The sequence below is a fragment of the Shewanella sp. MSW genome, assembly GCF_007636515.1.
GTDB classification, from domain to species: Bacteria; Pseudomonadota; Gammaproteobacteria; order Enterobacterales; family Shewanellaceae; genus Shewanella; species Shewanella indica.
On the sequence record NZ_LVDR01000002.1, the window covers coordinates 230,687 to 346,029 of the forward strand.

Below are 115,343 nucleotides of genomic sequence, written 5' to 3' on the forward strand. Positions count from 1 at the left end.
AGATCTAGCATTAAGTAGATTGTGGGGAGGGCGTTAACCTGGGGTTAAGCTGCTTGGCTTATGGTGCGTTTTTTTGATCTGGCGCAAATTTTGTGAGTCCGGTAACAGTTCCTGGGCAACGGGTTTCTTCCCTTGGCAATGCCTGCGATACTGCTTGCCTACCGAACGATTCGCCTTAGGTCAAGCTATTACCTTGCTGCTTTGGCAGCAACAGCGTCATTAGCTGATTTTGCAGTAGGATCCCATGGACAAATCCTTAGAGAAACAACTCGGTCGCTGGCTCAAAGCGCAACAATCTGCCTGTGGCCCCTTCCTTAAACTCTCTGTGTTGTTGGGCGTGCTCAACGGCTTGGCGCTGGTGGGCCAGGCCTGGGTGCTGGCCACTGTGCTGCAGGGGCTGATCATCGACGAGCTTGATAGGCAGGCATTTATTCCGCATATGTTGGCCTTTGCGACTCTGGTGTTGCTGCGAGCAGTTATCGCTTGGCTCAGAGAGCGGGTCAGCTTCGAGGCCGGCAGACGCCTCAGAGAGCAGATGCGCGCCGCCGTGCTCAATAAACTTGAACGCCTGGGGCCGGCCTTTGTCAATGGCAAGCCTGTCGGCAGCTGGGCCAGTATAGTGCTGGAACAGATAGAAGATTTGCAGGATTTCTATGGCCGTTACCTGCCGCAGATGAGCCTGGCGGCCTTTATTCCGCTGATCATCTTGGTATGTGTGTTCCCCATCAACTGGGCCGGTGGCCTGATTTTGCTCGGCACCGCTCCCCTTATTCCACTGTTTATGGTCTTGGTCGGCATGGGTGCCGCCGATGCCAACCGCAAGCATTTCGGTGCGCTGCAGCAATTGAGCGGCCACTTTATGGATCGCCTCAAGGCCTTGCCGACACTCAAGCTTTTCTATCGCGCCGAAGCGGAGCAGCGCGCCATAGGCAAGGCCTCGGAAGATTTTCGTGAGCGTACCATGGCAGTGCTCAGAATGGCGTTTCTCAGCTCCGCCGTGCTGGAGTTTTTCGCCGCGGTATCCATCGCCATTTTGGCGGTGTATTTCGGCTTCAGTTATCTGGGGCACCTGGACTTTGGTCATTACGGCATGGGTATCAGCCTGTTTACCGGCATGTTTGTGCTGATTTTGGCACCTGAGTTTTATCAGCCGCTGCGCGACATGGGCACTCACTACCATGCCAAGGCCCAGGCGGTGGGCGCTGCCGAATCCTTGATGGCACTGCTGGAGTTGCCTGAGCCGCTCAAGCGTGGTGAACAGCCCCTCCCCGGTGAGGGCATTGAACTGCAGGCCCGGGATCTCAAGGTATTGAGCATAGACGGCGTGCCTTTACTGGGGCCGCTGAGTTTTAGCTTAGCGGCGGGCGAGAAGCTGGCCTTGGTGGGCCCGAGTGGCGCCGGTAAAACCAGCCTGCTCAACGCTCTGCTGGGTTTTCTGCCCTATGAGGGCAGCTTAAAGCTCAATGGTATTGAACTGGCCGAGCTGGATCCTGCCGCCTGTCGCAGCCGTATCGCCTGGCTTGGCCAGAATCCGCAGCTGTTTCACGGCTCTATCGCCGATAATCTGCGTCTCGGCCAGCCCGAACTGACCGAGGCGCAATTGTGGGATTATCTGCAACAGGCCAAGGTGGCCGACTATGTTCGCGCCTTGCCGGATGGGCTGGCACACCAATTGGATGAATACAGCGGTGGCCTGTCTGTGGGGCAAGCGCAGCGGCTGGCGTTGGCCCGTGCCCTTGGGCGTCAGGCGCAGCTGTTTGTGCTCGATGAGCCCAGCGCCAGCCTCGACAGCCAGAGTGAACAACTGGTGCTTAGCGCGCTGTGGCAGGCGATGGCTGGCAAGAGCTGCCTTATGGTGACCCACAGATTGGATCAACTGGATCGGATGGACAGAGTTCTGGTGCTGGATCAGGGAAAACTGGTGCAGCAGGGCACTTTTGCCGAACTCAAAGCGCAGCCGGGCTTACTGGCGCAGATGCTGGATGAGCTGCCGTTGGCGGTTTCCCTCGATGATGCGCCAAAGGCATCGGCGCCGCCGATTGCCGCGAGCGCTGAGGCGGAAGCCGTGCCCGAGTTAAAGTCAGAATCAAAACCAGAGTCAAAGTCAGAGTCAGGGGAGGAGCGTTGAGATGAAGCTGTTACTGCCCTTTATCCGGCTATTCCGCCGCCAGTCTTTGATGATGTTTGTCGGCCTGCTGCTGACAGTAACGACCCTAATGGCCGGTATTGGCCTGCTGTCGCTCTCCGGTTGGTTCTTATCTGCTACCGCAGTGGCCGGTCTGGCTTTGGTGACGGCGGAAGCCTTCAACTACTTTACTCCGGCGGGCGGGGTGCGTTTCCTCTCCATTGCCCGCACGGCAAGCCGCTACGGTGAAAGGCTGGCTACCCATGAGGCCACCTTCAGGATCCTGACCGATCTCAGGTTGTGGGCCTGGCGCTCTTTGCTGCCTTTGAGTGAACGTAATCTATCCGGGATGCGCCGCGGCGATCTGCTCAACCGTTTGGTGGCCGATATCGACACGCTGGATCACCTGTATCTGAGGTTGTTGACGCCGCTGACGGCCTTCTTGCTGATGCTGCTGGCATTGACCACCTTTATCGGTTGGTTTGATCTCAACTTGGCTATCCTGCTTTGTACTGGCCTCTTGCTCAGTTGGTTGTTGTTGCCGAGTGTGTTCTATCTGCTTGGCAGGCGACCCGGGCGCGAGCTGATTGAAGCGCGGCGCAGCTACCGGGTTCGGCTGCTGGAATGGTTGTCCGGTCAGGCAGAGCTGAGTCTGTTTTCCGATGCCAAAGGTGGCGCTGCTGAAAGCTTTCGGGCGGAACTCGACCGCGCCGAGCAGAGCTGGTTTGCCAGTCAGAAGGCGATGGCGGCGATCACAGGTCTGAGCCAGGCAATGTTGATCCTCTGTCACGGCTTGCTGGTGTTGCTGCTGCTCTGGTTTGCCGCCGCAGGTGTTGGTCCGGCCGTGCCCCCCGGGCCTTTGCTGGCCATGGTCTTGTTTGCCACTCTGGCCTGTATTGAGATGATGATGCCGTTGGCCGGTGCCTTTCAACATCTGTCTTCTGTGCTCTTGGCTGCCAAGCGGGTGTCCGAGTTGACAGAGCAGCGCTCCGACATTGAATTTCCTGCCGTCTCGGCAACTGGGCCCGAGAGCGGCGCTCTTATCATCAAAGATCTGCATTTCGGTTACACGGACACCCAGCCAGTGCTGCAAGGCTTGTCGCTGCAGGTCCCTGCGGGCAACAAGGTGGCACTCCTGGGTAAAACCGGCTCGGGTAAGTCCAGCCTGCTGGCCTTGATAACCCGTCAGTGGCAGCCGCAGCAGGGTGAGATACTGCTGGGCGGTGTGCCTGTGGCCTCCTTGGATGAAAAGACCTTGCGGGCTTCCATGACAGTGGTCAGTCAACGGGTACAATTGCTCAGCGCCAGTCTCAGAGATAACCTGCAGCTGGCCTTGCCGGAAAAAGTCACCGATGACACGCTAGCCGAGGTGCTGCGCCAGGTTGGGCTGGAGGGGTTACTTGCGGGTGAGGGGCTCAACGCCTGGATAGGTGAAGGCGGGCGTCAGTTATCCGGTGGTGAGCAACGCCGGATCGGCGTGGCTCGGGCGCTGCTGCGGGATGCGCCGTTGCTGCTGCTTGATGAACCCACCGAGGGGCTGGATCGGCGTACCGAGCAGGAGATCCTCAGGTTGCTGCTGCAGTTTGCCAAAGACAAGACGCTGGTGATGATAAGTCATCGCCTAACCGGTATGGCGCAGATGGATGCCATTCACCTGCTGGATGAAGGCAAGATAGTGGCCAGTGGCAGTCATGAGCAACTGCTGCAGGAGTCGACCGCCTACAGCGCCCTGTATCAGAGGTTACACTGAGCCGCAGAGGTTTAAAAACCGACTCAATAAGAGGCTCAAGTTAGACTTATTCAAAGGGATGCTCAGCATCCCTTTTTCTTTTAAAAGCGCTAAATTCTCGCCTGGATCACAGATCCCATACGGGTTCAAAGTCAGAATAGAGTTATTGGCATATGCCAATAACTAATAAGGATACTCCCATGCCCAGACCCAGAAAATGCCGCCGCCTGCAGCATGGCACGCCCTGCCGCTTCTACAAACCCAACGGCATTCCGGCCTCAGCCCTGGAGGCAGTCGCCTTGGCGGCCGATGAGTTTGAGGCCCTGGCGTTGGCCGACTTTCGCGGTCTGGCGCAACAAGAGGCCGCCGAGCAGATGGGGATATCCAGGCAGACCTTTGGCAACTTGATTAAGCAGGCCCGCCATAAACTGGCCAAGGCCCTGATAGAGGGACAGATGCTGGAGTTGCCCCACACTGAGGAACAGAGATGATAGTGATACCCATGAGCCGGGGCCGCTTGGCCGGGCATTTTACCAAGGCCAAAGAGCTGGCCTTTTATGATAACGAGCACAACCACTGTTTTACCCTGGATAATCCGGCAGCCGCAGGCGGCAATTGCGCCGCCAAAAAGGCGATGCTGCAACTTATCAAGGACAAAGGCGGCCGCATTGTGTTGGTGGATCAAATCGGCGAGCGAATGTTGGGTAAGCTGCTCGATGGTGGCATCAGCGTTTGTCGGCCCGGCAAAGAGAGCCGCGATATCGCCGCTTTGCTGGTTGCGGCCAGTGATATTCAGTTACGGCTGACCAGTGCTGCGGCTGGACGCCCGTCACTCAAACATCAAGCCAAAGGCGGTTGTGGTGGCGGCTGCGGTTGTCATGGTCATAATGAAACCGGCGCAGCTTGTCATGGTGAAGATCATGGCCATGAGGGGGAGGCGAAAGGCGGTTGTGGTGGCGGCTGTGGCTGTAAGAGCCGCACCGAGGCCAAACTAAAACCCCTTGGTGATTCGCTAAACCAGCAAGGCAAGTTGAGTTACGCAGGCTTCAGGCCTTTGCGATAAAGCCGTCTGCAGAAAAAAAAGAGTGCCGACAGAAAGCCGGCACTCTTTGTTCATCTTGTGTTATCAATCATCCAGGCGGCACTGGCTCAGCAGTTCACCACTTAAGTGGCATTCCAGCTCGACCCTTTTGCCAATATGAGGCTTGAGGCTTTCATCGCTGGCCTTATAACCCCAGAGGCTGGCGCCTTGGCCGTCATCATTGACCAAGCCCTTGAGCTCTATATCTGCTTCCTGGATCTCAGGTTCGATCTCCATCACCAGGAATTGACCATTTTGCTCAGAGCCTTCAACCTGTACCCAGGTACCGTTGAGGCTGGCTTGGTTCAAACCATCTTCAAAACGAGTTTGAGGTGTCAGTGTCAGTACTATGCCGTTGATGCTGAATACACCGGCGTCATACACAGCCTTGCCTTCAACTTCAAAAGCGTGGCTTGCAATTACTGGTGGCTGACTCTGTTTTTCAAAGTCAATCTCGGTGGCCTGCAGCTCTTGAGTGTCGTCTTGCCACAGGCCTTCCACATCGACCAAGGCGCCGGGTTTGAGATCGGCAACAGTACCATCTTCAAAGTGGGTTTTGCCATCCAGGATCACTTGCCATTTTTGGTTCAAGGTAAAGCGGGTCTGCAACTCGTTGACCCAGGTAACCTGACCTTCGAGTTCCACCTCAGTGCCCTTGTCCAAATCCGGGGCGCGTTCGACTTCCACTTCAGAAGCCAGCAATACTTCACCCTGATATTGACCTTCAACTTCTACCCAGGAACCGTTGGCCAGCGTGTCATCTAGCTGAACGGCATTGGCACCATAGTCCACCTGCATATTACCGAGATAGAACTGCTTCAGATGAGTGTCCAGCTTGCTTACCCGCCCTTCAACTTCCATCTCTTGCCTGTCATTGTCGATAGCAAAATAGGTGGCCTTGAACTGACTATCACTCAGGTTGTAACCACTGAGCTCAACTATGTCACCTGCCTTGACTTTATTGAGGTCAAGTCCAGTTACTTGGTAACCGGCCACAATAGCTTGCTCGCCATCAATTGCGCTCACCGGGGATACCAGCACAGGGTCATAGTCTACGCTGATGGCACTGCTGCCATCTGTCTTGATGTTGAGCTGCATACCGGGCTTCAACTCAGTGATGCTGGCCTTGGTTTCATTGATTTCAACACTGGCCCTGGCCGCCGGGATTGCTACACCATTGACCCAAAGCGTATCCGTATCGACCTTTTGCAGGGTACCTTGGATAGTCTTGGCCAAAGTGGCAACCGGCGGTTGGGGATCGGGATTGTTCGACTCATTGGAATCTGAACCGCCACAGGCGCTCAGTCCGGCAACGAGAGGAACCAGCCATATGCTTCTTTGCATTCTGTTCTCCTTAGGGTCTTGGTTTTTAAAGCGGCGGCAGGATAAACAACTGTAGATGAGGCTAAGATTAGGGCGGGATGAAAGTTTATTAATGATCGTATGCAGCCGTTAAAAAATAGAGGGTTACTTTGAAAATCTCCGTGCAGATGTGTTTGGTTTTTGAATTTAGTTAAGGTTTAAATCAGCATGATTTACTGCAATCGGCAGACAAACATGCTGTCTGCACGCTTTTTGTTCAAATCCCAAGCCAACTTAAATGGGAAATCGTATGATTTTTAGAGGATTTGTAAGGGAGGTATACAGGCAGTTGGAGAATCTGAATAGCTAAAAAAGAGAACAAGTTACTACTTGGCTCTATGCTTTTTTATAGCTAAAGTTATCAGTATTATAAAAGTTGTGACAATGACGTCCCCACTAATCAGGAAGATACTATGACCCCCACCAAAGAGCGCTCCTTGGATTTGGAAGTGATCAGTCTACTGGAAGACCGGCAGACGATTCATGCAATTAAACTCCTGCGAGAACGAGACAACCTGAGCCTGAAAGAGGCAAAAAAGAAGGTGGATGACTATTTGCAGGGGCATCCTGAACTGGAATTGGCCGACAAAGAACCCGGAAGCGGCAATGCCATTGTCTGGATAGTGCTGGTAGGGTTGGCTGCAGCAGCAGCCTTGGCTGTCTCGACTCACTTATAGTTGTTGAGATATCTCTATTTTAAGCCGTTACAAGGCGAGTTTATTTAAACTTTTCTCATTTAAAGGCAGGGAAAATTGAATATTTTAAATTCTCTTTGCATCTTTTGCCATTTTTGACTAATTGTTGAGCCTGAGTCGAGAAAACTCACGGAAGCGATTGGCTTGAATGTGGTACCTTTGCCCGCTTTGATTTTGACAAGATGACGCCCTTGTGCGGCGGAGACATAACAATGAATAACAAACACTGGATTGGCAATATCGGCGTGCAAGTCGTCATTGCCATGTTTTTAGGGGCGGCTGTAGGCTGGTGGTTAGGTGAGGATGCCAGCATGTTTGCCCCATTGGGGACTATTTTTATCCATTTGATCAAGATGTTGGTCATACCGCTGGTATTGGTGGCTATCATCTCTGGTGCTGCCAGTTTGGGGGACACCCCTTCGGCTGGGAAAATCGGTCTAGGAACATTCGGCTTCTTTATTGTGACTTCGGGTATCGCAGTCACCTTGGCACTGGTGCTGGGAAACCTGTTTCAACCGGGTAAGGGAGTTGATTTTACTGCCCACAGCATGACTGACCTAATGGAAGTTACCAAAGAACAGGGCGATCTCCCCGGGGTGATGGATACCTTCATCGGCATGATACCAACCAATGTATTTGAGTCGCTGACCGGAGGGAATATTTTACAGATCCTGGTGTTCAGTATTTTCTTTGGCATAGCACTGACCAAGGTCAAGGGCGATGGCGCCAAGCCGATCCTTGGGGCGCTTAATGCCATCACAGAGGCTATGGTCTGGATGATTAACTGTGTCATGTTGGTGGCACCCATAGGGGTATTCGGTCTGATGGCCGACTCAGTCGGCACCTTTGGTTTTGATGCCCTTGAGGTGGTATTCAAGTTATTCATCGTCTTCGTTGGTGCAATTTTGATTTACGCTTTCATCTTCTTCCCCTTGATGGTGCAGCTGTTTTCCAAGGTGTCGGCGGCGCGCTTCATCAGTGCAATGAAAAAGCCCCAGGTGATGGCCTTGTCTACGGCTTCCTCCATGGCAACCTTGCCGGTGAATATGGAAACCTGTGAGCAGGAGTTGAAGGTCTCAAAAGCCACGGCTTCTTTCGTATTGCCGTTGGGCGCCACCATCAATATGAGCGGCAACGCCATCTATTATGGTTTGGTCGCCATGTTCTTTGCCCAAATGTATAACATTGATCTGAGCCTTGCCGCCTATGCGGCTATCATCTTCACCTCTACCTTGGGTGCTATTGGCCAGGCCGGGGTGCCTGGGCCTTCTTTCCTGGTGGTGGCCGTATTACTGGCGGCCAAGATCCCTATCGATGGACTGCCACTGCTGTTTGCCCTCGACCGGATTTTCGACATGATACGTACATCGCTGAATATTACCGGCGATGCCGCCTGCGCTCTGGTGATGGATAACTTTTGTCCCGAGGAAGCCAAGAGCTGATAGCGTGAGTTTGTTTGCCGCGAGCAGATAATAAAAAGCCAGGAAATAATTCCTGGCTTTTTTCATGGGTGGAGATTATTCCGCATCACCCAGTGACAGCAGAGTAGCATTGCCACCTATGGCTGTGATGTTGTTGGTGCGGGTCTTTTCTGTCATAAAGCGGGTCAGGTAGTGTGGCCCGCCGGCCTTGGGACCTGTGCCGGAAAGCCCCTGACCACCGAAGGGCTGCACACCCACCACGGCGCCAATCTGGTTACGGTTAATATAGACGTTACCTACATTGACTTGGTCGGCAACGCTCAGGGCGTGGCCTTCGTTGCGGCTATGGATCCCCAGAGTCAGACCAAAGCCTGTGCTGTTGATATCGGCAATCACCTTGTCCAGCTCTGAGGCTTTGAAACGGATAACGTGCAGTATTGGGCCGAAATGTTCTTTCTCCAGCACCTTGATGGAATCGATTTCCACCGTGGTTGGAGCAACGAAATGGCCATCCTTGCAGTCAGCGGGCAGCTCCACCTGTTTGATAAGCTTGCCTACCTGTTTGATGTGCTCGATATGGGCGTTGAGATTGGCTTTGGCTGTGGCATCGATCACAGGGCCGACATCTGTCTTCACTGAACCAGGATAGCCAATGCTGAGTTCATCCATTGCACCCTTGAGGATCTCCAGTACCCGATCGGCGATATCTTCCTGCAGATAGAGTACCCGCAGCGCCGAGCAGCGCTGGCCAGCGCTGGTAAAGGAAGAGGCAACCACATCGTTGACCACTTGCTCCGGCTGGGAGGTGGAGTCCACCACCATGGCATTTTGACCACCGGTTTCGGCGATAAGAGGAATGATGGCACCTTCGCGGGCAGCCAGAGCACGGTTGATCACCTTGGCCGTGCCGGTCGAACCTGTGAAGCAGACACCGCCGATACGTTCGTCGCTGGTCAGTGCGGCGCCGACACTGGCGCCTGTGCCCGGCAGGAATTGCAGCGCTTCTTTGGGGATCCCGGCTTCATGGGCCAGTTGTACGGCGCGGTAGCCCACCAGGCAGGTTTGCTCGGCCGGCTTGGCGATAACTGTGTTGCCGGCAGCAAGGGCTGCTGTCACCTGACCGAGGAAAATCGCCAACGGGAAGTTCCAGGGGCTGATACAGACAAAGACACCGCGGCCTTGAACAAACAGTTCGTTCAATTCACCGGTTGGCCCGGGGAGCAGTTCGGGCTTGCTCATCATCTTCTTGGCCTGCACCGCATAGTAGCGGCAGAAGTCGATGGCTTCTCGGACTTCATCTATGCCGTCCTGCAGGCTCTTGCCGGCTTCACGGGTACAGAGCACTATCAGTTCTTCGCGATTTTCTTCCAGCAGGTCGGCCAGTTTTTGCAGTGCGCTGGCGCGCTGTGCCACCGGCGTGCGACACCAGGCTGGGAAGGCGGCGACGGCTGAACTGATGGCCTGCTCAACGGCTTGGTTGTCGGCAAAAACCACCTGACCGACGGTTTGTGTCGTGTCATAGGGGCTGACAACCGGCTTTGACTCGCCGCTCAGGGTTTCACCATTGATCAGCGGGCCGGCATGCCATTGATGAGCCTTGAACTGATCCAGTGCCGCGAAGAAGGGTTCGGCTTCAGAGAGAATGTTCATATTGAGTCCCTTGGAGTTTTTGCGTTCGCTGCCAAAAATGTCGGCAGGCTTCACTATCTTGTTATTGGCCAGGGTTTTGTATTGTTTGACTGTCACCAGAGGGTGGGTGATCAGTGAATCGATTGGTGTGTTGGGATCCACCAACTTATGCACAAATGAAGTGTTGGCACCGTTTTCCAGCAGACGGCGCACCAGATAGGGCAGCAGATCTTTATGGGCACCTATCGGGGCATAAATTCTGACGGTGCGAGCTCGGCTTTCCGCCAAAATGGTGTCGTACAACTCCTGTCCCATGCCGTGCAGACGCTGGAATTCAAACTCACGATCGCCGGCCATATCGCTGATGGCAGCGACTGTCTGGGCGTTATGGCTGGCAAATTGTGGATAGATGGCACCACGGGTCTTGTCCGATAACAGGAAACGAGCACAGGCCAGATAGGAGAGATCCGTCCCCACCTTGCGGGTGTAGAGGGGGTAACCGGCTTCACCTGCCTGTTGGGCCCACTTGAGTTCGCTGTCCCAATAAGCGCCTTTCACCAGTCGCAACGGGATTTCATCGCCTTGCTTTTTGGCAAGCTTGGTCAGCCACAGGAGTACAGGCAGTGCCCGTTTGGAGTAAGCCTGCACCACTATGCCCAATAGACCCCAGCCCTTGGCGGCTTCTGAGTTATATAGTTTGCGGAACAGCTTGAGGGACAACTCGAGACGGTCTACCTCTTCGGCATCGATAGAGATACCGACATTCAGGCTGCGAGCCTGCTCAATCAGCTTGATCACTGTGGCATACAACTCGGACATGACTCTGTCTTCATTGGCCACTTCATAGCGGGGATGCAGCGCCGACAGCTTGATGGAAATCGTCGGTCTGGGCGCCTGGGATTCATCGTACTGCTGGGCTCCCAATTCGCTGATGGCGTGGGAGTAGTCCTGGAAGTATTTCTCGGCATCTCTCTGGGTCAGAGCGGCTTCACCCAGCATGTCGTAAGAGTGGGTATAGCCCTGCTTGCGCTTGTCTTCACTGTTTTTCAGCGCTTCTTTAACTGTGCGACCGAGTACGAACTGTTTGCCCATGATCTTCATGGCGGCATACATGGCTTGACGGATCACCGGCTCACCCAGGCGATTAACCAAGCGCTTCAATAAGTTGCTTGGACTGCCATCCAGGTTGCGATCAAGTTTGACGATTTTGCCTGTCAGCATCAGGCCCCATGTCGAGGCGTTGACCAATACTGAATCACTCTTTGACAGATGCTCGTCCCATTTGGCACCTGAGAGCTTGTCTTCAATCAGGGCATCGGCCGTTTCCGGATCCGGGATCCGCAGCAGGGCTTCGGCCAGGCACATGAGTATGATGCCTTCTTGAGTTTCAAGGCTGTATTGCTGTAAAAAAGCGTCTATACCTACCATCAGACCTTTTTTGTCATATTGACGAACCTTGCTGACCAAGTCGTGGGCGCGACGGGTCACACGCTCAATGGTTTCGTCACTCGACGGGACTAGCTTGATCAGATCGGACAGATATTGCTCTTCGTCGACAATATAGTTGTCACTGATGGCTTTAAAGAGTTCGTCGAGATTGGCGCTATCATAGTGGCCTGCCAGAACTTCACTCGCTTTGAACATAGTTATCGCTTCCATCTAAGCCGGTTGGGGGGCAGTTAATGACTGCTCGAATTACCTGGAATATGTCTGACGCAAAAGACGCTTTATTAATTTTGTATACAATATTGGCGCTTGCGCGCGCCGATTATACAATCAAAATGTGATCTGTGACACCAATCTTGGCAGGAATGTGAAAATTGTTTAATTGGCTTTACGCACCCCAGCTGTAAAGTCACATAAACAAAAGGCCAGTGGTTTTAAACACTGGCCTTTAAGAAGGGAAAAATGTTATTACATCCAACGATCTTTCTTGCGTCGCTGTGGTCTTGGCATGTAAACCAGAATAACCCCGAGGATTAAACCCAGGGCGGCGATGAGTCCGCCTTCTTGCCACATACGGAAACGCTCATTGTCTTTCATCGATTTGAGCTTGGCGATGGCTTCATCGCGTTCTGCACTGGCTTGGGCCAGTTCGGCCTGGGCTTTGCTCAGCTGAGACTTGAGGCTGCCAAGCTCGCCCTTGAAGTCACCATTTTCGCTCTGAAGTCCTGTGAGCTGGCTTTTGGCTTCGACCAACTGGCTTTCCAGTTCTGAGACGCGAAAACGCAGCGACTTGTCCTTGGAGATCATGCTGGTCAGTACCCAGCCTTCACGATCCTTATGGTCGATAATCTTGGTGTAATCGCCTTGGCGCTCAGGCAACACGTTTATCTGCTGACCGGCTTCGATACTACCCAGGATCCGGTATTGAGTGCCGGGTCCACCATGAATGTAGATGAAGACATCATCCGAAATATAGCGCGTCTGGCCTTGGGCCAATAGGGTGGGAGACAGGAGCATCATCCCTATGAGAGTCAGGAGTCTTAACACTTAGTCATTCTCTGTCGCAAAATACTGCCCACATGCTAGGGATTTGAAGGCTTCAATGCAAGAGGGAAGTCATTCGACTTCCCTCTTATAATCATGATATTTACCGTGATTTCTAATGCTACTTCTGTTAACCGAACACACCTTTGATGGTGAAGAAGAACAGAATAGACAGGCCGGCACCGGCTGGCAAGGTCACTACCCATGAAACTACAATGTTGCGAACCACACCTATATTGATGGCGGCAATACCCCTGGCCATACCCACACCCAATACCGCGCCTACCAGAGTTTGAGTGGTGGAAATAGGTAAACCTGTGCCCGAGGCGATAACCACGGTTGAGGCTGCGGCCAGTTCGGCGGCAAAGCCACGACTTGGGGTCAGGTGAGTAATATTCTTACCTATAGTGGTCATTACGCGCTTGCCGAAGATGGCCAGACCCATAACGATACCGACGGCGCCCAGAGGCAGAATCCACCAAACCAGCGGTGCCTTGGCTTCAATGGCACCGCCACTGTTTACCACAGAGACAACTGCAGCCAATGGACCAATAGCATTGGCCACGTCGTTGGAGCCGTGGGCAAAAGCCATACAACAGGCGGTCACAACCATCAGAATGGCGAAGACTCGTTCAACATTGCCGAAGTTGGTCTGGCGATCGTTTTTGCTGCTCATCTTCAGACGGCTGATGGCGATTTTACCCGCAATACCCACCAGAATGGCGATCGCCAATGCCAACAGATAGGCCTCTACAGTGCTGAACTTGAGACCAACATGCTTAAGGCCCTTGGTGATGGTAACCAAAGACATTACAAAGCCGGCAAAGGCCATGTAGAAAGGCACATAACGTTTAGCGTTTTCCAAAGGGTTTTCAGTATTGAAAATCAGTTTTTGTACGCTCTGGAAAATCATAAAGGCGATAAAGCCTGAGATGGCCGGGGTGACGACCCAAGAGCCAACGATACCAACGACTTTGCCCCAGGCAACGGCTTCAGTGCCCACACCCACAGCAGCAAAGCCTATGATGGCTCCCACGATAGAGTGAGTGGTGGAAACCGGCCAGCCAAGAGCTGATGCGGCGACCAACCAAATACCCGCAGCCAATAGAGAGGCTATCATGCCGTAGACCAGTAGCTCGGGGCTATCTACGAAGAAAGCGGAATCTATGATCCCTTTTCGTATAGTACTGGTGACTTCACCACCGGCCAGATAGGCACCGGCGAATTCAAAGATCATTGCGATAATAATCGCTTGCTTAATGGTAATAGCGTTTGAACCAACAGACGTACCCATAGCATTTGCTACGTCGTTGGCCCCAATGCCCCAGGCCATAAGAAACCCGAAAACAGCCGCGATACCTATGAGCCATGGGCCATAGGTGACTAATACATCAACCATGTTGTTACCTTGATAACCTTTTGTTTGTTAGACGCGAGCCAGCATCAGCTCAAGGCGGGAACCGACACGTTCGGCAAGATCTGCCAGGTCACCAACCCACTCAATTATCTTATAGAGGAACATGACATCGATAGGATTAAGCTCAGCTTCCATGGCGAACAGCTGTCGACGCACCTGAATTTGCAGATCATCAGTGTCTTCTTCGATAGCATCGAGTTCACTGATCATTTTGGCTACCAAATCCACTTCACGGCCTCTAAAGCCTGCTTCCAGCAGATCATCGAGCTCGTTGATCGCTTCTTTGGCCAGGGCGACTGCATCTAGGCAGCGCTGCAAATAAGCGATGAATGGGGTTTGGATGGTTTGAGGAACAAGCAGTTGGCGGCCGATGATTCGACCGGAAATATCTTTAGCTTTATTAGCGATTTTGTCCTGTTGGGTCAGGAGCTCCAGTAAGTCAGTCCTTTCTACTGGCATAAACAAGCCACCTGGCAGTGTCAGGCGGATTTCGCGTTTAAGAAAGTCAGCTTCTTTTTCCTCTTGGCTGATCTTCTTGCGAATAGTGACCGCACTGTCCCAATCTTCAGCTATGGTCGCTTCGAAGAAGGGCACGAGTAGCGAAGCACAATCGTATACTTTGTCTATATGCTCTTGCAGAGGTTTTATCGGCGATTTTGCAAACACGCCTAAAATAGAGTTTACTGGCATAGCCGTTTACCTATTTAGGTTATTCCACTATTGGAAATGCGGGCGAATGTTAACCCAAGCGTCCGCTTATTGAAACTGTGTTTTTACAGAAAACACGTCAGTTTTTATTCTATCGGGTTATATATCACCCGACAGGATAATCCTAGGTCATTTTTGTGACAACAATATGACATTGTGACCTTTGAATGACGAGATGATGAATTTTTGATGACAAAATGAGCAGTAGCGCACCATGGATGCCGACAATCAACAAAATGAGATAGAACTTAAGCTCTTTTTCCCCGCCACAGAAGTCAGTCAGCTGACCACATTTCTGAACTCTTTACCCGCCGCTACATCCCAGGGATGCCAGCAGTTGAGTAATGGCTATTATGATACGCCAGAGCTGGCACTGCGTCAGCTGGATATGGGGCTTAGAGTCCGCGGATGTGACGGTAAGCGGGAGCAGACCATAAAAACAGCCGGTCGGGTCAGCGGTGGGATCCACAGTCGACCGGAATACAATGTCGATATTGATGCCAACAGCCCTGTTTTATCGCTGTTTCCTGCTGAAATTTGGCCTGAGAATACCGATATCGACGGACTGCAAGCCCGCCTCGGTTGCCTGTTTCATACTGATTTTCAGCGTTGCTGCTGGTTGGTGATTCAGGGGGATAGCCTGATAGAGCTGGCACTGGATACCGGCACTATCAGTGCCGGGGGCCGGAGCGAATCGCTTTGTGAGCTGGAATTTGAACTCAAGCGGGGCCGAGCAGCCGATCTCTTACCGCTGGCACAGCAGGTGGCAGCCAATGTGCCCCTGCGCCTGGGGAAGGCCAGTAAGGCGCAGCGAGGCTATCGCCTGGCGCAGCAGGCCAGTCCACTGGCGTTGGAAGCGCTGCAATATATCAGTCTGCCCTGTGATAATGATATCAAGGCGACACTCTTGGTGGTGCTGGAAACGGCGTTGGAGCGTTGGCAACTGTTGGAGGGCATGATTGCGGAGAGTTTTGATGACCCGGTAGGGCAAGCGCTATTGTGGCAGCGTCTGCGCTCTTGCGTGCGCCTGCTGCGCTTGACTTTGGGGCAGTTCACCCTGGGCAACAGCCAGACCAAAGCGGGATTTTCCTGGCTGGAGCAGCAACTCGCTTTTGTGACAGAAGCCAATTATCTCGGGCGTTTGGCCCAGGATAAGTTGCTGCTTGGTAAGCTGGGCAATGCGGGGGATGTGCGTGAACGGGCATCGCAACAGTTGCAAAATATGGATTTCCACGGCCGTTTACAAACGCTATGGCAGGATTGCCGCTATGGTCAGCTGCAGTTGCAACTGGTGAACATGTTGCTCGAACTTGCCAGTGGTGAAATGCAGATAGTCGTGGCCGGTGGCTTGAAGGGAACCTGTGACGGTCTGCAGGAGGCATCCTGGCAAAAGTTGTTGGCGGCCATGCCGGGGGATGAACTCAGCCGTGATGACTATTTGAAACTGGCAACGCCCTTGGATGAAGGCATCTTGGTGGGGCTGGCTTATGGCAGTCTCTACTCATCCAAGGCTCGCGATAGTTTCCGTGCCCCCTGGCAGGACTTGAGTCATGGGATCATCAGTCTTGGCGCTTATGTCATGGCCGAGCAGTTGGCGCCTGAGTGTGCCGAAGCCTTGACCGACAAACAGCAGAGTTTGATTTTTGCGATGGAGCAATCCCGCAAGATGGCGCTGCAGCAACTCCCTTACTGGCGTTGACGCCTTGAACGCCAATTGCTGTGCAAGCCACTCTACTACAAAAGAGAAGGCCACGAGGACTTATTCGCGCCTTCCCTAAGTTTTCCGGAGGAGTCGCCCGGAAATAAGCACAAAGAAGGACGCCTAGGCGTCCTTCTTGTTGATTGGATTAGTCCCGCTGTTGCTGCGCCAGTTTCTGCTTCAAGTCGGCGATCTCCGTCAGCATCTGTTGTTGGTTAGCTTCCATGCGTTCGAGTACCAGATCCAACTCGCTCTTGATGACCTTGCTTTGGTTTTCCAGGCTCTCTTGTTCATCAGGGGCGACAAACAGCGATGCCATATAACCGGAAATGACCCCGAAGAAACTGACCCCGCAGACGATGACTATGCCACCTATTACATGACCCACAGTCGTCACGGGGTAAAAGTCACCGTATCCGACGGTGGAAATAGTCACAATTGCCCACCAGATAGCGTTTTCGGCGGTTTGAATATTGGCGCCTTCGACGCCGCTTTCCACCAGCAACATCAATACCGAGGCGATAGTGATGATAGTCACCATGGACACCAGTAGGCTGGCGATAGTGGCTTGACGTCTTTGTTTCAGCAGTGGCCCTATCAGCGAACTGCTCATGCGAATGAGCCGCAATACCCGGAGGATCTGGAATAAACGGGCGAAGCGCAGCGCTTCAATCGCCGGAATGCTGGCGACAAAGTCGACCCAGTGAGACTTGATATAAGCGAGTCGATTCTCTGCCTGAACCAAGCCCACCAGGAAATAACTCATAAAGATAAAACAGATACCCGTATCGATATAAAACAACAGCTTATGGGTTTCAGGATCGACAGGGACAAAGGTCATGATCAGGATCACAACCACAGAAATCAGCGACAATAACATCATCGCCAATTCGAAAGGGGAGACTTGAACAGGCGGCTTCAGGAACCAGCGAGGTTTATCCGGCATTGGTTCTTCCATTGAAAAACTTGATATCCTTTCAGGGTAAAAGACTTACCGTTTCCTGTAAATGCGCGCGTTTATTGTTCGTCTACGAATTGTACCAGGTCTTCCAATACCCGTTTTTTGATTTCCAGCTGTGCATCCGGTGCCAAGCCGTATTTTTCGGCGAGCTGAACATAGTCGGCGGGACTGAGCGAAACGGTTAACCGTGGCCGCTTGGGACGCTTGGCCACGGATAAACCCAATATCATGCGGATCTGATCTGACGGGCTTACTCCTGTATCCAGGGCCGCCTTGCGGATGGAGTATTGAAACCTTTCATCCAGATCGAAAGCTACCTGGGTTGCCTTGGCAGCTTTTTGGTTTTGTAACCATTTTTCCGGATAAGGGTGGTTCTTGCTCATGCCGCATTATTCTCCTGGCCAGTAGTCACGAATATCGCTGAGGGGGCGGTAAAGGGTTAGCGCCACATCGGTTTCGCCGCCTTCATAGACTTCGATATCCACAGCGCGAGACTCGTCATCATCCAGCAACTGATAGCTCTCGAAGGCATCACCTGTTGCACCGTCAGCATCCTGAGGAGGCCTGAGCCCACGGTAATCTTCCCGGTGGAAATAGCCAAACTCAGCAAAACTGACCTGATGGTAGTGTTTCCCGAGCCATTGCTCAAGCATCTCAGTCTCGGCGGTGAGCGCCTTGGTACTCAGCTCAGCTTTCCCCGGTTCATCGAAGATGGCGGAGAAATCATCCAGATCGAACAAGGCATCGACCTGAGCACGGCTTATTTTCAGTGAAAAAGCCAGCCAGGTTTCGTCGTCTTCATCCAGCCCCAGATAGATGGCTTCACCGCTGTGCCCCTTGAGTACCCACTCAGTCGACTGACTGCGCTGATACTCATAGGTATTGACGGCTTCGACCCTAAGCTGCTGCCCGCGCAGGTGCGCAGGCAGGGCAAAGCTGTCATCTAGGGAGATCATATCGCCCTTTTGCAGCTCTGACGGATGCTTAAGCTGACGCACTGGAGTTTCTTTTTTGCCAAACAGGCTGCCAAAGAATCCCATAGGTTATCAGCCTTTCTTGGCTTTTAAACGCTCGAGCACATCGCTGGCGTTGCTCTTCTGCTCGCCGATACCGGCTTCAGCCAGCTTGGCTTTCAGCGATTGGTCGCTGTTCTCGGCTTCCAGGTTTTCGGCAGCCTTCAGGCGGTCGTCAAATTGTTGCTGACGGGCCTTGATACGCTCCAGTGAGTCTTTGGCGTTGAGCAGTTTGGAGTTGCTTGACGCGAAAGAGTCGGTAATGGAAGCCGTGGCCTTTTGCACACTTTCTGTGGTCTTGACCATGCTCAGCTGACGCTGATAGTCGGCCAACTGACGTTCGGTTTTCTTCACCAGATCTTTCAGGCGGGCAGCGTGGGCGCTGAAGCTGTCGTTGGCGGTTTGTTGCTCGGCCAGTTCCATTTCCAGCTGGGCAATCTTCTCGGCCACTTCCAGTGCCAGGGTTTCATTGCCTTTTTCCAGTGCCTGAGTGGCATAGCCTTCATGCTCGGCGATAGCACGCTTAATGCGATCGATTTCGCGGCTGGCTTGCATCTCTTTGGCCATCACATCTGTCAGTTCACGCTTGGCCTTGGTGAGGTGTTTCTCGGCGTCACGGATCTCCTGTTCGAAGATGCGGGTTGAATTGGCATCCACTATGCTTTGGCCGACTTCGTTGGCCCCACCGCGGAATGCTGTAAGAATTTTGTTCAGTATGCCCATGATTTGGCTCCTTATTTCAAAAAGTCGACCAGTTCGTCAATGACTTCGAGACAGTTGTCAGACAGGACAGAGAGTTCCTGCTCTATTTCCAGCATGCTCGATTGCAGGGAGAGTGCACCGTAAACCACATACTTATCATCAATCTTGGCGAATGAAGACAGTGGCATAGGGATGTTGAGTTCCAACATGGTTTCAAACATCTCGGCACGGCGTTCCTGCTTGAGTTCATCCTCTCCCCAGAGATAACTGATGCAGAGGATTTGGTTTTCCGTTACCGAAACAAATACGGGGATCTCTTCACGGCCAACCACATTGACCTGCAACACTTCTACATCCCCTTCAATGGGGTAACAGTCAAACTGGAACCCAGTAGAGCTGTTGTCGCCAAGTCCATTTAAATGATTGGCAATAGTGTGAATATTCATATTTGTCCTCTTTGACATATTATGTCTGCGTTTAAAGATAACACCGAGACATAATATGTCAAGCGTTATCTTTGCCTGTTTAAAAGGTTGCTACACCCTGTTCATCTGTCCACGCCTGCAGGTGGTAGTAATACAGCTGCAGCGAGCCTATGGTGTTGGGCTGAACCTGGTCCATCTTAGTGTAAAATTGTTTCGGAAACTCGAAGGCGCCGCGAATAAGCCCAGGCGTCAACCAGTCATCCTCTACCGGCAGTTGCTGCATCTGCTGCAGCCTGCTCTTGGCGTCCTGGCCATTGAGTGTCCCTATGGTCCAGCCCCATTCGCCAAAGCTGGGCACATTGTGGTGATACTGATTCACCTTGAATCCCGCCAGTGCCAGGGTCTTGCCGACTGAGATAAAGGCCTTGGTCGCATGGTAAGGCGAGGTGGACTGTATACTGATGGCTCCATCCGCGCTCAAAAGTTCCCTGAGTTTTTTATAAAACAGGTCTGAATAGAGCTTATTGAGATCCGGATGTGAGGGATCAGGCAGATCCACTATGATGGCATCGTATTTATCACCGCGGGCCAGCAAGCGGTCGACACCGTTAAAGGCATCGTCGAAAACCGTTTCCACCCTGGGATCGGCAAAGGCGTTGTCGTTGAGGCCGAGCAATGCAGTCCTGAGATCTTCCGGTACTTCAGCCCCGGGTTCTTTGAACAGTTTGACCATCTCGGCATCGAGATCCACCAGAGTGACCTGCTTGGGTTGCCATTTCAGTACCTGTTTCAAGCCTAATCCATCACCACCGCCTATGATCAACACCTTGTCGTGACGGGCACTGGCTGCCAGAGTCGGATGTACCAGGAAGGCATGATAGATGTGTTCATCACTGGAGGAGAACTGCAGCCGTCCATTGATATAGAGGGAGTACACCGGCGGCAGATGGTTACCCATCAGGCGCTTGGTCAGTGTCAGTTGCTGAAACCGGGTAGCCTTGGCATAGACGACCTTGTCTTGATACAGGAGGTTGTTGAACCCTTGCTCCCAGGTTGGCCCCTTGATGGCCAGCATCAGCAGTATCCCCGTAGCCAGTACGTGTGCCGCCAGTAACCAGTTGGCGGCGCGGATCCTGTCTCTGAAGCGGATAATAAAGATAAACCCGGCCAAGAGGTTAAAGGCGGCTGTCATGGCGGCAGCCAGCTGGATATCCAGCGCCAGCATAAAGCCGACCCAGAGCGCCGCGCCGACACCTGCGCCTATATAGTCGGCGCCATAGATGGTGCCGGCATTGTGCAGCAGGTGTTCTTCGGAAAGAGCCTGACGCACCCTGGCAATGAGCGGGATCTCCATGCCTATCATCAAGCCGAGCAACACACCCCAGAGATAGGGCAGGTAGCGGGATAATTCCTGAAAACGGCCGATAAAGCCACCCTTAGGCAGATGATCCGGCGGTAGCCCCAGGGTTCGTCCTATCAGTTCCGGCAGCTCGTGGCCAAAGCCGATGACGGCCGCAGTGATCAGAATCGCCAGTGAGCCCAGCAAGGCGACAGTTAATTCCAATACTGCAAAGCCACTGAAGGCGCACTTTATCTTGCGGGCGGCAAAGGCCCCCAAGCCCATGGAGACTATCATCAAGCCTATCATGGTGTAGATGGCTGCCTCGAGGGCGCCCAAAATGCGCCCGGCATAATGGGAAAGCAGGTATTCGTATATCAGACCACAGGCCGCCAGTACCCCCATGATCCCCAAAAGCAGGGCATCATCGAGGGCACCTAAGTGGCGTCTGTTGGGCTCTTGGGTGTTGGTGTGACTACTTAATGCCACGGGATCAGGCCATCAAAGCGGTGAGGATCAGCGCAACCGCTATGCTGATCGCCATTTCAACCGCGGCCAAGCCTATGTTGTGCTGCTTTTCCACCTCATCGGCGAGGTCAATTTTTGCCAGCACCAGGAGTTTGACCAAGGGCAGCAGCAGGCTCAGTACCACCAACATAATGAAGGAGAACACCAGCCAGCCAAGGGCGTTGGTGACATAGGCTTCAGGGCTGAAGACGATAAAGTGACTGGCGGCATTGAAGCTCAGCGCCATGGCGATCATCGCCCCGGCATGACGTATCGCCAGGGCGGTATTTCCCTGTGCCAGCGCTTGCTGCATTGAGCTGTCCTGGTTGCGGGCGGCGTAGCGATTCTCTCTGAGGCGGGTCAGCAACACCAGCATCAATTGAGAGATGGCGAAGGCACTAAGGATGGCAATAAAGGTATCCAGAGTCAGATCTTCGGCCCACAGCAGCACGGCGCGGATAATAATCGCAGTGGCGATAGCGGCCGAGGCATCGACTATGGCAACCGACACATTGCCTTTGAGTACCAGGGCGTTCTTGTCGATATTATTCAAGGCGATTTTATCGTGCAAAAAGCGCCCCATTTTGATCAGCACCAGACCAAACAGGCCGTAGGCGCTCATGCCGATGGCTTCCTGCAGATAACTGTGAGCGGCGGCGCCGGTAATGGCGCCTGTCAGCACTATACCCAGTGCCGCAACAGCGCCGGCGGTGCTGATGCCGAAGGCGAAGTTGTCTCTGACCGCCAGCTCTTCACTGCTGTTTACCCGAATACTCCAGCCTTGCAGGTAGCGGGTCAGAGTGAGCAGTACCACGGCGATAGAAAGGTCGATGGCGAGTATGACGGCCAGTTCCTGAGTGATGCCGAATTCCTGAAATAGAGTCATGTTCATTCCTTAAGTTGTGATCCTGGCTGAGTTATTTGCCCCGGCTGACACCACGGCTGGTGCGACTGCCAGAATTACGGAAACTGCTGTCTTTAGAGTAGTTTGAGCGAAACTTGCTGGCCGATTGTCCACTGCTGGATGGCTTGGGTGCGGCGCTGCTCTGACGAGAGAGGGCGCTGGAGCCGGAGCGGGACTTGGCATAAGGGCTGTCAAAGCGTTTGCCTTGAGAGTCGAAACGTTTTTTGGTGCGCTCATAGACCTGAGTTTGGGCCTTGGCCTGCTTGGGGGAGGTATAGCGATAGCGGCCCACATCATTGTAATAGCTGTAATCCCTGCCTCTGGACCAGTTGTCATAATAAACCGGCCTGTGGAACAGGTTGGAAAACATGGAGTACATGCCATACCAGGCCCAAAAGGACATGCCGTTGGAATCGGTTTGCCACTGGCCATAGGCGGGGTTACCCACCAACTGGCTGCCGGCACCAAAGTCTTCCGAGCCATTGGCCAGGGTTGAAGCCTCGCGGCTGATGGCGTTGACCCTGGCGAGTTTGCCCTCTGACATATCGGCAATCACATTGACGGGATCTGACAGCATGTCGTTGAACAGGCTTGAGTCCAGCGCTTGATAGAGGTTGTTTTCCTCTTCCAACTGTTGGTCAAGATTAACAAAGTTGCTCGCCACCTTGGCGTCTTTCACCCTGCTTTCCAGAGACTTGTACAGTGGTCCTTTACTGGTGGCATCCAGTGTCAGTTGCTCCACCAGCGGTTGTAATTCCGGCCGCTGCTGCGCCAGAATTTGACCATACTGTTTAAGTAAGATGCCGTTGCGCAGCTGGTCTTTGTCCAGCATCTGGCCGAGTTTTTCCAGACGTTGGTCATTCAGCTGTTGCAACTGGGCGATCTGCTCGGGTCTGTCGTCACCGCAGGCTGTCAGTGATAACAGCATTAGCAGACTGAGAATACGGATCAGCATTCCTGCCATGTTTTCTCCATTATGATAAGCACTTGAGACTGGCAAACGGTGCTAAAACCTCTGGTCCCCGTAGGCCGTCAGTGCAAGTTGGTGTAATCTGTGCACAGAGTATCACCCACAAGAATTGGGGTGAAGTCAGAATCACAGGCATCGACTTGGTAACCCTCATGTCGAGCAGAGATACGTGCAGTAAAATGACATAATATGTCTAAATAATCTTGAATACAATCGAACAGGGATAACTATGGAATTGGGGTGTGACAGTCAAAAGCCGTTTTCCGAGTTGCTGTGTAAGCAGGCCGGTAAGCATTGGCATCTGCTGGTGGAGCGCTGGCCTGAGGTGGTCACCGAGCTCAGCCTCATCGAGCAGCAGGAGCTGCAGCGAGTTATGGGCCTGAGTGATTATGTTGCCACTCAGCTGTGCCGCCACCCAGAGTGGATTGCCCCCTTGTTTACCGGCCAGCTCACTCGCCTGGATAGACAAGACTTTGCCGGCGAAATTCAATCCCTGCTCGACTCTGTCACCCAGGAAGAAACCGCCAAATCAGTGCTGCGAAATTATCGCAATCGGCAAATGGTACGCCTCGCCTGGCGCGACTTCATGGGTTATAGCCCGCTGCAGGAGTCACTGCTTGATCTCTCTGTATTGGCTGAGGCACTGATCATCGGCGCCAGAGACTGGCTCTATCGTGAAATGTGCCAGAGTCTGGGAACCCCCTGTGACAGCGACGGCAAGCCACAACCCTTGATGATCCTGGGAATGGGCAAGCTGGGCGGTCGTGAGCTGAATTTCTCATCCGATATCGACTTGATCTTTACCTTCCCGGAACACGGCGAGACCCAGGGCGGTCGGCGCAGCCTGGATAACCAGCAGTTCTTTATCCGCATGGGGCAACGCCTGGTCAATCTGCTGGGGCAGGTCACAGTCGATGGCTTTGTGTTCCGGGTCGACATGCGTTTGCGTCCCTATGGCGAGAGTGGCCCGCTGGTGGTCAGCTACAGCGCCCTTGAGGATTATTATCAGGAGCAGGGGCGTGACTGGGAGCGTTATGCCATGGTCAAAGCCCGTGCGCTTGGTCCCTGGACTCAATACTCTGATGAGCTTCACGACCTGCTGCGCCCCTTTGTTTACCGGCGTTATATCGACTTTTCTGCCATAGATTCCTTGAGGCGGATGAAACGCCTTATCGCCCAGGAAGTACGGCGGCGCCAGCTCAAGGACAACATCAAACTCGGTGCCGGCGGTATCCGCGAAGTGGAGTTCGTGGTGCAGAGTTTTCAGCTTATCCGCGGCGGCCGGGAGCCTGCGCTGCGCAGTCAAAGCCTGTTCGATGCCATAGATACCCTCTTTCGTTTGGGGCAACTTGAGTACCTGGCGGTAGATGAACTCAAGCAAAGTTATCTGCTGCTGCGCCGGGTAGAAAACCTGTTGCAGGCCATAGGAGATAAACAGACCCAGACCCTGCCGGATAACGGTTTGGATTGGCATCGTCTCTGCTATGCACTGGAGATGGCCAATGAAGCAGAGCTGCGCAGTGAGATTGATTCTGCCATGTTCAAAATTCATCGCCATTTTCGCGATACCGTCGGCGGTGATGAAGACAATGAGGAGCAAAGCGATAGCTGGGCCTGCCAGCTCTGGGTCTGTGACAGCGAGGAAGACATACAATCGCTGCTGGCCGAGCGAGGCATAGAAGACAATGAACTCTGGAGCAGTCTGGCCCATTGGCACGAGACGGTATCACGCCGGGCCATAGGCCCAAGAGGGCGGGATACCCTGGATAAGCTGATGCCGAAAATGCTTGAGGAGCTGACGCTGCAGCCCAATCCCAGCAAGGCATTCAAGCCGGTAACCGGCGTACTGGAGCAGATCCTCACCCGCACCACTTATCTTGAACTTTTGTGTGAAAACCCCGGCGCCCGCCAACAATTGGTGAGCCTGTGTTGTGCCAGTCCCTGGATTGCCCAGCAACTGGCGAAATTCCCCATGTTGCTGGATGAGCTGATCGATCCGGCGCAGCTTTATGACACCACTTCTCTGGATGATTACGGCAGTGAACTGCGTCAATACCTGCTGCGGGTTCCGGAAGAGGATATGGAGCAGCAGATGGAGGCGCTCAGGCAGTTCAAACTGTCACAACAGTTGAAAATTGCCGCCGCGGATGTCACCGGGGTCTTGCCTATCATGCAGGTCAGCGATCACCTGACCTTTCTTGCCGAGGCCATTATAGAGCAAGTGGTGCAACAGGCCTGGCAGCAAATGACAGAGCGCCACGGCATGCCGCCTGGCCTGGCTGACGGGGAGATAGGTTTTGCCGTCGTCGGCTATGGCAAGCTGGGGGGCATTGAGCTGGGCTACGGCTCGGATCTCGACCTGGTGTTTCTGCACAATGCCAAGGGCGGCTCGACTGACGGTGACAAGCCGTTGGATGTGGGGCACTTCTATCTCAAACTGGCGCAGCGGATATTACACCTGTTTTCTACCCGCACCATGTCGGGCGAGCTCTACGAGGTGGATATGCGCCTGAGACCATCGGGCGCCTCCGGGCTCTTGGTCAGTGAAATTGGGCATTTCGGTGAATATCAGCAGCAGGAGGCCTGGACCTGGGAACATCAGGCTTTGGTTCGTGCCCGCTTTGTTTTCGGTGACAACGTCCTGGCGCAGGAGTTTCAGACGGTGCGAGACAGTGTGCTGCGCCAAGCAAGAGACAGGAAACAGCTGGCCAGCGAAGTGCGCGAGATGCGCCTTAAGATGCGCGACCATCTGCTCAAAGCGCCGCAGGGAATGTTCGATCTTAAACAAAGCGTTGGCGGTATCGCCGATATTGAATTTATCGCTCAGTATCTGGTGCTGGCCCATGCCCATAAGTACCCTGAGCTGTGTATCTGGTCTGATAATGTGCGGATTTTTGAGGTGTTGGCTGAGCTTGAGCTGTTGCCCTTGATGTCGGCGCAGCATCTGACTCAGGCCTATTGCATGCTGAGGGATGAAAACCACAGGTTAACTCTGGCCGGGTTGCCTGGGCAAGTGGCGCAGGAAAAAGTGGCGGAGCAGGCCGAGCGGGTCAGCAACATCTATGAGCTTATCCTGGGGTAAGAGTTATTTATGGCTGATGGGCATGGCTCGGATACAAGAGGTTGATGTCATCTTTATTCGCGTTTCAATAACCTACCCCTGGCTTGCCGGGAGTTCCCTGCAACATTTCGCTTAAGCGGCTGTAGGTGCGGCGAAACTCGAAGCTGAGGGCGCCGCCCTGATACAGTTGTTCCAGTGGTACTTGGGCATGCAGCACCAGTTGTTTACCCCTGTCATAAAACTCATCTATCAGGGCGATAAAGCGCCGGGCGGCATCATCCTCCGGCGCATAACTGAGCTTTCTATCGCCTGTGCTGACGGCTTCGGCAGCATCTTCGGTGCCACGGGCGCGGATCCAGCCGCGGCGCTCACCGCCAAGTCTGGGCACATGGCTCAGCAGCAGAGTATCCAGTGTTTCGGCCAGCTCCATATAATCCAGAGTGGATCTCGGCCCTTCGCACAGCTGATCGAAGCGAAACCAGGCCAGGGATTGTGTGGCTTCCATGGCTTGGAAAAAAAGCGCTCTGCCCATGATGCTGAGTTGCCCTGGACCCGAGGCGTTTTTTGAAAGCCACTGGCTGAAGTCAGGTTCATTGCCAAGCTGCAGCAGGGGAAGTGCCGCCTGGGCATGGAGCGCGCCTTTGGTGAGGCGATGGTCCTGCTCGCCATTGAGGTGCAGCGATTCCATCTTTTGTTGCAACAAGTCGATAGTCGGCAAAAAGCGCTCTCGCTGCAGGCCGTTTTCATAGAGGCGCTCGATTGGCGTATTGGAAGTGCTGACCAGCATAACGCCACGGTTAAACAGGCCTTCGAGTAAACGTCCAAGAATAATGGCATCGCCGATATCCGAGACGAAAAACTCATCGAAGCACAGCAGGCGGCATTCTTTGGCCAGTGTGGCGGCAATCTGATCCAAAGGCTCACGGGTGCCGCTGATGCGGTTCAGATCTCTGTGAACCCTGGCCATAAAGTGATGAAAATGCAGTCTGAGCTTGGGCTGCCCCTCGACGGCATTGAAAAAGAGATCCATCAACATGGTCTTGCCGCGGCCGACATCGCCCCACAGGTAGAGCCCGGGGACTTTGTTTCCCTGACCGAGCGCCTGAAAACGCTTATCAAGCGCTGCCAGCGCAGGCAACTGGGCGGGGTCTTGCTGCCAAGGGCCTTGGGCATAGCGTTCAGAGGGGGAAATTGTGTGCTTCATTCTGGACGTCCCATCCTGTGACTGTTATTTAAGTGCCATATAAGTGCCGCGGGCGGCCAGTATAGCAAGGGCTTGAGCTTAAAGGAAAAGTGCCTGCCATGCCGCTTCATCTATCCATGGAATAGTGTTCAGTTCCTTTTACGGATAAGATGCGCCTTTTGAACCATAGGTTGAGGAACAAGCCATGACGGCAGAATTGGCAATCATAGATATTGAGGAAGGTCAGGGCAAAGCTGCGGTGAAAGGAGCGCTTATCACGGCTCACTACCGAGGTTGGTTGAGTGACGGTACTCAATTTGATTCTTCCTGGGACAAGGGCCGTCCCTTTCAGTGTGTCATTGGCACGGGGCGGGTGATCAAGGGCTGGGATCTGGGCTTGATGGGAATGAAGGTCGGTGGCAAACGCCGACTCAAGGTTCCGGCACATCTGGCTTATGGCGAACGCCAGGTTGGGGCGCTGATCAAGCCGAATTCGGATCTTGAATTTGAAATTGAACTGCTGGAAGTCCTGACCCGCGACGATTGAGTCCAGGGCTTTTGAGAGCTATTGGCTCAGATGGATTTTGTTTTTATATAAAGCTGATATTATAGCTTTGCCCTTCATTCATCTGAGTCATAAAAGCACTATGAGCCGTTCCCCCTTCGCATCTTTTCAATGGCATTCAGACATTTTTGCCTGCGACAGTACGGATATCGAACATTTCTATGCCCAATTGCAACAGGAAGTTGATCGTCTGCAGTTGGGGCGCAAGAAGTTGGGCGAAATAGGTGATTATCCACTGGAGCTGTATCAGTCGCCCTCAGCGACGGCGGAGCTGCCCTCTGTGTTGATCAGTGCCGGATTTCACGGTGAAGAGGCTGCCGGCCCTTGGGGTATGCTGCATTTCCTCAGTGAACTGCAACAGGATATTTTCGAGCGAATTAATCTAAGCTTGTTGCCTTTGGTCAACCCCACTGGCTTTGCCAAGGGGCACAGATTCAATAAGTTCGGTGAAAACCCCAACCGGGGGTTTTTACAGCCCAAAGAGGGCGAAGCCAGTTCACCTTCGGTTGAAGGCAAGCTGCTGCTGGAATATGGTCAACTGCTGCAGGGCGCCAGCCGCGAAGGCATATTGACCTGTCATGAAGATGTGTTGCAGCAGCACACCTATATCTATTCTTTTGAGCCCAGACAATCACCTGGTCAGTTCAGTTTGCAGCTGCGTGATACTCTGGGGCGTTTCTTTGATATTGCCGCCGATGGCGATATCGATGGCTGTCCGGTGCAAGACGGGGTCATCTTCAACCACTTTGATACTTCGTTCGAGGCCTGGCTGGTTCGCACCGGCGCCAAGGTGGGGGTGTGCAGTGAAACACCGGCGACCCAGAATCTGGATCAGCGAATTCTGGCCAACAGCGCCGTGATGCACGCCTTTGTGCAGCAGCAGTTGGCTCCCATCAAGGGGTAACAGCCAATTGCTGTGCAAGCCAGAGTGCCACAAGGACTTATTCGCACCTTCCCTAAGACCCCAGCCTTGGCTGGGGTCTTGCTTTTTAAAGGGTTCAGGGATTGAGGCGGGTAGGAATACCGCTTCTGTCATCCAACAGGCGTTTGAGCACGGTGGAGTCGGTGTCGGCATGGGCGATAAAGCGGCTGATGGCCGGGGTCATCTTCAATACCACAGGCGCGGTGGATTCAAACTCGGCCTCGGTGCGCGACAGTGGCTGATGCACTTCCAGATAGCGACCGCCATCAGGCTCCAGGCTGGCCTTTATCGGCTGATTGACAAACTGTACCCGGGTGCCGTTGGGCACAGTATTGAACAGATGCTCGATATCCTGATTACGCAGGCGGACACACCCCTGGCTGACACGCAGGCCTATACCGAAGCTGGCATTGGTGCCGTGAATGGCATACAGGTTACCGATATAAAGCGCATACAAGCCCATGGGGTTATCCGGGCCTGCGGGCCAGACCTTGGGCAGGGTAATGCCGTTGGCGGCATACTCCTTGCGGATCCTGGCCGTTGGGGTCCAGGTGGGGTTGGCGCGTTTGCGATAAATCTTGGTCACCCAGTTTTCCGGGGTATCCCGGCCTATTTGACCTATACCTATGGGTAAGACCTGTACCGTATTGCTGTCTTTGGGATAGTAGTAGAGGCGCATTTCGGCCACGTTGATCACTATCCCTTTACGGGGGGCATCCGGCAGGATCAGTTTATGGGGGATCAGCAATGTGCTGCGGGGCTTGGGAAGAAAAGGGTCTACCCCTGGGTTGGCCTCGGTCATGTTGGTCAGCCCCAGTTGATATTCGTCGGCAACACTCTCAAGTGTGCGTTTGTCATCGGGCACTACATAATACTGGTTGTCACCGACGATACTGCTGCCCTCTGGCGGCAGAGGATATTCAACGGCCTGCGACAGGCAGGCGGGAAGCAACAGGCCCAGTAACAGGGCGAGGCGGGGAATTCTTGTCATAGGATATTTTTCTTCATTAAACGCTGTCAGTCGCCATGGTTTCAGGCATCAGAGTCGAGCAGGCATCCTTACCTTTTCCGGCGCAGATTTCAACAGATTGCGGCAAAAAACTATTTCAGTTGCAGGCGTTTTGCCAGTCGATGCAGGTTGCCCGGGTCGACACCCAACTCGCGGGCACTGGCGGCCCAGTTGTATTGGTGCCGTTCCAGCACACTGCGCAGCAGCTGTCTTTGGAACTCCGCTGTGGCTTGCTTGAGTGTAATGGATTCTGCAGGCACTGTTGTGTCCAACTGGCGCGGCAGCGCACTTGGAGAGGGGCTCTTTGACTGTAACTCACCCAGTTGCAACTGGCATTGGTTATGGTCACTGGCGGCGCGCGCCAACACGCTGGCGCGGTGCAACAGGTGTTCCAGTTCCCTGACGTTGCCGGGCCAGTCGTTGGCCAGCAGCCAGGCTTCCGATTCGGCGGACAGACTGAGGCGCTCCAGCCCCAGCTTGCTGCGGCAACGTTCAAGAAAATGCCCGGCAAGCAGCAGTATGTCGCGGCCCCTTTCTCTCAGTGGCGGCACAAGTAGCGGGAAAACACTTAGCCTGTGGTAGAGATCGGCGCGAAAGCGGCCTTCAACCACCTCGGTTTTGAGATCCTTATTGGTGGCGGCGATAACCCGCACATCCACTGTCAGGCTTCTATCTTCGCCAACCCGTTGCAGATCGCCGTATTGCAGCACCCTGAGTAACTTGGCCTGCAGCGGCAGGCTGAGCTCGCCTATCTCGTCGAGAAACAAAGTCCCCTTGTCGGCCAATTCAAACTTACCGGCGCGATTGCTGATGGCGCCGGTAAAGGCGCCTTTGACATGACCGAAGAGTTCACTCTCGGCGACCGACTCGGGTAGGGCGGCGCAGTTGAGGTACACCAGAGCCTTGTTGCCTCTGGGCGAGGCGGCGTGTACTGCCTTGGCAACCAGCTCTTTACCCGTGCCGGTTTCACCGAGGATCAATACGTTCAGATCGCTGGGAGCGACCACGGCAATTTCCCGCTTCAGCGCCAACATTTGCGGGCTTTCTCCCAGGAGTTCACTATGGCCGCTTTCCGGCAAAGGTCGACTCTGGCTCTGTAGCGACAGGCTTTCCAACTTATCCAGCAGCAGGGCATTGCCGAGGGAGGCGGCGGCGATGGCGCTCAGGCTTCGCAGCTCTTCATCGCTGAAATCGTCGAACTGGCAAGGGTCCAGACCATCTATGGTCAAGGCGCCTATCAGTTGTTCCTTGTCCAGCAGCGGCAGGCCGATACAGGCATGCACCTTGAGCTTATCTGTATGGGCGGCTATCAGGCCATCGTAGGGATCCGGCAATTGGCTGTCTGCCGGAAAGCGCACCAGATCGCCGGCGCGGGCGATGGCTTCCAGTCTCGGGTGCTCTGTGATGTTGAAGCTGCGACCGAGTACATCGGCCCTGAGGCCATCGATTGCCAGTGGGATAAAGCGATTGCCCTGAAACCTCAGTAGAGCGGCGGCATCACAATGGAGATTGTCCCGTACCGTTGCCAGCAGACGGCTGAATCTGTCGCTGTTTGGCAAACCTGAGGTGATATCCAGCGCGATACGGGTGAGATCGGAATGGCTGAGTGGCATAAGCTGACCTGAATAAAATCCCTGGGGTGAGTCTACCCCAGGGACAGTGGAATGTCATTTTGACATTGTTTGCAGTGTGAGTGGCTAGTGACTGGTAGCAATGGCCAAGCGTTTGGCCTTGACTGCCTGTCGTAACAATCCCAGCAGGAAGGCGCCCAGCAATAAACCACCGACGGAGAAGATGATATCACCGAACATCCGCATCCATACCAGGCGTTCTACCAGCGGGCTGTGGATCACCTCTGCCGAGCGGGCAAACCAGTAGCCATGATCCAGAACGGCAAAGAACTGCACTATGCCCACCGGCAGCAATGACAGGAACAGCATGGCGGCCAGCCCCAGATTCAGGCTCCAGAATGCTCCCTTGAGCCACTTGTCTTCCCAGCGCAGTTTACCGGCAAGTCCTGACAGGCAGAACAACATCAGGCCTATCCCCAACATGCCGTAGACTCCCATAAAGGCGCCGTGGGCGTGGGTGGCCGTGGTATTCAGCCCTTGAATGTAATAGAGGGCAATCGGTGGATTGATCAGGAAGCCCAGTACACCGGCGCCCACCAGATTCCAGAAAGCGGTGGCAACAAAGAACATGATGGCCCAGTGATAGCGTTGCATCCAGGGAGCGGCCCGGCGCAGGCGATAGCTTTCTACCGCTTCAAAACCGATAAGGGCCAGAGGCACCACTTCCAACGCCGAGAAGATAGCGCCCCAGGCGATGACCGAAGTGGGGGTGCCGGTGAAATAGAGGTGATGCAGTGTGCCTATCAGGCCCCCGGTCAGGAAGATCAGGGTAGAGAAGAGTACCGCACCATTGGCACTGCGGGCACGGATAAGGCCAAGACGCACAAACATCAGGGCGATAACCGAGGTGGCAAAGGTTTCAAAGAAGCCTTCAACCCACAGATGTACTACCCACCAACGCCAGTATTCGGCGATGGCAAGGTTAGTGTGTTTACCCATAAACAGCCCGGCACCATAGAAGAGGCCGATGGCGACACAGGAGGCGTAGAGTACCCAGAGCACAGGCTTTAGCTCAGATTCCTGTTTCAGGGCGGGCAACATGGCGCGGCTCACCAGCGCCAGCCAGATCATCAATCCGGCTAACAGCAGCAATTGCCAAACCCGGCCGAGATCTATGTATTCATATCCCTGGTGACCGAAGAGGAAGTTGTTGTCCAGCGAGAAATATTGTTGTACCCCCAGCCATTCACCGGCCATGGAGCCCAGCACCACTACCAGCAGAGCGACCCACAGTAGGTTGACACCGAAGCGTTGATATTTTGGCTCGTGGCCGGAAAGCGCCGGCGCGATATAGAGCCCGGTACCGAGCCAGGCCGTCGCTATCCAGAATACAGCCAGTTGAGTATGCCAGGTGCGGGTCACTGAATAGGGCAGGATCTCACTCAAGGGAAAACCGTAAAACTCCTGGCCTTCAACCGCATAGTGCGCCGTGACGCCACCTAGCAGTATCTGCAGCAGAAATAGGCCGATAGCGGTAATGAAATATTTACCCGTGGCCTTTTGTGAAGGGGTGGGTTTGTGTCTGAACAGGGGATCTTCTGTGGCGGGAGCCGGCAGCGCTTCATGTTTGCCGGCGGCATGATACCAAACCAGGGCACCGATACCGGCCAGCAGAGTCACTATGCTCAGAATCGACCAGACGATATTGTCTGAGGTCGGTGTGTTGCCCAGTTGCGGATCGTAGGGCCAATTGTTGGTGTAGCTGTAACTGGCATCCGGGCGCTCGGTCACTGCGGCCCAAGCGCCCCAAAACAGGAAGGCATTGAGCTGCTGACGGCGTTCGGCAGATCCTATGGTATTGGTTTTCATCGCATAGGCTTCTCGCAGCTCATTCAGCGCGGGATCGTCACCAAACAAAGATTGATAGTGCTGACTCACTTGCGCCATGGCAGCGATACGGGTGTCGGAAAGCACCACCCGGGTGTGACCTCTCTCATCTGTAGTGACAGTGTTATGGCGCAAATCGTCCCTTAAAGCTTGCTCCAATGCGGCCTGAGTACTCTTGTCCAGGCTATTGAAAGGCTTGTTGTATGTCTCCTTGGCGCGAATATCCAGCCAGGCTTCGGCCTCACGGTGCAGCCAGTCTGCAGTCCAATCCGGAGCCACATAAGCGCCATGGCCCCAGACGGAGCCCAACTGATGCCCGCCCATGGAGCGCCAAACCAGCTGCCCTTGTTCTATGTCCTTGCCGCTGAAAACCACTTGGCCCTGGCTGTCGCTATAGACATCGGCAATCGGTGGTTTTTCCCGATAGATTTCACTGCCGATACTGAGAAGTACAGTGAAAGAAGCGACCAACACAAGTAACAGTGCGATCAGGGTGAATTTTTGTCTGCTCATTGGCATCCCTCTGACAAAGTCTATTTGATAGGTTTTCCTTCATAGAGCAGCTAATGTGCCAAGTTTTATTCTTGTTTTTAATCAGTGTCTTACTTTTTTGTGTGTTTTTGATTGTGTCATTTTGATTGTATTTTGAATGTCTTTTTAACATTACAAAGTGTCATTATGACACTGAATGTTTGCCCTGAAGCCATCACTGATATATTGATGAGGATTCTTGGATTTCAAATTCTTTAGTTGATTGAAAAAATTAAGTTTTTTTCATTAATTTGAGTTTATGTTTCTTTGGCTTCATATTTGATGTTTTATTGGTAAATTTTCTATTTTTTAAGGGGTTACACGGCTTCTTTTGCTGGTCTTTTTCGCTGAAAGCGAAAATAAGTCAACTGTTTCTACTGAAAAATAACCCTAATTAATGATATAATTCCGTTTGTAACCCACGTGTTTTCCGGAGTCTCATTAGAGTCAGGTTTCTCTTTTATTAGCTTCCCCGCATTTTCAACTGGAGGGTCATTTGAACGCAGATATCATCAACAGCTTTTTCCTTGTCGGGGCCTTGCTTGTCGCAGTCAGTGTATTGCTCAGCCCGGTGTCGTCGCGACTCGGTATTCCTATTTTGGTGGTATTTCTTGCGGTGGGTATCTTTGCCGGTGAAGATGGCCCAGGCGGCATAGTATTCAATGACTATTCAGTGGCTTATTTGGTCAGTAACCTGGCGCTGGCTGTTATTCTGCTCGATGGTGGCATGCGTACCCGGGTTGCCAGTTTCAGGGTGGCATTGTGGCCGGCCTTGTCCTTGGCCACTTTTGGGGTGGCGTTAACCACCACGCTGACAGGTTTATTGGCTGCCTGGCTGTTTGATCTCAGCTTACTTCAGGGCATGTTGGTGGGGGCCATTGTTGGTTCGACCGATGCCGCGGCGGTATTTAGCCTGCTCAAAGGCAAAAACGTGAACGAGCGTGTCGGTTCGACACTGGAAATAGAATCCGGTTGTAATGACCCCATGGCCGTGTTTTTGACCGTGACGCTGATTGCTATTCTCGGCAGCAGTGGCGATGAACTCTCGGGCAGCTATCTGGCACTGAGCTTTATCAAACAGTTTGGCCTGGGCGGGATCCTCGGTGTCGGCGGCGGTTGGCTGCTCTGGCAGGTTATCAATCGCAATCAATTGCCCGAAGGACTCTACTCCATTTTGGTGCTGAGTGGCGCAATGATGATCTTCGCTATCTCCAATGCCCTGGGAGGCAGTGGTATTCTGTCTATTTACCTGGTGGGTCTGTTTCTCGGTAACAAGGCGACCCGTGGCAAACACTCGATTCTCAACGTCCTTGATGGTATGACCTGGCTCAGTCAGATAGGCATGTTCCTGGTACTGGGACTCTTGCTGACGCCATCGGATCTGAAAGATATCGCCTTACCGGGTTTGGCACTGGCCTTTGGGATGATCTTTCTGGCGCGGCCGATTGCGGTTTGGCTTAGTTTGCTACCGTTTCGCAGCTTCCATGACAGAGACAGATGGTTTATCTCCTGGGTTGGGCTGCGCGGCGCCGTACCCATTATTCTCGCGGTATTTCCCATGATGGCGGGGCTGCCACAGGCGCAGCTTTACTTCAACCTGGCCTTCTTCGTGGTGATGGTTTCCTTGCTGCTGCAGGGCAGTACCTTATCCAAGGCGGCGCAGCTGGCCAAGGTGGAGTTGCCCCCCAAACCGGCACCCATATCCCGCGCCGGGGTGGAAATTTATCCCACCAGTGAATGGGAGATATTTGTCTATCGCCTCAGTGAAAACAAATGGTGTATCGGTGAGCCTCTGAGGCGCCTTGCCATGCCGGCGGGAACCCGGATTGCCGCGGTATTTCGCAATAACGAACTGTTGCACCCTTCGGGGAGTACCAGGCTGATGGCCGATGACATTCTTTGTGTGCTGGGGCAAGAGGACGATTTGGAGCCTCTGAGTCAGCTGTTCAGTGAGGCGCCAGAAAAACGCGAGGCGCCCCGCTTCTTTGGTGACTTCTTTATTTCAGTGGATGTGATGCTGGCCGATATGGCACCTATTTACGGCATGCAGCTGGAACCCGAATATGAGCAGATGCGGGTTGCCGACTTACTGCAGCAACAACTCGGCAGTCACCCTGTAGTGGGGGATCAATTCCTCTGGCAAGGGCTGGACTGGATAGTCGCCGAGGTGCAGGAAGGGACTGTCAGCCGGGTTGGTTTGAGATTGCCCTCTGAAGACTGAAAAAAGCGAAGAACGAAGAAATGCCGACCCTAAGTCGGCATTTTTACGGTTATTTTCTTAATAGAGCGAGGGCGTGCTCTCATTGGGGCGGGTCTTGAACCTGCGGTGCAGCCACATGTACTGCGCCGGGTTACGGCTGATCAGCTGCTCGACAATGACGTTGCCGCGTTTGGCGTCTTCCACCTCATTTTCGCCGGGAAAGTTATCCAGTGGCGCTTGGATCTCTATGTTGTAACCCGTATCGTCGGCGTTGCGCTCGACAAAGAAAGGCAGCACCTTGGCTTTACCCAGCTTGGCCAAGGTGGTACCGCCGGTAATGGTGGCGGCATCGGGAACGGCGAAGAAGGGGATAAAGACGGCACTGGAGCGGCCAAAGTCCTGATCTGCTGTATACCAGATGACATCAGGGTTACGCAGGCAACGCACCATCTGCCTAAGATCCCGCTTGGGAACCAGCGCCTTGTTTGAACGCAAACGCCCCTTTACCTGCAGGTATTCCATTACAGGATTGTTATGGGGGCGATACACACCAACCCCGGGCTGAAATTGGCCGAATATTCTTGCGCCCATTTCCAGCGGCAAGCAGTGAACCGCAAACAGAATAACCCCTTGACCGGCAGCCAGTGTCTGCTCTACATGCTCCTGGCCCTTTATCTGCATGTGCTTTTGCACCTTGTCGTTGTTCCACCACCAGGCGTTGATAGTGTCGAAAATGGCCTTGCCGGTTTCTTGAAAGTTACGCTTAAGCAGGTTTTCCCGCTCCGCGTTACTCATTTGTGGAAAACACAGCTCCAGGTTGCGTCTGGCGGTGTTGACCCGGCTTCCGGCCAGCTTCATTGCCACAAGGCCGAAGGTGCTGCCAAGCTTCATTTGCCATTTAAGTGGCAGCAGGAGAGTCAGCCTGGCCAGACCGACAGCAAGCCACAGCAACCAGAATTTAGGATGATACAAGTGAGTGGAAAATTGCGCTTTCTCTACCAAAACGATAAACCCGTTTACTGGAAAAATTACCGCATATTCTAACCCAATTTATTGTGAAAATTAGGTACAATTAGGGTTTATTTGGCCCTAAGAAGACAAGTTCGTTATGAAGGTAACTCTGCCCCCATTTGAAAAAGCCAAGGTTCTGGTCGTTGGTGATGTCATGCTCGATCGATACTGGGGTGGCTCAACCGGCCGCATTTCACCCGAGGCGCCTGTACCTGTGGTGCGAATCAATCAAATAGAGGATAGGCCCGGCGGAGCAGCCAACGTGGCACTAAATATCGCGGCGCTGGGTGGGTCGGTGCAACTGGCCGGTATTGTTGGTGCCGATGAGGCCGCAGCAGCCCTGCATATGGGCATCAGTGCTTTAGGTGTGGAGCCTAAGTGGTTGACGGTCGAAGATAAACCCACGATCACTAAGCTGCGCGTGCTGAGCTGTAATCAACAGCTTATCCGCTTGGATTTTGAAGAGACCTTTGCCCGGGAACAGAGCCAGGCGCTATTGGCGCAGAGTGAGGCTTTGTTGGATGATTGCAAGGTACTGGTATTGTCTGACTACGCCAAGGGGGCCATCTTTGAGCCTCAGGCCTTTATTGCCAAGGCGAGAGCAAAGGGGATCAGTGTCTTGGTGGATCCCAAGGGCAGTGATTTCGGTCGTTATGCCGGAGCCAGCCTGATCACCCCCAATATGAATGAGTTTGAGGCTGTCGTGGGCACTGTTAGCTCGGAGGCCGATTTGGTAGCCAAGGCGCAGGCCTTGATTAGTGAGCATCAACTGGGGGCGATTCTGGTTACTCGTTCGGAGAAGGGCATGACACTTATCACCAGTGAAGGAGATGAGTTGCATATCCCGACTATGGCCAGGGAAGTCTATGATGTGACAGGTGCCGGAGATACTGTGATATCGGCGCTTGCCACTGCTTTGGCGGCTGGCAGCGACCTGCCGCAAGCTTGCGCTATTGCTAATAGCGCCGCAGGTGTGGTGGTTGGTAAGCTGGGGACTTCCACTGTCAGTCGTATTGAACTCATTGAGGCTTTGGCTTTACATCAGGGGGAATCGGGCTTTGGGGTGGTCAGCGAAGATCAACTGCTGTACGCCATTCAGCAAGCCAAGCTCAGAGGCGAACGAGTGGTGATGACCAATGGTTGCTTTGACATACTCCATGCCGGGCACGTCAGTTATCTCAAAGAAGCCAGGGCTTTGGGCGATAGATTGATTGTGGCGGTTAATGACGACGCTTCGGTAAAACGTCTTAAGGGCGAAGGACGTCCGGTCAACAGCTTGGAGCGGCGGATGGCTGTTTTGGCAGGGTTAGCTTCCGTCGATTGGGTAGTGCCTTTCAGCGAAGATACGCCGCAGCGGGTGATTTCCAGATTGTTGCCGGATCTCCTGGTCAAGGGGGGCGACTATCGGGTGGAAGAGATAGCCGGAGGTGAAGAGGTGATCGCTGCCGGTGGCAGTGTCAAGGTGTTGGGATTCGAAGATGGTATCTCCACCACAGCTATCATTCAGAATATTATGACCAAATCCTGATGTTGATGGCGGCGTTGTTATCGGGAAGCTTGTTTTGGACCGATGTGGGTCCAAAACAAGCCTTGATATGCCCGCCATCTGAACTGCCACTGTGTCTGCAACAACTCCCCGATAGAGTCAAACAACAACTGCCCCTGTCTCAACAAGCTTTCTTCGATGCTTTGGGGATGAGAGGCGCCATGTCTCTGCCCGTCGAAGATGACAGAATTGCCGGCATGGTTCTCTGGGCACCGCAATATATCCCTCAAAGTCAAACTGCTATCTGGAATGGTCAAAATCATGAACTGGTGTTGCGGCATCAGCCGCAATTAACTCTCTGGCATGAGTTGGGACATTTGGAAGTAAAGCGTCTGCAAGGAAATGTTTTGCCTGCCGAGTTGTCTGAACTGGACCATGAGTGGTTGGCTGATACTTATCTCGCTTGGCGTTGTGCTAAAGAATGGAACAGTCTGGAACTTGTGTGGCAACAATACCATCGTCGCAACCTGGCCGTCATTTCTGATATCGGCAATTTGTCACACTGGAGTCCACTGTATCTGATACAAGTGTTAAAAAAATATGAACAGCAAGAAATCGCAGGATTTACTGATTTTGCAACATTTGTGCTCGATTTTTATCCGAACATCAGTGGTTATTCTCAGGACGAAGTGGCGGAATTTTCCAGCTTACTGCAGTATCTTTTTTCTCGAAACCGTCGGCAAGTCCTTCCCAGCTATATGTTTTGGCGTCGTGAGCAGTTGGGTAGAGTGTTGCAACCCACCCTGGAACAGTTGCTGGGAACCGAAAGCGCCAATATTTTGTTGTTTAAAGAGGGTATGTTGCAATAATGTGAAAAATAAGCATTTTTTTCAGTTTTCTTAGCTGAACATTTGCTGAACGAAAGTGAAAAACACTGTTAGCACCCCTATTTTTGGCAGTATTCTCTTTATCCCTTTGATAAGCTCGTTGGCAATAAAAACAAAAGGGATAAGAGGCAAACAAGAATGGCCAAGCGTTCAAAGGCTCAGACTGAGCTGACTATCAATCAGATTATGGACGAAGCTCTCAAACAGATCTTAACTATTGGCTTTGAGGCTATGTCTTATACAACACTTTCTGAAGCAACGGGGATTAGCCGCACGGGGATTAGTCATCATTTTCCGCGCAAAATTGATTTTTTAACAAGGTTAGATGTGCGTATTGGTCGACTGTTTCTGGCCGCTCTGGATTTTTCCAGTGTTGGAGCACTCGAGCATTCCTGGATGCAGGCGCTTAATCAAGCAGAGCATAGGGCGGTATTGAGGCTTTTCTTTAGTCTCTGTGGATACAATAATCCAGAGATCACTCTATTTCGTGCCGTAGCCATGGCCAGAGAAAACGCCCAAATAGAGCTGGGGGATAAGGGCGAGCAGATGATCAACGATCTCCTGGGGCGCAGTGCTGTTATGTTGTTGTCCGATCCGGGTATCTCTTACGCCGCTTAAAATCCCGTTTAAGTGACGCCCATTCAAGCGATTCATAGAGATAATTGAGGCAGCAGGCTTAGGCCTGCTGTTTTATTTGGACGCTCTGTATATCAAGGCCAGTTGTCGCTTAAGCCGTACTCAGTAGTCAGCGCTGCAAAAAGCCGCGCCGTAGATAGCAACTCTTTAGTATCAAAGGCAACTTATATTAGAGCTGGCGGGTATAGGCCTGGCAGATATTCTGCTCACCCGTCTGCTTGGCTCGTTTCAGTGCTACTTCGGCATTGCCGAGGAATTGCTCCAGACTCTGGCCCGGCAGATAGGCGGCTATGCCTATGCTGATCCCTTCGGCCAAGCCGTTTTCACTTAGGCTGGCCAGTGCCTTGACCGCATAGTGGTGTGCCTGGTTGGCATCGGTTTCCGGTAATATGATAATGAGTTTTCCCAACTGCCAGTGGGACATTTGATAGCTGTTGGGCAGATCCCTGAGTAGTTGCATCTCCACCTCATGTTGGCGGTTTTCCAACTGGCCAATATCACTCATATGACTGAGCATGCCCTCTGGGCTGATGTCCATCAGAAGCAGACTGGCCTGCAGTTTTTCCTCTTCGGACATGGACTTGAAGTAGCGATCCAGATCTCTGAGATTCACCAGGATGGTGCTGCGGTGAGGCACCAGATCGCCACTGGCTTCAACTTTACTTCTTGGGGTTGCCTGCTCCAGGGTGCACACCAGATACTCAATCTCGCCGTCTTGATCCAGATAGCCCTTGAGCGTGGCCTGCAGGCAACTGCCATGACGCTGGGTACAAAGGATCTGCCCCTGCCACTGGCCTTGCATACTCACCAATTGGCTTATTCTTTGCCACTGGTTACCAAGATCGTTTTCCAGTAGAGCCGCCAGACTATGGCTGATATTGCCATTGAGCTGCATCAGCTTATCGAAGGCGTCGTTGACCTTGAGCAACTGCCCCGATGGCGTGGTTAGGGCGGTGGCAACATTGCTGCCGGTCAACAGCTTACTGAGGAAGGCTTCCTGTTGGGCTTGTTTCAGTTCGCCGATATCCTCGAGGGTAATCAGTAGATAAGTCTGTCGGCTGGCATAGTAACGGCGGATATGCAGTCTGAGTTGGGCGTTATCCAGTGATTCGAGTTGCACCTCACCGCGCCACTCGCCGATATCTGCCAGTTGCTGCTTCATTGATGAGTAGAGCTCATCTTCCAACTGCAGGATCCGCTGCAAACTGCGATCCGGCAGCTCATCTTGTTCGAGTTGCAGAATACGGGCCGCGGTGGCGTTGGCGCTGACGATACGGCCACTGGGATTGACCAGTACACAACCCAGGTTGGAGCGGAACAGGCCTCGGGCCAACTCAATGCTGTTTTGCCTGGCACGTTGTTCAAGGCGGAACATATGGGTCAGCAGAATAACCGCGGTCGCCAGAATGGTCAGTATGGCGGCACAGGCCAACAGCATATTGCGCCATTGGAAAAAGCGCGAAGCGATATCGTGATTGCGGATATAGGAAAGCAGCAGATATTCACGTTTGGCATCATTGGGCGAGGCCAACTGCAACTTGAGGTAGACGAAGGTGGCGTCTTCACCGTGGAATTGGCCAAAGTTGCTTGCGGCCATCTTGCTCCACAGTGCCGGGTAGCTCTGTCTTATGCTGCTGCCCATGGTTTCCGGTAACCTTGCCAAGGGCTCCAGATCCGATGCTCCTGCATAGAGCAGGCCTTGATTGTCAAACAGCAATAGCGGTGAGGCATTGCTGGAGAAAGCGGGTTTTATCGCCTGCAGCATTTGCAACATGGAGTTGTAGGTGACCAGATAACCGCGCACAGTCTGATCCTGAGTTTCCAATCGGGCTACTTGATAGATGTAAGGTTCGAGACGCCCGCCAATCGGGGCAAACTCCAATGCCGAGGTATAAATATCCTGGCTTCCGAGGTTATGCTTGTTACCCAAGAGTGCCGGCGGCATCGACATGCTGCCGAAGGTATTACTGGTAGCGATCCGAAACTTGCCGTCGGCATCAAACAGCGCCAGATCCAGCAGCTCGGGGGTGCTACGCTTCAGGCTGTCCCAGCTTGTTAACAGGCGCTGATATTCCTTGTGCCCCGGATTATCCAGGTACTGTCGCAGATACTCGGACTTGGCAAACATTTGGGTGCGAAACTGTTGGAAGGAGATTTTATCGGCCAGCAGGGCGCCGACGGTTTGCAGCTCGCTGTATCTTTGCACCGCCCACTCTTCCTGAAGACGTCGTTCGCCCAATGTGATTAACACATTGGTAATAAGTATCACAGTGATCACCAGCATGCTCAGCTGACTGGCAACGGCCAGCAAGCGCTGCTGGGACCAGTGAATACCCTGAGCCGAGATAAGCAAAGGCGTGTCTTTGAGTCCGGTATTCTTTTTGAACATGGAACTGTGCTGGCTCCGGAGTGAAAAATTGCGCTCATGTTAACACGAATTAATCCGGCGGGCATCGACGGTGACTGAGTGCTCACCGGGCGGTTAACAATGGGGCCAAGCAAGGCGCAAATCAGTTATGTGACGCCTTTGACCTGGGCTATGGCATCATCGGCAGGGGTCGGCAGCTTAATTATCCCAACTGCCCGAGGATCCTGTGCTTGAATTGACAACCGGCGTCTTCCACTATCTTGCGACAGGCGTCGATATCCACCCCTTCCAGGCCATCGAGTGCCGATACCTGTACCTGTTTGATGTAACGGGGCGCTTCGCGGATAAAGGCGTTGACCGCATCCCAGGAGCCCGCCAGCCGTGGTCGACAGTGCTTGATGTAGCCCGCTTCAGTGTCGGCATTGAGTGAGACCGACAGGGCATCGACGCACTCGGCCAGCTCAGGCAATATGTTGCGCCTGTGAAACAGGTTGCCGAGGCCATCGGTATTGACTCTAACCTTACCGCCGCGGCGTTTTATTTCGCGGGCCACTTCCAGCAAGGTGTCGAGATTGAGCGTTGGCTCACCGTAGCCGCAGAACACATATTCATCGAAACGGGTTACCTCGCCCAGCAGCGGAATCATATCGTTGCCGCGGGGACGAACCTTGAGATCCAGTTGATACTCATGAATACTCTTGCTGCCGTTGTGCTTGGGACAGAAGCGACATCTCAAGGTGCAGCGGCCGGTAATATTCAGATAGCGACTGTTGCGTATGTCATAGACGAGTGTGGGTTGACTTTGGGCTGTGCTGCTCATAACGACTCAATAGGGCATGCAGGGTATATCTTCGAGTCTAACCAAGAATCCCTGTTGAAAATGCTAGCAGGATCAGAAAACACCCACTTGGTACGGGGCTCGATAGAGTTGAGTTTGTTGCTGGCCGATAAAAAGGGAGCCTTTCGGCTCCCTCCATAACCCAATCAATGTTGAGGATCATTCATCTGGGCCTCTGCCTCTTTCGGGCGCCACCACCACTGGTACAGGGCCCGGCTCTTGTGGCTCAGATCATCGAGAATGATATAGAGCATGGGCACCAGGATCAGGGTTACCAAGGTGGAGAACAGAATACCGAATGCCAGAGAGGTGGCCATGGGGATCACTATCTGTGCTTGCAGGCTGCGCTCCATGATGATGGGCACCAGGCCGACAAAAGTGGTCAGCGAGGTGAGGATAATCGCCCGGAAACGATAACAACCCGAATCTATGGCCGCCTTGACCACAGATTGGCCCTGCTCTCGGGCGCGGTTGACGAAGTCCACCAAAATCAAAGAATCATTCACCACTACCCCAGCCAGAGCAACGATGCCGCAGAGACTGAGAATGCTCATGGATAGCCCCAGAATAAAGTGACCAAACAGCGCACCTATCATACCGAAGGGGATCACCGACATGATGATCAGCGGCTGGCTGTAGGACTTGAGCGGAATGGCCATCAAGGCATAGATGGTAAATATCGCGAAGAAGAAACCTTGCAGTAAGCCGACCATGGCGGCCTGTTCATCCTGGCTGGCACCGTCGAGGCTGGCGGAAATATGGGGATATTTGCGCTCGAGTTCGGGCATAAACTTGTCCTGGATCTCCTGCACTACCTTGGAGGGCTCCACTTTATCCTTGTTGGCGTTGGCGGTTACGGTAATCGCCCTGCGACCATCCACCCGGGTTATGGAAGAGTAAGATTCCCCCAGCTCCAGTTCGGCCACGGTAGAGAAGGGCACCGCCATGCCGTTTGGCGTGCGGATCATCATGTTCTCCAGGTGGCCTATGGTGCGGCGCTGCTCCAGCGGATAACGCACCATCACCTTGACCTCTTCCTTGTTGCGCAAAATTCGTTGCGCCTCATAACCATAGAAACCATAACGCACCTGGCGCGCCAGATCCGATAATGTCAGCCCCAGCGCCTCGGCTTCGGGACGAATCTTGAGGCGAATTTCATGGCTGCCGGAGGAGAAGTTATCGGCAATATCATAAACGCCTTCATAGCTGGCAAGCTTCTGTTTCAGTTCTTTGGCGGCCGCAGATAATTGTTCCAGATCGGTGGAAGTAAAGCGGAAAGAGATATCGCCGCCGGCATCATTGGTACTGGCATTGATATTGAGTTTCTTCACTGCCACCAAGTCCGGCAGCTGTTTGCGCCAGGCCTCGGCTATGGTCACACCGTCCACGTCCCTGTCTTCACCCTTGGTCAGCTCGGCAAAGATAAACGCCGAGGTGCGGCTGCTCATATTGATAAAGCTGTGCTTCACCACAGGGTAACCGATTTCGGACTCCATCTGCTGGTTCATGGTATAGAGAGCATTTTCAATTTTCTGCACTACATCCAGGGTGTTGAGTTCTGAGCTGCCTTCATCCATTTCCAGATTGACCTGGATAAAGTCAGATGGAATATCCGGGAAGAACACCCAGCGCACCTTGCCACTGGTAACCATGGCGACCGACAGAATAAGCACGCCGATAAAGCCCGCCACCAGGGTATATCTGTGGGGGATCATCCGCTCCATAAAGTTGCGATAACTGTGGTGGATAAAGTGCTGTACCTTTTCATTGAAGGCGCGCTTGAAGCGGCCAAATGGCCCTGGGTTGGGATTGGGTTTGCTGGGCTTCATGTGCGCCAGGTGCGCCGGTAGAATGAGTTTGGATTCTACCAGTGAGAAGGCCAGACAGAGGATCACTATCATGCCGATGGATTTCCAGATAATCCCCATGGGACCTGGCACCATCAACATGGGGATAAAGGCGGCAATTGTGGTCAACACCCCGAAGGTGGCAGGCATGGCGACCTTCTTGGCGCCGCGGATCACATTGGTGATCGAGTGGCCGTGGCGCTCCACCTCGGTATGGGCGCTCTCGCCTATGACTATGGCATCATCCACCACTATCCCCAGCACCAAAATAAAGGCGAACAGAGTCAACATGTTGATCGACAGGCCAAAAGGTTCCATGGGCATCAGCGCCATGGCACCGAGGAAACACACAGGCAGCCCCAGCATGACCCAGAAGGCCAGTTTCAGATCCAGGAACAGCGCCAGGATAATGAACACCAGCAAGGCACCCATAAACATGTTGGACAGCATCATGTTGAGGCGACCTTTGAGATAGTGGGTCAGGTCGCCCCAGTAGTCCAGTTTGGCACCACTGGGCAGAGTGGCCTGACGCTCGGCAATAAAACCTTTGACCTGATCGGCAATCGTCAGAGCGTTTTGATCGTCTATGCTGGTGATCTCTATGATGGCCGCCGGCATGCCGTCGAAGCGGGTGTACTCGAGCCGCTCCTCAAAGTCATCCTTGATCTCGGCCACCATGGGCAGCATCACCCGGCTGCCATCGGCGCGAGTGCTGACCACTATGTTGGCAAAGTCATCTCCCGTATAGGCCTGGCCCTTGGTACGCAGCAGTATGTCACCGTCCTGAGCCCGAATTGAGCCACCGGGCAGATCTATCGAAGTGTTTTGTACAGCCTGCGCCACCTGAGTAAAGGTGAGGCCGTACTCTCTGAGCTTATCTTCCGAGACTTCGATACCGATTTCATAGTCGCGTACCCCGGTCACTTCGGCACGGGTCACCGCCGGCAGGTTGGTGATCTCATCACGGATCTCCTTGGCCAGCTCTTTCATGTCGTGCAGTGTCATGTCGCCATAGACTGACACCCAAATAACGTTGTTTTCCGGTTTTATCCGGTAGATATCAGGCTTTTCGATATTGGCCGGGAAGGTGGCGATGGCATCGACCCTGAGTTTGGCCTCATCCAGCACCTCTTTGGCATCATAGCCGTCTTCCACCTCTATGGTGACTGAGCCCACCCCTTCACTGGCTACCGAGGTAACCTTCTTGATGCCGCTGATGTCCTGAATCGCCTCTTCAATTTTGATGGTGATCCCTTCTTCAATCTCTTGCGGCGCGGCGCCGGGGTAGGCGACCGAGATCCGCAAATAGTTGAGTTCGAAGCTGGGAAACACCTCTTTATTGATCAGAAAGGCGCTGAAGATCCCGCCGATAAGCAAAACCCACATCAAGAGGTTGGCGGCGACATTGTTGCGGGTAAACCAGGCAATGATCCCTTTTTCCTGCTCCATCAGAGTTCACCCGCCGCAGCCAGGCGCTGCTCCTGAGTATCATTATCTTCACTGTGGGAAGCGTCTTTGTCCTTGTCATTGGCGACACGCACCAATTGACCATTGGTCATATTGTTAAGGTTGGTTTTGGAAACCCGCTCGCCATCTTTGAGGCTGTCCTTGATGTAGACATACTCAAGATCTGTGCGCACCACGTTGACCAGACGCATCTCTATCTTGTTGTCCTTGTTTACTACGGCCACATGCTGATTACGCACCATATACCTTGGCAGTTTTACCAGACCATCGACGGTGCGGCCCTTGATCACGGCATTGACAAAGCTGCCGAATTTCAGTGGCAGTTGGCCGCTCTGTTTCTGCTTTCTCAGATAAGGATCCTGCACTTCGGCCACCAGATAGACCATGCGGTTATCCGGATCTATCACCCCTTCACTGCGTACTACCTTACCTGTCCAGGTCACGGTTTTACCCGCTAAGGCGGCGCTCAGGGTCACCTGAGTATCAGGGTTATCCACCGACTCCAGATAGGCCAGGTCTTTGTTGGCCAGCGGCAGGCGCACTTCGGCCACGGCCGTGTCGTAAAGCTCTCCCAGGTTACTGCCTATGGCTACGTATTGTCCCAAATCGACACTGCGGGCGCGCACTATGGCATCGAAAGGGGCCCGGATAACTGTGCGTTCCAGGTTGCGTTTGGCTCTGGCGAGTGCCGCTTCGGCATACTTGACGTTGGCTTGCTCTTTCTTTAACTGAGGAACCCGCAAGCCAAGCTCGGGTGGCATGCCGTTGTCATAACCGCTGAATTCTATCTTGGCGACTTCGCCGCGGGCGATTTCTTCATCCAATGCTGCCTTGGCCTGGGCCAGAGTCGCCTGGGCTTGCATCAGGTCGGCCTCATAGTCAGAAGGTTCTATCACCGCCAGTTCATCGCCCTGGTGCACTACGCCACCGGCCACAAAGCTCGGGGCTATGCTGAGGATACGGCCTTGAACTTCGCTGACCAGCTGGGTCTTATTCTTGGGGGTCACAGTGCCGTAGGAGGGCAGGTTGAGTGACATTGTCTGCTGTTCGACCTGAGTCACATCGACCACAGGCAGCGGGATCTCTTCCGCTTTTTGCTCCGGCTCCTGTTTGGTCATCATCAGGAGTTCGGCGCCAATTATGGCGACCGCTATGATGATCAATGGTGCTATTCTTCGGAAAAATGTCTTCATAATCTTCTGCATATCCATGCTTGCGGCTTGATCTGAGCCTAAATTACCAGACAAGCAACGGCCAATAAATGTGTTTTTGTAAATAAAATGTGTCAAAAGCTGTTAGTGGCGAGAAGGCTGTGAGGCAGGTAACAAAAAAGGACCCTAGGGTCCTTTTTGGCGATAGCTTAAGCCGAAGCTTATGGTGTTCTTGCAAAAGACTTATTCCATTTACTGCGAACCATGTCTTTTACTCAGGTCGGTAAGCCTGCCTAGAGCACGCATGGGACTTGTTCGCCCCTTGCTTATTTCTTCTTCTTTTTCTTGCCGCTCTTGGTGCTGGCATCCTTGGTTTTGACCTTTTTCTTGGTCGGCACCTTGGCTTCTTTGTGCTTGGGACGCAGCTCTTCGATGATCCGCCGTTTCAGCTTTTGCTCAATATAGCGCTCAATCTTGTTGAGGATCCGCATATCATGGGCTTCCACCAGAGAGATGGCTGTGCCCTTGGCTCCGGCGCGGCCGGTACGGCCAATTCTGTGCACATAGGCGTCGGCAGAGCGGGGCATATCATAGTTGATCACATGGGTGATGCCTTCGATATCTATGCCGCGGGCAGCGACGTCGGTAGCCAACAGTACCTTGACTTCCCCCTTGGTGAAACGCCCCAGCGCCTGGAAACGTTTCTTTTGCTCCATATCGCCGCGCATAAAGGCGGCGGGGATCCCGGCCTGCAGCAACAAGCCTTCCAGGCTGCTGACCACTTCGCGGGTCTTGCAAAAGACGATGGCGCGTTTGGTTTCTTCCTGATTGAGCAGGTGGCACAAGAGAGCAAACTTGTGCTCTCTATTATCGGCCAGGTGGATCCATTGATGGATCTTGGCCTTTTCGCTGCGTGGTGGTTCGGCTTCTACTAACACAGGATCATTGAGCAGCTCGCCGGCAAAACGGCGCACGCCGCTACCTTCCAGCGTGGCGGAGAACAGCATGTTCTGCTTACGTCCCTGTGCTTCTATGGCTATGGTCTGCACCACCTGAGAGAAGCCCATATCCAGCATGCGGTCGGCTTCATCTATGATAAGCAGTTCCACTTCGGTGGCTTCAAACTTACGCTTCTCCAAGTATTCGAGCAGGCGACCCGGAGTCGCCACCAGAATATCCAGGTTACCGGCCAGGGCTTCTTCCTGGGGGGCGTATGGAACGCCGCCTGTGATGATGCCTATGTCCAGCCCAAGTCCGGTCGCCAGATGGCAGGCGTACCTGTGTACCTGACTAGCCAGCTCGCGGGTCGGGGTCAACACCAGTACTCTGGCCTGGCCGGGACGACGACGGGGGAAGTCAATCAGGTGTTGCAGTGCCGGCAGCAGGAAACTGGCGGTCTTACCTGTGCCGGTCGGGGCGTGGGCAAGAATATCCCGCTGCTCCAGCGCCAAAGGCAGAGCCAATTGTTGAATACTGGTCGGTGTCTTGTGGCCCATAGCTTTCAGCGAATCTAAAAGCCTATGGTCCAGATCAAAATCTTCAAATAGCATGGGAAGCATCTCAAACAATAATGCGCGGGAGTATACCTTGTCTGGGTTGCCGTGCACAGCTTGGAGCTTGGGAAGCTGTGAATAAATCCCATCTGTGGTCTGTGGCGGCTTAACGGCTTGGATCCCGGGTTTGGTTGGCAACGAATGCCCAAGTCCTTTACTGTAAGCAATGGTTTAAAGTTTCAGGTAAAAATCCCGGGTCAATCGTATCATGGCCTCTGAATAACGGCCGTCAGCTTCTCTTATATAAAGGGAAGAATGGGCTTTTGGCTCGGTAACCGCTTCGCCTTCCTTGACATGCTCAAGCAGTAACAACTGTCGGTTACAGGGCTTTTGAGGCGTGCTGCTGACACTGACCCGTGCGGCCAGTTGCAAACCTTGCTCAATTGCGGCGCGCTCAAATCTCTCTAGGCTCTGGATTGGCAGAATAAGACTCGCCTGCCCCTGTGGTTTTAACAACTGCTTTATCGCCAGACACAGTTCGTCAAAGTTCAGTTGCTCCGTATGTCTCGCTGTGGCCCGTTTGGGGTCATTGGAGCGCGGGCCGGTTTCGAAATAGGGCGGGTTACAGAGAATATGGTCGAACAGCGCTGAGTCTGCCAAGGCAAGTTCATCGCAATAGGCCTGAATTGAGCCTTGAAACAGAGCGAGTCTGCTCGACCAGGGTGAAGCCTTGAAGTTGGCATTGCTGGCATGGGCTGCGCTGTGGTCGATCTCAACCGCCAGTATTTCGGCCTCACTGCGCTGCGCCGCCATCAGACTCAGCAAGCCGCTGCCGGCCCCTATATCCAATACTCGTTTGGCCCCGGTTAAGGGCGCCCAGGCGCCCAAGAGTACCCCATCGGTGCTGACCGGCATACCGCAGCCGTGATCTTCGATATGAAATGCCTTGAAACTGAATGCCATTAACTGCCCAACCTCTCAAGCAAAATGCTTGGCGGTGATTTTATCCCGAAAGAGTCGTGATTCGCCAAGGCTTTGCCATAGCTTTGTTTCGCTGGAGTTCATACTTTGGCAGGGGATGCTGCTCACTTTAGGTTAGTGATGTCGGGCGAGTGTTAAAGGTCGTACCAGCAGGGAGGTTGGGCCGCCAGTAAATGTTTGCAAAATGCTATGTCTGTTGCCTCGTTTGGGGCGGGGTGTGACCTTGAACAACTTTTTTTCATCCTGAGATTTGCATCTGTTGTGTTTTTGGTCGGCTGTTGGGGCGTGTTATTGCGTACTTTGGTTGGGTCTGGTATTAGTGTTTCCCCTTAATTCGCAGCATTCTGCGAATTAGATCAAGGTAAAACAGTTTTAGGATAAGCAAAGCAGCGAAAACCCCTGCCATTTGTTCATAAACTCGCCAAGAATGGGCCGAATTTACCACGGATGCCTGTAATAAAGGCTTTACACTCGAATAGGGCGAGCGCGGCGGCTGTTATTTCAGCTATAGCTAAAAATGTCGCAATCACTTAAGTTTATTAAAAAAACATAACAAGATGGGGCATACAGTGCACAAGACTCAATTGACACTTGGTGACACCCTGGGCCTGGGATTCATGACCTTTGCGTTTTTCCTGGGGGCGGGCAACCTGATTTTTCCTCCTTTTGCCGGACAACTGGCCGGCGACAATATGCCACTGGCCATGATTGGCTTTTTGATTACCGCCGTGGGGTTACCGCTGGCTGGCTTGATAGCTGTCGCCAAGGCGCAGGGCAAGGTGATGAAGCTGTTGCCGGCCTTTGCCGCGACAGCTCTGGCGGTGGCAATTTATATCATTATTGGCCCAGCCTTCGCGGCGCCTCGTACCGGCCTGGTGGCCTATGAGATTGGTGCGCTGCCTTTCATTCAAGACCCAGCATCGGTAGTCAATATCCTTGGACTTGAACTGAATAAGCCGCAACTATTTTATACCCTGGGATTTTTTATTGTGACTATGCTGCTGGCACTGTTTCCAGGCAAGCTGATGGATAGCATAGGCAAGGTGTTGACTCCTGTGCTGATTCTGCTGCTGGTAGGACTGGCGGTCTCGGTGATCTTGCTGCCCGGCAGTGAGGTACCGGCCGCCAGCGGCGACTATATCAAGCATCCGCTGACCAAAGGCATTATCGAAGGTTATAACACCATGGACACCCTGGCGTCCTTGATGTTCGGTATGCTGATTATCGATATTTTGCGTAACAAAGGGGTGTCTGAGCCAGGCTTACAGACCCGCTATCTGGTGCGTGCTGCCTTGGTGGCCGCTGCCGGGCTGGCATTTGTGTATGTGTCACTGTTTTTCCTTGGGGCAACTGCCGGCGATATGGCCAAGGGCGCAGAGAGCGGTGGTCAGATCCTCACCAATTATGTGACTCATGAGTTCGGTGATATGGGGATTATCCTGCTGTCCACAGTGGTGACTCTTGCCTGTTTGACCACGGCCGTAGGCTTGGTGAGTGCCTGCTCTGACTTTTTTCAGGAGTTGATCCCGGGTGCCACTTATCGCTTCCTGGTGGTGCTGTTCAGCGTGATCTGTGCCGTGGTAGCCAACGTAGGTCTAACCCAACTGCTGGCTATCAGTATCCCCGTGTTGATGACCATCTACCCAGTGGCTATTGCTTTGGTGTTGGTGACCTTCCTGACACCGTATTTCCGCAATCCGAAATTTGCCCACAGATTGGCGCTGTCGGTGGCCTTGTTCTTCGGGATTTTTGATGCGCTTAAGGTGACTGTGGCTTCACTCAAGCCGTTGACTGAAGTTGCCGAACCCAATGGTTTGCTGTTGGCATTTGTTTCAGGGGTGGAAAGCCTGGCCCCTGTGATGTCTACCTTGCCGCTTTACGAAGAGGGCATGGCCTGGCTACCGCCAACTCTGACAGTGATGATTATCTGTCTGTTTGTCAGCCCTAAGGCCGCGCAAACGACCTGAGGAAGGTATTCACTCGCAAGTTGCATCTATGCTCTGCATTGGCTTACCGGGCTGATGTAAGGCATAGTTCGCAGCAACTAACCTTAAGTCCTTTGCAAGAGCTCTGAGTGGCTGGAGTCTATTTCGAGACGGCGTTATCCTTGATGACGCCGTTTTTTATTGGAGTATTGTTTGTGGCCGCGACTTCTTCATCCGCTTATGTCCAGGATCCCTTGATTGAAGGTTTTCTCGATGATTTATGGTCCAGTAAGGGGTTGAGCGACAACACACTGGCTGCCTATCGCAATGATTTGCGCCATTTTGATCAGTACCTGCAGGGAAGAGGGCTGACGCTCAGTAGTGCCGGGCGCGAAGTGGTGCAGGATTATCTCGGTTTTCGATTCGATAAAGGGGGAGCCGAGAGCAGCAGCGCCAGGTTGAAGAGCAGCTTGCGGCGCTTTTATGGTTTTTTGCTGCGTCGGCAACTGATAACGGAAGATCCTATGGCGCGTATCGCCTCCACCAAGCTCAAGCGCAAACTGCCCGGCAGTCTTAGCGAGGCCGAGGTGGATGCCTTGTTGGCTGAGCCCATACGGGAAGATCCGGTCGAAGCCAGAGACAAGGCGATGCTGGAGCTGTTATACGCCACCGGGCTCAGGGTCAGTGAGCTGGTGGGGTTGACGCTGGAGCAGGTGAGTCTGCGTCAGGGGCTGGTACGGATCACGGGGAAAGGCGGCAAGGAGCGTCTGGTGCCCATGGGCGAGGTGGCCGTCAGTGAAATAGAGTCCTTCCTCAAGTTGGCGCGCGCCGAGCTGCTCGGCGGTAAACAGAGTGATGTGGTGTTTCCCTCCAAGCGCGCCCAGATGATGACCCGCCAGACCTTTTGGCACAGGATCAAGCTTTATGCGTTGCGGGCTGGTATCAGTACTGAGTTGTCGCCCCATACCCTGAGGCATGCCTTTGCCACCCATTTGCTTAACCATGGCGCTGACTTGCGGGTAGTGCAGTTGCTGCTGGGGCACAGCTCCTTGTCCACCACCCAAATCTATACCCATGTGGCCAATGCCAGGTTGCAGTCGCTGCATCAACAGCATCATCCAAGAGGTTGAACAGGTTCCCCCCTATCAGCAAGCTATTCACTTACTTGGCTTTAACGCTAATGGCCGAGAGGGGTTTGATGGGAGCAAGCTCTTGTATAAGATGGTATTAGTTGCTTTAACTGACAACAGCCTGTAACTTTTCAGCCTCTGGCCCGGTCTGATGAAAGACGATAAAACCCAATCAGGCCCAAATAAGATAGGATTTCCAATGAAGTTAACCCGTGCATTTTCCCTGTGTCTGGCGCTGGCGGTTACCCCCTTTGTCGGTGCTGCCTCAGCGGCTTCCGAGCCGGATGATCAACTGAAGCAAAAGCTCAGTGACACCTTGGGTATTGAAGTGATCTCTATGGCAGATTCACCTATCCCAGGCCTGTATCAGGCAATCACCAACCGTGGCGTACTCTATATCAGCAAAGATGGTTCCAAGCTGCTGCATGGCAATGTTTATGATCTGAATCAAGGGATGAAAAACCTCACCGAGGCGGCGCTTGCAGGCCCAAGACTTGAGATGCTCAAGCCATTTGAAGACAAGATGCTGGTCTACAAGGCCAAGAACGAAAAGCATGTGGTGACTGTCTTTACCGATATCACCTGTGGTTATTGCCGTAAGCTGCATAACCAGATGCAGGAATACAACGATTTGGGGATAACAGTGCGCTATCTGGCCTATCCCCGTCAGGGCGTGCCTTCACCCAACGCCGAGGAGATGGAAGCGGTTTGGTGTGCCAAGGACCCTCACAAGGCCATGGATGACGCCAAGGCCGGCAAGAGTATCAAAATGGCCAAGTGCGATGCCAATATTCCTGGGCAGTATCAACTGGGGATGAGTTTCGGCATCAATGGTACTCCGGCGGTTATCCTCGAAGATGGCAGCCTGATCCCGGGTTATCAGCCACCGAAAGAGTTGTTGTATAATCTTGAGCGTGCTCAGCAGTAATCGAAAAATCCCATTCAAAAAGGCGAGCAACCCACTCGCCTTTTTGTTATCTTGCCCGCCAAAGCCATTTTCAAGAATAACCCACAGTGATCCACAAAATCGTCCGTCGTCCCAGGGTGGACGACAGCCATTTACCCGCTAATTTGCACCCGCTTTTAAAACAGATTTACGCCAGTCGCGGCGTTCAGGCTCCCGAGTGCGAACTGGTGCTCAAGCGTCTGCTCAGGCCGGATACCATGCTGGGCTTGCAGCAAGGGGCCGAGCTGGTGGCCGATGCCATCGCCGCCAACCGCCGTATTCTGATCATGGGTGATTTCGATGCCGATGGCGCCACCTCCACCAGTGTGTGTCTGTTGGCGCTCAGAATGATGGGAATGGAAAACTGTGATTATCTGATCCCCAATCGTTTCGATTATGGTTATGGCCTCAGCCCTGAAATAGTGGCGGTGGCGCACGGCAAGGGCGCCGAGTTGCTGATCACTGTCGATAACGGTATTTCCTCCATCGAAGGCGTCAGGGCCGCCAAGGCGCTGGGGATGACGGTTGTCATCACAGATCACCATTTGCCGGGCAATGAATTACCCGAGGCCGATGCCATTATTAACCCCAACCAACCCGGTTGCAGCTTCGCTTCCAAGTCGATTGCCGGGGTCGGGGTGGCTTTCTATCTGATGTTGGCACTGCGGGCCGAGCTGAGAAAACGTCACTGGTTTGTTAATCATGCCTTGGCCGAGCCCAACTTGAGCGTATTGCTGGACTTGGTGGCCTTGGGCACTGTGGCCGATGTGGTGTCGCTCGATGCCAACAACCGTATTCTGGTGGACGCGGGTATCAAACGGGTGCGAAACGGCGCCTGTCGCCCGGGGATCACCGCCTTGCTGGAAGTGGCCCGCCGCAATCCGGCGCGTTTGGTGGCCGCCGATTTCGGCTTTGCGGTTGGCCCCAGACTCAATGCCGCCGGAAGGCTGGATGAAATGGCGCTCGGGGTTGAAACTCTCTTGTGCGATGACATGCTCAAGGCGAGAAGAATGGCGGCCGAGCTTGATGGCCTCAACGCCGAGCGCCGCGAGCTGGAAACCGGCATGCAGCAAGAAGCGATGAAGCGCCTGGAGGCGCTGAAGCTCAAAGAGAGTGAACAGCCCTGGGGCATCGCCCTTTATCAGCCGGACTGGCATCAGGGGGTGATAGGTATTCTGGCTTCCCGGATCAAAGACAGGTTCCACCGCCCGGTAATCGCCTTTGCCGAAGCCAGCGACACTGAAATCAAGGGTTCGGCCCGCTCCATCAAGGGGCTGCATATGCGCGATCTGCTGGAGCTTATCAATGCCCGTCATCCCGGGATGATCCTCAAGTTCGGTGGTCATGCCATGGCCGCCGGGCTTTCGTTGCGTAAGGATGCCTTCGAGCAGTTTGCCGAGGCCTTTGACACCTGTGTCCGTGAGCTGCTGACCCTGGAAGATCTCAATGGCGAGCTGTTCTCCGACGGTGAATTGCCGCTTGAATGTTTTACCTTGGATACGGCGCAGCTGCTCAGAGATGCCGGTCCCTGGGGCCAGGCCTTCCCCGAGCCGCTATTTGATGGCCATTTCAGAATTCTGCAGCAGAGACTGGTGGCAGAGAAACATCTTAAACTGGTGCTGGAGACTGAGTGCGGCCGGATCATGGCCGATGCCATCGCCTTTAATGTGGATCTCAAGACCTGGCCCGATGCCAGCATCAATCATGTGCGCCTGCTGTATAAGCTGGATGTGAACGAGTTTCGCGGCAACAGTAACCTGCAGTTGCTGGTTGAGCAGCTGGAGCCCCTGTAAAACAAGCAGTAAAACAGGCAGTAAAACCAAGTGCACACCGGGAGTCTATTTAAGATAGAGATAGGCTGAGTAACGGCTCATATGTCGCAGGAGAGCAAGATGAACAATCTGTTTGCCAACTTACCCAAGCAGCTTGATGCCGAGCAGTTTGACGCGCTCTTGGCCACGCCGGATCTTAAAATTGAGCGCATTCTGTCCCACGGTCAGGTAACGCCCGAAGGGCAATGGTACGATCAAGCACAGCATGAATGGGTATTGTTGCTGCAAGGCGCCGCCCGGCTGCAGTATGAAGATGGTTCAGAAGTGAGCCTGAACCCGGGGGACTGGCTCAATATCCCCGCTCATGTGCGCCACAGAGTCAGTTGGACCGCCGAGGAGCAAACTACTGTCTGGTTGGCTATTTTTTACTCCTGAGCCGACTGTTCTTGCTTTGCTCTTGCCCTGCAATTCGCTCATATTTTCACAAAAAAGCCGCCTGCTGGCGGCTTTTGGCATTTAAGCTTAGGGCTTACTTGATGGTTTTAACCCCTTCTGGGGTGCCCACCAGGAGCACATCGGCGCCACGGTTGGCGAACAGACCATTGGTCACTACGCCCACTATGGCATTAATCTGCACTTCCAGCTCTTTGGGATTCAGTATCTTCAGGTTATAGACATCCAGAATGACGTTGCCGTTATCTGTTACCACACCTTCACGATAGACAGGATCGCCACCCAGTTTAACCAGCTCACGGGCTACGTAGGAGCGGGCCATGGGGATCACTTCTACCGGCAGCGGGAAGTTGCCCAGCACATCGACTTGCTTGGTGTTATCAACGATACAGATAAACTTGTCGGCCACGGCTGCAACTATCTTTTCCCGGGTCAGCGCGGCGCCGCCACCCTTGATCATGTCCATGTGGCCGTTGATTTCATCGGCGCCATCGACATAGACAGACAGCTTATCTACTGAATTGAGATCAAACACAGGGATCCCCAACTGTTTGAGTTTGGCGGTGGAGGCTTCAGAGCTGGAAACCGCGCCTTCAATATCGGCCTTTATCGTAGCCAGAGCATCGATAAAGTGGTTGACGGTAGAGCCGGTGCCTACGCCAACTATGCTGTCTTTCTCGACATATTCCAGCGCCGCCCAACCGGCCGCTTTCTTCATTTCATCTTGGGTCATAATGCCATCCTGTTGATTCTGACAAATTCACTTGAACTTGCCCTAGTATACTCCGAGTTGTAGTGAAAAGTGCCGCTCAATCTTGTCCTGAAGAATAGTTCTTGAAGAACAACATAGGTTAAGCATTTTTTACTGTGGTGGCATGCGCCCATGCGCTACCATAGCCGGCGGGGGAACGGCCAGGCTGATGTGGCAGTACTGCGCTGAAAAAGTGCACTGGTGCCACTTGAATATGTTGCACACCGAACCTATTAAGAGCGCAAAATTGACCTGGTTTAAGGAGATTTAAATGGCTGGAGCGAGTCTACTGACTCTGTTGGATGATATTGCCACCATCCTGGATGATGTGGCGGTAATGAGTAAGGTTGCCGCCAAGAAAACCGCCGGGGTGTTGGGAGATGATCTGGCGCTTAATGCGCAGCAGGTAACAGGGATCAGCGCCGATCGGGAGCTGCCTGTGGTATGGGCCGTTGCCAAGGGCTCTTTTCGCAACAAACTTATTCTGGTGCCGGCAGCCCTGCTGATCAGCGCCTTTATACCCTGGGCCGTTACACCGCTATTGATGTTCGGTGGTTTGTTTCTCTGTTTTGAAGGCTTTGAAAAACTCTGGCACAAGGCCAGCCATAGCAAGGCTTCTGCCGAAGCAGACGATGAAGCCGTCATCGAAGCTGCCATGAAAGAGGTCGAGGATATTCGCGCCTGGGAGGCACAGAAAGTCAAAGGGGCGATACGTACCGACTTTGTGTTATCGGCGGAAATCATCGCCATCACCTTAGGGATTGTGGCGGAAAAAGCCTTTATGACCCAGTTGGCCACTCTGTCTATCATTGCCGTGGTCATGACTATCGGGGTCTATGGCTTGGTGGCCGGTATCGTTAAGCTGGATGACGCCGGGCTGTATCTCTCAAGGCGTAGAGGCGAAGGTTTTTGGGCCCATAACCTCAGACGCCTGGGACTTGTGCTGGTCAGCGCCGCGCCCAAGCTGATGAAGCTGCTCACCATAGTAGGTACCGCTGCCATGTTTATGGTGGGGGGCGGTATTCTCACTCATGGCCTGCATTGGGTCAGTGAGCAGATAACCCATGTTGCCAACTGGGTAGGCTCTCTGGCTGTGGCCGGCCCTGTGCTGGCAGCGCTGACACCTACCTTGCTCAACGCCCTGTTCGGCATTTTGGCCGGTGCTATCGCCGTGGCCTTGATGAGTATGGTGGCGCGTTTAAGAGGCAAGGGCGAAAGCCACTAAAAAAGCCAAGCTATAGGTTCCGGAATTGTAATAAAAAACGCGGCTCAAGAGCCGCGTTTTTGTGTTAGGTGTGGCTCAGTTAATCACGCCACAGGCCATGCGGGCGCCACCGCCGCCCAGTGGTGCCGGGTGATCTGAATGGTTATCGCCTCCCATGTGGATCATCAGCGCTTTGCCCTTGACGTCGGCCAGTTTCAACCTTGGTGCCAACACAGGTGTGGAAGCCATGCCGTCAGCATCGACATAGAGCGGTGGCAGATCGCCCTTGTGATTGTCATCTGTCCAGGGATAACCGTGCTTGCCGCTGCCATCAGGGTCGAAGTGACCTCCGGCCGCACCGCCCAATACCGTCTTGCCGTCTTTGCTGCTGGTGTCACAACTGCCATTTTGATGCACATGGAAGCCGTGAACGCCGGGTGTGAGTTGCTTAAGATTGGGGGTTAACACCAGGCCGTAGGCAGAATCACTCAGACTGATGCTGCCTATGGGGCTTGGGCCACCTGCCGACAGTAATGAGATGCTGACCTCTTCGGCGGCCAGTTGTGATGCGGCAAACACCAGTGATAAACAACCCGGGATCAGGATGGACTTTTTCATCGCTTGTTCTCTCCTTTGAGTGGAATTCCAAAAACGACAAGGCCGACTCGGCGGCATGATAATGAGCTGCATATATGGCTTTCAGCATAGAAGTCGTTTGGACAGAGTGCCAGCAGGGCGGACGTTATTAACCTGCCCTGAGATTCAAGCCAACGCCATAGGAGGATTTGCCAAGATATTCAGTAACAGCAATAACCGCCAGGAGCCAGGTCTCAGTGTTGCTCCAGCTTCGCCTGCCACAGGGCGCTTTGCTCCATGGAAGTCAGTGAACGGCGGGCGCAGTAAAGGCTGATACCACAGCAAAGCGGCACTATCAGGAGATCCGAGGCATGAAAGCGCAGTAACAACCAGAGTGCCAGGCTATAAAGCAGTAGCGTAATCAGTGGAACCGGCAGCAAAAGCTGCCACTCGAAACACTTCCCCAGCCATCTGGCCCCCAGGCCCACAGCCACCGCCGGCAGCATATACAGCCAAACCAGAGTGCTGTTGCTGCTGGCCATAAATAGAAACAGCCACACAGCAAGAATGGCACCCAGCAAGGCGCCGAGCAGCGCCTTGGGTTGTGACTGTTGCCGGCGCATATTTTGATAGGTTTCCCGCTGCATCTGCTGCTTAACCTTGGCCCGCTGGGCACTGTCTGGTTTATCAAGGCTGCGATACTGACGTGCCATATTTGCTTACTCCGCGACTTCTCAGGCTGACGTTATACCATTTTTTCGGGTCAAGACTCAGCCGTCAAAGTGTTGAAGCTATGCAGCTTGTCCGGGGTAACGATAAAGGGCAGCGGGATATCCCAGGGGGCGAGGGGCAGGGAGTCCACCAACTGCAGGGTATGGGCAAAGCCGACTGCCAGTAATGGCACAGTTCTGTCGCCTTGCTGCGCCGCGGCCAGTGTTCTGTCGTAGAAGCCGCCGCCCATGCCCATACGGTTGCCCTGGGCGTCGAAGGCCACCAATGGCGTGAGGATGAGATCCAGTTCAGCCAAGGGCACCAGAGTGCGGATATCCAGCCTGGGCTCGGGGATACCAAAACGGTTGGCGTGCAGTTCACTGGAGAGTTGATAACGCAGAAACAGTAAACGCCCCGGGGCAAAGGGATGAATGATCGGCAGACAGGTGGTGATTCCCCGTTGCCATAGCGCTTCGATAAGGGGAGCTGTGTCCAGCTCGCCGTCACAGCTAAAGTAGAGGGCGACTGTCTTGATGGCTCTGCCCTGGGCGCTCAGTTCATCGAGCAAGGTTAGAAACTGCTCACAGCCCTTGAGGGCGGCAACATGCTGCTCGGCTTCGGGGATGGCCCTGCGGGCATGGCGAATAGCCTGCCTGAGCGTCTTGCAACGCCCATCACGGGTTTGGCTGCTTGAGTCTGTGTAGGTCATAAAGAGGATGCTCCCCAGAATGTCGATGCCGGTGTAGCCCTTGAACCGTAGGTTCAAGGCGGGTAAATGATTACCTCCTAAGGCTTCTCGGTTCGCGCCGAGCATGCACAATGTCAGTAAAACATTCACCCTGAGATTAAAAATATCGGCACAGGGACATTACCAGCTGTCGCACACCCCAGGGAGCAAATTCTGGGTCGAACCTGTGAGGGTTCGTGCTATTTCAGTTTAATCCTCTCTTGCGCTTCGCTCAACCAATGCGTGCTCAAGAGTGGATTGCAGCAAACGGATCCTATCATCCATTTGGCTCATATAATCTTGATTCTTCCGCTGCTCTTCATAGAGCTCATAGCCTATGTTGAGTGCGGCCATCAAAGCCATTTCCTCGCGGCTGATGGCGTTGGTGCGGGCCTTTATCTTGCCCAGTTGCAGCTCCAATTTCTGCGCCACCGCTTGCAGTGCCTGTTCCTGACCCGGGGGACAGGCGATGGAGTAGGTGCGCCCCAACAGGGTGATATCTATGGCACTGTTACTCATCTTCCGCACGGGATCCTTTTCTTTGGCTCTGTGGCGGAATATATCTAGCTCAGCGTTAAAGTGCAAGACAAGCGCCGCTTTGTTGCATCGGATGCTGTTTCTATGAGCTTCCCTGGCACAAAATCCCGGCAGGAGAGCAGGAGATAAACGGCGAAGCCTGGATGCATTGCCAAATGCACGACCTGGCTCGCAGCTTGGGTAAGATTCCAGTCTTGGTCGCCATCCCTAACTCTGCTAGCATGACGGGGGTAAATTCAATACTTGGACAGCTTTATGGCAACCCCACCCTCATTACGTATCGAAAGCCTGCGCAGTGCGCTCGACAACGCCGACATAGGTCAGCATCCGGTTGAAGTGCATGGCGCCTTGGTGGGCCTGATTTGTGGCGGCGTGTCACAGCAGGAGCAGGCCTGGTATCAGCCCTTGCTCGAGCTGATGAACGACGGCCAGCGACTGCCCGACGAACTGACACAACTGATAACCGAACTTTTTGGTGACACAGTCAATCGACTGCAGGATCCCGACTTTGGCTTCACCCTGCTGCTGCCGGAAGAGGAAGAACCTCTGACTGTGCGGGTAGAGGCGCTCTCGCTCTGGACCCAGAGCTTCCTCACCGGTATCGCCATTATTCAACCGGGTTTGAATCAGGCGTCGGAAGATGTCCGTGAAGTGATCAAAGATCTGGCAGAAATTGCCCAGGTAGAGTTCGATGTTGCCGACGATGACGAATCTGAAAGTGCATATCTCGAGCTGCTGGAGTTTGTTCGGATGGCCGCCATTCTCTGCTATTCAGAGTTCGGCCCCGAGTTGCCTGATCTCGACGCCGAAACACCAGACAATAATACGCTGCATTGACAGGGCGCCCGTTCGCCCTGTCATTTTCTGTGACGGCACCCATTGAGCGTGCCTGAGTAGAGGAAAGATGAACCCGCAAGTTGACGCCCAAGCTGTGAGTCAGGAGTGCACTGAGCTGGATATCGCCATTGTCGGTGGTGCCATGGCCGGTGCCACCCTGGCATTGGGGCTGGCCTCCCTGGCCAGGAAACTCTCCCGTCCGCTGAAAATTGCCGTTATCGAGGCCTTCGATCCCGCCAAGCAACATCCTGGTTTCGATGCCCGCTCCATCGCCATAGCCAATGGCTCAGTGTTTGAACTCAAGCGCCTCGGCATCTGGCCTTTGCTGGCAGACCTAGGCACGGCGATAACCGATATTCATGTCTCGGATCGCGGCCATTTCGGCATGACAGAGCTCAATGCCGAGCAGTTTGCGCTGGACTCCCTCGGCCAGGTGGTGGAACTCGAGCGGGTCGGCCAGAGGCTGTTTAGCGCCATCGGCAACAGTGATATCCAGCTTTATTGCCCGGCGCGTCTCGAGAAGCTGCAAACTTCGGCTGCGGGCCATAGTTTGACCCTCAGTAACGGTCAGCGGCTTTCCTGCCGTTTATTGTTGGCGGCAGATGGGGTTAACTCCTCGGTGCGTGCCCAGCAGCAACAGGCGTTGCAGCAGTTTGAGTTTGGCCAGAGCGCGGTTATCGCCAATATTGCTACCGACAAGCCTCATAATGGCATGGCCTGGGAACGCTTCACCGAGCACGGCCCGCTGGCACTGCTGCCTATGGGTGACAGCGACGGCCAGGCCCGGCTCTCCCTGGTGTGGGCCTTGCCCCATGAAGAGGCCGAGCGGGTGCAGGCTTTGCCGCAGGCCGAGTTTTTGCAGCAGCTGCAACAGGCCTTCGGCTATCGAGCCGGGCGTTTTGTGGCCGTGGGTGAGCGTCACCGTTACCCACTGAGCCTCTCTTACATGCCAAGGCCCATCTATCACCGCACGCTTTATTTGGGCAATGCCGCCCAGACTCTGCACCCGATAGCCGGGCAGGGCTTTAATCTGGGGCTCAGGGATCTGGTCACTGTGCTGGAAACGCTGGAGCCGGTATTGGCCGAAGGCGCTGACCCAGGCGCAGCCCTGGTGCTGCATGCCTATCATGCTGCCCGTGAGCAGGACAGACGCCAGACCATCAACAATATCGAGTTTCTGGTGCGCGGTTTTTCCAACAACTACTGGCCGCTGGTGGCCGGACGTAATTTGGGACTCAGGATCCTCTCCTGGTGTCCACCTCTCAAGACCCCGGTGGCCCACAGAGCCATGGGGTGGCACAGGCAATCGGCTGCTTGTTTGTTTTCCAGGAGTCAGTGACGATGAATTTCCAAAGCTATGATGTGGCCGTGGTTGGCGGCGGTATGGTGGGACTGGCAACGGCCTGCGGTCTGGAACAGGCCGGGCTCAAGGTGGTGGTGATAGATGCCGCCGGTGCTGCGCCGGTCGAGGGCGCGCCGCGCCTGAGGGTCAGTGCCATCAATAAGGCCAGCCAGGCGCTGCTCGAACACTTGGGGGCCTGGGCCTATCTGGATAAGTCCCGCCTCGGGCCATACAGTAAGATGGATGTCTGGGAAAAAGACGGCATGGGGCGCATTCAGTTTGATGCTCAGAGCCAGTGTGAGACTTCCCTTGGCACCATAATCGAAAACGATGCCATTCACTACGCCCTGGCCCAGCGGGCCGCAGAGCTGGAACAGCTGACGCTGCTGGAACATACCCGGCTTGAGCGTATCGCCTTTGGTGAGCGTGAAGCCTGGCTGACGCTGGATAACGGCGATAACCTCAGTGCCGCCCTGGTGGTGGCTGCCGATGGCGCCAACTCCTGGGTTCGTCAACAGTGCCAGATCCCACTGACTTTTTGGGATTACGGCCATCACGCCATAGTCGCCAGTATTCGCACTCAATTGCCCCATGGTGACTGTGCCCGTCAGGTGTTCAGTGCCGATGGCCCGCTGGCGTTTCTGCCGCTTTATGAGAGCGACCTCTGTTCCATCGTCTGGTCGGTGCCGCCGCAAAAGGCCGAAGCCTTACTGGCTTTGGATGATGAGGCCTTCTCCCGGGCGCTGACCGCCGCCTTCGATGGCCGCCTGGGCCTGTGTCAGCTGGAGAGTGAACGCCGGAGTGTTCCGCTGCGGATGCGTTACGCGCGCCATTTCGCCCGCCATCGTTTGCTGCTGGCCGGCGATGCGGCGCACACCATACATCCGTTAGCGGGGCAGGGGGTTAACCTGGGTTTCCTCGATGCCGGCGCCATAGTGGAAACCGTGGCGGCATTGCACGGTGAAGGCAAGGATATCGGCGCCTATGGCGAGCTGCGCGCCCTTGAGCGCTGGCGCAAGGCAGAGGCGATGGAGATGATAGCCGCTATGGAGGGGTTCAAGCGGCTGTTTGCCGGCAGTAATCCTCTGAAGAAGGCGATTCGCGATCTCGGTCTCAACTTGGTGGACAATGTCGCTGGGCTGAAAACTGTGTTCATGCAACAGGCCATGGGACACAAATTCAAGCTGCCGCGTCTGTGCCGTCCTGAATAATCTTCATCCTCGGTTAGCCGTATGTGAAGGGAAACGCCCAAAAACAGTCGCTTTTGGGCGTTTTTTATACTCAAGCTGTGATTTGCTGTAAAAAAATTACAGGCAAACCATGAGAAAAATTAATCTATTGTAGTTCGGATTAGAAAAATCACTTATATACAAATTTGTGACGCAGGGTATAATTTCGCTGCATTTTAACTCAGTGTTGCCCCTGGGTGACACTGTAAAGCCCCGACTAGAAGGGATAACAATGGCTAATAAAACTGTACTCTTTAACAAGCACTTGGAAGCCAATGCCAAGATGGTTGATTTTCATGGTTGGGAGATGCCACTCAACTATGGTTCGCAGATAGAAGAACATCACGCAGTGCGTCAGGACGCCGGTATGTTCGACGTTTCCCATATGACGGTTGTTGATGTTAGCGGCAGCGACGCCAAAGCCTTCCTGCGTAAACTGCTGGCCAACGATATCGCCAAACTCAAGGTCTCCGGCAAGGCGCTGTACAGCGGCATGCTGAACCATGAAGCCGGGGTGATTGACGATCTGATCACTTATTATCTCGATGACACCCATTACCGGGTTGTTGTCAACTCAGCCACCCGCGACAAAGATCTCGCCTGGATTGCCGAGCAGTCCAAGCCCTATGATGTCACAGTGACCGAGCGTCCTGAGCTGGCGATGATTGCCGTGCAGGGCCCTAACGCCAAGGCCAAAACCGCTACTGTGTTCACTGCCGAGCAAAACGCGGCCGTTGAAGGTATGAAGCCTTTCTTCGGTGTGCAGGCGGGCAACCTGTTTGTGGCCACCACAGGCTATACAGGTGAAGAAGGTTACGAAATTACCGTGCCGGCAGAAGAAGCCGAAGCCTTGTGGCAAGCGCTGCTTGAGGCCGGTGTTAAGCCATGTGGCCTGGGCGCACGCGATACGCTGCGCCTGGAAGCCGGGATGAACCTCTATGGTCAGGACATGGACGAAACCGTTAACCCATTGGCTGCCAACATGGGCTGGACCATAGCCTGGGAACCGAGCGACCGTGATTTTATCGGTCGTGAAGCCCTGACCGCCATCAAAGCGGCCGGAGCCGACAAGTTTATCGGTTTGGTGATGGAGCAAAAAGGCGTGCTGCGCCACGGCATGCCGGTATTCTTCACTGACGCCAACGGCCAAGAGCAGGAAGGCGTGATCACCAGTGGTACATTCTCACCGACATTGGGCTATTCTATTGCGATGGCCCGGGTACCGAACTCCATAGGGGATACGGCCGAAGTCGAAATGCGCAAGAAGCGCGTCGCTGTTAAAGTAGTGGCGCCAGGCTTTGTGCGTAACGGTAAACAAGCATTCTAAAACACGGGAAAGGAACAAGAATAATGAGCAATATTCCAAGCGAACTGAAGTACGCTTCTTCTCACGAATGGATCCGTAAGGAAGAAGACGGTAGCTACACAGTCGGTATCACTGAACATGCACAGGAGCTGCTGGGTGATATGGTTTTCGTTGAATTGCCGGAAGTAGGCGACACTGTCAGCGCCTCAGAGGATTGCGCTGTGGCCGAGTCTGTTAAGGCCGCTTCAGATATCTATGCCCCTCTGTCCGGTGAAGTGATTGCCATCAACGAAGCGCTGGAAGACAGCCCTGAGCTGGTCAACAGTGATGCATTCGGTGACGGCTGGTTCTTCCGTATCATGCCTTCTGACCTGTCTGAGCTGGACAACCTGCTGGATGCCGAAGGATATCAGGCTGTCATCGACGAAGAATAAGCGTCGCTGAAAAACGAAGCCCTCCGGGGCTTCGTTTGTTTTACCACTAAATAAAGAGACTGGTACACCGCCTCCCTACGGCAGGATACCGGCGAACATGGAACAAGGTTAATCATGACCAAGCAAACCCTCACTCAGTTAGAGCAGCACGAACTCTTTATCCGTCGTCATATCGGCTCCGACGCCCTGCAGCAGCAAGAGATGCTGAATTATGTTGGCGCCGAGTCACTGGAAGATCTGACGGCGCAGATAGTACCGGAGTCGATTCGTCTGAACCGGGATCTGGCCGTGGGCGAAGCCTGTGGCGAAGCTGAAGGTCTGGCCTATATCAAGGGCCTGGCCAAGCAGAACAAGGTATTCAAGAGCTACATAGGCATGGGCTACTACGGCACTGAAGTGCCTAACGTCATTTTGCGCAATGTGCTGGAAAACCCGGGTTGGTACACGGCTTATACCCCATACCAGCCGGAAATTGCCCAGGGCCGTCTGGAAGCGGTACTGAATTTCCAGCAGATGTCTATGGACCTCTCCGGCCTGGATCTGGCCTCCGCTTCTCTGCTGGACGAAGCCACTGCCGCCGCCGAAGCCATGGCGCTGGCCAAGCGGGTGTCCAAGGCCAAGAAAGCCAATATCTTCTTCGTTGCCGATGACGTATTCCCGCAGACGCTGGATGTGGTCAAGACCCGCGCCGAATGCTTTGGTTTTGAAGTCGTCGTAGGCCCCGCCGAGGAAGCGCTCAATCATGAACTCTTTGGTGCCCTGTTTCAGTACAGCGGCAAGACAGGCGAGCTGAACGATCAGCGTGAACTCTTCGCCAAGCTGCGCGAGCAGAAAGCGGTTGTGGCTGTTGCCGCCGATATCATGTCGCTGGTATTGCTCAAGTCTCCCGGTAGTCTGGGCGCCGATGTGGTCTTTGGCAGCGCGCAGCGCTTCGGCGTGCCTATGGGATATGGTGGCCCGCACGCCGCCTTCTTCGTGACCCGAGATGAGCACAAGCGTTCCATGCCTGGCCGTATCATAGGCGTTTCCAAAGACAGCCGCGGCAACACAGCGCTGCGGATGGCGATGCAAACCCGTGAGCAGCATATCCGCCGCGAAAAGGCCAACTCCAATATCTGTACCGCGCAGATCCTGCTGGCCAACATGGCCTCTTTCTACGCCGTATACCATGGCCCACAAGGGCTGAAGACCATAGCCGAGCGTATTCACCGTCTGACCGACATTCTCGCCGCCGGCCTCAAGGCCAAGGGCGTTGAGCTGGTCAACGCTAGCTGGTTCGACACTCTGACCTTCAAAGTGGCCGACAAAGACGCAGTGCTGGCCCGCGCCATTGCCGCCGAGAGCAACCTGCGTATTGATGCCGAAGGCACTCTGGGTGTCAGTCTGGATGAAACCACGACTGCTGACGATCTGGCTGCCCTGTTCGATATCATTCTTGGCGCCGGTCATGGCCTGGATGTGGCGGCACTGGACGCTGAAATCCTTGCCAAGGGCAGTGAGTCCATCCCTGCGGCGCTGCTGCGTGATGAGGCTATCCTGACGCATCCAACCTTCAACAGCTTCCACAGCGAAACCGAGATGCTGCGCTACATCAAGCGTCTTGAAAACAAAGACCTGGCGCTGAACCACTCGATGATCTCTCTGGGTTCATGCACCATGAAGCTGAACGCTACCGCCGAGATGCTGCCAATCAGCTGGCCGGAATTTGCCAACCTGCATCCTTTCTGCCCGCTGGATCAAGCCAAGGGCTATGAAAAGCTGCTCAATGAGCTGTCTGACTATCTGGTGGAAATCACCGGCTATGACGCCATGTGCCTGCAGCCCAACTCGGGTGCATCCGGCGAATACGCCGGTCTATTGGCTATCAAGAAGTACCATGAATCCCGCGGCGAGGGGCACCGCAATGTCTGTCTGATCCCTCAGTCGGCTCACGGTACCAACCCGGCTTCGGCGCAGATGGCCGGTATGAAGATAGTGGTTGTGGCCTGTGACAAGCGCGGTAACGTGGATATGGAAGATCTGCGCGCCAAGGCGGCCGAAGTGGCGGGCAACCTGTCCTGCATCATGATCACTTATCCTTCCACCCACGGCGTGTATGAAGAAACCGTCTCGGAGATCTGTGAGGTGATCCATCAACACGGCGGCCAGGTGTATCTGGACGGTGCCAACATGAATGCCCAGGTGGGTGTGACCACTCCCGGCTTTATCGGCGCGGACGTTTCCCACCTCAACCTGCACAAGACCTTCGCCATCCCTCATGGCGGCGGTGGTCCAGGCATGGGCCCTATCGGCGTAAAAGCGCATTTGGCTCCTTTCGTTGCCGGTCATACTCTGGTTAAGCCGGGCCGCGAAAGCGACAACAACGGCGCCGTTTCTGCCGCGCCTTACGGCAGCGCCAGCATACTGCCAATCAGCTGGATGTACATCAAGCTGCTGGGCGCCAAGGGTCTGCGTGAATCAACCCAGAACGCCATGCTCAACGCCAACTATGTGATGAAGAAGCTGTCAGAGCACTATCCAGTGCTGTACCGCGGCCGTAATGACCGTGTAGCTCACGAGTGCATTATCGATCTGCGCCCGCTGAAGGAAGCCTCCGGCGTCACCGAAATGGATGTGGCCAAGCGTCTCAACGACTACGGCTTCCACGCTCCGACCATGAGCTTCCCGGTTGCCGGAACCTTGATGATCGAGCCGACCGAGTCTGAGTCCAAGGCCGAGCTGGACAGATTTATCGAAGCCATGGTGGCCATCCGCGGTGAAATCGCCCGGGTCGAAGCCGGTGAATGGCCTGCGGACAATAACCCGCTGCACAATGCGCCACACACGCTAGCCGACATCATGGATCCCACCTTCGACAGCCGTCCATACGATCGCGAACTGGCGGTATTCCCGAATGCCACAGTTAAGGCCAACAAGTTCTGGCCGACCGTGAATCGTATTGATGATGTGTATGGGGATAGGAATTTGTTTTGTGCCTGTGTGCCCATGTCTGATTACGAGTAACATGGCTACTTGGCCTCGATAATACGGCTTCATCCAATCATTTTCGCTGCTCATTTACTCAAGTAAACTGCGCGGCGAAAATGATCGGCTTCATTGTCTTCTCTTCGGCAGTGACGCCATGGTTGCTGCTTGGACTCGCTACTGCGGCGTTAAATCTTGGCGCCAGTGCTCATTGACATCAGTCAACTGCGCGCTGGCGCCATCGATTTGCCTCCGGCTTGGGCTTACACAAAGAGTGCTTCGTCAGCAACGCAATTATGGTTTAGTGGAGCACAGTTAGTTAGGGCTTCATCCAATCATTTTCGCTGCTCATTTACTCAAGTAAACTGCGCGGCGAAGATGATCGGCTTCATTGTCTTCTCTTCGGCAGTGACGCCATTATTGCTGCTTGAGGCTAAGATAATAGGCGAATCTCTGGGTTCGCTTTTTTAATATATTGTATGTGGGCAGCATAAAATGCTGGAACGTTGACCGATTCTGCCGTCATCTTCACAAGTCAAGTTTAAGGCTCTTCCAAGATTGTGTTTATCGGTATTGATGCAACTTTTCTCAAGTACCTTTTGTGTGCAAAAATACCAGAAATCTTATTCTATATACCCATCCCAGAACGCTCTACCTCTCCATGCAACTCTTTCCAGTCAGGACAATACTTGGCGACTAGTTTCCAAAAATTGTTGCTATGGTTTTTTTCTACGGTATGGCATAGCTCATGAAGGATTATGTAATCCATCACCTTATTGGAAAACTCCATGCAACGAGGGTGGAACTCCAGAACATTGTTCTCGGTACAGTTAGCCCAACGTGCATCAAACTTTTTTATGTGGAAAGTTGTGGCTTGCATGCCCGTTTCCTGTTGCCAATAGCGTAAGCGAGAAGCAACTTTCTCTAAGGCTTTTTGTTTGTAGAAAAGCTCCAACGCTGGTTTGAATCGCTCACGGCTGACGAAGTGGCCTTCGGGAGAAAGAATTTTAAAACGGCTTTGGTTAAACTTCACTTCTACCGTCGATAACTCTGGCGCAGGGATCACTTCACAATAGAAAGAGCGACCACGGTAGGGCGCTCGGCTACCCGTGACTATTTCTTCTTTTAAAGGCTGATTTACTTCCGCTAAGCGCTTTTTAATCCACCTTGCTCTATAACGAATCAGCTCACGTTGCTCATCCTCAGAGGCACTTGGACCTTTAAGAAGAACAGTCTTGCCTCGCTCTACAGTAACGTAGTGGTGACTGAGTTTTGAATCGAGCTTAAACTCCCACTCTATTTCAGTTGTACCGTATTGAAAAATTGGCATCTGTTTCTTTCGTCATTAATGAAGCAAAGGATCAGTTGTTCAGCATAATACTGAAAATTTCAGCAGAGTGCTGACGTGCTACCGTCATATCCCAGCCGCCAAGACCACGTAAAATCGTTCTGATTGTTTTTTTGATCTCATTATGAATATCAGTCTGCTTTTTCCATATCGGTGACAACATGACTTCAGCGATATCAGGGTGGCTAAAGATGCCTTTAGTCCATGCCAAAGCTTCTGCTTCCTCTACCTGCTTTTCCAAGTAGTTGAACACGGCTCGCTCTGTTGCTGTTCCCAAACCCATTTCAGATGGCTTTGTATCCTTGTCACGTACACGCTGAGCAAAAAGCTCTAGTTGTTCCAGGAATAGCGCTTGTTCAATACGTCCTTCACGTTCATCTTGAATAAGTTTCTCTAGCTCTTCTTCCAAGTCGCCAAAGAAGGCAGGATCTTTGCCTTTACCTGTCTTAATGGTGTGCTTGAGTTTGTTCTTCATGACCAACGCTGCACTCCCTGCACTTTTTTGTTTGCGGAGTAGATCCATATCCGCAGCATCCAGAATTGAAACTTCACGGTCTAGCAAGCTCTTAACTTCACTTGCTTCTATATGCTCGTCGAGCATATTTTTAAGCAGCTCAGATTCAGATGCGGTGATGCGAACCGTATCAGCACTCTCAGGCATTTTGTTGCGCAGTTGGAGTTTTATCTCATTCAGTACTTTGAAGTAAGGCTGATATTTAGATGCGCGTTCGTCTGGTAACACAATATCTAAGCGGCTATTGAATCCAGCGAGAGCAACCAGGAAGTCTTCAACAATATCTAGGCGAGTATCTGGGTCTAGGTAGAGATCGGCATCCTCTTTGTAAGGTTCAGGTTGTTTCACTGGGTTGTGCTTTTTCGGAAGAATATCCAACACTTTTGTCAAAGCAGATTGAAGGCGCGGTAGCTCGGCTTCGATGTCCGTCCATACTTGATCGGGGTGTACGTCACCCCCATAAACTTTCAGTGCTTCATCTAGGTACTCAACCACACCGAAATAATCGACAATGTAGCCTGCCTTCTTGCCTTTTCGAGTTCGGTTTACACGAGCGATAGCCTGAAGCAAAGTATGTTCTTTTAGCGGTTTATCCAAATATAAAGTGCTGACAATAGGCGCATCCCAACCAGTTAACAGCATGTCAGAAACGATGATTAACCCAATGTTGTTAAACTTGGTTTCTTCTTTGGTATTAGCGGATTCATCACCATAAGGCAGCTTAAATTCATCATTCACCAAGCTTGGGATCTTTTCAGACGGTACGGCTATCGGTGTTTGGCCTTGTTTGAGTTCCCGCTTGATACGCTCTTCGATGGTTTCAAGTTTTGAGGTTGAGCCTGATGCATAATGAGCTTTTTGTTCACTAATACCTGTGCGCTTATCTGTCATACCACCTAGAGAGATAACCACTCGGCTTTCAAAGGTCGGCAGACCTTTGTTTTGACGCTCCTGCATGATTTGGTTCAGTACGTCTTTATAGCGAACGGCCATATCACGCCCGTCACATACCAGCATGGCTTTAAAGCCGCGAGGCTTCACGCTTGATAGAAAATGTTCGACGAGATGGCGAGCATTTTCCTCAATACGCCCGATAGCACCACGACGTTTTTTGAGTAACTCTTGCTTTAGCTTTTTCTTACGGGCTAAAGGCTCATTACCAAATTCATCCTCAAAAGCTTGTTTTAGCTTTCCGTCGCTTCCCCATTGCGCCATACCTTCAAGATATTTAATAGGCAGTGTCGCGCCATCTGCAACCGCCTCGTCGAGGCGGTAGGTATCGATGTATTCTTTACCGCCGAATGTACCCAGGGTTTCTTTATCGTCTTTAAAAAGCGGGGTGCCAGTAAAAGCTATGAACTTCGCATTAGGTAAAGAAGCACGCATAAATGCAGCAAGGAATCCATACTGACTTCGGTGAGCTTCATCAACCATCACGAAGAAGTTTGGCTTGGTACTCAGAACTCGAAAATCAACTTTCTCTTCACTCACGAGTTCCCATTTGGCTTTTTTAGGGGTGCCATTAGCATCAGTTTGGCCGTGAAGAACATTGTTCTCCTTTAAAATCCAGCACTGTTCTTGCTCCGAATCATCCTTTCTCAAAACGCGTCTGACACGACTTTTAGAGCCTGCAATGGAATCCTCATCTTCAGACTCTTTTGCTGCCTGTATCTGCTTACCATCGCTCTCTTGAAACTTTTGAACGGTCGAAGTGAAAATGGTGCCGTAGTCATTGCTGAGCATGGCTTCTAGCCCAGCGACGGAATCTGCTTTAATCGATTCAAGCCCGACATTAGTAAAGGTATTATGGATCTGACGGTCAAGGTCAGTGCGGTCGGTAAGAATCAAAATACTTGGGTTATTGAAACCAGAAATTTCGGCTCGCATTAAACGGGCAAGTAGTGCCATCGTCAGTGATTTACCACTCCCTTGCGTATGCCAAACCACGCCGCCAAGTTCTTGGCCTAATAGCTGTGGGTCTTTACCCTGTAGACGAAGTAGCGTCTTCTCTACGGCACGCCACTGTTGGTAACGTGGCAGCTTCTTGAGCATGACGCCTTTTTCAATTTCATACATAGGGTAGAAACAGACTAAACGCACGAAGCGGGAAGGCTCGAATAATGCCCACAGTAGTTTGTCTTGCTCTGTAGGGGGCTTTCCTAATTGTTTCTCTAATTCGGTAAGAACAATGTTCTCGTCAGGCTTTTTCGGATCAAATTTGTAAGTCAGATAGAACTGTTCTGGCGCATAGATCGCGCCATACTTGGCTTGGCTGCGGTTAATGGCAGCACAGACCATATTAAAGGCAAAGTGTTGCGTAAAAGTGCCTTGGTAGCCATCAATTTGTGCAATGCCTTTGCTTAGCTTAATTGAGCTGTTTTTACACTCAATCAAGCCAAGCGGTAAGCCATTAATGAATAACAATAAATCTGGCTTAAAAAGCTCATCGTTGGCATTTTTGCCAACGTACTGATCCACCACATGGAATAAGTTACCCTCGGCACCCATTTGGTTGATAAAACGGATGCTACGAGGTTGACCATTTTTGTCTTTTTGTTGCAGGTTCGATTGAAACAGAACATGCTTCCAGAACGCATGGTTGGCAAGCATTAAGTCGCTGTTATGCTCAAACCATATGTCTTTGAGCTGTTTGATCGCTTTGCTTGCACCGCTTGGAACCTCGGCTAGCCAAGGGTTAAGGGTGTGTAGTCTGTCAGTTAACACCGACTCTAGAATAACAGGCTCGGTCTTGTGAGCTTGCTCTACATATCGACCTTTAATGTGCTGATAACCAAGAGTTTTTAACCATTCAATCGCTGGGCGTTCTACCCCAACTAGCTCTGGATTCGATGATTCTGCCTGACCTGACATACCTTATCCCTTTATTTATTGTTATTCATTTTTTATTGTTCATTTAAATTACGTTTTTTGCTTTTTAGATGCCTTCGCTTGAAGGCATCATGAAGCAATCGCTAAGCTGCTTCAGTTTCCTCAACAGGAACTCGCCATTCGCCCGTAAGTAGCTTCTGCATCAAGCCTTTTTTAAGTTGTTGGGTTTCGGCTTTTTGTAGTTCGAGAAAATGCTTTTTTCTATCTACTTCATTCAGAATATCTACTATCATTTTTTGTTCATTGATACTTGGCAAGCATACAAGCATAACGTGAAGTCGCTTTCCCTTAACTCCTAACACTGTACTGCCAGTAGCATTTTGGAGTAGCTCTTTTTGAAAATAGGTAGATAGCATAAAGTGTTTCAGGTACCCGCTATCTAGACAAATGTCGTCTTTGGGGCGAAACTTTATAACTCGTTGAGCAATGGCTACATCGGAGCGATCTATTAAGGCAACATTACCTAACGGAGCTTCTGTTGTGAATACAACGTCACCCAGCTTAGGTTTCCCACGACTCATAACGTCATCATATAGCTCTAATGGGATATACTCTTTCGAACATTCATAATCTATAAAGCCATTTTTTATATTTTTAGCAGTTACTAAAAATGTACCGCTTTCGACTTTAGGCGGAGTCTTTCCTCGATAATCAACATAATCAGTAACTTGGTTTAACTTAGACAGTTTCCATGTTTTCGGGATATTGCCATATATGGAATCTTGAAACTCAGTATGCGGTTGCCAGTTTCCATTCTCGTCCTGAACACCGACACCTTCTGAAAACAACTTTTGCATTAAGCTTGTTTTTAGCTTTTCGGTTTCTGCTATCTTTTGTTCGATAAGGTCGATTTTTTTATCAACTGTCGAAAGGATATCTGCAATTTTCTGTTGTTCTTCGATTGTAGGGATAAGAATACTCATCTTCGCAATCATTTCCATTCGCACCGAATCTACAGAACCTTTTGCACTCATTCGTGATACACGCTGAAAAAAGCGATAGCGAAAAAACTGGTAGAAATACCTTCCTAAAACGTGAGGTTTAAAGTTATGGATGTTATAGACACGTTGATGGTAGTGAAATTTCCCATTCACATAGTGATAAATCTTACCAACTCCTACACCATCACCTGATGTCAAAACTCCCTCTCCATCAAACGTATATTTGTTTACTCTTTCAATAGTGTTTGAGCGTACAAAAAAGGGGTATTTACCACCATCTTCTCGGTCTTGAGTATCTCCAGTGCCTGTTTTTATCGATGCAAAGTCTTCGATGTGCTCAACTTTCCATCCATCAGGAATGTTATTAATCTTATTACCAAGCATAATTAACCCTGTTTAATGATGGATGACAATTGTTTAGATAAAGATTGATCAACCTCAGCTAGTTTCGAATCAATATTTGTAAGATTGTTCAGTACATCTTGTATATCTACAATTTCTTCGGGTTCTGAAGTATCTACATATCGACTGATGTTGAGATTAAAGTCATTCTGTTTTATTTCTGCAATATCGACAACGCGTAGATATTTATCAACCGAGACAGAGTCCAGCAACTTAGAAAGTTTATCTTCCGTTTGCTCTCCAGCATCAACCAAAGTTTGTTTCGCTTTGTTGTACTCTGTTGTGATGCGCTTGATATCGCTTTCACGAAGGAAGTTCATCGCCTTACCTTCACCAAACTCGGCGGATGCATCAACGAAAATAACCTTGTTCTTCAGTGCAGCAGGTTTGTTTTTATTAATGATTAAAACCGCAGCCGCGATGCCAGTGTTGAAGAAAAGTGCTGGCGGCAAACCAACTACACCTTCGATCAAGTCGCCTTTAAATTCATCGTTGCCGATAAGCATACCTTTACGAATTTTACCCTCATCACCTTCACGGAACAGTACGCCGTGAGGAACGACAACGCCGATGCGACCGTCATCTTTCGTTGAGGCAACCATGTGCTGAACAAAGGCTAGATCTGCTTTAGTCCTCGGTGCAACGCCAAGGCCAAATCGACCATAAGGATCTTTAAGGTCAGTGCTGTATTTAACATTTCTTTCTTTGCCGTTATCGCCAACTATCTTGCCGCCATTCAATTCCAACGGTTCCCACCAGTTTTTGATTGAAAATGGAGGGTTGGCAATCACACGGTCGAACGTTTGAAGGCCTTCGCCATCTTTATGTAATGGGTTTACGAGAGTATCGCCGCGCTTAATGTCACCATCTAGGTTGTGCAGGAACATGTTGAGTTTGGCAATTGCCCATGTTCCTAGGTTCTTCTCCTGACCGTAAAGTTTACAGTTAGGTTTACCCATGATGGTGCCATTCTCGTAGTTCTCTTTGATGTGACGAGCGGACTCAACCAACATGCCGCCACATCCACAGGTCAAATCGTAAATTTCATGACCTGGTTGTGGGTCAATCAGCTTAACAATAAGTTCTACCACTTCGTGGGGGGTGTAGAACTCGCCACCTTTCTTGCCAGCATCATCAGCAAATTTACCAATCAAATACTCGTATGCATCACCAAGTAGGTCGGCTTTGTAGAGGTTTTTATTGCCCAGCTTGTGTTGGTTAAAGTGGCGGAGCAGGCGAGTAAGTAACTCATTGCTGAGCTTCTCTTTATCACCGAACTGAATGGCGGTAAGCACTTTTTCTAGTGATGGGTTTTGGTGTTCGATTTCAGCAAAGGCTTCATCGATGTACTCACCAATATTTTCCGTTCTTTCGATCAGCTTGTTCCAACGTGCATACACAGGAACGAATTGCTCTGGGTTATCTTCCTGAATGAGTGCCATTGCTTCTTCAGCGTTGCAACCTTCCTCTTCCATCACGGCTTCTACACGCTCGTCAAATACGTCTGAAAGACGTTTTAAAAACAGGAGGCCAAAGATATAGTTTTTGAAGTCTGAGCTATCTACTGTGCCACGCATGATGTTTGCGCTGCCCCAAAGCCATGTTTTTAGCTCTTCAAGGCTGATTTTTTCTACGGCGGTATTGGTTGTCATAAGAATCTCTTAAACGTTCACGGCTCGCTCAGAATCTTGGTTTGAGCGAAGAACAAAATTATGGGCATTATAACGCAATAATAGTCAATTGAGATACTTTGGAGTGCTAACTGTAACAAGCTGTATTTAATAGGAAAACTAGTTTTTGAAGAAGCCGAAAAGAGTTGTCACAACATGGCTGGTTTTGTTTTGTAAAACAAAGGTGACAGAGTCATTAAAGCCGGCAGCTTCATTAGAGCTGTAAAAAGACGACACCCGGTAGAACCTGTAGAACACAGGGGAAAGGTCAGATTGATGATGTCGTCATTGATGGGATGTTTAAGCGGTTCAATATGGCTGCTGTTGTTGTGGCGGATAATGTATCCGGTATCATCAACCTGTCATTAAATAATCCTTGGCTTCAAAGTGCAATCCTTGTGGCGTGTTATGCCGTTCATTGTCGCCAAAGGGTAATAGTTCAGGTGTTTTTATCCAGTATCCCTGCCCGTATCTGCCGTTGAATACTGCTATAGTCTGAGTCCTCCAGGATTTTGGTTATTCCAGCGCGAATAGGGTTCAGGTCAACATAAACCATGCAGGCTAATAGGTTACATTACCCAGCATTAAAAAGGTGATTGAAGAACAATTGTTGTGGTGGTTGACTGGTGGGTTATGAGCTGGTAATGGTGGTGCTAACAAGGAGGTGTAAAGTGAAAAAAATATTTCTCTTACTGGTGGGGATTCTACCATTTTCATCAATGGCTACTCAGAACTATTTGTGCTCAAGTTGTACAAATGATGCTAGTGCACGACAGTTTGCTGTTAAAAATTTTACGCCACGTCTAAATTGTTACCCGGAAGACAGAACTCAACCCATGACACCAGATAATATGATTTGTGGCTCAACGAGAAATAACATAGCCCTGGTCAACCCCAATTCCGGTGTTGTTTATAGTTTCAGTGTAGGGCACGGCTCTGATGGGACAGCTTATAAAGCGACGACTTGGTCTTTTTCTATAACATCAGAACAAAAGGCTCTTTTGTCAGATGCCGGGCTAGCCTATGGAGCCTTAAAAAAATCAGTTTTAGAACAAAATAAAATCCGTCGAGACGAGATTGGTATTATCTCAGCTGGAATTAATCAAGTTGGATTATATGATAGTAAGCAGGGTAGCAGTTCTGGTGTTTCAAGCGAGTGCTCCATAGACACAGCACTCACTGTTATAGTTGACCCAAATAAATTAACAGATATAGAAAATAAATTGAAGTCAGATATAGTTAGCGGTACTCGTCTTTTGGAGGATATTCATGCTGTATTGAGTAAGAATGGTTCGTCAATCGATATAAATGATGTACAAGTAACTCTAAGTAATCGGCTGGGAACAGTAGGTCTTAACTATACAAATAAAGATCCATCCTTATCACTTCAGTTCGGTTTTAGGCAGTCTGAGGGCGGTGGGTTTATGACAGATTATCTTCTATTTGACTTAAGTGTTATTAAAAATGACAACATCGCAGCTACACCAATAATTGATTTAACATTGAATGATCTTTCAGTCGTCGCTGGAGGTTATACTTTAGCACAGTTGAAGGGGAAAAATGGCCCTCTCGTTTTTACTGAACCCTGCATTCTTAGCAAGTTAAAAACACTAGGTGAAAGCGGTGATTTTAAAAACTCATCAGGTGGTCCCTCCAACTTCAGCAATGTTGGTGAAAATACCGGCGAATCTAGTGACGGCGGGTACCAAACTTGTACGGTTTATTTCTATCAGGTAGGTGCTCTAAAATACGTATTTAGAGTTCCAGTTAATGAATGTTAAATCTGATTTTTTATTTAGGCTGGCTTTTATTGCTCATAAGAGCCAGCTATCCCTATCACATTGCTTTAAAAGCTTGGGCTGCTTCTTGTCCATTGAAATAGATGATTTTTACGGAAACTCTCGTTTTCTCCATAACCGCTCCCAGCGTACCATCCGACCCTTTGAACAACCGACTAAGGCCCTTGGTTAAGCTCGCCATTGATGGAGTGTTTAAGCAGTTCAATATGGCCGCGCTTGTCATTGCAGGCACCCGGTAGAATCTGTAGAACGCAGGGGCAGGATTGATGATGTCGTTAGAGTTCAAATTTCCGCTAAGAAAGCATTGCAGAAGGCTGCTTGTAACATTTATCCTGAACCTTACTCAAATGATATCAATGCTTTACATAGCTAAGTATTGAGCAAGGTTTTATACAAGGAACAAGATAAATGGAAACAGATGTGCTGGAGATTTTGCAGAACTTCCACTCTGATGGGCTTTTTGTTGCTCCCAACATACCCAGTAAGAAAGCTAAAAATGCCAGTGCATGTTATGGCATGCCTGCGTCAGTCAATATTTATGCCATAGTCGATTCTACGGTTTTTGGTTCTGCAAAAAATGGTCTGGCATTTACATCTGAAGGATTGTTTTGGAAAAATGACTGGACTACAACTTCTGCAAAAAACCAAATGTCGTGGGAAGAGTTGATAAACACCAGTCAAGAGCATGCCGTTGATGGTTCCGAGCTGTTGTTGGGGCAAGGCTGTGCTTTTGGTATGGCGGGTTCCGGGATGAAGCCCGCGGTTTTATTGACACTATTGGAAAGACTGACCCAAAAGATACAAGGCAATACAGGGACGACAGAAACTGCTGAAGTTTCGAATGTGGCACAAGCCAAGGTTACTCCGGTAGCAGATGCAAATGGTGAAGCTTCTGTCTGCAATACAGCTTCGGCGAGCGTTACTGCTGAAAATCTTCCCCCTGAAGGCGTTACAACCGAGAGTGTTACTCCGGCAGCAGATGCAAATGGTGGCGCTTCTATCACTAATACAGCGCCGGCGAGCGTCACTGCTGAAAGCGCTGCACCGGCAAGCCTTACGCCTGAAAAGCCGCAGCAGGAATCCAGTTCCAAGCCTGCTTTTGAAGGTAGCTATCAGCGGGAATACTTGGATATAGTTAACGCTGTGGCCAAGAGGCATCGTCTATCCCAGCAAATCCAAATCGCGCCGGCTATCAAAGTCCACAAAGTCAGAAAAGTCATTGAGATATCAGAGGGTAAAATCGAACCTTACGATATCCTGATGATTGTGGATAACACCTTTATGCAAACAACCAAAGATTTTCTGGTTGTGACTCCTCACGCCATTTGGGCTAAAGGTACGCTAAGAAAAGTAGAGAGCTTTTCCTTAAGTGAAATTCGTAGTATTCGCTGTGATAAAAAAACTCTGTTTATCAATGATTATGACTTCCAGTACTTGGATCAGTTTTCTGAAAACGAAGTTTTGATATTGACGAATATGCTCGAAGAGCTAGTGGTCGCATTGCGTAAGTCTGACTCCGTATCGGATACTGACGAGCAGCTTGAATTACCTGCTGCTTTGGATACTTTGTTATCCAACATATACGAAGTGGTATTGGATGATGTTGTTTCCGGCTTGAGGGACAAGGGATACCCCGAAAACAAACAGTTGGTTACTTCGATGGCGGAATGTTGTTTTAGTACCTTTTTCATTGTTGACTCCCACTTAAAATATCGGCATCAAGATACAGCTGAATTGGTGGGGCAATACTTACTCGCTCAAACATTGTCTGGCTTATTTGCGTTAATGAGCGTAGAGCGGTTATGGCACCGTACAGAAGTGAAATCCACCTATGTGATGATGCAATGTTCTGTGATCATTCGAACATGCCAGTACTTTGAAAGACAAGGAATAGCGTTACGGCCGAACCAAAACTGGTATTTGCAGCTTTTTCAAACTGTGATGGACGCCAATACCCTGGAACAAGGTGCAGAGTTAATTGACCAGGAGATGGGTAACCTCAGTGCCGATAGACAATTAGCCATTGATTGTGCCTTCAAGAGTGGTAAGGGGGTTAGGGAAATGTTGTGTGATGCTCTTTGACCGGTTTCAGCTGTTCTCAATAGGTGTGAGTCAAGCCTATATTAAAGTATGAAGCAGTGCATTTCAGTTTTATCCTAATGCGAAAAAGTGGTTACCAGTTAGGCGGTGGATTATTCGCCTCTTAACTGGTAGCACAGTATAAATAGACATGCCTATGTATAGCGTCGAGTTAAAGGTGGCGTCACTGCCAACAATAAAATGACGCATCCATTACTGAATGAGTCAAGACTCTAGCTGCCAGGGTACTCAATGCTAGATGCTTTTAATGATGAGTCATTGGCATCTAAGTCGATTTGGGCTCGTTCAGGTGATAAATGAATACAAAATTTAAAATTTCAGGCAGGGTAGGGCTATAAAAATGATAGTTGCCTATGTGGTATTTCTATTTGCCTGTTTTTCAAAAGTTTTTATGCTTTATTTTCCCCATTCCAAGGATTTAGCCAGCTAGGCCTCCTTCTGGAAATATTTGCCATTTCTCTCACAACAACTTGAATCCAATGCCAAAGCTGACTAGCTTTGTGTGATGCAATGGAAGGCGGGATAGTCTGGCTCGCCGGTATGCGGTAACAGATAGGGAGAGGCTGTTTATGTTCAATCGAGTGTTGAGTAGGGTGGGCTTGGGAGCGAGTTACTTTGGCGATAAGGCGGCCGTTAGTGCCAAGGGGGGTTGGGCTTATCTGCCTATCTACGCATCTATCTTGGTCTCTGTGAGTGTGCTTAGCGCCTGCAATTCGGATTCGCAAGAGGTGGTGCTCAATCCTGTCGACACGGCCAAGATGCAGCAGACGGTGGAACAACTGGCCAAGGAGATGCTGGTGCCTGGCGCTGTGGTCATTCTGCGAACGCCCAGGGGCGATTTTAAAACCGCCTATGGGGTAACCCGTTATGGCGGCAGTGAAGCGACCGACTTTGATCAGCATGTCAGGGTGGGCTCCAATACCAAGACATGGGTCGGTACCGTGATTTTGCAGATGGTGCAACAAGGGCGATTGCAACTGAATGACACTGTCTCTATGTTTCTCAACAATGTGCCAAACGGTGAGTCGATCACTATAGAGCATTTGCTTACGATGCGCAGCGGCCTGTTCAATTACACCACAACGCTCGAGTTGAATCAGACGCTTGATGAGCAGCCAACCAAGGTGTGGACTCAGAATGAGCTACTGGCAATGAGTTTTGCCCATAGGCCAGGTTTTGCCCCCGGCAGCGCATTTGAATACTCCAATACCAATACCGTCTTGCTGGGACTGATTGCCGAGCAAATCGATGCCAAGCCGCTGGCGGCTGTGATGCAGCAGAGGTTGTTTGCTCCCTTGGGGCTTGAGCGGACTCTGTTTCCCGATATCCATTCGAATACTCTTCCCACGCCCTTGGCACGGGGCTATATGTATGGCACCAATGTGTTGACTATGGATCCACCCTATATGCTGCCGGAAAAGATGCAACAAGAAGCCCGAGCGGGCATTCTGGCACCCATAGATCAAACCGAGGCCAATCCTTCCTGGGGCTGGGCGGCCGGCGCCGGGATCTCCACTGCCAATGAGTTGGCAACCTGGGTAGAGGCTTTGGTTGCCGGAGAACTGCTGAATGCCGATTGGCAGCGAAGGCGTCTGGATAGTGTCAGGCCGATAGATCCCGAGAATCCCAACACTGCCTATTACGGCTTGGGGATCGCCAAGTTTGGCAACCTCTATGGGCATACAGGTGAGCTGCCCGGCTATAACTCTTTTATGGGGCATGATCCTGTTAACAAGGTGACTCTGGTGGTTTGGACTAACCTGGCACCGGCTGTGGATGGCAAAGATCCGGCTACCACCATAGCGGCGGCCCTAATTAACATGCTCTATATTCAATCCAGTTAGCGTTAAACCCGCGCCGGGGAAGGAGAGTCTCCCCGGCAAACCTCCTGATTGGCCTCTTCCAATTTGCGCCATAAAGCCATCGCCTGGCATGGTTTTATGCCTTGCAGTTTTCTGTGCTCCCCTTGGGTAGCGGTGCTGCGCATTTTGGTAATGATTTGTTCTTAATACAAAATATCTCTATCATTGCCGCTCGGCTGTTGGTTGGAAACGTTTAGAAGGGAATCCATGAAAGAACTTGTCAGGGAAAACAAGCGGCCGGACTTCAGGCTGTTGCAAAGCTTTGTTGTTCGTAGTTTGGTGGGCGCTATGTTCGCCTACTATCTGGTGTATCTCGCCAATGAGCCTTTTGAGCATCAGTTGGCCTATATCGCCGTGTGCGTCCTGTTGTCGCTGCTGATGGACTATTTAACAGCCAGAAGCAAAGGCGCGTTGGAGGTCAAACTGGTTGAAGGCAAGTTAGTCTTGCTTGGGGTCATCATAGAGATAGCCCAGATAGAACAGGTACTTTACTGCCAGAGCAAGCGCTTTGAACACCAACTGAGGTTTCGTTTCAAGGATCACACCTATCAGGACTTTGAGCTATCCGAGCCGTCATTGATAGCCGATTTGCAACTCTACTATTTTTTGCTGGATAACCAATTGCCGGTGAAAATGCTGGACAATGCCGAGCGCCTCAACTGAAGCGCCGGCACCTGCCTTGGCTGCACCCTATATCAAGCCTATTACCCGTGTGAAGGGTATTATTCAGGTGAGCGCCATTATCCGGATATCGCTTCAACCGGGTCGAAAACCGCTCCGGGCTGATCGGCATCAAGCCTGATATTCATCATCAGTGACTTTTTCCATCCAGATGGCAGCCGGTGCTGTCTCCGATGCTTCGGCTACGGCCACATGGCTCATGGCCCTGTCTTGGCTGGCCCCGTGCCAGTGCTTTTCGTTGGCTGCAACCCATACGGTATCACCGGCTTCAATCATTTGTTTCGGCTCACCGGCTTTTTGGATCCAACCCCTTCCCTCCGTGACATACAAGAGTTGCCCGGCGCCGTGGGCATGCCAGGCGGTGCGGGCACCGGGCTCGAAGGTGACCAGTGCGGCACCGATACGCGATGGGCTGCCGGGTTCAAAGTGATTATCGATTCTTACCCGACCGGAGAAGGTGGCTTCCGGGCCCTGAAGGGATTGGCTGGCGGCATTTTTGATGATTTTCATGATCTGTTCCTGTGTAGATGAGGACTTGCATTCGATCTTAGCCGCGCAGATTATGTAATTTAAACGATATATCAGTATTGGCTTTATATTTGAGATTCATATATGAGACGGGAAGAGCTGGGGGATTTATAGGTGTTTCAGGCGGTAGTTGAAGAGGGCAGCTTTACTCGCGCCGCGGCCAGGTTGGGGACATCACAATCCTCTGTCAGCCATAACATAAGGCGCCTGGAGCAGCGCCTCAATGTACAACTGTTGAATCGAACCACCCGCAGCGTGGCTGCCACTGAGGCTGGGCAGCAGTTGCTGCAGACCCTAAGGCCTGCCTTTGGTCAGATAGCCGAGCAGTTGGAGCGACTCAACAGTTTCAGGCAGGAAATCAGTGGCCACATTCGGCTTACCGCCACCAAGTTTGCCGCTGAGTCGATATTGCTGCCGGTGGTTAATCGCTTACTGGCGCAGCATCCACAGCTACAAATCGAGGTTTCTGTGGATCAACAACTGCTTGATTTGGCCGCTCAAGGTTTTGATGCCGGGGTACGATTGGGCGAGCAGGTGGCCAAAGACATGGTTGCCGTGAGTATCAGCCCGGATCTGCGTATGCTGGTGGCGGGTTCGCCGGATTACTTTTCCCGCCATGCAAAGCCGGATATCCCCCAGGACTTGACTGGGCATAACTGCATTAATCTACGTCTTCCCACTTCGGGCGGCTTGTATGTGTGGGAGTTTGCCAAAGAGGGCCGCGAGCTGAATGTGCGGGTAAGCGGCCAGCTTATCTGCAATGAACCGGATTTGGTGACCAAGGCGGCAATAGCCGGTGCCGGGCTCTGTTTTCAACCTGAGGATGCGTTGGCGCCGGCGATAGCTGCCGGTGAACTGCTCCCGGTGTTGGAAGATTGGTGCCCGCGGTTTGCCGGTTATCACCTCTATTTTCCGAGTGGGCGTCAGCACTCGTCCGCCTTTAGATTACTGATTGATGCGCTCAAGTATTCAGGCGCTTAATTGAACCGTTACTGTATTGACTTGTAAACCAGAGCGTTGTTTTATAAGGCGAATTCTGGCGACGCCTCATTGCTGATTGGCCGGGATTACTGTGTCGGCAATCATCTGCCTGAGCCATTTGTGGGCCGAATCCTGGTTGAAATGTTTGTGCCACAACAACACGTATGCGCCTGGCACCAGATCTATCGGCACTTCCAGCGTCGCCAGCTCAACATGTTGCAGCGCCTGGGCCGCATATTTGGCAGGTGCGCATAGTAGCAATTCGCTGTGACGGCACAGCTCAATTGCAGTAGGAAAGTCAGTGATGTTAGCGCGGATCCGTCGGGTCTTGTGATTGAGTGCCAGTACATCATCCAGCAGCCAATGTTCGATACCGCCAAAGGCTACCTGCAGATGCTCGAAGCTGAGAAAACGCTCCAGGTTCCAGTCGCCCTCAAGCGCAGGATGATCCGGCGGCAGCAGACAGATGGGCTTGTCGCGGGTCAGCTCCAGATACTCGAGTTCATCCGGTAGGCTATTGATATGCATTAGCGAGCGCGGATCCCACTCGCGGCAGCCTATGGCAAAGTCCAGCTCGCAGCGCAGCAGCTGCTCCATGGTGCCCGGGTGCCAGGTCTTGCAGTTGATATCCAGCCCGGGAGCCTGGCGCAGCAAGGAAGGCATAAAATGCGGCAGGGTGAGGGAGTAGGCGGTTTCCACCAAGTGCATACGAAACTGACGTTCACTGGCGGCGGGGTCAAACTTGTCCGGTAGCGTCAACCGCTCGGCCAATCTGAGCCATTGCTGCAGCTCTGGCCCCAGAGCCAGCGCTCTGGGAGTGGGCTTGAGACCAAAGGCGCTACGTTCAAACAGCGGGTCATTGAACAACTCCCGCAGGCGGTTGAGCTGCTTACTGACGGCCGATTGACTCAGGTGCAACCGCCTGGCCGCGCCGGTAACGCTTTGTTCTTCCAGCAGGACTTCCAATACCGGAAGCAGGTTGAGATCGACTTTCATTATTATCCTGGCCGCAGAGTAGAAGCTTAAGGGAAGGCGCTAATAGGTCCTGGTAACGCTCTGGCTTGCACTATAGGACTTGTTTGCACCTTCTCAAGTCTAACAGTTTGATCTGCCTGTCCAAAGAACAAAAGGCTGCTATTCTGGCCAGGGAGAGAGTCATCAAAGGAGTGGGATTATGCTGAGTAAATGGGGCTGGCGACTGTTGCAATTGAGCCGCAAACTCTGGATGCGCACTGTGCTGTTTGCGATTCTGGCGGTGGTTACCGCATTGCTGGCGATAGTGGTGCAGGGGGTTATTCCCCCTTCGCTGTCGGGCATGATAGGTGCAGATGCGGTGGATAAGCTGCTCAATATCCTCGCCTCCAGCATGTTGGCCGTGACCACCTTTTCCCTGAGTGTGATGATTTCAGCCTATGGCGCAGCCACCAGCAATATTTCCCCCAGAGCCACCAAACTGTTGATGGAAGACTCCACTGCCCAGCAGGCGCTGGCCACCTTTGTCGGCTCCTTTGTTTTCAGCATAGTGGGCATTATCGCCCTCAGTACCGGTGTTTATGGCGAAGAGGGGCGGGTGGTACTGTTTCTGGTGACTGTGGCAGTGGTGGTATTGATAGTGGCCACCATTCTGGTTTGGATCAATCATCTGTCCAAGCTAGGCCGGGTAGGGGAAACCACAGACAGAATTGAAAAGGCGGCCGGAGCGGCTATCCAGCGGCGCTGTGAGCATCCTTGGCTGGATGGGCAGCGCCTGGCATCAGAGGAGGAGATTCCCAAAGGGGCTTTAGCTCTCTATCCGGCCGACACAGGCTATGTGCAGCATGTGGATCTCGGCAGCATCAATCAATGGGCCGAAGATTACGGCGCCGAAGCCTATATCACGTCATTGCCAGGTGCCTTTGTCCATCAGGGACGGCCACTGCTGTGGTTGAGTTTTCAGGCCGAGGATGGCGGTGTCGATGACGCTCAGTTGCAGCCACTGCACAAGGCTTTTACCGTGGCTAATGAACGTTCTTTCGATCAAGACCCTCGCTTTGGGTTATCGGTATTGGCCGAAGTGGCATCGAGGGCCTTGTCGGCGGCGGTGAATGATCCTGGCACAGCGATAGATGTGATTGGCCGCGGAGTTAGATTGATAGCCAAATGGCAGGTGACCGATGAGCAGAATCTGCCGGCGCCGGAGGCTATTCCCTATCCCAGAGTTTGGATGCTGCCGATACGTCTTGAAGAACTGTTCGATGACTTCTTTATGCCGATCGCCCGGGATGGTGCGGCGCTGGTGGAAATTCATATTCGGCTGCAAAAAGCCTTTCAAGCCTTGTCCAACCGGGCAGAGTTTGCCGAGGTGTGTCGTAAACACTCTGAGCTGGCGCTGGCAAGAGCCGAGCAGGCACTGACGTTTGAGCCAGATGTTACACTGCTTCGGAAGCTTGCCGCCGAGCTACAGCAAAGGCCCGGCAACGGATAGCTGGCGTAGGGCTAAGCTTGCGGCTATGCTAATCGCGGACTTTTTATCAGGGAAAGATAATGAAACCTTCAAATCTATTACTTGTTGCCTCATTAGCATTGGCGGCGCCGCTGCAGGCCGCTGAAGATCCTGCCGTAGCCGAAGCTATTGAGGCCGGGTTACAGCATTACCGTAAGGGGGAATTGAGCCAGGCCAGTTCCCAGCTGGATTATGCATCAGCCCTTATCCGGCAGCAGCGGGCCGGGGAAGTGGTGGGGGTATTTCCAGAGCCATTACCTGGCTGGCAAGCAGATGAACCTGCAAGTGAAAGTGGTGGCATGATGTTGGGGGGCGGCATCAATGCCAGCCGCCACTATTATAAAGAAGACAGTGCGCGGTTGGAGATAGAGTTGGTGCTTGATTCTCCTTTGTTGCAGTCTGTGATGGCCATGCTGACCAATCCTTCAATGATTGCCATGAGCGGCGGCAAGCTGGTCAAGGTTCAGGGGCATAACGCCATGCTGAGCACAGAGTCCGGTGAGCCTGAGTTGACTGTGATAGTCAATGGCAATGCCATGTTTACCCTCTCGGGTGAAGGGGTTAAGGTCAGTGAATTACAGGCGTTTGCCAATGCTCTGCAACTGGATAAGCTCTAAGCTTTGGTGTTTTTGAATGCTGAAGTATCGGCTTGATAGGGCTCCGGCGCTTTAAGCAACACGGAGCTCTTGTTTTACAGGGAGATATCCGGGGGTGTTTGGGAGCGAGTGTTCCTCAGCGCAGTAACTGCTGGTAGAGCCAGGACTTGAGTTCGGCGCGGCGCAATGTCAGTTGGCTGAAACGTTCTTCTGCCGTGGGCACACAGTTTTCTTCCAGACCGCGGATCTCAAGATCGAGAGCCTGATACTCTGCCGCCAATTCACTAAAGTGCGGATCGTTTTCCTTGAGTTGATGGATTTTCTGTTTGTACTCCGGAAACTCCAGGATCAGCGCATGATTTTCGCCCAACATAAGCTATCTCCTCCAATGGTGTCTGGTCGACGCAGGCTTAAGCCTTGATTCCTACTCTACCCAGTGACGCCTTGTCTGTCATCCAGAGAAAGCCGACAACTGACGCTAATCCCTGTCTTGGCTATACCGATTAACCACAATGCCGGACACGGCAAAACTGAGCTGACAGAGCTGTAGTTGGATTGCATCCCTGTATAACTGCCGCTTTAGCTTCCTTGGCTTGTAGCGGAAAGTGTGTTGTTGACTAAAAGCATTGCTAACTATGGCCTCTTTTTTGAAGTCGAAGGAATTTAAGTTTCCTGCATACATATGGCATCTATCGATACAAATGGCATAATATTCAATAAGTTAAGGCGTAAACTTCAGTGGGAAAGATGTTTGGTCAACAATATCTAATTAACGGAGGCAGAGCTTGCCAAGGTGCAGCAATGGGCAGATGAATTTTGCGGACGTTAATCAAGGTATTAAGGAGTCAGTTATGGGTAATGCCGTTAAGTTGGGCGATATAGGGACAGATCATGATGGGTTTCCACCCACGCCGGTGATTTCGGCCTCTTCCACGGTCAAGGTGGATGGTATTCCGCTGGCGCTTCAGGGCGATTCATTGACCCCCCACGACAAGCCCAAACATCCGCCGCACCCTCGTACCATTGCCGCGGGTTCGGGCAGTGTTTTTATCGATGGGAAACCCGCCGCCAGAACCGGCGATGCGGTTGACTGCGGCGGTATTCTGGTGGGCGGTGGTACTGTGAATATCGGTTGAGAACAGAGGAGAAAAGCCCTTTTGGCTAGCTCGTTGCATTGCCCTTCTGTATGATGTCGACCTTAAAAACCCATTCAGTTTCATAGAGGTATTGAAATGGAAGTCAATCAAGAGTCAAGTCAGCGTCGGGGCGCCAAAAAGATCAGATTCGATAATCAGGAGTTGGTGAAAACCAGTTTTTGGGTCAGCCAGATTTTTATGATTATCGCCACGGTTGCCGGGGTTTATTTGGCGGCGCAGGAAGGTCTGTCACAGGCGATTAAGTTTGATAGCCTGACCAATATGCAGAACAATTATCATCTGCAGCACTCTCTCTATGAGGAGCTGAAAGACAATGTCAAAGTCATGACAGAGTACACTGAGCTTATCGAGAAAGAAAAACCTTATAATATCAAAGAATATCATCCAGTTATGGCAGACTTCATCTGGGAAAATATGAAGTACTCGGCCTATACCCTGGAAACCCCCAGTGATATTCTCTCCGGTGCGCGCCGTTTCTATATGGGTTCTGCTGATATTGTCGGCAAGATAGAACGTAAGTTTTATGGACCCAGCTTTGGCTCCAAACAGCTGCGAACCCTGATTGAAGAGGTGGAAACCCACACCTTACCTAAGTTAGAGCAGAGCTATAAAAAGATGGCTGATGAGCTCAAGCGCGCCGGGATCGACGTTAACTGACAACTCAGGTTGTTACTTGGGAATTGGCCGACGGATAACCAGGTTTTTCTGACTCACAATGACAGGTTAAATACCATCATCGGGAGTTGCTATGGAAAGGAAATCTGAGTCGGTATCAAACGGTCGTAAAATTCATTTTGACAATAGTGAGCTGGTTAAAACCAGCTTCTGGGTGAGCCAACTGTTTATGGTGCTGGCAACGGTTCTGGGCGTTTATTTGGCGGCGCAGCAAGGGCTGTCACAGGCGATTAAGTTTGACTCTCTGGTTAATACCCAGAATAACTATCATCTGCAGCGAGCCTTGTATGATGAAGTGCGGGATAACTTGCAGACGCTGGAAGCCTATATGGCGGACATAGATAAACAGAGACCGCTGGACTTGAAGTCATTGCATCCCCAGCTCAGTGATTTTGTTTGGCAAAACATGTATTACTCGGCCAATGCGCTGGAAACACCGGCTGAGATCCTGACCGCTATCCGCAGGTTCAGAATTGAATCTGCCCAGCTGATTGAAAAAATGGAAAAGCAAGAGTTGAGCCGTGGTGTCGGTACAACCAGGTTAAGAGCCTTGGTAGGGAAGATTTCGGCCGACACTTTGCCTAAGCTGCAACTGAATTTTCAGCGTATGGAGCTTGAGTTGCAACGTAGTGGCGTGGATGTGAATATCACAGAGGAATAATCCATGAATTTAAAATGTCCCGGGTGTTACAGCGAATCGATGCGCACCTTCGAACTATACGGTGAGCAGGTGGACAGCTGCAATCACTGTGAAGGCATTTGGTTTGATAATGGCGAGCTTAACGGCGCGCTGTCAACTGCTGACAATGGCAATGATCATGTACGCATTGAAGAGTCGCTCGGGCCTCATCTTGGGCTTTCCAAGCGGCACTGCATGCACTGTGAAGAACAGATGCACAGATACCATCTGATGGACGGCTATCAGATAGAGCTGGATGTCTGCCACAGTTGCAATGGCGTCTGGGTCGATAAAGACGAAAGGAATAAAGTGGTGCAGTCCCCAAGGTTGCAGGGACTGTTGGCGGAGTTGAATGGCAAGATCAGTGTCAAAACCTGGCTGTTTCAGTTTCTGTCGCAAATGCCGGTGGAGTTTAATCTCAAGACTCGCTCACAACCCGCCATCACCTATCTGCTGCTGGCGCTCAACATCATGATTTTTGCCGCTTATGGCACAGACTTGGATATAACTGATACCGTATTTGCCAACTTTGCCCTGCGGGCCGATGAGGTGTTGCACGGCAGTCATGTTTGGACCCTGTTCAGCCATATGTTCCTTCACGGTGATTTGATCCACCTGGCGGGCAATATGTACTTCCTTTATGTGGTTGGCGACAACCTAGAAGACGCCTTGGGGCGCATGAGATTCCTTGGGCTTTATCTGCTTTGTGGCCTGGCGGCTGCGGCGGTGCAGATTATTGCCGATCCCGGCTCCAATATCCCTATGGTGGGGGCCAGTGGCGCCATTGCCGGTCTGTTCGGTATGTATCTATTGTGGTTCCGCCATGCCAGCTTGACCTTTATGTTTGTTATCTACCAGAAGAAGTTGTCGCCTATGGCTTTCTTTGCCATCTGGCTGGTATTCAACCTGGTTGGTTTGATGATGGCCGGTGAAGGCGTGGCCTATTGGGCTCATATAGGTGGCTTTATTATGGGACTTATCCTGGGATTTGGCCTCAAATCCAGAGTGATGCAGCAAAACCCCTTGCTGGCGATGCTTAATGAGCCAGAGGTGAAGATCCGTCGCTGAGTGTCAGTTAGGTTGGCTGGTAAGGTGCGAACAAGTCACATGTGTGCTCTGCGTCGACTTATAGGCCTGGATGCAAGGCGTGGTTTGCAGCAAATGGCCAATTCCTTTGCAAGAAGCACTTCCCCTAAACCCCGGTCAGTTTTCTGAGCGGGGTTTATTTTTTACCGCTGAAAAATATTGTGCTTTTTTCCAAGGCGGTGTTATTGTCGGCAAACGGGTGTTTTGAGACTTGGATCACAGATGAGTCGAATCGAGAGATGGTTTGCATTATTGCTGGTCAGTATTTTGCTGACAGGCACTCTTGCTGCTATCCCCAAGGCCCATTCTCAGCAGGTTTCTCTGGTACCGGTTTCAGCCTCAATACCTCTGGCAGTGCAGGGGGATAATTCCCAAGACCTGTTCCTCAAGACGCTGACAGATTCTCAGGAGCCGCCGCTTCTGAAACAGAAATCTACTCATCTGGCGCCTTCGGCCGAGTTGGTACTGCGTCTGCCGTCGCTGGAGTCATTGCAATCCCATGCACTGCATGTATTTCCTCAGGCACAGACCCGCGCACCGCCATTTGCCCTCATTTGAAAACCGTCTTTCGGGTTCGCACTAATGTGAAGCCCGGCAACCCAGTTTCCAAGTGAGGTAACAACATGAAAACACTTCATCCTTTTGCGATTGCCAGCAACGACAGGCTGCAAGCCTCTGCTTTAGCCAATCAACTCAACCCTTATGACAATGCCTTAGAGGCCATGATGGACTTCAGCCATAGTGCGCGTATGGTCATCAGTGCCGATATGCCGGCGCCTGATGCCTCAGCCCTGATGCAGAGTGAACACAGCGCATTGCATTTTGTCATTAACGCCCGTCATCAAATGCTGGGCATTATCACCCAGGAGTTGTTGGCACCGGACAATCTGCTCAAGCTTGTCGACAAGGCTCATCAACCTTCCTCCTGGACGGTATTTGATTTGATGCTGCCAAGGGAGCAACTGCAGGCGCTGGCCTATGATGAGGTTGCCAGCGCCAGTGTCGCCGATGTACTGCAGAGCCTGCGTCATAGCCGCGATAACTATTTTGCTGTGGTCGATACCCAAACCCATCAGATCCGCGGGTTGTTGAGCCTGGCCGATATCAGTCACCGTTTGAATGTCGGCCAGTTGAGGGAAGACAAGGGCGGCAATCTGTTGAATATTCTGCGGCAGATAAACACCAGTCATGGCCTGGTTCAGCAGATGGCCTGATTTCGGTCCTGTTGCCAATATTGTGATTGATAAAGGCTCGGCAGATTGAGCGCGCCGGGCCTGTTACTGCAGTTCCCACCACTCCCAGCTTTCCAGTTGATAGGCTTCGGCCAGTTCCAGCGCCTTGGCATGAGCTGCTTTTGCCCCAAGGCTGTCGCCTTCAGCAGCCAGTGCCAGGCTTAGTTGTTGCTGCCAATCGGCTTGGGTAGTACCCACTTTTGAGGTCATCAGCAAGAGTTCCTTGGCCAGCTTAAACTCGCCCCGGTTGTTGAGCACTTTGGCAAAGCCGGCACTCAGCTCTGCAAGATCCTCTGGAAACTGCTTTTTGGCCAGGGCGAGCACTTCGGCCATCTTTGATTTCTGCTCACTGTAATAGAGGTACTTTCCCAAGGTGTAGGCCTGCAGCCAGTCGAAATGAAAGCCGCTCCAAAGTGTTTTCTTGGCCTCAAAGTGTGCCAGTACCGCTTCGTAATCCCCAAGCTGCAGCAAGGGGCCAACATCGGTAAAGTAACCTGGCGTCAGGCTTTCCAGCCCGGCAAGCAGCGCCGGCATAGCGGTGCTGTAGTGTGTTTCTGAGGGAAAGAAGCGGTAGTCGAAATGCCATTCGGGCGCCTGCTCATGAAGCAGCTTTCTGAATTCATCCACCCCCATGCCTTGTTCGTTGGCCAGAGAGAGAAAAAGCCTGGGGTAGGCCGATGTCTGCCTAGGCTGTTTCAGCCAAGGAGCGGTCCGCTCAAGCAGCGCCATGTTGTCGTACCAGATGCTGGGACTCATGGCGAGAAAGGCACTGAAAGGACTCTTGGATTGCAGCATCATCTGCAGGCTCAGCAAGCCACCCAGAGAATAACCGGCAAGGGCGTTGTGGCCCGAGGTGCGGTAATGTTTGTCGATATAGGGCACGAGTTCCTGTTGCAGGTGGGCGAGCATTTTGTCGCTGCCGCCAAAGTCTGCGCCCTCAGCCGATGGCCAGGTGGTGGAGTAGAGGTAGTCTTTCTGCCCCTGCATGGCGATACCCACTACTATCATGGGCGGTATCTTGCCCATTCTGGCGAGGTTGTTGACCGCAGCAGAGACATGGCGGAACTGGAAGTCGGCATCGACGATATAGAGCACGGGATAACGGCGATCACTGTCTTGGGTGGCATGGTAGCGTTCCGGCAAGGACAGCATCCAGCGCCGCTCACTTTGGTAGACCTTGGATGCCAGGGTATCACTGTAGCCATAGAGCAAAGGCTCTGGCTTGGCCTGGGCGACTGAACTTAAAAGAAGTACCGGCATTAAAACCAGCAGCGGCAGCCTGAGTTTCATGGTTCATCCTTGTTTGTTTTTTAATCTTGTACCTGAATAAACTCCTGGAGGAAAGCGGTTATAGGCACGACCACTGGCAAAGGCAAGCACAAGATGAAAGAAGAGGGAGCCATCAGGCTCCCTCTGTTACACAAGTTGTTGCTGCCATAGGTGACTTAGAGTGATTTCAAAACCTTCTCGGTAGTTTTCATAAATCTGTGTTAACTCAATCATATACGCCAGGAAGGATATTCAAATGACAAACCTACTTTTGACATGGGAGTGGCGACTTTGCAGCACAAGCGAGCAAATTTTGCTTTATACACATCTTGCGCTGGTTCATTTGCAAGCCGTTATCACTTTGGGGGCAATATCCACAATTTGCATCAGATAGGCGGTTTTACTTGGGTATAAAGTCTCCCTAACTTATTGGATATACAGATTTTTTGATATGTTAAAGGCCACCCTGGGGTGGCCTTTAAATTGTTGGCGAATAGAGTGTTTTGTCGCTATAGCGTCTGATTTCAGCGGCGGCGTCTGCTGACTGCAGCGACACCGGCAAAGGCCAGGAACAACCAACCCAGGCTGCCGCCTTCATCTTGCTTGGCATCTTTTTCGGTAGCCAGGAAATTGATCAGATCGGTCAGTTCGCCCAGAGTGCGAATTTCTCCCAGGTTAACCATATATTTGTCGTTTACCACGAAGCTTGGCACGCTCTGAATGGCAAATTCATTCTGCTGTTTACGCCACAGGGCGATGACATCATTGATTTTCTTGCTGTCGGCCAAGGCATCATACTGGCTGACATCCACGCCGTTGGCGGCAAACAATTGCTTGATATCGTCGCGGCTATTGATGGCAGAGGTGTGCTTGTGTCCAGGGGCGGAATGGTCATGGCCATGGGCCCCTTCCTCGCCCTGAATGGCGGCAAACATGGGGTGAGTCAACTTCTCTGTCGCACCCAGCTCCTGCATGATGGCCAGAGACTTCATCACCTCAGTGCCCAGATCGCTGTTCATAAAGTCGACATGCTTGTTGTCAAAGCTGACTTCTTTATTGAGACCGGCCTTGATGTCCGGCAGATACTGGGTTTCCATGCTGAAGCAGTTATGACAGTAGAAAGAGAAGAACTCGGTGAGCTTGGGTTCTTCACTGCCTTTCTTGGCTATCTGGGTATAGTGTTTACCTTCGATAAAGTCGGCGGCGTTGGCGGCCAGCGGGATCAGGGTAAGTGCCATTGCGGCAACCAGTGGCTTGAGCAAAATAATCTCCTCAGAATTGACCGGGCGCAGCGCCCTTTGCTGTCAGGTTAGTGTGACTGGCTTAATTATGACTTAAGCGTCGGTGCCTTTGGCGGTCATTTCTGTGAGCGAGGCTAAGCTTTGGCGCTTTGCCTGGTTATTCAACCTCGCAGGGCTTGCCAGGCTTCGCAGATCTGTCTGAACTTGGCGGCATCACCACCTTGCCTGTCCGGGTGCCACTTTAGCGCCAGTTTACGCCACTGGCGACGGATCTCCTTGTCACTGGCGTCGGCTTCCAGTTCCAATACCCGCAGCGCCTCTCGCTGGGCAAAACGGCCGCGTCGTACGCCAATATAATCCTGATAACTGTTCCAGAAGGACTCCAGCATCTCACGAACGACATTGACGCAGGTGTCATAGTTGTTCCAGTCGAGGTAGTAGTCTCTAAGCGCTGAGTCATCCTGTTGTAGTTGCAGCACATTGGCCGGTGGGATCCGCAGCAATATGATATCCATGGCTTCTACCTGCAGCCATTGGCCCGGCAGCAGTATGTGTTGCAGTTCATAGAGGGCATTCATCAGCAGAAAGTTGCGTTTGAACAGATCTTTCTCGGGCAGAGGATCCAAGTCGTGCATCAGTCCCTGCTGCTGTAATTCGGTGGCGAGGTGATGCACCTTCCAGGAGCGGTTACTGCGTTTGAGCAAACCGAGAATTGGCCAGATAAGCGGGTTATCGCCCTTGAGTCGGGTCGGCTTGACTTCAGTAACGTCGGCCTGGTTCAGCGCGGGTTTGGCAAGCAGCATGGTAGCAATCATTCATCCTGAACTGACGATAAAATCTACTATGCCACAGGTGTCCGTGGGTGCAAGGTGAAAATAATGGAACCCGGCGTGGAGCCGGGTTCTGAAAGAAAAGCAGGGAAGGAGACCTCGCTTAAATTTTGGTAAACAGCTCTTCCTGAGGCAGGCGAGACTTGGGCAGCTTGGCGTTGAAGTCTGACTCGTCATGGTAGCCAAGGGCCACAACCACGCTGGCCGTCAGGCCTTGTTCTCTCAAACCCAGAACCTGATTGAGTTTGCTGGCATCGAAGCCTTCAATAGGAGTGGCATCTATGTCCAATACGCTGGCGCCCAGCAGCAGAGTACCCAGCGCCAGATAGGTTTGTTTTTCCATCCAGTGCTGCAGGTCCTTAAGTTCGAACTTGTGCATATTGGTGAAGAAAGAGCGGCCGTTGTGTTGGCCTTGTTTGGCGTTTTCGTCGGCGAAGCGGCCATCGGCCTCTTCCTGCTCAAGCAGACGCAGCAGATGGGCTTCGTCCATGTTGTTGCGGGTACAGAGCACAATCACGTGGGAAGCGTTGAGGATCTTTGGCGTGTTGAAGCCATAGTCTGCGGTAGACTCGGCAATTTTGGCTTTGCCTTCATCTGTCGCGGCCAGTACAAAGTGCCATGGCTGGGAGTTCACCGAGGAGGGGCTGAACTGCAGCAGACTCTGCAGATCTTCAATTTTATCCTGGGGGATCTTCTTGTTGGGATCAAAAGCCTTGGTGGTATAGCGCTTTTTGGCAAGGTATGTCAGATCTGTCATGTCACTGCTCCGGACAAATGAGGCTGAAATTGTTTTGGCATTCTACGATCTCTGTTGCGCTTTACAACAGTGTTTCTGCTGCAAGCTATATCAAAAATAAATTGAAAGTACGCTGGTGGGAACCACTAATTGGTGTCAGTGGGGTTGCTTTTGCATTTATATTGAGTCTTAAATTGCGTTTGCCGTGCTGGTTGGCTAATATATGGACAGGTTTATGGCGGAGCAGCAAAGATGAATACCCTAGAGAAAGCCAATGCAGCCGAGGTATTGTTCAAGGCGTTTTCCAATGCTTGCAGCGAGTTACAACTTACCCAGGCCGAGGCCAGCCGTATCATAGGCGTAAATCCCAGCACCTTGAGCCGTAACAGCGGCAAGGGGTTTAAACCCGATTCCAAGCAGGGGGAGTTGCAGTTGCAACTTATCCGCCTGTATCGCTCGCTGTATGCCATAGCGGGTGGTGAAAAAGCCTTTATGCGTCACTGGCTCAACAGTCCCAACAAGGCGCTGAATGGAACCCCCAAGACTTTATTGCAAACCGTGGTTGGTCTGGTGAGTGTTAACCAATATCTGGATGCTATGAGAGGCAAGGTCTGACAGCCATAACCGGCGACAGGAGACAAACAACTGAAAATGGATTTTAGTGCGTTAGAGCCGCAGGACTTTTTTCCTCGCCACTACTTTGGCCGCGGTTATCGCCTGGTCGAGTCCCAGGAAGAAGCCGCCACCCTGAGTCTGGTGGATGATTTTGACGAACAGATGCTGCTTGAATCCCTGCTCGATGAGGTTAAACCGCCTTACCGAAGCGGGACTGAGCACTTGCATTATCTGCTCAAGACCCCGTTTCGTTATCCGCCGCTGCGCCATGGTTCGCGCTTTGGCAGTATCACAATGGAAAGCTTCTTTTATGCCAGTGAATCCTGGCAGACCTGTTTGGCCGAAGTCGCCTATTATCGTTTTGTCTTTATGGCCGATATGTTGGAGCCTTATCTGGAGCCGCTGCGCTCTGAGCATATGTTGTACTCTGTGGATATCAATGCCCGCGATTGTGCTGACTTGACGCTATTGCAGGGGCCGGAATTGCAGCAGCAACTGACTCACAAATCGAGCTATGCCTATACCCAGGCTTTGGGGGCCTGGTTGCTGCAACAGCAGGCACAGATGATCCGCTACACGTCGGCCAGAGCTGAAAAGGGCGTCAATTTGGCGCTGCACGATCCTTTGGTGTTGCTATCAACCGAGCCGCAGGAGTGTGAATATTGGCTCTGTCAAAGCTCCGCAGACAAGGTTGCTTTCAGTCGTCGTAATAGCCGCAGCATGCCATTGACCTGGTTTTTAAAAGACTTTTTGCGGGACGGGCAGTTGCCGCGTCCCGCCTGAGAACAGAAATTACTTCAGGATTGGGTGGTGATAAACAGCGGGTTGGAATAGAACCAGAGATCGCCGTAGTTACGCTCATTGATGTCGTTGTACCATTGCTGCACCTGCTCCCCTTCAGCCTGAGGCAGTACCTTTGAACGCAGAGGTGTGCCCTTGTTGGTCAAGCCGTTGACGTTGTAATCCAGGTTAGTACCACGCAGGCGGAAATACTGCTTACCATCGGCGATAAAGCTGAAGCTCATGTTGTAGAAACCATCGCTGTCTTTTTGCCAGTCAGCCTGGGTGAATGACTTAATCACCCGGGTGCTGTCGTTGGTTTCCTTTTGCCAGGCAGCCGTTCCCGGCTTGGCTCGCTCACCGATATCACCGGCAATCAAATCGATATGATGTACTCCAGGATTAATGCCAGCGTAGTGTTCATTGCCGATATCGCTTTCCTTGTTATTTAGCTCAGGGCTGCGGAACCTGATATTGATAGTGACCTTGTCGCCGGCCTTGGCGCTCAAGGTTTGTCCCATAGTGATGGTTTGCTCACCGCTATTCATCTGGAAATCCAGCCCGTCGATGAGATCGCCAAATACCGCAAAGCTGTTCCCCGAGCGTAGCCCTTCAAGCAGTGCCTGGGTACCTTCACCCTCAACCCAGGTGTAATTCTTGGCATATTCGCCGGGATAATAACTGCTGGCGTAGGGTGGCCTGGTCTTGAAGTGAATATCCGAGTTACCCATGTTCCAAATCCTGCGCCCTTCTCCCAGTAGCGCATCCCACCAACCGCCGACTTCGGCAACGACGGGATCGACACCGCCGTAAACACCGCTCGAGCTGTCACCATAGTCACCGCGGTTGCCACTGAACTGGCCGCCAACCATACCTTCCACCAGGAAGAAGACCTCAGGCGCGGCATCATGAAGCTCCCTGACTTCGGCTATGGTGTAGCTGTCGAGATAGCGTCTGGGATGATTGAGCATGCCGTAGCTCTGTTTGGGAAAATGTTGCTGTAGCCAGGCAAGCGCCGCTACGGCATCTGCATGGGTTTGATTCTGACGCTTGACGCCGGCGGCCTCCCAGGCGGCGAGATCTTCGGCTGTGAAATCCTCCGGCTCATTCTTGGCGCTGAAGCTGTATTCGAAGGTTTTAATCGCATCCAGAGTCTGCTGTTCATCGGCCAGGATGGCGATATTGAAGTGCTCGTGAGTCGGCATATCCCACTCAAAGCCGGAGTAAACCAACTTGCCCGGGTAGTTGGGCATCAGGCTGGCGAGTCCGGGTTTTTCGTAGCGGGTGAGGGCATCATAGAAGAGAATGCCGCCTAGGTCGTTATCGTCATTGTCCTGGCTGTTGTTGCGCATATGGTTGGTCAGGCTCATATAATCCAGGCCAAAGTCCTCGAAGCCCCACTTGAGAATATCGGCCTGGGTCTCTCTGGCATCCTGGGAAACCGCGGTGTGAACATGAAGATCGCCTTTGAGCCAGCGACCCGTTACCGGCTCCGGAGTTTGAGTGTCGTTATCTGAGTTACAGCCGGCCAGCAGGGCCAGAGACAGCAGTGACAATGCTGCGACTTGATGGGATTGACGCAAGAATAACCTCTCTATATTGGGCGTTTGGGAAAGCACCCAACATAGAGAGAAACGATGGCAGATTTATGGCACTTTTGTACTAAAAAGTTACCTTGTGATCAGCGCAGCACCTTGGCAAGGAAACCTTGAGTTCGGGGATTTTGCGGCGCGTTAAAAATCTGCTCCGGTGTGCCCGCTTCCTGGATCACTCCTTCATCCATGAAGATCACCCTGTCAGACACCTCGCGGGCAAACCCCATTTCGTGAGTGACTATCACCATGGTCATGCCGTCGCGAGCCAGAGATTGCATTACGTCCAGCACATCGCCGACCATTTCCGGATCCAGCGCCGAGGTAGGTTCGTCAAATAGCATCAGCTCCGGAGACATGGTTAGGGCTCTGGCAATGGCCACCCTCTGCTTCTGGCCGCCGGACAGGCTGGATGGATAGGCATCTTTCTTATCTGCCAGACCAACCTTAGCCAGCAATCCCAAAGCCTTGGCTTCGGCCTCGGCCAAACTCATCAATCCCAGCTTGACCGGTGCCAGCGTTAGGTTGGCCAATACCGTCTTGTGGGGAAACAGGTTAAAGTGCTGAAATACCATGCCCACTTTCTGCCTGAGCTTGTCGACACAGGCGCCAGGCGCCGTTATCGATTCACCGGCTATTCGTATTTCGCCTTCAGTCGGTTGCTCCAAAAGGTTGATACAACGCAGAAAAGTGCTCTTGCCACTACCACTTGGGCCTATGATGCTGACCACTTCTCCCTTGGCGATATGCTGATCTATGCCCTTGAGTACTTCCAGTTTGCCGTAGGACTTATGCAGGTTGGTTATCTCAATCACTTTGTTTCAGCCTCGCTTCAAACTTACCCAACAGCCAGGTGAAGCTGTAGGTCAATAACAAATAGATAAGGGCACAAGTCAGCAGCGGCACCACATCTTCGAAGGTTCGGCTGCGGATGATTTCACCGGCGCGCATCAGATCCACGCCACCGATAAAGCCGATGACGGCGGTTTCTTTCAAGAGCACGATAAATTCATTGCCGAGCGCCGGCAGAATATTCTTGATTGCCTGCGGTAACACGACTTCACGCATGGTCAGTGAATGGCTCATCCCTAAAGAGCGAGCGGCCTCGGCCTGGCCCTTGTCGACCGCCTGGATACCGGCGCGGATGATCTCACTGATGTAGGCGCCGCTGTTGAGGCCAAAGGCGATGATGGCGGCGGTCACCTTGTCGACATCCATGGCGGCCAACACGATAAAGTAGAGGATCACCAGTTGCACTACTACAGGAGTACCGCGGATCACCCCGACATACAGCTTGGCCGGCCAGCGCAGATACCAGCGCTCGGACATGCCCATCAAGGTGGTGAGCACCCCGAGAATGGCGCCGAGGATCATGGCGAAGAAGGTCACAGTCAAGGTGACCTTGAGGCCGTTTAGGATCAGCAAAATACCGATCATGCCGTCTTCCCCTATGGGGGTAAACAGCGAAGAGATTATTGCATCCATCTAAGACTACTTCTGATATTTTTCAAGGAGTTGTTGGTATTCGCCTGAGCTTTGTAGCCGTACCAGTGTGGCATTGATCTGGCTGAGCAGTTCGGGTTGATTTTTGGCAACTGCAATACCGTAAAACTCGGGGGAGAAATCGATATCCAACTGTTTGAGAGTGGGGTTCTTGGCCAGATAAGTGGCTGCCGGTTGGCTGTCGAACAGTACCAGGTCTACCTTGTGGTTTTTTAGCTCCATAAAGGCTTCAAAACCCGTATTGAAAGCTACGACTTCGGCCTTGAGTTCCTTGGCCATGATGTCGCCGGTAGAGCCCAACTGCACCGCAATCTTCTTGCCGGCAAGATCAGCCGGAGTGTTGAATACCTGGCTGTCCTGATTGACTATCACCACTTGGGTGGCTTCATAGTATGGCGTAGAGAAGTTGACACTCTTTTGCCGCTCATCCGTGATTGTCATACCAGAGGCGATAAAATCGATTTTGCCTGAGTTCAGCGCCACTATCAGAGAGTCGAACTTGAGGTTTTCTACCTTGAGGGTTTTACCTGCATCGGCGGCAATCGCCTTGGCAATGTCGATATCCAGCCCTTTTACCTCATCACCATTGGCGCCCCCCATGTATTCAAATGGTGGGAAAGCGGCATTGGTGCCGACGACCAGTACATCTTGATCTTTACCGCAGCCGGTCAACAGCAAGGCCGTGATAGTGGCCATAAGCAGGGATTTTTTCATCTTGGAGATACTCTTGAGGAACCGTATGACTGGCACTATAGCCAGTTCCCATATTTCAATCAATAACTAATCATAAAAAATGATTAAGTATTCACTTGTGATTCGTTTGGTGTTAAAAAAACATTGTTAATTAGTTTGTTATTTATTAATTGAACATGCTTGAATGAATAAAGTAGAGATTGCTCAATTAGGGCTGAGCAACTAGAGAAGATTTTTTGTCGCCTGAGACACAAGAATGTGCATTTGGCACAGCACCGAGGAAAAATTTGTTATAAAATGCGCGCCCAAAATCCTCTGCCTGCCTACAATGGTGGAAGCCCACTCCGGATTTTGGAACAGGCCTCCAATTCAGTACCTGCCAAAGCAGACAGCGAAGCACACAAAATAGAACAAGATGGGGTCGTATACCTATGATAGAAAAACGCTTTATTACCGCTCAGGAATTGCTGGAGGATTCATTTCGTCTGGCTGCACAGGTCTATGACAGTGGTTTTCGGCCGCAGTTTATTGTTGGGATCTGGCGGGGCGGCGCTCCAATAGGGATCGCGGTACAGGAGTTTTTCGACTTCAAAAAGGTGGAAACCGACCATATAGCGGTGCGCACTTCATCCTATTACGGCATAGGTACAGACAAGCAGAGCAAGGAGATCAAGGTTCATGGTCTGCATTACATTGTTGAAAATGCCAATGCCGATGATGGTTTGTTGATTGTTGATGATGTCTTCGATTCCGGGCGCAGCGTTTTTGCTCTCAAGGAAAAGCTCAGTCAATCCATGCGTCTGAATATGCCCAAGGATATCCGTATCGCTTGTCCTTACTACAAGCCACAGAATACTGCGGTGCCACTGAAACCCGACTACTATATCCACGCCTCGGATGAATGGCTGGTATTCCCCCATGAAGTTTCCGGCCTGAGTGCACAAGAGCTGGCCGAAGGTAAGGGCGATCTCAAAAATATCAAAGAGCTGTTTCTCTGATAAAAAATCCAATACAAAGAGGGCGCCGATGGGCGCCCTCTTTGTTGTCAGCAATGGCTAGATATCCATGCAGTTGGCATAGTAAGTTACGGTCGCCGGCCAATCGGAGAAGACCCCCAGTACTCCTATTTCTTTGGCCAGTACATCCAGTAGTTGATAAACATCGCCATCGTTATTAATGTTGCCGCTGATGCTTTGGTAGTACCAACCACCGCCTTGTGCCAGGGGGCCGGATCGCTCCAGTGACCAAGTGATTATTTTAAGCCCGGCTTCCTTGGCCGCCAGAGCATAGGCCGAGGGAACTATTTTGCCGCTGTCATCCAGAACGACTAATACCCACAAGGGCGGCGCAATGATTTCGACTCCCAGCGCCTTGAGCCTTTGCATATCGGCCTGCCAATGGCCCATATCATTGGGGTTAAAGCTGCTGTCCGAGTCATACCTGCCATCCAGATAGACGGCCTGCCTGCCAAAATCGGTATTATTGGCCAACCAGTACTGCACATCTTCCAGATTAAATGACTGGGGATAGACGTCTTTTGCCGGCACCCCGGCGGCCTGATATTCGTCGATCATCTTCTGAGCATAGTCCTGTTGGCTGAAGCCATCGAAGGGCATGGGCACGCTGGCAGCCTTAAGTTCAGGCGTCATCTTGACCTTGGCTTCTTTAAACAGAGCTATGCTCTCGGCATGGGTCATCAATGTGCCGCAACTGGCGTAAAGATCCGTGCGCCAGGCAGGAGTGCCCTCCATAAATGCTTGCGCCGTGGTGGCCTTGGGATTAAAACCATCCATCTTGCCGCAAAGCTGGTTGAATTCGTCCAGAGTTATATCGCTGGTACAGCACTCGGCGCTGGCGTTAATACCATTGGCAGCATCGGCGGGAGAGAAAGGCTGACGGCATTTGGCTGCCAACTCAGGGATGCCGAGGATATTGGTGGTTGTGGCCAGATCGCATTGGGAGTGCCGACAAACCAGCTGTTTATCGGCGGTGAAGGTGACATCACATTCCACTATCCCGGCGCCGGCATCTATAGCCGCCAAATAGGCTTCTTTGGTGTGCTCTGGAAACTGCATGGAGGCGCCGCGGTGGCCTATGCTGAAGTCGGTGCGATAAAAGGGCCCCTTGCTGCATTGTGCCAGTTTATCTTTGAGCGGCCCTTCATCCATGTCATTTACCAGAAACAGGGGACGGGGGCCCAGGTTGGCGCCAACTTTCTCCTGCTGATCCTGAGCCGGAGTTGAAGTATTGGCGTTGTTGTCATTGCTGTTGCAGCCACCGAGCAACAGACCAAGCAGTACAGAGCCAAGTAATGCCGACGTTGTTTGGGAGTGAAAAACCTTCATTAAGCAGATCCTTTTGCTATTTCGCACAGGAGTTTACTCGCCTGACGAGCATGGTATTTCTTAAGCTAAGGATGCTAAATGACAGCCGGATAGTAAAATTATGACAACTAACTTAATTAATACAGTATCTTGTTCCGGATATACTGAAGAGGAACCATTGCGTTAGTCTTAGAGTCGATTGATCTTGTCCTTCAGATCGTAGCTCTTGTCTGTAACTATGGTTTCCAGGTTGGCAATCCGCTGCTTCAGTTCGTCCACTTCCCGTTGCAGTTTTTCTATCTCACGGCTTTGACCGTCTTGCTGCTTACTGTTGTAGTCCTTGATGAGTACCATGGCAAAAAAGCCTATGGCTATGACGGCTACCAGACTCATTAATCCCATAATGACTCCTTGGGTGTTAAGCATATTGAATATTTTGGCACATTATTCTCGCACATTACGGCACTATTGTGTGGCTCGGTTGGACCAATAATACGCCAAGGGCCTCATTGAGGCCCTTGAACTTGCTTTGCCAATTAAGGCTTAAGGGTTTCTTTTATCAACACGCAGTGCCGCTCCCTTTCTATTGCTTGCTTGAGATTGCGCTGGGTCTGGGCCGATAGCTCTGGGTTGGCCTGCAAGGCTTTTTCGAGCCGCAGCACTGAGGCGTGACTGCATTGACGCGGTAATAATGCCGGCGCGTAACTGCGCATAAATACGGGGTCTTTTTCGGCGTCCAGAGTGGCTAACTGATTCAAGCGCTGCTCTGCGGTGCTGGCCTGCAGTTGCCCTTGGCTGCTGGGATAGAGGTTTTCCATCGCCACCCTCAGCTTGGCAAACGGCAGCGCCGAATGGTTGATTTTTTCCAGCCAGCGGCGTTTACCGGCGGTGTCCGGACGCACTACTTCGGCGGCGATGGCCGCCTTTTGCCCTGAATCGCTGATATCAAGTTTGGCTTCTTGCTGCAGCAGAAGTTTGCTGGTGGGGTAATCGTAACGGTTCAACTGATAGATAAGCTGCCAGCGGGTATCTTGATCCAGCTCTATTCCCTTTATTTTACTGTAGCCCTGCAGCAGTGACAGCAGGTGATCCAGCGAGTCCCCGTCGCGGGCAAAGTCCACATAGGCATCGAACCAGCGCCGCTGCAGATCTTTATTATCCGCGTTTTGCATGGTCAGACGCAGGCTCATCTGCGCCAGCGCTCTGATGGCGCGCTCGGCATAGGTCGAGTGAATCGGAGCCATTGATTCGAGTAAGGCCTTGCTGTAGCGCATATTGCCGAGAATTTGCCCCAGCAGGGTGTAATCGCTCTCTTTGGGAGCATTGATAAGCACGGTTTCCAGATACTTGTTCAAAGGCAACTTACCGCTCTGGACACTGTCCCACAGGCTTTGCCAGAGCATGGCGCGCAGCAGGGGATCTTCTACCCTGGCCAGGTGATTGAAGGCGGTATCGAACGAGCGAGGGTCGAGCTCGACTTTGACATAGCCCCAGTCCTGATAGTTGGGATAAACCAAATCAGGACAGGATGCTCCTGTAAGTTGCGGCACCAAGGTTTTTTCACCTTGGTAGCTAACGGCCAGAGTTTGCAGCAGGTGCATCTCATGGCGGCCCTTGCTCAGTAAGGCTAGCTGAACTTTTTGCTCTCTGAGAGTCGGGTAGGCGGGATCGCTTGTTGACTGCAACAGGGCAAATTCACTGATGCGGCCATCTTGGCACTGGAACTCAGCCTTGAGGCTGTTGACACCGGCGCTGTAGAGCCAATCCCGGGTCCACTGGCTCAGATCCCGCTTGGCGGCCTGGCCGAGACTGCTAATGAAGTCTTCCAGTGTGGCGTTTTGCCAGGAGTAGCGTTTGAGGTATTCACTGACGCCACGGCGGAAGGTTTGCTCCCCAAGCAGGTGACGCAGTTGAATCAGAACCGCGGCACCTTTCTGATAAGTGATGGCATCGATATTATCGAAGGCGTTGGCACTAGTGGCCACTGGCACTTCTATGGGGTGGGTGGTAACGCCTGAGTCCTGTTGATAGGCACTCTGTTTGCCCCTGGCGTAAAAACTGCGCCAGGTATTGTCAAACTCAGTGGCTTCGGCGCTCGCCAGCATGCCCATAAAGGAGGCGAAGCTTTCATTGAGCCACAGACCGTTCCACCATTTCATGGTCACCAGATCGCCAAACCACTGGTGCGCCATTTCATGCATGATCACAGACGCCAAGCGCTGGCGCTGATTGGCTGTCATCTCACCACTGCCAAGAAAACGCCCTTCGGCAAAGGTGACGGCAGCAGCATTTTCCATGGCACCATAGAGGAAGTCAGGCACCAGCAGCTGATCGTATTTTTTAAAGGGGTAGTCGATACCGAAATAGTCGTCAAAAAACTTAAGCCCGGCGCCTGTGTATCTGAACCAGTCGGCGGCATTGACCTGGGCCGCCACAGATTGGCGGGCAAACAGGCGCATGGGGTATTTGCCGCTGTTGTCTTGCCAGACGTGGTAAGGGCCGGCATGCATGGAAAAGTTGTAGGGGCTCAACTTGGGCGTTGCCGGAAACTGCCACAGCTGGCTGTTACCCTCCGGGGTCACACTCAATTCTTGGGTGGCGCTGATCACCTGCCAGTCTTTGGGGGCTCTGACGGTTAACTTGTAGCTGGCCTTGAGATCCGGTTGATCGAATACGGCAAACATCTGCTGCGCGGCGGCGGGCTCAAAGTGAGAGTAGAGATAGACCTTGCCATCGACGGGATCCACAAAGCGATGCAGTCCTTCACCATTGGTGGAGTGCTGGCGTGTGAAGCTGACTTCTATCTCATTGTCGCCTTTGAGCAGCAACTTGGCACTGATCTCCAGGTAGGCGCCATTGTATTTGGGATAGAGCCTGTGGCCGTTGATCTTAAGGCTGGTGATCTGCGCCTTGCTCAAGTCCAGTGTCAGGGGCTGTTGGTTGTCGCTGAGACTGAAACGTACCAGGGTGCGGTTGGCAAATCGCTCGCTGCCATCCAAGGTAAAGTCCAGTTCATAGCTGACATTGCTGACTCTGGCAGAGCGGGCCATCGCCTGTTGCTCGCTGATATAACCGCTGCCATCACGCACACCGGCAGAGGATTGAGTGCTGCTGCAGCCGCTGAGTGTCAGTAGTCCGGCAGCCAACAGGCTGAGACCAAACAACCGGGGAAGAGATTTCACAAACAGATTCCTTGCTTTTTATTGTTTTACCATTGGGTGTCGGTGTTTTCCCTCACAACAGGAATGAAAGGGGAGGAATACACTTAGGATTAATACCCTCTCAGGCTTGGTGCCCGCGGCATAAATTACGCTATTTGCCGCCAAAGAACAAAGGAGAAATGTTACAAAAAAGCCGCTGTGACAGCGGCTTTTGGGAAGGAGCGTTAGACTTGGTTAGAGCCCGAGGAAGGACTTGGACTTCACTTTGCGGATCTCTTTTTCATCGGACCATTCGATTAAGCCGGTTTCCAGATCCATCAGGCGCATAGTCATCTTGTAGTAGACATCACGGGTGCTGCCATTTTGTTTAACTATGCTGGAAAGGTTGCCGTAGAGCATGTATTGAGCGCCTATCTGACGACCGAACTTGATGGCGGTGGATGGGTCAACCATGCCGGCGTTGTTCTGGTAGTCCAGTTGCTTGCGCACTGAATCCACCTTGGTCATATCGATAAAACGGAACTTGCCTGAGCGCAGCAGCTTGTTGCTGATGGAGTCGGTCACTGACTCAGTATCTATATGCTCAGAGGTCTTGTTCTTGATCTTGTCGACAAAGATGATAGGTCTGTCGTTGGCTGTCATGGCCACCACAGGCGGGAAAGTCAGCATGCTGTCGACCATTTTGGCGGCAATGGCTTGCAGATCTGTCGAACCGAAGTTTTCATTCACTGTCTCTACCTCAGTGGCATCACCGTATTCCACTTTGGATTGACAGGCTGCCATGCCCATAGCCATTGCCAGTATCAGTATCAGCTTCAAGTGTTTCATAGTCAGTTCCATTTCAAGGTTATCAAATCAATTTTGTATAAAAACGTGTGACATTGCCAGTGTCTATTGCCCAGACCAGAGTGGTCTTGCCACTCTGAACCTGAATTTCCGTGCCCTGATTATCCAGGGTCAGTTGATAGCTGCCGGCATCGACAAACTGCCTTGCTATCTGTGCTTGGCGCGGTAACGTGAGCCAACTGCGGCGATCGGCCTGCTCTGTAACCACGTTGAATATCTGCATGGCGATCACCCCAAGATCCGAGCCGTCTTTGCGCTCTGCCTTGCGGGCCATTTCCGACTTGGCATAGACCCTGGCGGCCTGACGCACCAGCAGATAGGGTAGTTCCTCCTTGAGCGCCGTGATGGCTAAGGCATCTATATTGGCTATCGGGGCTGCAGTCATAGGTTTTGATAAGCCACGGATATTGGCACTGTTGACCGGTACTCTGGAGGGCATATAGGTGGGCAGAGAGACAGTTTGCCAATTGCCGTGAATGGTGAAGGGAACCGTTAGGCTCTCTTTGGCGGGCACAAAGCCGCGCTCCAACAGCAAGATGACCTGGCCTTGTCCCTTGGCAGGCGAGGGCGCTTCTCCCCAACGGCGTTTGAACTCATCATACTGAGGCATGGCAAGCTCTTTGGCCAAGCGCACCAGATCCTGCTGCAGATAAGGGTTGTCCGGCATAATCTGCGCCGCCTTGCGATAGTCGATAAAGGCATCGTTGCGCTCACCAAGGATTTCGTGCAGTACCCCTGTGGTGTAGTAACTGTAGGCGTTCAAAAACGAGCTGGTGACATTGCCGGCGGCCTTGCCCAGTTTATCCATTTCGGCGCTGATGGTGCCGTTGGCCATCTGTTGCACCGCACTGCTGGATTTCTCATACCTTTGCTGCTCCAGCGATTGCAGTTCATTGCTGCGACGTACCTCAACCAACGCGCCTTCGGCATCGCCGGCAAACAGATAATTGAGAGCCTGATACTGGTGCAGCATGATGCGCTCATACCCGGGACCGCGATAGGGAATGATATTGTCGTTCAGCAGCAGGCTGCCGCCTTGGGAACCCAGTCCGGATAAACTGAGCTTGGCCTTATCGTCAAAGGCTTGGTAGGCGGCTATGGCGCTTTGGTAATAGTCTTTGCTGGCGGCGAAATTGCCGCTTATCTGGGCGGCGCGCCCCGCTTCCTGGGCATAGAGCAGGCCATCGCGGCCGTTTATGCCATTTGCCAGTTCTTTGGCTGCATTGCCCGGCTTTGATGAGTTGAGCTCGGCGCGAACGCCTGCCAACTGGGATGGATAGTTGACTAATACACTGTTGAAGGCGCAGCCAGTGAGGCTCAATGACAACAGCAGTGGCAGCAGTAACTTGCCTGACTTCAAGAGCCGGCTCCTTGGTTTTGGATCTCCAGTCGTTCTCTCAAGGTGAGCCCTTCCAGATGATCATATTCATGCTGAAAAATGCGCGCGATAAAGCCCTGTAACCATTCCTGCTGCCACTCGCCACTGAGATCCTGATAACGTACCTCTATGCTTTCATGGCGCAGAATCTGTACTCTTTCGCCGGGCAGAGACAGGCAACCCTCTTCCCCGGCCAGCATCTTGCTTGAGCGTTTGAGTATCTGTGGGTTGATCACCACCTGGGGCGCCATCAAAGGCGCATCCGGATATCTGTCGTTGGGGTGGGGGGCCATAATAAACAAGCGGATACCTTGGCCTACCTGAGGCGCAGCTATGCCAACGCCCTGTGCCAGTTTCATGGTCTCGAGCATTTTCTCGGCCAGGGCTGCCAAAGGTTCATCGAATCGCTGAACCGGCTGGGCAGTCTGCCCCAGAATACGTTCTCCGTGGGTTGCTATGGCTAACATCCTTATCCCCCTTTATTCGACTCAGTAGTGAGGCGGCGGCGTTTCTTCCGATTGAGACGCTATATTGCTTGGCTCTACCGCCTTGAGTTTACTGATTAACAACTGGATCTGAAACTGCTGTTCAGCTACGACTTTATTGAGTTCGAAAATCTCCTGACTCAATTCTTCCAGTGTGGCTTCCTGAAATGACAGCTTGGTTTCGAGTTCTTCGATCCTGTCCGGGATTGCTTGCATTACTTACCTCTGTGTTGGCGCCGACCAGCGTTCCAGCAAGCTGGCACTACTGATACTTTGAAGTTGGCCGTTGTCGGATTCAGACACTGAGTATACTACGGCGCTTTGGGGCAAAGGCTTTTTTGGCAGTGAAACTTGCCAGTCGGCGACTCTTTTCCCCGAATCGACCTGCCACAGACTCAATTCTCTGGCTGGTGTGCCGGTTAACAAGGCCTGCTCCTGTTGGATAAAGCGCGCCGCCGAAAAGTTCATTTGCCGCCGTACTATCGCCAGCGAGCTGACCAGTTTCCCTGAGTCATTGTGCCAAATGTCGGCATTGCCGGTACTGTCGGACACTAAGCTGAGGTTACCGCTGCGGCTGAGGGCAACCTTCAGTACCCTGGAGTCCATCTGCCAGCGCCTCAGTACCTGAGCATCCTGGGTGCGCCACAGCAGGGCGGTGGCATCGTTGGCGCCGGTCAATGCCAGGCGGCCATCGGCAGAGAGGGCAACGCTGTTGACCTTTTCGCTGTGGCCAAGAAATTTCACCAGCACACCTGTGGTCGGGGTCAGCGACATTACCGCGCCATCGGCCAACCCCACCAGCAACTGGCCGTTGTCGGCCACGGCCACAGCCTGGGCTACTGCCGGCAGTGACCACCATCCTGCCGCCCGGCCGTCGGCGATTTTCCACAGTGCAACTGAATCGCGGCTTAACGTCACCGCATATTCTCCATTTACCGAAATATCAGTGGCGATCACATCGTTGGCTGCACTGCCTTGAGCCCACTGATACTTGACAGCGCCTTGTTTGAGATCCCAAAGCCTGATCCCCTCTTTGCTGCTTATCAAAGCGTAGCGGCCATCGGCAGAGAGGCTGGCGCTGTAGCTGGGATCGGCCGCCAAGGATTGGCTGCTATCCGGGCCTGGATGGCAGGCACCAAGGCCCAGCAGAGTAAAACTGAGCGTGCAAATAAGTAGCAATCTGTTTATTGCCATGAACTTATACCGCCTCGACTTGTCATTTTGAGTAAGGGTAAAACGCTGTCACTTCCATACAAGGGGCTCGGCTTGTTGACCGCTTTCCCTTGTTAACCAGTATGGATAATCTGCTTTGTATCTCAAAGTTAACTGGTATAAAGTGAGTCGTCTTACACATTTTGGGTTAATTGTAACCATTTGAAGATCCTGAGGATGCCTTTAATGAAACCGATTTACAAAATTTCACTGGTCGCGCTGGCTCTATTCGGCCTTTCCGCTTGTAACCAAGAACAAAAAACAGCGAGTGCCGACAAGGTGGAACTGAGCTCTGTCGAGCAGAAAGAAGCCTATAGCGTGGGCGCCTCTATCGGCCGCTATATGGCCGGTCATATCAAAGAACAGGAAGAGCTGGGTTTCTCAGTCGATCGTGCTTTGATTGTGACAGGTTTTCAACAGGGTCTGAAAGACGAGCTGCAACTGACAGAAGATGAGATGCAGAAAGTGCTTGAAGGTCTGGATCAAAAGCTGAATGAAAAACGTATGGCCAAGGTTCAGGAAATGGCGGCCAAGTCGATGCAGGAAAGCAAAGCCTATCTGGAACAGAACAAGGCCAAAGAAGGTGTGATCACCACTGAATCCGGTCTGCAATACGAAGTATTGACTCCAGGCGAGGGTGAGAAGCCGGCCGCCGAAGACGTAGTGACAGTTCACTACCGTGGTACTCTGATCGACGGCACTGAGTTTGACAGCTCCTACTCCCGCGGTGAACCGGCAGAATTTGCCCTGAACCGGGTGATCCCGGGCTGGACCGAAGGTGTACAGTTGATGCCGGTCGGCGCCAAGTATCGCTTCGTAATCCCATCTGAGCTGGCCTATGGCGAGCGTGACATGGGCACTATTCCAGCCAACTCAACACTCATCTTTGAAGTCGAGTTGCTCAAGGTCAAGAAGGCCGATGCCCCTGTAGAACCGACCGAAGCCGAGGCTTCTGCCAAGTAATCCCTTCTTTTATACGAAAAGTGGATACCCGATATTGAAAAGGACGCCGCCGGCGTCCTTTCTTCTTTACGACCACTGCTTGCGTCATTGATTCTAAAGCCACTTATAGCGATAGAACAGCCACAACTGTCCTCCCACCAATATCAGCAGAAATAGGCAAAAGGCTCCGAAGGCCCAGCCGACATCGGCGCCCGGGATCCCGGCGATATTGACCCCGAGCAGACCGGTGAGAAACCCCAGTGGCAGGAAGACGGCGCTGATCAGCGACAGGAAATAGAGGCGGCGATTGACGGCCTCGGCCTGACGGTTTTGCAACTCCTCCTGGGTGACGCTGGCTCTGTCTCTTATTGCGTCCAGATCTTCGATGCAGCGAATGAGTTGATCGTTGATTTCGTTGAATTTAAGCCGCTGCTGTTCATCAAATATCTTGGCCGAGTCTGCCAGCAGGCGGCTAAAGGCTTCCCGCTGCGGCGCCAGGTAGCGCCGGACCACCACTATCTGGCGCCTGAGCTCGGCGATGTCACTGCGCAGATCCTTGTCGTTACCGGCCATGACCTTGTCTTCCAGGTCGTCGACGGTTTCCTCCAGCCGGTCGATAAACTCCGTCTTCCGCTGGGTGAGCCGTTGCGTCAACGTCAACAAGTATTCTCCTGTGTTGCCGGGGCCAGCGCCTTGGCCGACGCTTTGGATGATGTCATTGACCGATAATAGCTCGCGACTGCTGGTGCTGATTATTCTGTGATTGTCCAGGTAGAGGCGTATCGACACCATGTCTTCCGGGTCAGCCCCGGGGTTGTGATTGACCCCCCGGAGTGCCAGCAGTAGCCCGTGGCCGGATTGTACCACCCTGGGGCGAGTGTCCTGTGCCAACAGGGCAGCCACTTCCAGCGCTTCCAGGCCGCTGTGTTGTTGCAACCACTGACGGTTGGATTTCTTCTTATAGTCCAGATGCAGCCAGAGTATACCCTGCTCTGGCTGCCAGTCGCTGACCTGTTGCAGCGTCAACTCCTTGCCTGCCATCTCTCCACTGAGCAGCAAGGCACAAAACTGTTTTTCGGCCATAGATTCACTCTCATAGATTTGCTTTAGTTCAAGCTAACCTAGTTATACCACTGGGCATAGGAATTTACTCATTCAGTGGCAATGAAAAGCTCGGCAGGCAAGTAAGGTCATGGGGGGGATCGGGATAAAGCGACATTGGCTTGCGCCGCATGCGCGCTTTTTCGACTCGCGCTTTGGGAATTTGTCAGCCATTCGATGATTACACCAACTTGTCTCGCTGTAGCATCACTATGCCATTGCCAATCTTCAATGGCTTAAATGGCTCAGAGCAGAGCTAACTGAGGAATACGGCTATAGAAAGTAAAGCATGGGCATAACTATGGGCAATCCCCGGGGCTCTGGGTTAAAATTAGTATAGGTTTGATTACAGCAAAAGAAGTGGCACCATGGAATACGAATTTCGGCGCAATTCACTGACGGGAACCGCAATGGCCCGCTTCAGTATGGAGCATCATGTACTGGGGCAATGGTTCTCTGAAGAGTTGGCGGATGACGTCGAGATCTGCACTCGGGTCAAACAGGCATTGGCAGACTTACAGTCAGGACGCATTCGCGAATGGCAGTTGATTGGCCGGGATCTGACGCTGCAACTGGATCAGGAGCAGGTGCGTGTTTACGCCAATGTGCTCGAATTCGGCGAGAGTCAGGAGTTGGATGAGTCCCTCTCCCTCTATGATGCCGAGTCAGAAGCCTGGTGCGGCCTGGAAGACTTTCAGGATGTGCTTGAAAGTTGGTGTGACTTTCTGCACCAGAGTCGCTGATTAAGCGGCGTTGGCAACTATGAGAAGGGACGCGGGAGCGTCCCTTTTTTGTGGCTTAACGGTTGAGGTAACGCACAGCCATCTCGGTGCGGGACTTGGCATTGGCCTTGCGAAGCAGGTTTTTGACATGCACCTTGACCGTGCCTTCGCTGATATGTAGTTCTTCGGAGATTACCCTGTTGCTCTGGCCTTCAGCCAGATGCTGCAGTATCTGCAATTCTCTCGGTGTCAGGCTGTCGAGCCAGGCTTCCTCGTCGGCGGCATTTTTCAATTCAAACAGATAGTCTTCCACTTCGGCGCTGATCACTCGGTGGCCGGACATGGCTTCTTTTAGTTGCCCGAGCAGCAGATCGGGTTCAGTATCCTTGAGCAGGTAACCATCGGCGCCGGCTCGCAGTAAACGGATAACATCCTGTTTGGCATCGGAAACCGTCAGGATAACGATTCTGGAGGTCACTCCCTCCTGACGCAGGGCGTTCAGGGTATCTAGGCCTGTCATACCTTTCATATTCAGATCCAGCAGGATAATGTCCGGCTCGTTTTCGGCGGTAGCCGCCAGGGCGTCGAGCCCGGTACCGGCTTCACCGAAGAGACTAAAGTCAGGATCGGATGCCAGTAACTGACAGATACCGCGACGCAGTAAGGGATGGTCATCGACTACCAGAACTGAATAAGGTTTACCCATGATGTGGCTCCTGCTGAGGTGGGAAAGTCAGGACAACACTGGTGCCTCCCGACGCATTGCTGGAAAATTCAACCATACCCGAGAGACGGCTGGCGCGTTCGTGCATTATCCCTATGCCGAAATGTTGATCCCTTTCCTTGATATGCGCCAGGCCTATGCCGTTGTCTTCGACACTGATAACCACCATGTTATCAGAGTTCTTTTCGCAGCTGATACAAATACGACTCGCATTTGCATGTTTAATGGCATTGAGGGTGGCTTCTCGGGTGAGCTGCAGAATGTGAATGTGTTGGTGCGCCGCCAGTAACTGTGGCGGCAGGCGATAGCTGAGTTCCAGCTCTGTATCTGTTTGGCCGCGCAGTTGCTCCAGCATGGCTTCGAGGGCGTTGCGCAGATTGGGTTCTTTAACGGTCAGGCGGAAGGTCGACAGCAGTTCTCTGAGTTGGGCGTAGGCTGTGGTCACCCCCTCA

General features: G+C 52.3%; 99 protein-coding genes and 1 other RNA gene (1 of these 100 cut by a window edge). 44 read left to right on the plus strand and 56 right to left on the minus strand.

Annotated elements, in window-relative coordinates:
• Window positions 1–244: 244 nt before the first annotated feature.
• The 4 genes from cydD (at window position 245) to AYI96_RS02625 (ending at window position 4,917) form a co-directional block, all read left to right on the plus strand.
• The gene (gene cydD, locus AYI96_RS02610; RefSeq protein WP_144360950.1) at window positions 245–2,128 is read left to right on the plus strand and encodes a heme ABC transporter permease/ATP-binding protein CydD; all 1,884 of its coding nucleotides are present in this window, start codon (window positions 245–247) and stop codon (window positions 2,126–2,128) included.
• 1 nt (window position 2,129) lies between these two features.
• The gene (cydC, locus tag AYI96_RS02615) at window positions 2,130–3,875 is read left to right on the plus strand and encodes a heme ABC transporter ATP-binding protein/permease CydC (RefSeq protein ID WP_144360951.1); all 1,746 of its coding nucleotides are present in this window, start codon (window positions 2,130–2,132) and stop codon (window positions 3,873–3,875) included.
• Between the two features lie 179 nt (window positions 3,876–4,054).
• Window positions 4,055–4,345: a DUF134 domain-containing protein gene (locus AYI96_RS02620; RefSeq protein ID WP_025888568.1), complete on the plus strand. Its 291-nt coding sequence runs from the start codon at window positions 4,055–4,057 to the stop codon at window positions 4,343–4,345.
• On the plus strand, window positions 4,342–4,917 hold the full coding sequence (locus tag AYI96_RS02625; protein WP_039034520.1) for a NifB/NifX family molybdenum-iron cluster-binding protein: 576 nt from the start codon (window positions 4,342–4,344) through the stop codon (window positions 4,915–4,917). Before AYI96_RS02620 ends, AYI96_RS02625 begins: the two co-directional genes overlap by 4 nt.
• 63 nt (window positions 4,918–4,980) lie before the next feature.
• Here AYI96_RS02625 and AYI96_RS02630 read toward each other — a convergent pair whose 3' ends face one another.
• The gene (locus tag AYI96_RS02630; protein ID WP_144360952.1) at window positions 4,981–6,279 is read right to left on the minus strand and encodes a DUF5666 domain-containing protein; all 1,299 of its coding nucleotides are present in this window, start codon (window positions 6,277–6,279) and stop codon (window positions 4,981–4,983) included.
• A 431-nt stretch (window positions 6,280–6,710) separates the two neighbouring features.
• Here AYI96_RS02630 and AYI96_RS02635 point away from each other — a divergent pair, with 431 nt between their 5' ends.
• Both AYI96_RS02635 and AYI96_RS02640 read left to right on the plus strand, forming a co-directional pair.
• Window positions 6,711–6,974, plus strand: a complete 264-nt coding sequence (locus AYI96_RS02635; protein WP_039034522.1) for a hypothetical protein — start codon at window positions 6,711–6,713, stop codon at window positions 6,972–6,974.
• 230 nt (window positions 6,975–7,204) lie between these two features.
• Entirely contained in the window at window positions 7,205–8,434 is a 1,230-nt protein-coding gene (locus tag AYI96_RS02640) for a dicarboxylate/amino acid:cation symporter (RefSeq protein ID WP_039034523.1), read from the plus strand.
• A gap of 75 nt (window positions 8,435–8,509) precedes the next feature.
• On the opposite strand, the gene putA is transcribed toward AYI96_RS02640, so the two are convergent.
• The 4 genes from putA to AYI96_RS02660 form a co-directional block, all read right to left on the minus strand.
• Window positions 8,510–11,701 carry a bifunctional proline dehydrogenase/L-glutamate gamma-semialdehyde dehydrogenase PutA gene (gene putA, locus AYI96_RS02645; protein WP_186300001.1) on the minus strand — a complete coding sequence of 1,064 codons (3,192 nt, stop codon included), beginning with the start codon at window positions 11,699–11,701 and terminating at the stop codon, window positions 8,510–8,512.
• A gap of 255 nt (window positions 11,702–11,956) precedes the next feature.
• Entirely contained in the window at window positions 11,957–12,535 is a 579-nt protein-coding gene (locus AYI96_RS02650; protein WP_083399717.1) for a TIGR04211 family SH3 domain-containing protein, read from the minus strand.
• Window positions 12,536–12,662: 127 nt separating this feature from the next.
• The gene (locus tag AYI96_RS02655) at window positions 12,663–13,931 is read right to left on the minus strand and encodes an inorganic phosphate transporter (RefSeq protein ID WP_039034526.1); all 1,269 of its coding nucleotides are present in this window, start codon (window positions 13,929–13,931) and stop codon (window positions 12,663–12,665) included.
• 27 nt (window positions 13,932–13,958) lie between these two features.
• Window positions 13,959–14,639, minus strand: a complete 681-nt coding sequence (locus tag AYI96_RS02660) for a TIGR00153 family protein (RefSeq protein ID WP_039034527.1) — start codon at window positions 14,637–14,639, stop codon at window positions 13,959–13,961.
• A 232-nt stretch (window positions 14,640–14,871) separates the two neighbouring features.
• On the opposite strand from AYI96_RS02660, the gene AYI96_RS02665 reads away from it, so the two are divergent.
• Entirely contained in the window at window positions 14,872–16,356 is a 1,485-nt protein-coding gene (locus AYI96_RS02665) for an inorganic triphosphatase (RefSeq protein ID WP_039034528.1), read from the plus strand.
• 148 nt (window positions 16,357–16,504) lie between these two features.
• Here AYI96_RS02665 and AYI96_RS02670 read toward each other — a convergent pair whose 3' ends face one another.
• From AYI96_RS02670 to AYI96_RS02705, 8 genes are all read right to left on the minus strand, one after another.
• The gene (locus tag AYI96_RS02670) at window positions 16,505–17,302 is read right to left on the minus strand and encodes an ion transporter (protein ID WP_039034569.1); all 798 of its coding nucleotides are present in this window, start codon (window positions 17,300–17,302) and stop codon (window positions 16,505–16,507) included.
• A gap of 71 nt (window positions 17,303–17,373) precedes the next feature.
• On the minus strand, window positions 17,374–17,700 hold the full coding sequence (locus tag AYI96_RS02675; protein ID WP_039034529.1) for a hypothetical protein: 327 nt from the start codon (window positions 17,698–17,700) through the stop codon (window positions 17,374–17,376).
• Between the two features lie 6 nt (window positions 17,701–17,706).
• Entirely contained in the window at window positions 17,707–18,357 is a 651-nt protein-coding gene (locus AYI96_RS02680; protein WP_039034530.1) for a hypothetical protein, read from the minus strand.
• A gap of 6 nt (window positions 18,358–18,363) precedes the next feature.
• Window positions 18,364–19,053, minus strand: a complete 690-nt coding sequence (locus AYI96_RS02685; RefSeq protein WP_039034531.1) for a PspA/IM30 family protein — start codon at window positions 19,051–19,053, stop codon at window positions 18,364–18,366.
• Window positions 19,054–19,064: 11 nt separating this feature from the next.
• Entirely contained in the window at window positions 19,065–19,478 is a 414-nt protein-coding gene (locus tag AYI96_RS02690; RefSeq protein WP_025010359.1) for a YjfI family protein, read from the minus strand.
• A gap of 79 nt (window positions 19,479–19,557) precedes the next feature.
• Window positions 19,558–21,285: a polyamine aminopropyltransferase gene (locus tag AYI96_RS02695; protein WP_039034532.1), complete on the minus strand. Its 1,728-nt coding sequence runs from the start codon at window positions 21,283–21,285 to the stop codon at window positions 19,558–19,560.
• Window positions 21,286–21,289: 4 nt separating this feature from the next.
• A complete protein-coding gene (locus AYI96_RS02700; RefSeq protein ID WP_039034533.1) occupies window positions 21,290–22,189 on the minus strand; it encodes a DUF350 domain-containing protein in 900 nt (299 codons plus the stop codon).
• A gap of 31 nt (window positions 22,190–22,220) precedes the next feature.
• A complete protein-coding gene (locus tag AYI96_RS02705) occupies window positions 22,221–23,171 on the minus strand; it encodes a hypothetical protein (protein ID WP_039034534.1) in 951 nt (316 codons plus the stop codon).
• A gap of 235 nt (window positions 23,172–23,406) precedes the next feature.
• Between AYI96_RS02705 and glnE the strand changes: the two genes are divergently transcribed.
• Complete coding sequence (gene glnE, locus AYI96_RS02710; protein ID WP_144360954.1) at window positions 23,407–26,259, plus strand: bifunctional [glutamate--ammonia ligase]-adenylyl-L-tyrosine phosphorylase/[glutamate--ammonia-ligase] adenylyltransferase; 2,853 nt, start codon at window positions 23,407–23,409, stop codon at window positions 26,257–26,259.
• Window positions 26,260–26,323: 64 nt separating this feature from the next.
• Here the strand turns inward: glnE and zapE are convergent, their stop codons facing one another.
• Window positions 26,324–27,442, minus strand: a complete 1,119-nt coding sequence (zapE, locus tag AYI96_RS02715; protein WP_071475456.1) for a cell division protein ZapE — start codon at window positions 27,440–27,442, stop codon at window positions 26,324–26,326.
• Window positions 27,443–27,626: 184 nt separating this feature from the next.
• Here zapE and AYI96_RS02720 point away from each other — a divergent pair, with 184 nt between their 5' ends.
• Together AYI96_RS02720 and AYI96_RS02725 are read left to right on the plus strand one after the other, a co-directional pair.
• On the plus strand, window positions 27,627–27,968 hold the full coding sequence (locus tag AYI96_RS02720; RefSeq protein WP_025890081.1) for an FKBP-type peptidyl-prolyl cis-trans isomerase: 342 nt from the start codon (window positions 27,627–27,629) through the stop codon (window positions 27,966–27,968).
• Between the two features lie 100 nt (window positions 27,969–28,068).
• A complete protein-coding gene (locus AYI96_RS02725) occupies window positions 28,069–28,890 on the plus strand; it encodes a M14 family metallocarboxypeptidase (RefSeq protein WP_025890080.1) in 822 nt (273 codons plus the stop codon).
• 94 nt (window positions 28,891–28,984) lie between these two features.
• Here the strand turns inward: AYI96_RS02725 and AYI96_RS02730 are convergent, their stop codons facing one another.
• The 3 genes from AYI96_RS02730 to AYI96_RS02740 all read right to left on the minus strand — a co-directional run bounded on the left by AYI96_RS02730 (window position 28,985) and on the right by AYI96_RS02740 (window position 33,888).
• Window positions 28,985–29,899 (minus strand): L,D-transpeptidase family protein, encoded by a 915-nt coding sequence (locus AYI96_RS02730; RefSeq protein ID WP_071475457.1) that lies wholly within the window; start codon window positions 29,897–29,899, stop codon window positions 28,985–28,987.
• 110 nt (window positions 29,900–30,009) lie between these two features.
• A complete protein-coding gene (gene norR, locus AYI96_RS02735) occupies window positions 30,010–31,530 on the minus strand; it encodes a nitric oxide reductase transcriptional regulator NorR (RefSeq protein WP_071475458.1) in 1,521 nt (506 codons plus the stop codon).
• An 84-nt stretch (window positions 31,531–31,614) separates the two neighbouring features.
• Complete coding sequence (locus tag AYI96_RS02740) at window positions 31,615–33,888, minus strand: nitric-oxide reductase large subunit (RefSeq protein ID WP_071475459.1); 2,274 nt, start codon at window positions 33,886–33,888, stop codon at window positions 31,615–31,617.
• A 514-nt stretch (window positions 33,889–34,402) separates the two neighbouring features.
• On the opposite strand from AYI96_RS02740, the gene AYI96_RS02745 reads away from it, so the two are divergent.
• Window positions 34,403–36,127, plus strand: coding sequence for a potassium/proton antiporter (locus AYI96_RS02745; RefSeq protein ID WP_039034540.1), 1,725 nt, complete (start codon window positions 34,403–34,405; stop codon window positions 36,125–36,127).
• 57 nt (window positions 36,128–36,184) lie between these two features.
• Here the strand turns inward: AYI96_RS02745 and lpxL are convergent, their stop codons facing one another.
• On the minus strand, window positions 36,185–37,108 hold the full coding sequence (lpxL, locus tag AYI96_RS02750) for an LpxL/LpxP family Kdo(2)-lipid IV(A) lauroyl/palmitoleoyl acyltransferase (protein ID WP_039034541.1): 924 nt from the start codon (window positions 37,106–37,108) through the stop codon (window positions 36,185–36,187).
• 106 nt (window positions 37,109–37,214) lie between these two features.
• Here lpxL and hldE point away from each other — a divergent pair, with 106 nt between their 5' ends.
• The 3 genes from hldE to AYI96_RS02765 all read left to right on the plus strand — a co-directional run bounded on the left by hldE (window position 37,215) and on the right by AYI96_RS02765 (window position 40,108).
• Window positions 37,215–38,645, plus strand: coding sequence for a bifunctional D-glycero-beta-D-manno-heptose-7-phosphate kinase/D-glycero-beta-D-manno-heptose 1-phosphate adenylyltransferase HldE (hldE, locus tag AYI96_RS02755; protein WP_039034542.1), 1,431 nt, complete (start codon window positions 37,215–37,217; stop codon window positions 38,643–38,645).
• Window positions 38,645–39,472: a hypothetical protein gene (locus AYI96_RS02760; protein WP_260852937.1), complete on the plus strand. Its 828-nt coding sequence runs from the start codon at window positions 38,645–38,647 to the stop codon at window positions 39,470–39,472. Before hldE ends, AYI96_RS02760 begins: the two co-directional genes overlap by 1 nt.
• 156 nt (window positions 39,473–39,628) lie before the next feature.
• Window positions 39,629–40,108 (plus strand): TetR family transcriptional regulator, encoded by a 480-nt coding sequence (locus AYI96_RS02765; protein WP_071475461.1) that lies wholly within the window; start codon window positions 39,629–39,631, stop codon window positions 40,106–40,108.
• Between the two features lie 187 nt (window positions 40,109–40,295).
• On the opposite strand, the gene AYI96_RS02770 is transcribed toward AYI96_RS02765, so the two are convergent.
• The 6 genes from AYI96_RS02770 to AYI96_RS02795 form a co-directional block, all read right to left on the minus strand.
• Window positions 40,296–42,515: a PAS domain-containing protein gene (locus AYI96_RS02770; RefSeq protein ID WP_144360956.1), complete on the minus strand. Its 2,220-nt coding sequence runs from the start codon at window positions 42,513–42,515 to the stop codon at window positions 40,296–40,298.
• A gap of 181 nt (window positions 42,516–42,696) precedes the next feature.
• Window positions 42,697–43,314, minus strand: a complete 618-nt coding sequence (locus AYI96_RS02775; protein ID WP_144360957.1) for a TatD family nuclease-associated radical SAM protein — start codon at window positions 43,312–43,314, stop codon at window positions 42,697–42,699.
• Window positions 43,315–43,478: 164 nt separating this feature from the next.
• The gene (locus AYI96_RS02780) at window positions 43,479–46,628 is read right to left on the minus strand and encodes an efflux RND transporter permease subunit (RefSeq protein WP_144360958.1); all 3,150 of its coding nucleotides are present in this window, start codon (window positions 46,626–46,628) and stop codon (window positions 43,479–43,481) included.
• On the minus strand, window positions 46,628–47,842 hold the full coding sequence (locus AYI96_RS02785; RefSeq protein WP_101095403.1) for an efflux RND transporter periplasmic adaptor subunit: 1,215 nt from the start codon (window positions 47,840–47,842) through the stop codon (window positions 46,628–46,630). Before AYI96_RS02785 ends, AYI96_RS02780 begins: the two co-directional genes overlap by 1 nt.
• A 281-nt stretch (window positions 47,843–48,123) precedes the next feature.
• Window positions 48,124–49,347: an ATP-dependent RNA helicase SrmB gene (gene srmB, locus AYI96_RS02790; RefSeq protein ID WP_101095404.1), complete on the minus strand. Its 1,224-nt coding sequence runs from the start codon at window positions 49,345–49,347 to the stop codon at window positions 48,124–48,126.
• Window positions 49,348–49,521: 174 nt separating this feature from the next.
• Window positions 49,522–50,253 (minus strand): tRNA1(Val) (adenine(37)-N6)-methyltransferase, encoded by a 732-nt coding sequence (locus AYI96_RS02795; RefSeq protein ID WP_144360959.1) that lies wholly within the window; start codon window positions 50,251–50,253, stop codon window positions 49,522–49,524.
• Window positions 50,254–50,828: 575 nt separating this feature from the next.
• Between AYI96_RS02795 and brnQ the strand changes: the two genes are divergently transcribed.
• The 5 genes from brnQ (at window position 50,829) to AYI96_RS02820 (ending at window position 56,479) form a co-directional block, all read left to right on the plus strand.
• Window positions 50,829–52,238: a branched-chain amino acid transport system II carrier protein gene (gene brnQ, locus AYI96_RS02800; protein ID WP_071475464.1), complete on the plus strand. Its 1,410-nt coding sequence runs from the start codon at window positions 50,829–50,831 to the stop codon at window positions 52,236–52,238.
• A gap of 143 nt (window positions 52,239–52,381) precedes the next feature.
• Window positions 52,382–53,326: a site-specific tyrosine recombinase XerD gene (xerD, locus tag AYI96_RS02805; protein ID WP_083399719.1), complete on the plus strand. Its 945-nt coding sequence runs from the start codon at window positions 52,382–52,384 to the stop codon at window positions 53,324–53,326.
• Window positions 53,327–53,525: 199 nt separating this feature from the next.
• On the plus strand, window positions 53,526–54,254 hold the full coding sequence (gene dsbC / locus AYI96_RS02810; protein WP_071475465.1) for a bifunctional protein-disulfide isomerase/oxidoreductase DsbC: 729 nt from the start codon (window positions 53,526–53,528) through the stop codon (window positions 54,252–54,254).
• 86 nt (window positions 54,255–54,340) lie between these two features.
• Window positions 54,341–56,065, plus strand: a complete 1,725-nt coding sequence (gene recJ / locus AYI96_RS02815; protein WP_144360960.1) for a single-stranded-DNA-specific exonuclease RecJ — start codon at window positions 54,341–54,343, stop codon at window positions 56,063–56,065.
• Between the two features lie 99 nt (window positions 56,066–56,164).
• Entirely contained in the window at window positions 56,165–56,479 is a 315-nt protein-coding gene (locus AYI96_RS02820; protein ID WP_039034552.1) for a cupin domain-containing protein, read from the plus strand.
• Window positions 56,480–56,573: 94 nt separating this feature from the next.
• On the opposite strand, the gene rpiA is transcribed toward AYI96_RS02820, so the two are convergent.
• Window positions 56,574–57,230 carry a ribose-5-phosphate isomerase RpiA gene (gene rpiA, locus AYI96_RS02825; protein WP_025008999.1) on the minus strand — a complete coding sequence of 219 codons (657 nt, stop codon included), beginning with the start codon at window positions 57,228–57,230 and terminating at the stop codon, window positions 56,574–56,576.
• Between the two features lie 289 nt (window positions 57,231–57,519).
• Here rpiA and AYI96_RS02830 point away from each other — a divergent pair, with 289 nt between their 5' ends.
• Window positions 57,520–58,473, plus strand: a complete 954-nt coding sequence (locus AYI96_RS02830; protein ID WP_039034553.1) for a DUF808 domain-containing protein — start codon at window positions 57,520–57,522, stop codon at window positions 58,471–58,473.
• A gap of 75 nt (window positions 58,474–58,548) precedes the next feature.
• On the opposite strand, the gene sodC is transcribed toward AYI96_RS02830, so the two are convergent.
• The 5 genes from sodC to zapA all read right to left on the minus strand — a co-directional run bounded on the left by sodC (window position 58,549) and on the right by zapA (window position 60,985).
• Entirely contained in the window at window positions 58,549–59,070 is a 522-nt protein-coding gene (gene sodC, locus AYI96_RS02835) for a superoxide dismutase family protein (protein WP_039034554.1), read from the minus strand.
• A 212-nt stretch (window positions 59,071–59,282) separates the two neighbouring features.
• Window positions 59,283–59,741: a hypothetical protein gene (locus AYI96_RS02840; protein ID WP_039034555.1), complete on the minus strand. Its 459-nt coding sequence runs from the start codon at window positions 59,739–59,741 to the stop codon at window positions 59,283–59,285.
• Between the two features lie 50 nt (window positions 59,742–59,791).
• Window positions 59,792–60,448: a 5-formyltetrahydrofolate cyclo-ligase gene (locus tag AYI96_RS02845; protein ID WP_144360961.1), complete on the minus strand. Its 657-nt coding sequence runs from the start codon at window positions 60,446–60,448 to the stop codon at window positions 59,792–59,794.
• 7 nt (window positions 60,449–60,455) lie between these two features.
• A non-coding RNA gene (ssrS, locus tag AYI96_RS02850) (6S RNA) lies at window positions 60,456–60,636 on the minus strand.
• Window positions 60,637–60,676: 40 nt separating this feature from the next.
• Window positions 60,677–60,985 (minus strand): cell division protein ZapA, encoded by a 309-nt coding sequence (gene zapA / locus AYI96_RS02855; protein WP_039034557.1) that lies wholly within the window; start codon window positions 60,983–60,985, stop codon window positions 60,677–60,679.
• A 273-nt stretch (window positions 60,986–61,258) separates the two neighbouring features.
• Between zapA and AYI96_RS02860 the strand changes: the two genes are divergently transcribed.
• From AYI96_RS02860 to gcvP, 6 genes are all read left to right on the plus strand, one after another.
• The gene (locus AYI96_RS02860; RefSeq protein ID WP_039034573.1) at window positions 61,259–61,840 is read left to right on the plus strand and encodes a UPF0149 family protein; all 582 of its coding nucleotides are present in this window, start codon (window positions 61,259–61,261) and stop codon (window positions 61,838–61,840) included.
• A gap of 67 nt (window positions 61,841–61,907) precedes the next feature.
• Window positions 61,908–63,179 (plus strand): 2-octaprenyl-6-methoxyphenyl hydroxylase, encoded by a 1,272-nt coding sequence (gene ubiH, locus AYI96_RS02865; protein ID WP_144360962.1) that lies wholly within the window; start codon window positions 61,908–61,910, stop codon window positions 63,177–63,179.
• A gap of 2 nt (window positions 63,180–63,181) precedes the next feature.
• A complete protein-coding gene (locus tag AYI96_RS02870; RefSeq protein WP_039034558.1) occupies window positions 63,182–64,393 on the plus strand; it encodes an FAD-dependent monooxygenase in 1,212 nt (403 codons plus the stop codon).
• A gap of 250 nt (window positions 64,394–64,643) precedes the next feature.
• On the plus strand, window positions 64,644–65,738 hold the full coding sequence (gene gcvT / locus AYI96_RS02875; protein WP_144360963.1) for a glycine cleavage system aminomethyltransferase GcvT: 1,095 nt from the start codon (window positions 64,644–64,646) through the stop codon (window positions 65,736–65,738).
• Window positions 65,739–65,761: 23 nt separating this feature from the next.
• A complete protein-coding gene (gene gcvH, locus AYI96_RS02880) occupies window positions 65,762–66,151 on the plus strand; it encodes a glycine cleavage system protein GcvH (protein WP_025009008.1) in 390 nt (129 codons plus the stop codon).
• A 114-nt stretch (window positions 66,152–66,265) separates the two neighbouring features.
• Window positions 66,266–69,154, plus strand: coding sequence for an aminomethyl-transferring glycine dehydrogenase (gcvP, locus tag AYI96_RS02885; protein ID WP_144360964.1), 2,889 nt, complete (start codon window positions 66,266–66,268; stop codon window positions 69,152–69,154).
• Between the two features lie 589 nt (window positions 69,155–69,743).
• Here gcvP and AYI96_RS02890 read toward each other — a convergent pair.
• From AYI96_RS02890 to AYI96_RS02905, 4 genes are all read right to left on the minus strand, one after another.
• Window positions 69,744–70,445, minus strand: a complete 702-nt coding sequence (locus AYI96_RS02890; protein ID WP_144360965.1) for a M48 family metallopeptidase — start codon at window positions 70,443–70,445, stop codon at window positions 69,744–69,746.
• A gap of 31 nt (window positions 70,446–70,476) precedes the next feature.
• Window positions 70,477–73,848 (minus strand): type I restriction endonuclease subunit R, encoded by a 3,372-nt coding sequence (locus AYI96_RS02895; RefSeq protein ID WP_144360966.1) that lies wholly within the window; start codon window positions 73,846–73,848, stop codon window positions 70,477–70,479.
• Window positions 73,849–73,949: 101 nt separating this feature from the next.
• Window positions 73,950–75,191 (minus strand): restriction endonuclease subunit S, encoded by a 1,242-nt coding sequence (locus AYI96_RS02900; protein WP_144360967.1) that lies wholly within the window; start codon window positions 75,189–75,191, stop codon window positions 73,950–73,952.
• 2 nt (window positions 75,192–75,193) lie between these two features.
• Window positions 75,194–76,861, minus strand: coding sequence for a type I restriction-modification system subunit M (locus AYI96_RS02905; protein ID WP_144360968.1), 1,668 nt, complete (start codon window positions 76,859–76,861; stop codon window positions 75,194–75,196).
• A gap of 689 nt (window positions 76,862–77,550) precedes the next feature.
• On the opposite strand from AYI96_RS02905, the gene AYI96_RS02915 reads away from it, so the two are divergent.
• The 4 genes from AYI96_RS02915 to AYI96_RS02930 all read left to right on the plus strand — a co-directional run bounded on the left by AYI96_RS02915 (window position 77,551) and on the right by AYI96_RS02930 (window position 83,303).
• Window positions 77,551–78,660, plus strand: a complete 1,110-nt coding sequence (locus AYI96_RS02915) for a hypothetical protein (RefSeq protein ID WP_144360969.1) — start codon at window positions 77,551–77,553, stop codon at window positions 78,658–78,660.
• 426 nt (window positions 78,661–79,086) lie between these two features.
• Window positions 79,087–80,760 (plus strand): hypothetical protein, encoded by a 1,674-nt coding sequence (locus tag AYI96_RS20375; protein ID WP_222116195.1) that lies wholly within the window; start codon window positions 79,087–79,089, stop codon window positions 80,758–80,760.
• A gap of 587 nt (window positions 80,761–81,347) precedes the next feature.
• Window positions 81,348–82,622: a serine hydrolase domain-containing protein gene (locus AYI96_RS02925; RefSeq protein WP_144360970.1), complete on the plus strand. Its 1,275-nt coding sequence runs from the start codon at window positions 81,348–81,350 to the stop codon at window positions 82,620–82,622.
• A 225-nt stretch (window positions 82,623–82,847) separates the two neighbouring features.
• Window positions 82,848–83,303, plus strand: a complete 456-nt coding sequence (locus AYI96_RS02930; protein WP_144360971.1) for a hypothetical protein — start codon at window positions 82,848–82,850, stop codon at window positions 83,301–83,303.
• A gap of 129 nt (window positions 83,304–83,432) precedes the next feature.
• On the opposite strand, the gene AYI96_RS02935 is transcribed toward AYI96_RS02930, so the two are convergent.
• A complete protein-coding gene (locus tag AYI96_RS02935) occupies window positions 83,433–83,831 on the minus strand; it encodes a cupin domain-containing protein (RefSeq protein ID WP_071237074.1) in 399 nt (132 codons plus the stop codon).
• A 132-nt stretch (window positions 83,832–83,963) separates the two neighbouring features.
• Between AYI96_RS02935 and AYI96_RS02940 the strand changes: the two genes are divergently transcribed.
• The gene (locus AYI96_RS02940) at window positions 83,964–84,830 is read left to right on the plus strand and encodes a LysR family transcriptional regulator (RefSeq protein ID WP_222116196.1); all 867 of its coding nucleotides are present in this window, start codon (window positions 83,964–83,966) and stop codon (window positions 84,828–84,830) included.
• 66 nt (window positions 84,831–84,896) lie between these two features.
• Here the strand turns inward: AYI96_RS02940 and AYI96_RS02945 are convergent, their stop codons facing one another.
• The gene (locus AYI96_RS02945; protein ID WP_144360972.1) at window positions 84,897–85,832 is read right to left on the minus strand and encodes a LysR family transcriptional regulator; all 936 of its coding nucleotides are present in this window, start codon (window positions 85,830–85,832) and stop codon (window positions 84,897–84,899) included.
• A gap of 172 nt (window positions 85,833–86,004) precedes the next feature.
• On the opposite strand from AYI96_RS02945, the gene AYI96_RS02950 reads away from it, so the two are divergent.
• Together AYI96_RS02950 and AYI96_RS02955 are read left to right on the plus strand one after the other, a co-directional pair.
• The gene (locus tag AYI96_RS02950) at window positions 86,005–87,294 is read left to right on the plus strand and encodes a DUF2254 domain-containing protein (RefSeq protein ID WP_144360973.1); all 1,290 of its coding nucleotides are present in this window, start codon (window positions 86,005–86,007) and stop codon (window positions 87,292–87,294) included.
• A 59-nt stretch (window positions 87,295–87,353) separates the two neighbouring features.
• Window positions 87,354–87,929 (plus strand): hypothetical protein, encoded by a 576-nt coding sequence (locus AYI96_RS02955; RefSeq protein ID WP_071476940.1) that lies wholly within the window; start codon window positions 87,354–87,356, stop codon window positions 87,927–87,929.
• 115 nt (window positions 87,930–88,044) lie between these two features.
• Here AYI96_RS02955 and AYI96_RS02960 read toward each other — a convergent pair whose 3' ends face one another.
• Window positions 88,045–88,281 carry a YdcH family protein gene (locus AYI96_RS02960; RefSeq protein WP_039035791.1) on the minus strand — a complete coding sequence of 79 codons (237 nt, stop codon included), beginning with the start codon at window positions 88,279–88,281 and terminating at the stop codon, window positions 88,045–88,047.
• Window positions 88,282–88,759: 478 nt separating this feature from the next.
• On the opposite strand from AYI96_RS02960, the gene AYI96_RS02965 reads away from it, so the two are divergent.
• The 6 genes from AYI96_RS02965 (at window position 88,760) to AYI96_RS02990 (ending at window position 92,719) form a co-directional block, all read left to right on the plus strand.
• Window positions 88,760–89,044, plus strand: coding sequence for a type VI secretion system PAAR protein (locus AYI96_RS02965; RefSeq protein WP_144360974.1), 285 nt, complete (start codon window positions 88,760–88,762; stop codon window positions 89,042–89,044).
• Window positions 89,045–89,140: 96 nt separating this feature from the next.
• A complete protein-coding gene (locus tag AYI96_RS02970) occupies window positions 89,141–89,722 on the plus strand; it encodes a hypothetical protein (RefSeq protein ID WP_039035794.1) in 582 nt (193 codons plus the stop codon).
• Window positions 89,723–89,813: 91 nt separating this feature from the next.
• On the plus strand, window positions 89,814–90,401 hold the full coding sequence (locus tag AYI96_RS02975; RefSeq protein WP_039035795.1) for a hypothetical protein: 588 nt from the start codon (window positions 89,814–89,816) through the stop codon (window positions 90,399–90,401).
• 3 nt (window positions 90,402–90,404) lie between these two features.
• Window positions 90,405–91,487 (plus strand): rhomboid family intramembrane serine protease, encoded by a 1,083-nt coding sequence (locus tag AYI96_RS02980; RefSeq protein WP_071477148.1) that lies wholly within the window; start codon window positions 90,405–90,407, stop codon window positions 91,485–91,487.
• A 240-nt stretch (window positions 91,488–91,727) separates the two neighbouring features.
• Complete coding sequence (locus AYI96_RS02985; RefSeq protein WP_071477149.1) at window positions 91,728–92,063, plus strand: hypothetical protein; 336 nt, start codon at window positions 91,728–91,730, stop codon at window positions 92,061–92,063.
• A 65-nt stretch (window positions 92,064–92,128) separates the two neighbouring features.
• Window positions 92,129–92,719, plus strand: coding sequence for a CBS domain-containing protein (locus tag AYI96_RS02990; protein WP_039035798.1), 591 nt, complete (start codon window positions 92,129–92,131; stop codon window positions 92,717–92,719).
• Between the two features lie 63 nt (window positions 92,720–92,782).
• On the opposite strand, the gene AYI96_RS02995 is transcribed toward AYI96_RS02990, so the two are convergent.
• The 4 genes from AYI96_RS02995 to AYI96_RS03010 form a co-directional block, all read right to left on the minus strand.
• The gene (locus tag AYI96_RS02995) at window positions 92,783–94,027 is read right to left on the minus strand and encodes an alpha/beta hydrolase (protein WP_039035799.1); all 1,245 of its coding nucleotides are present in this window, start codon (window positions 94,025–94,027) and stop codon (window positions 92,783–92,785) included.
• A gap of 503 nt (window positions 94,028–94,530) precedes the next feature.
• Window positions 94,531–95,268 carry a DsbA family protein gene (locus AYI96_RS03000; RefSeq protein ID WP_039035800.1) on the minus strand — a complete coding sequence of 246 codons (738 nt, stop codon included), beginning with the start codon at window positions 95,266–95,268 and terminating at the stop codon, window positions 94,531–94,533.
• A gap of 140 nt (window positions 95,269–95,408) precedes the next feature.
• On the minus strand, window positions 95,409–96,050 hold the full coding sequence (locus AYI96_RS03005) for a DNA-J related domain-containing protein (protein WP_039035818.1): 642 nt from the start codon (window positions 96,048–96,050) through the stop codon (window positions 95,409–95,411).
• Between the two features lie 130 nt (window positions 96,051–96,180).
• Entirely contained in the window at window positions 96,181–96,834 is a 654-nt protein-coding gene (locus AYI96_RS03010) for an oxygen-insensitive NAD(P)H-dependent nitroreductase NfsB (RefSeq protein WP_039035801.1), read from the minus strand.
• A gap of 231 nt (window positions 96,835–97,065) precedes the next feature.
• Between AYI96_RS03010 and AYI96_RS03015 the strand changes: the two genes are divergently transcribed.
• Together AYI96_RS03015 and AYI96_RS03020 are read left to right on the plus strand one after the other, a co-directional pair.
• Entirely contained in the window at window positions 97,066–97,428 is a 363-nt protein-coding gene (locus tag AYI96_RS03015; RefSeq protein ID WP_025011540.1) for an MbcA/ParS/Xre antitoxin family protein, read from the plus strand.
• 36 nt (window positions 97,429–97,464) lie between these two features.
• Window positions 97,465–98,211, plus strand: a complete 747-nt coding sequence (locus tag AYI96_RS03020; protein WP_052248263.1) for an RES family NAD+ phosphorylase — start codon at window positions 97,465–97,467, stop codon at window positions 98,209–98,211.
• A gap of 14 nt (window positions 98,212–98,225) precedes the next feature.
• Here the strand turns inward: AYI96_RS03020 and AYI96_RS03025 are convergent, their stop codons facing one another.
• From AYI96_RS03025 to AYI96_RS03040, 4 genes are all read right to left on the minus strand, one after another.
• Window positions 98,226–99,791, minus strand: a complete 1,566-nt coding sequence (locus AYI96_RS03025) for a hypothetical protein (protein ID WP_144360975.1) — start codon at window positions 99,789–99,791, stop codon at window positions 98,226–98,228.
• Between the two features lie 98 nt (window positions 99,792–99,889).
• On the minus strand, window positions 99,890–100,615 hold the full coding sequence (locus AYI96_RS03030) for an amino acid ABC transporter ATP-binding protein (RefSeq protein WP_039035803.1): 726 nt from the start codon (window positions 100,613–100,615) through the stop codon (window positions 99,890–99,892).
• On the minus strand, window positions 100,608–101,285 hold the full coding sequence (locus AYI96_RS03035; protein ID WP_025011537.1) for an amino acid ABC transporter permease: 678 nt from the start codon (window positions 101,283–101,285) through the stop codon (window positions 100,608–100,610). Before AYI96_RS03035 ends, AYI96_RS03030 begins: the two co-directional genes overlap by 8 nt.
• Window positions 101,286–101,291: 6 nt before the next feature.
• Window positions 101,292–102,017: a basic amino acid ABC transporter substrate-binding protein gene (locus AYI96_RS03040; protein WP_039035804.1), complete on the minus strand. Its 726-nt coding sequence runs from the start codon at window positions 102,015–102,017 to the stop codon at window positions 101,292–101,294.
• A gap of 410 nt (window positions 102,018–102,427) precedes the next feature.
• Here AYI96_RS03040 and AYI96_RS03045 point away from each other — a divergent pair, with 410 nt between their 5' ends.
• A complete protein-coding gene (locus AYI96_RS03045) occupies window positions 102,428–102,994 on the plus strand; it encodes a phosphoribosyltransferase (RefSeq protein ID WP_039035805.1) in 567 nt (188 codons plus the stop codon).
• Window positions 102,995–103,051: 57 nt separating this feature from the next.
• Here the strand turns inward: AYI96_RS03045 and AYI96_RS03050 are convergent, their stop codons facing one another.
• The 8 genes from AYI96_RS03050 to AYI96_RS03085 form a co-directional block, all read right to left on the minus strand.
• Window positions 103,052–104,341, minus strand: a complete 1,290-nt coding sequence (locus AYI96_RS03050) for a glycerophosphodiester phosphodiesterase family protein (RefSeq protein ID WP_144360976.1) — start codon at window positions 104,339–104,341, stop codon at window positions 103,052–103,054.
• 168 nt (window positions 104,342–104,509) lie between these two features.
• Window positions 104,510–104,722, minus strand: a complete 213-nt coding sequence (locus AYI96_RS03055) for a hypothetical protein (RefSeq protein ID WP_039035807.1) — start codon at window positions 104,720–104,722, stop codon at window positions 104,510–104,512.
• 134 nt (window positions 104,723–104,856) lie between these two features.
• On the minus strand, window positions 104,857–107,502 hold the full coding sequence (pepN, locus tag AYI96_RS03060; protein WP_144360977.1) for an aminopeptidase N: 2,646 nt from the start codon (window positions 107,500–107,502) through the stop codon (window positions 104,857–104,859).
• A 213-nt stretch (window positions 107,503–107,715) separates the two neighbouring features.
• On the minus strand, window positions 107,716–108,309 hold the full coding sequence (gene lpoB, locus AYI96_RS03065) for a penicillin-binding protein activator LpoB (protein ID WP_177192617.1): 594 nt from the start codon (window positions 108,307–108,309) through the stop codon (window positions 107,716–107,718).
• Window positions 108,310–108,331: 22 nt separating this feature from the next.
• Window positions 108,332–109,687: a COG3014 family protein gene (locus tag AYI96_RS03070; protein ID WP_039035809.1), complete on the minus strand. Its 1,356-nt coding sequence runs from the start codon at window positions 109,685–109,687 to the stop codon at window positions 108,332–108,334.
• Complete coding sequence (gene def, locus AYI96_RS03075) at window positions 109,684–110,172, minus strand: peptide deformylase (protein WP_144360978.1); 489 nt, start codon at window positions 110,170–110,172, stop codon at window positions 109,684–109,686. Before def ends, AYI96_RS03070 begins: the two co-directional genes overlap by 4 nt.
• A gap of 21 nt (window positions 110,173–110,193) precedes the next feature.
• On the minus strand, window positions 110,194–110,406 hold the full coding sequence (locus AYI96_RS03080) for a SlyX family protein (protein ID WP_025011529.1): 213 nt from the start codon (window positions 110,404–110,406) through the stop codon (window positions 110,194–110,196).
• 3 nt (window positions 110,407–110,409) lie between these two features.
• Complete coding sequence (locus AYI96_RS03085) at window positions 110,410–111,384, minus strand: WD40 repeat domain-containing protein (RefSeq protein ID WP_039035811.1); 975 nt, start codon at window positions 111,382–111,384, stop codon at window positions 110,410–110,412.
• A 204-nt stretch (window positions 111,385–111,588) separates the two neighbouring features.
• On the opposite strand from AYI96_RS03085, the gene fkpA reads away from it, so the two are divergent.
• Window positions 111,589–112,365, plus strand: a complete 777-nt coding sequence (gene fkpA / locus AYI96_RS03090; protein WP_039035812.1) for an FKBP-type peptidyl-prolyl cis-trans isomerase — start codon at window positions 111,589–111,591, stop codon at window positions 112,363–112,365.
• A 93-nt stretch (window positions 112,366–112,458) separates the two neighbouring features.
• On the opposite strand, the gene zntB is transcribed toward fkpA, so the two are convergent.
• Window positions 112,459–113,427: a zinc transporter ZntB gene (gene zntB, locus AYI96_RS03095; protein WP_071477156.1), complete on the minus strand. Its 969-nt coding sequence runs from the start codon at window positions 113,425–113,427 to the stop codon at window positions 112,459–112,461.
• Window positions 113,428–113,813: 386 nt separating this feature from the next.
• On the opposite strand from zntB, the gene AYI96_RS03100 reads away from it, so the two are divergent.
• Window positions 113,814–114,188 carry a YacL family protein gene (locus AYI96_RS03100; RefSeq protein WP_039035814.1) on the plus strand — a complete coding sequence of 125 codons (375 nt, stop codon included), beginning with the start codon at window positions 113,814–113,816 and terminating at the stop codon, window positions 114,186–114,188.
• Window positions 114,189–114,243: 55 nt separating this feature from the next.
• Here the strand turns inward: AYI96_RS03100 and AYI96_RS03105 are convergent, their stop codons facing one another.
• Both AYI96_RS03105 and narQ read right to left on the minus strand, forming a co-directional pair.
• A complete protein-coding gene (locus tag AYI96_RS03105; protein WP_025011524.1) occupies window positions 114,244–114,873 on the minus strand; it encodes a response regulator in 630 nt (209 codons plus the stop codon).
• A protein-coding gene (gene narQ / locus AYI96_RS03110) for a nitrate/nitrite two-component system sensor histidine kinase NarQ (RefSeq protein WP_039035815.1) crosses the window boundary here: on the minus strand, window positions 114,866–115,343 show its 3' portion. The gene runs 1,232 nt beyond the window's last position; 478 of the gene's 1,710 nt are visible here — the last part of the coding sequence; the start codon falls outside the window, past its right edge; its stop codon occupies window positions 114,866–114,868. The genes AYI96_RS03105 and narQ overlap by 8 nt, the downstream gene beginning before the upstream one ends.

Bases quoted from the DNA above. Each gene is read 5' to 3' on its own strand.
- cydD (WP_144360950.1), top strand. From the start codon at position 245: ATGGACAAATCCTTAGAGAAACAACTCGGTCGCTGGCTCAAAGCGCAA.
- cydC (WP_144360951.1), top strand. From the start codon at position 2,130: ATGAAGCTGTTACTGCCCTTTATCCGGCTATTCCGCCGCCAGTCTTTG.
- AYI96_RS02620 (WP_025888568.1), top strand. From the start codon at position 4,055: ATGCCCAGACCCAGAAAATGCCGCCGCCTGCAGCATGGCACGCCCTGC.
- AYI96_RS02625 (WP_039034520.1), top strand. From the start codon at position 4,342: ATGATAGTGATACCCATGAGCCGGGGCCGCTTGGCCGGGCATTTTACC.
- AYI96_RS02630 (WP_144360952.1), bottom strand. From the start codon at position 6,279: ATGCAAAGAAGCATATGGCTGGTTCCTCTCGTTGCCGGACTGAGCGCC.
- AYI96_RS02635 (WP_039034522.1), top strand. From the start codon at position 6,711: ATGACCCCCACCAAAGAGCGCTCCTTGGATTTGGAAGTGATCAGTCTA.
- AYI96_RS02640 (WP_039034523.1), top strand. From the start codon at position 7,205: ATGAATAACAAACACTGGATTGGCAATATCGGCGTGCAAGTCGTCATT.
- putA (WP_186300001.1), bottom strand. From the start codon at position 11,701: ATGGAAGCGATAACTATGTTCAAAGCGAGTGAAGTTCTGGCAGGCCAC.
- AYI96_RS02655 (WP_039034526.1), bottom strand. From the start codon at position 13,931: ATGGTTGATGTATTAGTCACCTATGGCCCATGGCTCATAGGTATCGCG.
- AYI96_RS02660 (WP_039034527.1), bottom strand. From the start codon at position 14,639: ATGCCAGTAAACTCTATTTTAGGCGTGTTTGCAAAATCGCCGATAAAA.
- AYI96_RS02665 (WP_039034528.1), top strand. From the start codon at position 14,872: ATGGATGCCGACAATCAACAAAATGAGATAGAACTTAAGCTCTTTTTC.
- AYI96_RS02670 (WP_039034569.1), bottom strand. From the start codon at position 17,302: ATGCCGGATAAACCTCGCTGGTTCCTGAAGCCGCCTGTTCAAGTCTCC.
- AYI96_RS02675 (WP_039034529.1), bottom strand. From the start codon at position 17,700: ATGAGCAAGAACCACCCTTATCCGGAAAAATGGTTACAAAACCAAAAA.
- AYI96_RS02680 (WP_039034530.1), bottom strand. From the start codon at position 18,357: ATGGGATTCTTTGGCAGCCTGTTTGGCAAAAAAGAAACTCCAGTGCGT.
- AYI96_RS02685 (WP_039034531.1), bottom strand. From the start codon at position 19,053: ATGGGCATACTGAACAAAATTCTTACAGCATTCCGCGGTGGGGCCAAC.
- AYI96_RS02690 (WP_025010359.1), bottom strand. From the start codon at position 19,478: ATGAATATTCACACTATTGCCAATCATTTAAATGGACTTGGCGACAAC.
- AYI96_RS02700 (WP_039034533.1), bottom strand. From the start codon at position 22,189: ATGACTCTATTTCAGGAATTCGGCATCACTCAGGAACTGGCCGTCATA.
- AYI96_RS02705 (WP_039034534.1), bottom strand. From the start codon at position 23,171: ATGGCAGGAATGCTGATCCGTATTCTCAGTCTGCTAATGCTGTTATCA.
- glnE (WP_144360954.1), top strand. From the start codon at position 23,407: ATGGAATTGGGGTGTGACAGTCAAAAGCCGTTTTCCGAGTTGCTGTGT.
- zapE (WP_071475456.1), bottom strand. From the start codon at position 27,442: ATGAAGCACACAATTTCCCCCTCTGAACGCTATGCCCAAGGCCCTTGG.
- AYI96_RS02720 (WP_025890081.1), top strand. From the start codon at position 27,627: ATGACGGCAGAATTGGCAATCATAGATATTGAGGAAGGTCAGGGCAAA.
- AYI96_RS02725 (WP_025890080.1), top strand. From the start codon at position 28,069: ATGAGCCGTTCCCCCTTCGCATCTTTTCAATGGCATTCAGACATTTTT.
- AYI96_RS02730 (WP_071475457.1), bottom strand. From the start codon at position 29,899: ATGACAAGAATTCCCCGCCTCGCCCTGTTACTGGGCCTGTTGCTTCCC.
- norR (WP_071475458.1), bottom strand. From the start codon at position 31,530: ATGCCACTCAGCCATTCCGATCTCACCCGTATCGCGCTGGATATCACC.
- AYI96_RS02740 (WP_071475459.1), bottom strand. From the start codon at position 33,888: ATGAGCAGACAAAAATTCACCCTGATCGCACTGTTACTTGTGTTGGTC.
- hldE (WP_039034542.1), top strand. From the start codon at position 37,215: ATGAAGGTAACTCTGCCCCCATTTGAAAAAGCCAAGGTTCTGGTCGTT.
- AYI96_RS02760 (WP_260852937.1), top strand. From the start codon at position 38,645: ATGTTGATGGCGGCGTTGTTATCGGGAAGCTTGTTTTGGACCGATGTG.
- AYI96_RS02765 (WP_071475461.1), top strand. From the start codon at position 39,629: ATGGCCAAGCGTTCAAAGGCTCAGACTGAGCTGACTATCAATCAGATT.
- AYI96_RS02770 (WP_144360956.1), bottom strand. From the start codon at position 42,515: ATGTTCAAAAAGAATACCGGACTCAAAGACACGCCTTTGCTTATCTCG.
- AYI96_RS02775 (WP_144360957.1), bottom strand. From the start codon at position 43,314: ATGAGCAGCACAGCCCAAAGTCAACCCACACTCGTCTATGACATACGC.
- AYI96_RS02780 (WP_144360958.1), bottom strand. From the start codon at position 46,628: ATGGAGCAGGAAAAAGGGATCATTGCCTGGTTTACCCGCAACAATGTC.
- srmB (WP_101095404.1), bottom strand. From the start codon at position 49,347: ATGCTATTTGAAGATTTTGATCTGGACCATAGGCTTTTAGATTCGCTG.
- AYI96_RS02795 (WP_144360959.1), bottom strand. From the start codon at position 50,253: ATGGCATTCAGTTTCAAGGCATTTCATATCGAAGATCACGGCTGCGGT.
- brnQ (WP_071475464.1), top strand. From the start codon at position 50,829: ATGGGGCATACAGTGCACAAGACTCAATTGACACTTGGTGACACCCTG.
- xerD (WP_083399719.1), top strand. From the start codon at position 52,382: ATGACGCCGTTTTTTATTGGAGTATTGTTTGTGGCCGCGACTTCTTCA.
- dsbC (WP_071475465.1), top strand. From the start codon at position 53,526: ATGAAGTTAACCCGTGCATTTTCCCTGTGTCTGGCGCTGGCGGTTACC.
- AYI96_RS02820 (WP_039034552.1), top strand. From the start codon at position 56,165: ATGAACAATCTGTTTGCCAACTTACCCAAGCAGCTTGATGCCGAGCAG.
- rpiA (WP_025008999.1), bottom strand. From the start codon at position 57,230: ATGACCCAAGATGAAATGAAGAAAGCGGCCGGTTGGGCGGCGCTGGAA.
- AYI96_RS02830 (WP_039034553.1), top strand. From the start codon at position 57,520: ATGGCTGGAGCGAGTCTACTGACTCTGTTGGATGATATTGCCACCATC.
- sodC (WP_039034554.1), bottom strand. From the start codon at position 59,070: ATGAAAAAGTCCATCCTGATCCCGGGTTGTTTATCACTGGTGTTTGCC.
- AYI96_RS02840 (WP_039034555.1), bottom strand. From the start codon at position 59,741: ATGGCACGTCAGTATCGCAGCCTTGATAAACCAGACAGTGCCCAGCGG.
- AYI96_RS02845 (WP_144360961.1), bottom strand. From the start codon at position 60,448: ATGACCTACACAGACTCAAGCAGCCAAACCCGTGATGGGCGTTGCAAG.
- zapA (WP_039034557.1), bottom strand. From the start codon at position 60,985: ATGAGTAACAGTGCCATAGATATCACCCTGTTGGGGCGCACCTACTCC.
- AYI96_RS02860 (WP_039034573.1), top strand. From the start codon at position 61,259: ATGGCAACCCCACCCTCATTACGTATCGAAAGCCTGCGCAGTGCGCTC.
- ubiH (WP_144360962.1), top strand. From the start codon at position 61,908: ATGAACCCGCAAGTTGACGCCCAAGCTGTGAGTCAGGAGTGCACTGAG.
- AYI96_RS02870 (WP_039034558.1), top strand. From the start codon at position 63,182: ATGAATTTCCAAAGCTATGATGTGGCCGTGGTTGGCGGCGGTATGGTG.
- gcvT (WP_144360963.1), top strand. From the start codon at position 64,644: ATGGCTAATAAAACTGTACTCTTTAACAAGCACTTGGAAGCCAATGCC.
- gcvH (WP_025009008.1), top strand. From the start codon at position 65,762: ATGAGCAATATTCCAAGCGAACTGAAGTACGCTTCTTCTCACGAATGG.
- gcvP (WP_144360964.1), top strand. From the start codon at position 66,266: ATGACCAAGCAAACCCTCACTCAGTTAGAGCAGCACGAACTCTTTATC.
- AYI96_RS02890 (WP_144360965.1), bottom strand. From the start codon at position 70,445: ATGCCAATTTTTCAATACGGTACAACTGAAATAGAGTGGGAGTTTAAG.
- AYI96_RS02895 (WP_144360966.1), bottom strand. From the start codon at position 73,848: ATGTCAGGTCAGGCAGAATCATCGAATCCAGAGCTAGTTGGGGTAGAA.
- AYI96_RS02900 (WP_144360967.1), bottom strand. From the start codon at position 75,191: ATGCTTGGTAATAAGATTAATAACATTCCTGATGGATGGAAAGTTGAG.
- AYI96_RS02905 (WP_144360968.1), bottom strand. From the start codon at position 76,861: ATGACAACCAATACCGCCGTAGAAAAAATCAGCCTTGAAGAGCTAAAA.
- AYI96_RS20375 (WP_222116195.1), top strand. From the start codon at position 79,087: ATGGAAACAGATGTGCTGGAGATTTTGCAGAACTTCCACTCTGATGGG.
- AYI96_RS02925 (WP_144360970.1), top strand. From the start codon at position 81,348: ATGTTCAATCGAGTGTTGAGTAGGGTGGGCTTGGGAGCGAGTTACTTT.
- AYI96_RS02930 (WP_144360971.1), top strand. From the start codon at position 82,848: ATGAAAGAACTTGTCAGGGAAAACAAGCGGCCGGACTTCAGGCTGTTG.
- AYI96_RS02935 (WP_071237074.1), bottom strand. From the start codon at position 83,831: ATGAAAATCATCAAAAATGCCGCCAGCCAATCCCTTCAGGGCCCGGAA.
- AYI96_RS02950 (WP_144360973.1), top strand. From the start codon at position 86,005: ATGCTGAGTAAATGGGGCTGGCGACTGTTGCAATTGAGCCGCAAACTC.
- AYI96_RS02955 (WP_071476940.1), top strand. From the start codon at position 87,354: ATGAAACCTTCAAATCTATTACTTGTTGCCTCATTAGCATTGGCGGCG.
- AYI96_RS02960 (WP_039035791.1), bottom strand. From the start codon at position 88,281: ATGTTGGGCGAAAATCATGCGCTGATCCTGGAGTTTCCGGAGTACAAA.
- AYI96_RS02965 (WP_144360974.1), top strand. From the start codon at position 88,760: ATGGGTAATGCCGTTAAGTTGGGCGATATAGGGACAGATCATGATGGG.
- AYI96_RS02970 (WP_039035794.1), top strand. From the start codon at position 89,141: ATGGAAGTCAATCAAGAGTCAAGTCAGCGTCGGGGCGCCAAAAAGATC.
- AYI96_RS02975 (WP_039035795.1), top strand. From the start codon at position 89,814: ATGGAAAGGAAATCTGAGTCGGTATCAAACGGTCGTAAAATTCATTTT.
- AYI96_RS02980 (WP_071477148.1), top strand. From the start codon at position 90,405: ATGAATTTAAAATGTCCCGGGTGTTACAGCGAATCGATGCGCACCTTC.
- AYI96_RS02985 (WP_071477149.1), top strand. From the start codon at position 91,728: ATGAGTCGAATCGAGAGATGGTTTGCATTATTGCTGGTCAGTATTTTG.
- AYI96_RS02990 (WP_039035798.1), top strand. From the start codon at position 92,129: ATGAAAACACTTCATCCTTTTGCGATTGCCAGCAACGACAGGCTGCAA.
- AYI96_RS02995 (WP_039035799.1), bottom strand. From the start codon at position 94,027: ATGAAACTCAGGCTGCCGCTGCTGGTTTTAATGCCGGTACTTCTTTTA.
- AYI96_RS03005 (WP_039035818.1), bottom strand. From the start codon at position 96,050: ATGCTGCTTGCCAAACCCGCGCTGAACCAGGCCGACGTTACTGAAGTC.
- AYI96_RS03010 (WP_039035801.1), bottom strand. From the start codon at position 96,834: ATGACAGATCTGACATACCTTGCCAAAAAGCGCTATACCACCAAGGCT.
- AYI96_RS03015 (WP_025011540.1), top strand. From the start codon at position 97,066: ATGAATACCCTAGAGAAAGCCAATGCAGCCGAGGTATTGTTCAAGGCG.
- AYI96_RS03020 (WP_052248263.1), top strand. From the start codon at position 97,465: ATGGATTTTAGTGCGTTAGAGCCGCAGGACTTTTTTCCTCGCCACTAC.
- AYI96_RS03035 (WP_025011537.1), bottom strand. From the start codon at position 101,285: ATGGATGCAATAATCTCTTCGCTGTTTACCCCCATAGGGGAAGACGGC.
- AYI96_RS03040 (WP_039035804.1), bottom strand. From the start codon at position 102,017: ATGAAAAAATCCCTGCTTATGGCCACTATCACGGCCTTGCTGTTGACC.
- AYI96_RS03045 (WP_039035805.1), top strand. From the start codon at position 102,428: ATGATAGAAAAACGCTTTATTACCGCTCAGGAATTGCTGGAGGATTCA.
- AYI96_RS03050 (WP_144360976.1), bottom strand. From the start codon at position 104,341: ATGAAGGTTTTTCACTCCCAAACAACGTCGGCATTACTTGGCTCTGTA.
- AYI96_RS03055 (WP_039035807.1), bottom strand. From the start codon at position 104,722: ATGGGATTAATGAGTCTGGTAGCCGTCATAGCCATAGGCTTTTTTGCC.
- lpoB (WP_177192617.1), bottom strand. From the start codon at position 108,309: ATGAAACACTTGAAGCTGATACTGATACTGGCAATGGCTATGGGCATG.
- def (WP_144360978.1), bottom strand. From the start codon at position 110,172: ATGTTAGCCATAGCAACCCACGGAGAACGTATTCTGGGGCAGACTGCC.
- AYI96_RS03080 (WP_025011529.1), bottom strand. From the start codon at position 110,406: ATGCAAGCAATCCCGGACAGGATCGAAGAACTCGAAACCAAGCTGTCA.
- AYI96_RS03085 (WP_039035811.1), bottom strand. From the start codon at position 111,384: ATGGCAATAAACAGATTGCTACTTATTTGCACGCTCAGTTTTACTCTG.
- fkpA (WP_039035812.1), top strand. From the start codon at position 111,589: ATGAAACCGATTTACAAAATTTCACTGGTCGCGCTGGCTCTATTCGGC.
- zntB (WP_071477156.1), bottom strand. From the start codon at position 113,427: ATGGCCGAAAAACAGTTTTGTGCCTTGCTGCTCAGTGGAGAGATGGCA.
- AYI96_RS03100 (WP_039035814.1), top strand. From the start codon at position 113,814: ATGGAATACGAATTTCGGCGCAATTCACTGACGGGAACCGCAATGGCC.
- AYI96_RS03105 (WP_025011524.1), bottom strand. From the start codon at position 114,873: ATGGGTAAACCTTATTCAGTTCTGGTAGTCGATGACCATCCCTTACTG.